At 69.9% G+C, this 114268-nt stretch carries 107 protein-coding genes, 1 tRNA gene, 1 pseudogene and 1 riboswitch (1 of these 110 cut by a window edge); of the genes and pseudogenes, 61 read left to right on the forward strand and 48 right to left on the reverse strand.

What is annotated here, in order from left to right; all coding sequences use genetic code 11:
* Positions 1 to 70 precede the first annotated feature (70 nt).
* From CLV71_RS34715 to CLV71_RS34730, 4 genes are read left to right on the forward strand one after another with little or no spacing between them, the layout of a single operon-like run.
* The gene (locus CLV71_RS34715; RefSeq protein ID WP_133907144.1) at positions 71 to 1006 is read left to right on the forward strand and encodes an Acg family FMN-binding oxidoreductase; all 936 of its coding nucleotides are present in this window, start codon (positions 71 to 73) and stop codon (positions 1004 to 1006) included.
* A 12-nt stretch (positions 1007 to 1018) separates the two neighbouring features.
* The gene (locus tag CLV71_RS34720) at positions 1019 to 1963 is read left to right on the forward strand and encodes a universal stress protein (RefSeq protein WP_133907145.1); all 945 of its coding nucleotides are present in this window, start codon (positions 1019 to 1021) and stop codon (positions 1961 to 1963) included.
* Positions 1960 to 2838: a universal stress protein gene (locus tag CLV71_RS34725; RefSeq protein WP_133907146.1), complete on the forward strand. Its 879-nt coding sequence runs from the start codon at positions 1960 to 1962 to the stop codon at positions 2836 to 2838. Before CLV71_RS34720 ends, CLV71_RS34725 begins: the two co-directional genes overlap by 4 nt.
* A gap of 31 nt (positions 2839 to 2869) precedes the next feature.
* Positions 2870 to 5116: a heavy metal translocating P-type ATPase gene (locus CLV71_RS34730; protein WP_341771697.1), complete on the forward strand. Its 2247-nt coding sequence runs from the start codon at positions 2870 to 2872 to the stop codon at positions 5114 to 5116.
* Between the two features lie 52 nt (positions 5117 to 5168).
* Here the strand turns inward: CLV71_RS34730 and CLV71_RS49675 are convergent, their stop codons facing one another.
* Complete coding sequence (locus CLV71_RS49675; protein ID WP_243866998.1) at positions 5169 to 5321, reverse strand: hypothetical protein; 153 nt, start codon at positions 5319 to 5321, stop codon at positions 5169 to 5171.
* Here CLV71_RS49675 and CLV71_RS50500 point away from each other — a divergent pair.
* The 3 genes from CLV71_RS50500 (at position 5251) to CLV71_RS34745 (ending at position 6316) form a co-directional block, all read left to right on the forward strand.
* Positions 5251 to 5394 (forward strand): PLDc N-terminal domain-containing protein, encoded by a 144-nt coding sequence (locus tag CLV71_RS50500; RefSeq protein WP_341771701.1) that lies wholly within the window; start codon positions 5251 to 5253, stop codon positions 5392 to 5394. The two genes, CLV71_RS49675 and CLV71_RS50500, sit on opposite strands and share 71 nt — an antisense overlap.
* Positions 5395 to 5469: 75 nt before the next feature.
* A complete protein-coding gene (locus CLV71_RS34740) occupies positions 5470 to 5868 on the forward strand; it encodes an Hsp20/alpha crystallin family protein (protein ID WP_133907149.1) in 399 nt (132 codons plus the stop codon).
* A gap of 61 nt (positions 5869 to 5929) precedes the next feature.
* Positions 5930 to 6316 (forward strand): CBS domain-containing protein, encoded by a 387-nt coding sequence (locus CLV71_RS34745; RefSeq protein ID WP_133907150.1) that lies wholly within the window; start codon positions 5930 to 5932, stop codon positions 6314 to 6316.
* Positions 6317 to 6349: 33 nt separating this feature from the next.
* Here CLV71_RS34745 and CLV71_RS34750 read toward each other — a convergent pair whose 3' ends face one another.
* The 4 genes from CLV71_RS34750 to CLV71_RS34765 form a co-directional block, all read right to left on the reverse strand.
* Entirely contained in the window at positions 6350 to 6625 is a 276-nt protein-coding gene (locus tag CLV71_RS34750) for a hypothetical protein (protein WP_133907151.1), read from the reverse strand.
* Between the two features lie 486 nt (positions 6626 to 7111).
* Positions 7112 to 7360 carry a hypothetical protein gene (locus CLV71_RS34755; protein ID WP_133907152.1) on the reverse strand — a complete coding sequence of 83 codons (249 nt, stop codon included), beginning with the start codon at positions 7358 to 7360 and terminating at the stop codon, positions 7112 to 7114.
* 161 nt (positions 7361 to 7521) lie between these two features.
* The gene (locus CLV71_RS34760; RefSeq protein WP_133907153.1) at positions 7522 to 7923 is read right to left on the reverse strand and encodes a pyridoxamine 5'-phosphate oxidase family protein; all 402 of its coding nucleotides are present in this window, start codon (positions 7921 to 7923) and stop codon (positions 7522 to 7524) included.
* 11 nt (positions 7924 to 7934) lie between these two features.
* Positions 7935 to 10646 carry a cation-translocating P-type ATPase gene (locus CLV71_RS34765; RefSeq protein WP_133907154.1) on the reverse strand — a complete coding sequence of 904 codons (2712 nt, stop codon included), beginning with the start codon at positions 10644 to 10646 and terminating at the stop codon, positions 7935 to 7937.
* A gap of 149 nt (positions 10647 to 10795) precedes the next feature.
* On the opposite strand from CLV71_RS34765, the gene CLV71_RS34770 reads away from it, so the two are divergent.
* The gene (locus tag CLV71_RS34770; RefSeq protein WP_133907155.1) at positions 10796 to 11809 is read left to right on the forward strand and encodes a zinc-dependent alcohol dehydrogenase; all 1014 of its coding nucleotides are present in this window, start codon (positions 10796 to 10798) and stop codon (positions 11807 to 11809) included.
* Between the two features lie 94 nt (positions 11810 to 11903).
* Here the strand turns inward: CLV71_RS34770 and CLV71_RS34775 are convergent, their stop codons facing one another.
* Entirely contained in the window at positions 11904 to 12353 is a 450-nt protein-coding gene (locus tag CLV71_RS34775) for a universal stress protein (RefSeq protein WP_243867024.1), read from the reverse strand.
* Positions 12354 to 12566: 213 nt separating this feature from the next.
* On the opposite strand from CLV71_RS34775, the gene CLV71_RS34780 reads away from it, so the two are divergent.
* Positions 12567 to 13157, forward strand: coding sequence for a 2-oxoacid:acceptor oxidoreductase family protein (locus CLV71_RS34780; RefSeq protein ID WP_133907157.1), 591 nt, complete (start codon positions 12567 to 12569; stop codon positions 13155 to 13157).
* Here the strand turns inward: CLV71_RS34780 and CLV71_RS34785 are convergent.
* Positions 13120 to 13584 carry a CoA-binding protein gene (locus CLV71_RS34785; RefSeq protein WP_133907158.1) on the reverse strand — a complete coding sequence of 155 codons (465 nt, stop codon included), beginning with the start codon at positions 13582 to 13584 and terminating at the stop codon, positions 13120 to 13122. The genes CLV71_RS34780 and CLV71_RS34785 overlap by 38 nt on opposite strands.
* Positions 13585 to 14000: 416 nt before the next feature.
* Positions 14001 to 15014, reverse strand: coding sequence for a hypothetical protein (locus CLV71_RS34790; protein WP_133907159.1), 1014 nt, complete (start codon positions 15012 to 15014; stop codon positions 14001 to 14003).
* 171 nt (positions 15015 to 15185) lie between these two features.
* On the opposite strand from CLV71_RS34790, the gene CLV71_RS34795 reads away from it, so the two are divergent.
* From CLV71_RS34795 to CLV71_RS34815, 5 genes are all read left to right on the forward strand, one after another.
* Positions 15186 to 16637 (forward strand): bifunctional aminoglycoside phosphotransferase/ATP-binding protein, encoded by a 1452-nt coding sequence (locus CLV71_RS34795; protein ID WP_243867000.1) that lies wholly within the window; start codon positions 15186 to 15188, stop codon positions 16635 to 16637.
* 153 nt (positions 16638 to 16790) lie between these two features.
* Positions 16791 to 17696, forward strand: coding sequence for a universal stress protein (locus CLV71_RS34800; RefSeq protein ID WP_133907161.1), 906 nt, complete (start codon positions 16791 to 16793; stop codon positions 17694 to 17696).
* A gap of 2 nt (positions 17697 to 17698) precedes the next feature.
* Positions 17699 to 18562, forward strand: a complete 864-nt coding sequence (locus CLV71_RS48835; protein ID WP_208297899.1) for a universal stress protein — start codon at positions 17699 to 17701, stop codon at positions 18560 to 18562.
* A gap of 34 nt (positions 18563 to 18596) precedes the next feature.
* Complete coding sequence (locus CLV71_RS34810) at positions 18597 to 19484, forward strand: universal stress protein (protein WP_133907163.1); 888 nt, start codon at positions 18597 to 18599, stop codon at positions 19482 to 19484.
* Positions 19485 to 19498: 14 nt separating this feature from the next.
* Positions 19499 to 20077 (forward strand): CBS domain-containing protein, encoded by a 579-nt coding sequence (locus CLV71_RS34815; protein WP_133907164.1) that lies wholly within the window; start codon positions 19499 to 19501, stop codon positions 20075 to 20077.
* Positions 20078 to 20096: 19 nt separating this feature from the next.
* Here CLV71_RS34815 and CLV71_RS34820 read toward each other — a convergent pair whose 3' ends face one another.
* Positions 20097 to 22412 carry an RCC1 domain-containing protein gene (locus CLV71_RS34820; RefSeq protein ID WP_166664391.1) on the reverse strand — a complete coding sequence of 772 codons (2316 nt, stop codon included), beginning with the start codon at positions 22410 to 22412 and terminating at the stop codon, positions 20097 to 20099.
* 230 nt (positions 22413 to 22642) lie between these two features.
* Here CLV71_RS34820 and serS point away from each other — a divergent pair, with 230 nt between their 5' ends.
* Together serS and CLV71_RS34830 are read left to right on the forward strand one after the other, a co-directional pair.
* Positions 22643 to 23935 carry a serine--tRNA ligase gene (gene serS, locus CLV71_RS34825; RefSeq protein ID WP_133907166.1) on the forward strand — a complete coding sequence of 431 codons (1293 nt, stop codon included), beginning with the start codon at positions 22643 to 22645 and terminating at the stop codon, positions 23933 to 23935.
* Positions 23936 to 24115: 180 nt separating this feature from the next.
* Entirely contained in the window at positions 24116 to 25102 is a 987-nt protein-coding gene (locus CLV71_RS34830; protein WP_133907167.1) for an Acg family FMN-binding oxidoreductase, read from the forward strand.
* Positions 25103 to 25146: 44 nt separating this feature from the next.
* On the opposite strand, the gene CLV71_RS34835 is transcribed toward CLV71_RS34830, so the two are convergent.
* The 5 genes from CLV71_RS34835 to CLV71_RS34855 all read right to left on the reverse strand — a co-directional run bounded on the left by CLV71_RS34835 (position 25147) and on the right by CLV71_RS34855 (position 30461).
* Complete coding sequence (locus CLV71_RS34835; protein WP_133907168.1) at positions 25147 to 26385, reverse strand: acetyl-CoA hydrolase/transferase family protein; 1239 nt, start codon at positions 26383 to 26385, stop codon at positions 25147 to 25149.
* Positions 26386 to 26413: 28 nt separating this feature from the next.
* The gene (gene pflA, locus CLV71_RS34840; RefSeq protein WP_133907169.1) at positions 26414 to 27145 is read right to left on the reverse strand and encodes a pyruvate formate-lyase-activating protein; all 732 of its coding nucleotides are present in this window, start codon (positions 27143 to 27145) and stop codon (positions 26414 to 26416) included.
* Positions 27142 to 29397 carry a formate C-acetyltransferase gene (pflB, locus tag CLV71_RS34845; RefSeq protein WP_133907170.1) on the reverse strand — a complete coding sequence of 752 codons (2256 nt, stop codon included), beginning with the start codon at positions 29395 to 29397 and terminating at the stop codon, positions 27142 to 27144. The genes pflA and pflB overlap by 4 nt, the downstream gene beginning before the upstream one ends.
* 99 nt (positions 29398 to 29496) lie before the next feature.
* Entirely contained in the window at positions 29497 to 30096 is a 600-nt protein-coding gene (locus CLV71_RS34850; RefSeq protein ID WP_133907171.1) for a DoxX family membrane protein, read from the reverse strand.
* 131 nt (positions 30097 to 30227) lie between these two features.
* Complete coding sequence (locus tag CLV71_RS34855) at positions 30228 to 30461, reverse strand: DUF7455 domain-containing protein (RefSeq protein WP_133907172.1); 234 nt, start codon at positions 30459 to 30461, stop codon at positions 30228 to 30230.
* A 448-nt stretch (positions 30462 to 30909) separates the two neighbouring features.
* Between CLV71_RS34855 and CLV71_RS34860 the strand changes: the two genes are divergently transcribed.
* Both CLV71_RS34860 and ppdK read left to right on the forward strand, forming a co-directional pair.
* Positions 30910 to 31989, forward strand: coding sequence for an alpha/beta fold hydrolase (locus tag CLV71_RS34860; protein ID WP_133907173.1), 1080 nt, complete (start codon positions 30910 to 30912; stop codon positions 31987 to 31989).
* A gap of 15 nt (positions 31990 to 32004) precedes the next feature.
* Positions 32005 to 34686 (forward strand): pyruvate, phosphate dikinase, encoded by a 2682-nt coding sequence (gene ppdK, locus CLV71_RS34865; protein ID WP_133907174.1) that lies wholly within the window; start codon positions 32005 to 32007, stop codon positions 34684 to 34686.
* A gap of 9 nt (positions 34687 to 34695) precedes the next feature.
* Here the strand turns inward: ppdK and CLV71_RS34870 are convergent, their stop codons facing one another.
* Positions 34696 to 35097: an arsenate reductase ArsC gene (locus CLV71_RS34870; RefSeq protein WP_133907175.1), complete on the reverse strand. Its 402-nt coding sequence runs from the start codon at positions 35095 to 35097 to the stop codon at positions 34696 to 34698.
* Positions 35094 to 35453: an ArsR/SmtB family transcription factor gene (locus CLV71_RS34875; RefSeq protein WP_133907176.1), complete on the reverse strand. Its 360-nt coding sequence runs from the start codon at positions 35451 to 35453 to the stop codon at positions 35094 to 35096. Before CLV71_RS34875 ends, CLV71_RS34870 begins: the two co-directional genes overlap by 4 nt.
* A gap of 85 nt (positions 35454 to 35538) precedes the next feature.
* Here CLV71_RS34875 and arsM point away from each other — a divergent pair, with 85 nt between their 5' ends.
* Positions 35539 to 36369 carry an arsenite methyltransferase gene (gene arsM, locus CLV71_RS34880; protein WP_133907177.1) on the forward strand — a complete coding sequence of 277 codons (831 nt, stop codon included), beginning with the start codon at positions 35539 to 35541 and terminating at the stop codon, positions 36367 to 36369.
* Positions 36370 to 36380: 11 nt separating this feature from the next.
* Here the strand turns inward: arsM and CLV71_RS34885 are convergent, their stop codons facing one another.
* Entirely contained in the window at positions 36381 to 37400 is a 1020-nt protein-coding gene (locus tag CLV71_RS34885) for an Acg family FMN-binding oxidoreductase (protein WP_133907178.1), read from the reverse strand.
* A gap of 178 nt (positions 37401 to 37578) precedes the next feature.
* Here CLV71_RS34885 and CLV71_RS34890 point away from each other — a divergent pair, with 178 nt between their 5' ends.
* Both CLV71_RS34890 and CLV71_RS34895 read left to right on the forward strand, forming a co-directional pair.
* The gene (locus CLV71_RS34890; protein ID WP_133907179.1) at positions 37579 to 38937 is read left to right on the forward strand and encodes a DUF4389 domain-containing protein; all 1359 of its coding nucleotides are present in this window, start codon (positions 37579 to 37581) and stop codon (positions 38935 to 38937) included.
* A 152-nt stretch (positions 38938 to 39089) separates the two neighbouring features.
* Complete coding sequence (locus CLV71_RS34895) at positions 39090 to 39515, forward strand: pyridoxamine 5'-phosphate oxidase family protein (RefSeq protein WP_133907180.1); 426 nt, start codon at positions 39090 to 39092, stop codon at positions 39513 to 39515.
* A gap of 60 nt (positions 39516 to 39575) precedes the next feature.
* On the opposite strand, the gene CLV71_RS34900 is transcribed toward CLV71_RS34895, so the two are convergent.
* Entirely contained in the window at positions 39576 to 40460 is an 885-nt protein-coding gene (locus CLV71_RS34900; RefSeq protein WP_133907181.1) for a DUF302 domain-containing protein, read from the reverse strand.
* Between the two features lie 12 nt (positions 40461 to 40472).
* A complete protein-coding gene (locus tag CLV71_RS34905) occupies positions 40473 to 40796 on the reverse strand; it encodes a hypothetical protein (RefSeq protein WP_133907182.1) in 324 nt (107 codons plus the stop codon).
* A 214-nt stretch (positions 40797 to 41010) separates the two neighbouring features.
* Between CLV71_RS34905 and CLV71_RS34910 the strand changes: the two genes are divergently transcribed.
* The 7 genes and pseudogenes from CLV71_RS34910 (at position 41011) to CLV71_RS34940 (ending at position 46915) form a co-directional block, all read left to right on the forward strand.
* On the forward strand, positions 41011 to 42600 hold the full coding sequence (locus CLV71_RS34910) for a hypothetical protein (RefSeq protein WP_133907183.1): 1590 nt from the start codon (positions 41011 to 41013) through the stop codon (positions 42598 to 42600).
* A gap of 360 nt (positions 42601 to 42960) precedes the next feature.
* Positions 42961 to 43269, forward strand: a complete 309-nt coding sequence (locus CLV71_RS48840; RefSeq protein ID WP_208297900.1) for a transposase — start codon at positions 42961 to 42963, stop codon at positions 43267 to 43269.
* Positions 43266 to 43853 carry a hypothetical protein gene (locus tag CLV71_RS48845; protein ID WP_208297901.1) on the forward strand — a complete coding sequence of 196 codons (588 nt, stop codon included), beginning with the start codon at positions 43266 to 43268 and terminating at the stop codon, positions 43851 to 43853. Before CLV71_RS48840 ends, CLV71_RS48845 begins: the two co-directional genes overlap by 4 nt.
* 218 nt (positions 43854 to 44071) lie before the next feature.
* On the forward strand, positions 44072 to 45271 hold the full coding sequence (locus CLV71_RS34925; RefSeq protein WP_424923934.1) for an IS30 family transposase: 1200 nt from the start codon (positions 44072 to 44074) through the stop codon (positions 45269 to 45271).
* A gap of 33 nt (positions 45272 to 45304) precedes the next feature.
* Positions 45305 to 45483: pseudogene (locus CLV71_RS34930) on the forward strand (IS30 family transposase); the annotation flags it as partial.
* The gene (locus tag CLV71_RS34935; protein WP_133907184.1) at positions 45464 to 45772 is read left to right on the forward strand and encodes an integrase core domain-containing protein; all 309 of its coding nucleotides are present in this window, start codon (positions 45464 to 45466) and stop codon (positions 45770 to 45772) included. The pseudogene CLV71_RS34930 and the gene CLV71_RS34935, both read left to right, overlap by 20 nt.
* A 30-nt stretch (positions 45773 to 45802) precedes the next feature.
* Positions 45803 to 46915 (forward strand): exo-alpha-sialidase, encoded by a 1113-nt coding sequence (locus tag CLV71_RS34940; RefSeq protein WP_133907185.1) that lies wholly within the window; start codon positions 45803 to 45805, stop codon positions 46913 to 46915.
* Positions 46916 to 47096: 181 nt separating this feature from the next.
* Here CLV71_RS34940 and CLV71_RS34945 read toward each other — a convergent pair whose 3' ends face one another.
* On the reverse strand, positions 47097 to 49523 hold the full coding sequence (locus CLV71_RS34945) for a hypothetical protein (RefSeq protein WP_133907186.1): 2427 nt from the start codon (positions 49521 to 49523) through the stop codon (positions 47097 to 47099).
* A gap of 291 nt (positions 49524 to 49814) precedes the next feature.
* Positions 49815 to 49888: transfer RNA gene (locus tag CLV71_RS34950), tRNA-Leu, on the reverse strand.
* A gap of 243 nt (positions 49889 to 50131) precedes the next feature.
* Here CLV71_RS34950 and CLV71_RS34955 point away from each other — a divergent pair.
* Positions 50132 to 50740 (forward strand): ANTAR domain-containing response regulator, encoded by a 609-nt coding sequence (locus tag CLV71_RS34955; protein ID WP_133907187.1) that lies wholly within the window; start codon positions 50132 to 50134, stop codon positions 50738 to 50740.
* Here CLV71_RS34955 and CLV71_RS34960 read toward each other — a convergent pair.
* Positions 50733 to 52658 carry a fibronectin type III domain-containing protein gene (locus CLV71_RS34960; protein WP_133907188.1) on the reverse strand — a complete coding sequence of 642 codons (1926 nt, stop codon included), beginning with the start codon at positions 52656 to 52658 and terminating at the stop codon, positions 50733 to 50735. The two genes, CLV71_RS34955 and CLV71_RS34960, sit on opposite strands and share 8 nt — an antisense overlap.
* A gap of 272 nt (positions 52659 to 52930) precedes the next feature.
* Between CLV71_RS34960 and CLV71_RS34965 the strand changes: the two genes are divergently transcribed.
* From CLV71_RS34965 to CLV71_RS34985, 5 genes are all read left to right on the forward strand, one after another.
* Positions 52931 to 54163, forward strand: coding sequence for a branched-chain amino acid ABC transporter substrate-binding protein (locus CLV71_RS34965; protein WP_133907189.1), 1233 nt, complete (start codon positions 52931 to 52933; stop codon positions 54161 to 54163).
* Between the two features lie 84 nt (positions 54164 to 54247).
* A complete protein-coding gene (locus tag CLV71_RS34970; protein ID WP_133907190.1) occupies positions 54248 to 55165 on the forward strand; it encodes a branched-chain amino acid ABC transporter permease in 918 nt (305 codons plus the stop codon).
* Entirely contained in the window at positions 55162 to 56955 is a 1794-nt protein-coding gene (locus CLV71_RS34975; protein ID WP_133907191.1) for a branched-chain amino acid ABC transporter permease, read from the forward strand. Before CLV71_RS34970 ends, CLV71_RS34975 begins: the two co-directional genes overlap by 4 nt.
* The gene (locus tag CLV71_RS34980) at positions 56952 to 57839 is read left to right on the forward strand and encodes an ABC transporter ATP-binding protein (protein WP_133907192.1); all 888 of its coding nucleotides are present in this window, start codon (positions 56952 to 56954) and stop codon (positions 57837 to 57839) included. The genes CLV71_RS34975 and CLV71_RS34980 overlap by 4 nt, the downstream gene beginning before the upstream one ends.
* Positions 57836 to 58549 (forward strand): ABC transporter ATP-binding protein, encoded by a 714-nt coding sequence (locus CLV71_RS34985; RefSeq protein ID WP_133907193.1) that lies wholly within the window; start codon positions 57836 to 57838, stop codon positions 58547 to 58549. Before CLV71_RS34980 ends, CLV71_RS34985 begins: the two co-directional genes overlap by 4 nt.
* 52 nt (positions 58550 to 58601) lie before the next feature.
* Here CLV71_RS34985 and CLV71_RS34990 read toward each other — a convergent pair whose 3' ends face one another.
* Complete coding sequence (locus CLV71_RS34990) at positions 58602 to 59027, reverse strand: PaaI family thioesterase (protein WP_243867003.1); 426 nt, start codon at positions 59025 to 59027, stop codon at positions 58602 to 58604.
* A 140-nt stretch (positions 59028 to 59167) separates the two neighbouring features.
* On the opposite strand from CLV71_RS34990, the gene polA reads away from it, so the two are divergent.
* The 5 genes from polA (at position 59168) to CLV71_RS35015 (ending at position 63819) form a co-directional block, all read left to right on the forward strand.
* Positions 59168 to 61822, forward strand: coding sequence for a DNA polymerase I (gene polA, locus CLV71_RS34995; protein WP_208297911.1), 2655 nt, complete (start codon positions 59168 to 59170; stop codon positions 61820 to 61822).
* Positions 61823 to 62112: 290 nt separating this feature from the next.
* A complete protein-coding gene (locus CLV71_RS35000) occupies positions 62113 to 62532 on the forward strand; it encodes a helix-turn-helix transcriptional regulator (protein ID WP_341771698.1) in 420 nt (139 codons plus the stop codon).
* 10 nt (positions 62533 to 62542) lie between these two features.
* On the forward strand, positions 62543 to 62995 hold the full coding sequence (locus tag CLV71_RS35005; protein WP_133907194.1) for a VOC family protein: 453 nt from the start codon (positions 62543 to 62545) through the stop codon (positions 62993 to 62995).
* 33 nt (positions 62996 to 63028) lie between these two features.
* The gene (locus CLV71_RS35010) at positions 63029 to 63580 is read left to right on the forward strand and encodes a Rossmann-fold NAD(P)-binding domain-containing protein (protein ID WP_133907195.1); all 552 of its coding nucleotides are present in this window, start codon (positions 63029 to 63031) and stop codon (positions 63578 to 63580) included.
* Positions 63581 to 63612: 32 nt separating this feature from the next.
* Positions 63613 to 63819, forward strand: a complete 207-nt coding sequence (locus CLV71_RS35015) for a hypothetical protein (protein WP_133907196.1) — start codon at positions 63613 to 63615, stop codon at positions 63817 to 63819.
* A 238-nt stretch (positions 63820 to 64057) separates the two neighbouring features.
* Here the strand turns inward: CLV71_RS35015 and CLV71_RS35020 are convergent, their stop codons facing one another.
* On the reverse strand, positions 64058 to 65002 hold the full coding sequence (locus CLV71_RS35020; RefSeq protein ID WP_166664392.1) for a GNAT family N-acetyltransferase: 945 nt from the start codon (positions 65000 to 65002) through the stop codon (positions 64058 to 64060).
* Positions 64999 to 65862 carry a class I SAM-dependent methyltransferase gene (locus tag CLV71_RS35025; RefSeq protein WP_133907197.1) on the reverse strand — a complete coding sequence of 288 codons (864 nt, stop codon included), beginning with the start codon at positions 65860 to 65862 and terminating at the stop codon, positions 64999 to 65001. The genes CLV71_RS35020 and CLV71_RS35025 overlap by 4 nt, the downstream gene beginning before the upstream one ends.
* Before the next feature lie 254 nt (positions 65863 to 66116).
* Here CLV71_RS35025 and rpsA point away from each other — a divergent pair, with 254 nt between their 5' ends.
* The 3 genes from rpsA (at position 66117) to coaE (ending at position 69673) form a co-directional block, all read left to right on the forward strand.
* Positions 66117 to 67610: a 30S ribosomal protein S1 gene (gene rpsA / locus CLV71_RS35030; RefSeq protein WP_133907198.1), complete on the forward strand. Its 1494-nt coding sequence runs from the start codon at positions 66117 to 66119 to the stop codon at positions 67608 to 67610.
* Between the two features lie 263 nt (positions 67611 to 67873).
* The gene (locus tag CLV71_RS35035) at positions 67874 to 68458 is read left to right on the forward strand and encodes a hypothetical protein (protein ID WP_133907199.1); all 585 of its coding nucleotides are present in this window, start codon (positions 67874 to 67876) and stop codon (positions 68456 to 68458) included.
* A gap of 12 nt (positions 68459 to 68470) precedes the next feature.
* Positions 68471 to 69673: a dephospho-CoA kinase gene (gene coaE, locus CLV71_RS35040; protein WP_133907200.1), complete on the forward strand. Its 1203-nt coding sequence runs from the start codon at positions 68471 to 68473 to the stop codon at positions 69671 to 69673.
* Between the two features lie 148 nt (positions 69674 to 69821).
* On the opposite strand, the gene moaA is transcribed toward coaE, so the two are convergent.
* From moaA to CLV71_RS35075, 7 genes are all read right to left on the reverse strand, one after another.
* Entirely contained in the window at positions 69822 to 70862 is a 1041-nt protein-coding gene (moaA, locus tag CLV71_RS35045) for a GTP 3',8-cyclase MoaA (RefSeq protein WP_208297902.1), read from the reverse strand.
* A gap of 50 nt (positions 70863 to 70912) precedes the next feature.
* A complete protein-coding gene (locus tag CLV71_RS35050; RefSeq protein ID WP_133907202.1) occupies positions 70913 to 71572 on the reverse strand; it encodes a response regulator in 660 nt (219 codons plus the stop codon).
* The gene (locus tag CLV71_RS35055) at positions 71569 to 72852 is read right to left on the reverse strand and encodes a sensor histidine kinase (protein ID WP_133907203.1); all 1284 of its coding nucleotides are present in this window, start codon (positions 72850 to 72852) and stop codon (positions 71569 to 71571) included. Before CLV71_RS35055 ends, CLV71_RS35050 begins: the two co-directional genes overlap by 4 nt.
* 3 nt (positions 72853 to 72855) lie before the next feature.
* On the reverse strand, positions 72856 to 73596 hold the full coding sequence (locus tag CLV71_RS35060) for an ABC transporter permease (RefSeq protein WP_133907204.1): 741 nt from the start codon (positions 73594 to 73596) through the stop codon (positions 72856 to 72858).
* Between the two features lie 14 nt (positions 73597 to 73610).
* The gene (locus CLV71_RS35065) at positions 73611 to 74519 is read right to left on the reverse strand and encodes an ABC transporter ATP-binding protein (protein ID WP_133907205.1); all 909 of its coding nucleotides are present in this window, start codon (positions 74517 to 74519) and stop codon (positions 73611 to 73613) included.
* A gap of 104 nt (positions 74520 to 74623) precedes the next feature.
* Complete coding sequence (locus CLV71_RS35070) at positions 74624 to 75142, reverse strand: ribonuclease FAU-1 family protein (RefSeq protein WP_133907206.1); 519 nt, start codon at positions 75140 to 75142, stop codon at positions 74624 to 74626.
* Between the two features lie 143 nt (positions 75143 to 75285).
* Positions 75286 to 75792: a ribonuclease FAU-1 family protein gene (locus CLV71_RS35075; RefSeq protein WP_166664393.1), complete on the reverse strand. Its 507-nt coding sequence runs from the start codon at positions 75790 to 75792 to the stop codon at positions 75286 to 75288.
* Between the two features lie 103 nt (positions 75793 to 75895).
* Here CLV71_RS35075 and uvrB point away from each other — a divergent pair, with 103 nt between their 5' ends.
* On the forward strand, positions 75896 to 78034 hold the full coding sequence (gene uvrB / locus CLV71_RS35080; RefSeq protein WP_279588776.1) for an excinuclease ABC subunit UvrB: 2139 nt from the start codon (positions 75896 to 75898) through the stop codon (positions 78032 to 78034).
* A 593-nt stretch (positions 78035 to 78627) separates the two neighbouring features.
* On the opposite strand, the gene CLV71_RS35085 is transcribed toward uvrB, so the two are convergent.
* On the reverse strand, positions 78628 to 79284 hold the full coding sequence (locus tag CLV71_RS35085; RefSeq protein WP_133907208.1) for a hypothetical protein: 657 nt from the start codon (positions 79282 to 79284) through the stop codon (positions 78628 to 78630).
* 71 nt (positions 79285 to 79355) lie between these two features.
* Between CLV71_RS35085 and CLV71_RS50505 the strand changes: the two genes are divergently transcribed.
* Together CLV71_RS50505 and CLV71_RS35095 are read left to right on the forward strand one after the other, a co-directional pair.
* A complete protein-coding gene (locus CLV71_RS50505; RefSeq protein WP_133907209.1) occupies positions 79356 to 80279 on the forward strand; it encodes a nitroreductase/quinone reductase family protein in 924 nt (307 codons plus the stop codon).
* Entirely contained in the window at positions 80276 to 80644 is a 369-nt protein-coding gene (locus CLV71_RS35095) for a DoxX family protein (RefSeq protein WP_133907210.1), read from the forward strand. Before CLV71_RS50505 ends, CLV71_RS35095 begins: the two co-directional genes overlap by 4 nt.
* Here the strand turns inward: CLV71_RS35095 and CLV71_RS35100 are convergent.
* The 5 genes from CLV71_RS35100 to CLV71_RS35120 all read right to left on the reverse strand — a co-directional run bounded on the left by CLV71_RS35100 (position 80618) and on the right by CLV71_RS35120 (position 86638).
* Positions 80618 to 81829: an MFS transporter gene (locus tag CLV71_RS35100; protein WP_133907211.1), complete on the reverse strand. Its 1212-nt coding sequence runs from the start codon at positions 81827 to 81829 to the stop codon at positions 80618 to 80620. The genes CLV71_RS35095 and CLV71_RS35100 overlap by 27 nt on opposite strands.
* Positions 81830 to 81838: 9 nt before the next feature.
* Positions 81839 to 82453: a TetR/AcrR family transcriptional regulator gene (locus CLV71_RS35105; RefSeq protein WP_133907212.1), complete on the reverse strand. Its 615-nt coding sequence runs from the start codon at positions 82451 to 82453 to the stop codon at positions 81839 to 81841.
* The gene (locus CLV71_RS35110) at positions 82434 to 83975 is read right to left on the reverse strand and encodes an MFS transporter (RefSeq protein WP_133907213.1); all 1542 of its coding nucleotides are present in this window, start codon (positions 83973 to 83975) and stop codon (positions 82434 to 82436) included. The genes CLV71_RS35105 and CLV71_RS35110 overlap by 20 nt, the downstream gene beginning before the upstream one ends.
* A 116-nt stretch (positions 83976 to 84091) precedes the next feature.
* A complete protein-coding gene (locus CLV71_RS35115; protein WP_133907214.1) occupies positions 84092 to 85801 on the reverse strand; it encodes an AMP-binding protein in 1710 nt (569 codons plus the stop codon).
* Between the two features lie 12 nt (positions 85802 to 85813).
* Positions 85814 to 86638: a crotonase/enoyl-CoA hydratase family protein gene (locus CLV71_RS35120; RefSeq protein WP_133907215.1), complete on the reverse strand. Its 825-nt coding sequence runs from the start codon at positions 86636 to 86638 to the stop codon at positions 85814 to 85816.
* A 150-nt stretch (positions 86639 to 86788) separates the two neighbouring features.
* On the opposite strand from CLV71_RS35120, the gene CLV71_RS35125 reads away from it, so the two are divergent.
* Both CLV71_RS35125 and CLV71_RS35130 read left to right on the forward strand, forming a co-directional pair.
* Positions 86789 to 86989, forward strand: coding sequence for a hypothetical protein (locus CLV71_RS35125; protein WP_133907216.1), 201 nt, complete (start codon positions 86789 to 86791; stop codon positions 86987 to 86989).
* 265 nt (positions 86990 to 87254) lie between these two features.
* A complete protein-coding gene (locus CLV71_RS35130) occupies positions 87255 to 88904 on the forward strand; it encodes an MFS transporter (protein ID WP_133907330.1) in 1650 nt (549 codons plus the stop codon).
* A gap of 3 nt (positions 88905 to 88907) precedes the next feature.
* On the opposite strand, the gene CLV71_RS50240 is transcribed toward CLV71_RS35130, so the two are convergent.
* Entirely contained in the window at positions 88908 to 91694 is a 2787-nt protein-coding gene (locus CLV71_RS50240; RefSeq protein WP_166664394.1) for a helix-turn-helix transcriptional regulator, read from the reverse strand.
* A 115-nt stretch (positions 91695 to 91809) separates the two neighbouring features.
* Between CLV71_RS50240 and CLV71_RS35140 the strand changes: the two genes are divergently transcribed.
* The 8 genes from CLV71_RS35140 (at position 91810) to gcvP (ending at position 99702) form a co-directional block, all read left to right on the forward strand.
* Positions 91810 to 92622, forward strand: a complete 813-nt coding sequence (locus CLV71_RS35140; protein ID WP_133907218.1) for a class I SAM-dependent methyltransferase — start codon at positions 91810 to 91812, stop codon at positions 92620 to 92622.
* 234 nt (positions 92623 to 92856) lie between these two features.
* Complete coding sequence (gene clsA, locus CLV71_RS35150; protein ID WP_133907220.1) at positions 92857 to 93492, forward strand: cardiolipin synthase ClsA; 636 nt, start codon at positions 92857 to 92859, stop codon at positions 93490 to 93492.
* Positions 93489 to 93872: a glycine cleavage system protein GcvH gene (gene gcvH / locus CLV71_RS35155; protein WP_133907221.1), complete on the forward strand. Its 384-nt coding sequence runs from the start codon at positions 93489 to 93491 to the stop codon at positions 93870 to 93872. The genes clsA and gcvH overlap by 4 nt, the downstream gene beginning before the upstream one ends.
* Positions 93873 to 93954: 82 nt before the next feature.
* Positions 93955 to 94401 (forward strand): glycogen accumulation regulator GarA, encoded by a 447-nt coding sequence (gene garA / locus CLV71_RS35160; RefSeq protein WP_133907222.1) that lies wholly within the window; start codon positions 93955 to 93957, stop codon positions 94399 to 94401.
* Between the two features lie 59 nt (positions 94402 to 94460).
* On the forward strand, positions 94461 to 95156 hold the full coding sequence (gene ftsR, locus CLV71_RS35165) for a transcriptional regulator FtsR (protein ID WP_133907223.1): 696 nt from the start codon (positions 94461 to 94463) through the stop codon (positions 95154 to 95156).
* A 154-nt stretch (positions 95157 to 95310) separates the two neighbouring features.
* Entirely contained in the window at positions 95311 to 95784 is a 474-nt protein-coding gene (locus tag CLV71_RS35170) for a bifunctional nuclease family protein (RefSeq protein ID WP_133907224.1), read from the forward strand.
* 145 nt (positions 95785 to 95929) lie between these two features.
* Positions 95930 to 96487 (forward strand): MerR family transcriptional regulator, encoded by a 558-nt coding sequence (locus CLV71_RS35175; RefSeq protein WP_133907225.1) that lies wholly within the window; start codon positions 95930 to 95932, stop codon positions 96485 to 96487.
* A 103-nt stretch (positions 96488 to 96590) separates the two neighbouring features.
* Positions 96591 to 96682, forward strand: a riboswitch (glycine riboswitch).
* 149 nt (positions 96683 to 96831) lie between these two features.
* Positions 96832 to 99702, forward strand: coding sequence for an aminomethyl-transferring glycine dehydrogenase (gene gcvP / locus CLV71_RS35180; RefSeq protein ID WP_133907226.1), 2871 nt, complete (start codon positions 96832 to 96834; stop codon positions 99700 to 99702).
* On the opposite strand, the gene CLV71_RS35185 is transcribed toward gcvP, so the two are convergent.
* Genes CLV71_RS35185 through CLV71_RS35200 form a run of 4 tightly spaced genes read right to left on the reverse strand, consistent with a single transcriptional unit; the run spans position 99696 to position 102814 of the window.
* Positions 99696 to 100091 carry an ASCH domain-containing protein gene (locus CLV71_RS35185; protein ID WP_243867004.1) on the reverse strand — a complete coding sequence of 132 codons (396 nt, stop codon included), beginning with the start codon at positions 100089 to 100091 and terminating at the stop codon, positions 99696 to 99698. The two genes, gcvP and CLV71_RS35185, sit on opposite strands and share 7 nt — an antisense overlap.
* Positions 100088 to 100573 carry a SecDF P1 head subdomain-containing protein gene (locus tag CLV71_RS35190; protein ID WP_133907227.1) on the reverse strand — a complete coding sequence of 162 codons (486 nt, stop codon included), beginning with the start codon at positions 100571 to 100573 and terminating at the stop codon, positions 100088 to 100090. Before CLV71_RS35190 ends, CLV71_RS35185 begins: the two co-directional genes overlap by 4 nt.
* Before the next feature lie 2 nt (positions 100574 to 100575).
* Positions 100576 to 101430 (reverse strand): 3-methyladenine DNA glycosylase, encoded by an 855-nt coding sequence (locus CLV71_RS35195; protein WP_133907332.1) that lies wholly within the window; start codon positions 101428 to 101430, stop codon positions 100576 to 100578.
* A 7-nt stretch (positions 101431 to 101437) separates the two neighbouring features.
* The gene (locus CLV71_RS35200; RefSeq protein ID WP_133907228.1) at positions 101438 to 102814 is read right to left on the reverse strand and encodes an aminotransferase-like domain-containing protein; all 1377 of its coding nucleotides are present in this window, start codon (positions 102812 to 102814) and stop codon (positions 101438 to 101440) included.
* Between CLV71_RS35200 and CLV71_RS35205 the strand changes: the two genes are divergently transcribed.
* Positions 102813 to 103739, forward strand: a complete 927-nt coding sequence (locus CLV71_RS35205; protein ID WP_133907229.1) for a DMT family transporter — start codon at positions 102813 to 102815, stop codon at positions 103737 to 103739. The two genes, CLV71_RS35200 and CLV71_RS35205, sit on opposite strands and share 2 nt — an antisense overlap.
* On the opposite strand, the gene CLV71_RS35210 is transcribed toward CLV71_RS35205, so the two are convergent.
* The 5 genes from CLV71_RS35210 to CLV71_RS35230 form a co-directional block, all read right to left on the reverse strand.
* Positions 103717 to 104421 (reverse strand): pentapeptide repeat-containing protein, encoded by a 705-nt coding sequence (locus tag CLV71_RS35210; protein ID WP_166664395.1) that lies wholly within the window; start codon positions 104419 to 104421, stop codon positions 103717 to 103719. The two genes, CLV71_RS35205 and CLV71_RS35210, sit on opposite strands and share 23 nt — an antisense overlap.
* A gap of 68 nt (positions 104422 to 104489) precedes the next feature.
* A complete protein-coding gene (locus CLV71_RS35215; protein ID WP_133907231.1) occupies positions 104490 to 105539 on the reverse strand; it encodes a hemolysin family protein in 1050 nt (349 codons plus the stop codon).
* Positions 105540 to 105699: 160 nt separating this feature from the next.
* Positions 105700 to 107052 carry a hemolysin family protein gene (locus CLV71_RS35220; protein ID WP_133907232.1) on the reverse strand — a complete coding sequence of 451 codons (1353 nt, stop codon included), beginning with the start codon at positions 107050 to 107052 and terminating at the stop codon, positions 105700 to 105702.
* Between the two features lie 145 nt (positions 107053 to 107197).
* The gene (locus tag CLV71_RS35225) at positions 107198 to 107761 is read right to left on the reverse strand and encodes a TIGR03086 family metal-binding protein (protein WP_133907233.1); all 564 of its coding nucleotides are present in this window, start codon (positions 107759 to 107761) and stop codon (positions 107198 to 107200) included.
* A 10-nt stretch (positions 107762 to 107771) separates the two neighbouring features.
* Entirely contained in the window at positions 107772 to 108350 is a 579-nt protein-coding gene (locus CLV71_RS35230; RefSeq protein ID WP_133907234.1) for a TetR/AcrR family transcriptional regulator, read from the reverse strand.
* Positions 108351 to 108495: 145 nt separating this feature from the next.
* On the opposite strand from CLV71_RS35230, the gene egtA reads away from it, so the two are divergent.
* From egtA to CLV71_RS35255, 5 genes are all read left to right on the forward strand, one after another.
* Positions 108496 to 109722, forward strand: coding sequence for an ergothioneine biosynthesis glutamate--cysteine ligase EgtA (gene egtA, locus CLV71_RS35235; RefSeq protein ID WP_133907235.1), 1227 nt, complete (start codon positions 108496 to 108498; stop codon positions 109720 to 109722).
* Positions 109719 to 111044: an ergothioneine biosynthesis protein EgtB gene (egtB, locus tag CLV71_RS35240; RefSeq protein ID WP_133907236.1), complete on the forward strand. Its 1326-nt coding sequence runs from the start codon at positions 109719 to 109721 to the stop codon at positions 111042 to 111044. Before egtA ends, egtB begins: the two co-directional genes overlap by 4 nt.
* Positions 111045 to 111047: 3 nt before the next feature.
* Positions 111048 to 111794 carry an ergothioneine biosynthesis protein EgtC gene (gene egtC, locus CLV71_RS35245; RefSeq protein ID WP_133907237.1) on the forward strand — a complete coding sequence of 249 codons (747 nt, stop codon included), beginning with the start codon at positions 111048 to 111050 and terminating at the stop codon, positions 111792 to 111794.
* Positions 111791 to 112759 carry an L-histidine N(alpha)-methyltransferase gene (gene egtD / locus CLV71_RS35250; RefSeq protein ID WP_133907238.1) on the forward strand — a complete coding sequence of 323 codons (969 nt, stop codon included), beginning with the start codon at positions 111791 to 111793 and terminating at the stop codon, positions 112757 to 112759. The genes egtC and egtD overlap by 4 nt, the downstream gene beginning before the upstream one ends.
* Before the next feature lie 175 nt (positions 112760 to 112934).
* On the forward strand, positions 112935 to 114268 hold the 5' portion of the coding sequence (locus CLV71_RS35255; RefSeq protein WP_133907333.1) for an alpha/beta hydrolase. The gene runs 265 nt beyond the window's last position; the window shows 1334 of its 1599 coding nt (coding positions 1-1334); its start codon is at positions 112935 to 112937; the stop codon falls past the right edge of the window.

Raw genomic sequence — 114268 nt, forward strand, 5'->3', positions numbered from 1 at the left:
CTCCAGGGACGCCGTCTCATGACAGTCCTCGCAGGACAAGCGAAGCAAGCGTTCCCCGGAGGTCCCGGCCATGAACGAAGGTAGTCCTATCAGCGACTGGACGCGGGACGAGCAGAGCCTGATCGCCGCGGCGGCCATGCGGGCGCCTTCGGTGCACAACACCCGGCCATGGGTCCTGGAGTTCCACGACGACCACCGGGTCTCGCTGTACGAACGGCTGGACCGGGCACTGCCGCACCACGACCCGCTGGGCCGCGACCGGTTGATCTCCTGCGGGGCGGCACTCGAACACGTGCTGCTCGCCATGCGAGTCCTCGGCTGGGTGCCCGAGGTCGAACTACGGCCCGACCGCACCCGGCCGGACGAGGTGGCGTGCGTGACGGCCATCCGCCGCGCCGAGCCGTCCGAAGTGGACGTGGCGCGCCACGGCGCGATCCACGGCCGGCACAGCTACCGCGGACCGTTCGCCCCGGAGCCCGTCGAGGCCGGCCTGCGGACCGCGCTCGCCGCCGCACAGGGAGTCGACGGCGTCGGGGTCCGGCTCGTGACCGAGACCGAGGTCGTCGCGCGGCTGCTGCACCACGCCGTGCTCGTGTTGCGCGCCGACCACGCGTACCAGCGGGAGCTGACGGCCTGGACCGCGCCGGTCCGGGACCCGCTGCCGGGCGAGGGCGTGTCCTCGGCCATCCGCCGCACCGCGACGTTGCCGTGGGCAGGCCTGGTCCGGCGCACGACCTCGGTGCCCGACGTCGACACCCTCGCCGACCGGCTCGCGGGGGAGCTCCTGATCCTGGTCGAGACCACGGACGACGGCCCGCCGGACCACGTGCGCGCCGGCATGGCGGCCGAACAGGTCTGGCTCACCGCGACGGCGGCCGGACTGGTCGGTTCGCTGCTCACCCAACCGTTCCAACTGCGCGAGGTGCGGGCAGGACTGGTGGAGGCCCTGTCGTTGAACGGGTTTCCACAGCTGCTGCTCCGCTTCGGCCATCCCAACCACCCCTGAGGAGAGATGATCATGACCAACGTATACGGACAACCTGTGGTCGTCGGTGTGGACGGCTCGGATTCCGCGCTGCACGCCGTGCGCTGGGCGGCACGTGAGGCCGAGCGCCGCGGCGCGCCGTTGCGGCTCCTGCACGCGACCAACCTGGTGCCGGTTCGCCACCCCCGGCAGATCTCGCCGCCCGCGGAGTACCAGAACGCGGTGTTGGAGCAGGGACGGCACTGGCTGACCGAGGCGACCGAGGCCGCCCTCCACGTCGTTCCCGGTCTGGCCGTGTCGACCGACCTGCACGCCGGTCTTGCCGCGGACGTGCTGATCAACGAGACGCATACCGCGCAGCTGGCGGTCCTCGGTTCCCGTGGACTCGGCGGGTTCGCCTCGCTGCTCGTCGGCTCCGTCGCCGTGGCACTGGCCGCGCACGGGCACTGCCCGGTCGTCGTGATACACGCGTCCACAGTGGATGGAGCGCCACCCGTCGACGGCCCGGTCGTGGTCGGGGTCGACGGCTCCGAGCTCAGCGACGGCGCGCTGACCTTCGCGTTCGAGGAGGCGGCGGCACGAGCGGTGCCACTGGTCGCCGTGCACACCTGGCTGGACGTGAACATGGCAGGCGCGTGGGCGGTTCTTCCCGGCACCATCGACTGGGACTGGCTGCAGAAGGAGGAGGAGAAACTCCTCGCCGAGCGGCTCGTCGCCTGGCGTGAGAAGTTCCCCCAGGTCGAGGTGCGGCCCGTCGTGGTGCGAGACCGGCCGGACCACGCTCTGTTGACGCACGGGGCGGGCGCCCAGCTCATCGTCGTCGGCTCGCGTGGGCGCGGGGCGTTCGCCGGTATCGGCCTCGGCTCGGTCAGCCAGTCTCTGCTGCACCACGCCGAGTGCCCCGTCGCGGTGGCACGAACCCAGGTCGCGACCGGTTCCGTTGGCGGACAGGAGAATTCCGAGGGAGGACGGTCATGAAGTATCCGATCGTGGTCGGGGTGGACGGCTCCCCGTCGGCCCTTCAGGCGGTCCGCTGGGCGGCTGAGGAGGCCAAGCGCCGCGGCGTGCCGCTGCGGCTGGTCAACGTGTACTCGACGCCGATCGGGTTGCCCGGCGGCATCGTGGAGCCCGCCGTGGTCCAGAAGGCGTTGAACGACCAGGGAAAGCTGTGGCTGAACGAGGCCAGGCAGGTCGCCCACGAGGTGTCGGGCGAACTGCGTCCCCAGCTCGTGCTGATGACGGCGTCGGTCGTTCCGGCTCTGGTCAAGGAGTCGCTGAACGCCTCGCTTCTGGTGCTCGGGACCAGAGGACTCGGTGGTTTCACCGGGCTGCTCATCGGTTCGACGGCCGTGCTGCTCGCCGGCCGCGTGCACTGCCCCATGGTGGTCGTCCGCGGCACCGAACCCGTCCAGGGTCCGGTGGTCGTGGGGGTGGACGGGACGCCGAAGAGCGAGGCCGCCGTGGCGTTCGCGTTCGCCGAGGCCTCCCTGCACGGCACCGATCTGGTCGCCGTGCACACCTGGGCCGACACCGCGGTCGACACGGTGCTGCTCGGTCATCCCGAGCCGCCCGACTTCGAGCCGGCCCAGCAGCGCGCCTACGAGACACTCGCGGAGCGGCTGGCGGGCTGGCAGGAGAAGTACCCGGACGTGCACGTTGCTCGCGAGGTCGTACGCGACCACCCGTCGCGGGCACTGCTGCGCTACGCGGGCAAGGCGCGGCTCGTGGTCGTCGGCACCCGTGGTCGCGGCGGGTTCCAGGGCCTGGTGCTCGGCTCGACCGGTCAGCACCTGCTGCACCACGCCCCGTGCCCGGTCGTGGTCGTGCACACGGAGCCTGACCACCAGGAGTGACGCCATGACGGCCACCCGACGGAGGTCTGCTGTGGATGGACGGGTGTCGTGGCGCCCGTGGGTGGTGGTCGTCGCCGTGCTGGCGGCGGCCACCCTGGCGGGTGCGGCACTGCCGTGGGTCTGGGTCGCGGTCACGGTCGCGGGGCTCGTGTTCTCGCTGTCGATGGTGGTGTCCGACCTGCGCGCGCGTCGGTTCGGCACGGACGTGCTGGCCACCGCGAGCCTGGTGGGCACGCTCCTCGTCGGTGAGCACCTCGCCGGCGCGTTGATCGCGTTGATGCTGGGGACTGGGCAGGCACTGGAGTGCTACGCGCGTGGGCGGGCGCACCGCGACCTGGATGCGTTGCTCGCCAGGGCGCCGCGCACGGCCCGGGTTCGCCGCGGTGGTGCGGTACTCGCCGTACCGCTGGCCGAGGTGGCGGTCGGGGACGTCGTGGTGGTGCGTTCCGGTGAGGTCGTGCCGGTCGACGGCCGGCTGCTCGAGCCGGGTGTCTTCGACGAGTCCGCGCTGACCGGCGAGCCGCTGCCGGTGGCCAGGGAGGCGGACACCGTGGTTCGGAGCGGTGTGTGCAACGCGGGTGCGGTGGTGGCCGTGTGCGCGGTGCGCACGGCCGAGGGGAGTGCCTACGCGGGTGTGGTCCGGCTGGCGGAGCAGGCACTCGCCGGGGCCGCACCGGTCGCGCGGATCGCCGACCGGTTCGCGGTGGTGCTGGTACCGGTCGCGCTCGCGGTCGCGGGATTCGGCTGGTGGTGGACCGGGGAGCCCGCACGGGCGGTGGCGGTGCTGGTGACGGCGACCCCGTGCCCGCTGCTGCTCGCGGTGCCGGTCGCGATCGCGGGCGGGATGTCCGCGGTGTCGCGGCGCGGCGTCGTGGTGAAGGACGGCGCGGTGCTCGAACGCCTCGGTCGGGTCCGGACCGCGATCCTCGACAAGACCGGGACGGTGACTGTGGGCGCTCCGGTGGTAACCGAGGTCCTCACGGCACCCGGAAAGGAGACGGGCCGGGTACTGGGCCTGGCCGCCGCGGTGGAGCGGGAGTCGCCGCACGTACTGGCCACCGCGGTGGTGACAGCGGCCAGGCGGGCCCGGGTGCCGGTCGGCACCGCGACGGCCGTGCGGGACGTACCGGGCGCGGGCGCCGAGGGTGTGGTCGACGGGCTCGACGTAGCCGTCGGCAGGGCGGCCACCACGGACCTGCCCGGCTGGGCGCGGTCGGCGGTGCGCCGCGCCCGGCTCGACGCGGCCGGCGTCGTGTGGGTGCGGGTCGCCGGGGAACCGGTGGCCGCGCTGCTGGTCCGTGACGAGCTGCGGCCGGAGGCGGGCCGTACCCTCGGCCGGCTCCGCGCCGCCGGTGTGGACCGGCTCGTCCTCGTGACCGGTGACCGACGCGAGGTGGCCGAGGACGTGGGCCGCCTGCTCGGCCTCGACGACGTGGTCGCCGACGCCAGTCCGCGGGAGAAGGTCGCACGTGTCCTGGCGGAGCAGGAGCACGCGCCGACGATGGCGGTCGGCGACGGCGTCAACGACGCCCCGGCGCTCGCGGCGGCGGACGTCGGGGTGGCGGTCGCCGCCCGAGGCCTCACCGCCACCGCACAGGTCGCGGACGCGGTGCTCACGGACGAGGGCATCGACCGGCTCGCCGACGCGGTCGAGAGCGCGCGTCGTGCCAGAGGGATCGCCGTGCAGAGCGCGGCGCTCGGTGTCGGGCTGTCGTTGGTAGCCATGCTCGCGGCGGTGTCCGGGTTCCTGGCTCCCGCGGCAGGCGCGCTGGTGCAGGAACTGATCGACGTGCTCGCCGTCGGCAACGCACTCCGCGCCCTGCGGGGCAACGGCGCCGCGGAGGTGCCGCTGGTCGCCCGCAGGCTCATCACCCGCTTCCGGGCCGAGCACGCCGACCTGGCGGACGCGAGGTCGGCGGTCCGGGGCGCGGCCGACGCGCTGTCCGGCGGGTTGACACCACTCGCCCGGGCACGGGTCCGGGCCGCGCACCAGGCGCTCGTCGACCGGATCCTGCCGCACGAGCGAGCCGAGGAGCAGGAGCTGTACCCGGCGGTGGCGCCGATGGTCGGGGGACGGGCCGGTATCGCGCCGATGAGCCGAGGCCACGCGGAGATCGAACGACTGGCCGGGCGGCTCGGTCGCCACCTGGCCGCCGAACCGACGGCGGACCAGGTGGACGACCTGCGCGCGACGCTGTACGGCCTCGACGCCGTACTGACACTGCACTTCGCGCAGGAGGAGCAGGACTACTTCGTGCTCGCCGACCGCGAACACTGAGGAGTTGGGAGATGGTCATGGCACGTAAACACTGGCGAGACCTCACTTCTGGTCAACGTTGGGCGTTCGCCGGCATGTTCGCCATACAGGTCGGGCTCGCCGCGACCGCGTGGACCGATCTCGCCCGCCGGCCGATGGCGGCGGTGCGCGGGCGGAAACCGTTGTGGGCGTTCGTGATCGCGGTGAACTTCGTCGGTCCGATCACGTACCTGTGTGTAGGGCGACGCCGGGGCGGGTGCGGGTCCCACCCGGACGGTGCCGAAGGTCCCGTCTCATGAGGACCTCTCGCCCTGTGTTCGGTCGCGGCGCGGCGGTTCGCTGGAACTGTGGCACTCCGAGGAAAGGAGAAGAAGATGACGAGTCTGATGCCACGTTCGCTGATCCTGCCGGACGTCGTCCGGCTGCTGGAGGGTTGGCCGTTCGGCGACCGCCACGCGGTGCGGATCGAGGACTACCGGGAGGACGGGAAGTACGTGCTGCGTGCCGAGCTGCCCGGCATGGTCCCGGAGAAGGACATCCACATCCAGGTCCATGGCAACGAGCTGGCCATCGCGGCCGAGCGGGCCGAGGAGAAGCACGAGAAGGCCCACAGCGAACTCTTCTACGGCAAGTTCGCGCGGACGGTCCGCCTGCCGGCCGGCACGGTGCCCGACGAGATCTCGGCGACCTACGACGCGGGGATCCTCGAGGTGGTCGTGCCGGTGAAGCCCGAGACGGACACGAGGCAGATCGAGGTCTCGGTCACCAGGTGACCGAAACGAACCGGGTGGCGGGGCGTCCCCGCCACCCGGCGGTTTCTCCACGGAGGTGGTCATGTCAACGACCGATGCCACGGCGAAGCTCGTCATGACGCCGGAAGTGCTCGGGATCGTGCCGCAGGCGCCGCTGGAGGTGGCGTTGCGGATGATGGCGGAGGCGGGAGTGCGCCATCTCCTGGTGGCCGACCAGGGCCGCTGTGTCGGGTTGCTGCACGAGTCGGACGTGCTGTGGCGGTTGTGGTCCACGGCCACCGCCATGCCGCCGCCGGTCAGAGCCGTGGCACGGACACCGATGGCGGTGGTCGGCGTGTCCGACGACGTGCACGTGATCGCGCGGGCGATGGTCGACGCGGAGACCGACGCGGCGGTCGTCGCCCACGACGGCCGGATAGCCGGGATCGTGACCGCGACCGACCTGCTGCGCAGGCTGGCTACGGAGTAATGGCTCGTCTCAATACGTTGTCCCGATCATTGATCAGTAACGATTCATCCCGTAGCACTGGTTAAGCTTGTCTTCTGGGGTATCCCGAATCATGCCATCGGGTCTTTCGGTCGATTCGTCGTTGTCTGATGACGACGAGGAACAAGGCACGCTCTCAGGGGTGCGCAATTCATTACATATCTCTTCTTTAAGCTGGGCACTGAGTGCCTCTGGATCGGAGGGTACCTCCTCTTCATGAGATATGATATCAGGGGCATCGTCGATGTTTGACCTGTCCGCGGGTTCGAGATCGTCAAACTCGTCGTCCATGATCAGTTAGCCTACCTCAAGATCCCTGGTTGTCCACGTTCTTCGAGTGTCGACTTGGGTGCCTGAATTATTCCCGATGGCGTGCAACCGTGCAAGAATTAGTACTCAGTCACACTTTGTGATCATGCCTTCGTGGATTTTTGATCTTGGAAATGCCGATCGGTCGGCTACGGTGCTTCGGGATCCCGACGTTGCGCCTGTGTAACGGCCACCAGAACATCCTGATGGGTAAAACGGTCGGCTGCTCGTCTACCGTCAGATCACCCCGACTGGAGTGGAATTCGAACTCGTCTACTACCTGTGCTGCACCCTAGCTACCCCGCTGGACGAGGAACCGGTCCGAGTCGCATGCGCCCGATGGGCTCGCGAGGAGTGCTTCCCGATCGTCAAAACCGACATCGGTCTCGGTCGCTACCAAGTCCGGTGCTAGAACCAGCCATATTAACGAAGACAGCACAAACATCACAAAGTTCGGCTGGCGACGGGCTAGGTGATCAACAGCGCCAGTGTCTCGGCGCCGCCCGTGGTGAGCACCGCCGGTGCGGTCGCCCCGGCGGGGGCCGACCACGCGGGGCCGACCAGTCCGTTGCCCACGAGGTCGTTGGTGGCGGAGAAGTCGCACCACAGGCCGTCGACGGCGAGGTTGGCGCGCCGGTTGACGACGATCTGCCCTCGGCCGTCGGCGATGGCCCGCAGTATCGAGCGGTGCCTCGCGGTGAAGTCCTTGATACCCATGTGGATCGCCTCCGCTGCTGTGTTCGTTGTCACAAGCCTCGCGGATTGCCGCCGACACCGGCAGAGGCCAAGTCCGCGAATCCCTTGCGACGTAGGGCCCTGTGAGACGAACACCCAACCGGCCCCGCACGGAGGGACCTACGGCCCTGCCCACTTCCCGCTCACCTCGGGTGAAGCCTGCGGCCGGTGACCTTCTCCAGGCCGATCCGGACGAAGTGGGCGCGACGACCGTCGACCCAGGGACGCAGCCACATGCCGGAGACAGCGACCAGGTCGTCCACGGCCGTGATCCGCTCGGCGCGGCCCACCGCTGTGACGTTCCACCCGGCGCGCAGGTCTGGGTCGAGGTCGTCGGCCTCGAAGGCGACGACGGAATGGGCGGCCGCGGCGCCCAGTTTCGCGCCGCCTGCCACGCGGATCACCACCTGCTCCTGGTACAGGCGGAAGTTGACCGGTTGCACCGCGGGCAACGCGCCCTCGGTGAAGAAAAGCCTGCCCACCCGCACGGTGCCCAGCAAGGCCAGGCACTCCGCGCGGTCCAGGACTTCCAGCCGGGGTTCCATGGGGTGCTCCTTCAGTCGCGGGCCCGCGCGCGGCGGCGCCACAGTTCGTCCGCACCCCACACGAGGACGGGGAACAGGGGCAGTAGGGCGAGGTGCGAGACCGGTGGCAGGGCGGTGCCGAACAGGTCGCGCAGCCACGGCACGGTGACGAGCGCGGCGGCGAAGGCGACCTCGAAGGCGATGCCCCACAACAGCAACCGGTTGCTGAACGGTCCGATCGCCCGCAGGGAGGCGAGTCGCGTCCTGGACGCGAACGCCGTGCCGATCTGGCACGCGACGATTCCCAGGAACGACATGGTCGTGGCCTGCAGCCACACCTCGTGCAGCGGGCTGCCCGGCCCGGTCGGCGCACCGAGGTGCCAGCCGCCGGCGAGCAGGGTGACGAAGAACCCCGCGAGCACCAGCAACGCCGAGATGCCACCCAGCAGGCCCCAGGCCCGGCCGAGCATCCGCCTGTCGATGACGCCGTCGGTGTGGCGGCGCGGCGGCCGGTGCATGAGCCCGGGTTCCGCGGGTTCTCGGCCGAGTGCGAGTGCCGGCAGGGTCTCGGTGCCCAGGTCGATCGCGAGGATCTGCAACACGGTCAACGGCAACGGGATCGCGCCACCGGACAGGGCGAAGACCAGGAACGGCACCACTTCCGGAGTGGCGTGCGCGAAGATGTACACGATGAACTTGCGCACGTTGTCGTAGACCCGCCTGCCCGCCTCGACGGCGGTGACGACCGTGGCGAAGTTGTCGTCGGTGAGCACCATGGTCGATGCCTCGCGGGCCACGTCGGTGCCGCTGACGCCCATGGCCACGCCGATGTCGGCACGGCGCAGTGCGGGTGCGTCGTTGACCCCGTCGCCGGTCATCGCGACGACGTTTCCCTGTGCCCGCAACGCGTCGGCGATGCGGAGCTTCACCTCGGGGGAGCTGCGGGCGAAGACCAGCTCCTCGCCACGGCGCAGCAGCGCGTCGAGGTCCTTCTCGCTCATGGCCTCGAGGTCGGCGCCGGTGAGCACCGTGGTGTCGGCGCGGGCTATGCCGACCCCGCGGGCGATCTCGGCGGCGGTGAGGGGGTGGTCGCCGGTGACGACGATCAGCCGGATCCCGGCCGTGTGGCAGCGGGCGACGGCGTCGGCGACCTCGGGCCGCGGCGGGTCGAACATGGCGACGACACCGAGCAACGCCAGGTCGGTCTCGGCGTCCTCGCGCCGGTCCGGCAGGGGAGTGCCGGGGTCGAGCGTGCGCCGGGCGACGGCCAGCAACCGCAAGCCGTGCGCGGCGTACCCGGCGATCACCGAGGACACGTCCGCGCGGTCGGCCTCGGTCATCGGGCGGGACGTGCCGTCGGGGTCGGTGATCAGGGTCGTGCGCGCCAGCGCCTCCTCCGGCGCGCCCTTAACGTGGACCAACCGCTCGCCGGCCACGGAGTCCACGGTGGACATCAGCCGCAGCGCAGGGTCGAAGTGGAACTGGCACAGCCGGCCCGCGTCGCGTGACGAGGCGGCGACGTCGGAGCCGAGACCCGCGACCGCGCGCAGCAGCGCGACCTCGGTCGGGTCACCCGTCGCGGCGTCGGGCGCGGCCGGGTCGTACTCGGCGTGTGAACAGGCGGCGACCGCGGCGGTCAATGCCCGTACGCCCGGCGTGACGGGTTCTCCCGTGTCGAGCTCCACGACCCCCGCCGGCGTCCAGATGTCCGTGACCCGCATGCGGTTCTGGGTGAGGGTGCCGGTCTTGTCGGTGCAGATGACCGTGGTGGAGCCGAGTGTCTCCACCGCTGAGAGCCGCTTGACGACCGCGCCTCCGCGGGCGAGCACCCGCACGCCGACCGCGAGCGCCAGCGTGATCGTCGGCAGCAGTCCTTCCGGGACATTGGCGACGAGCAGGCCGATCGAGAAGTTCACCGCGTCGGGCAGCGGCAGCCCGGCGACGAGTGCGCCGAGCGGCAGGAACGCGATGCCCGCCCCGATCGCGACGGCCGCGATCAACCACGCGACTCGCTTCACCTGCCGCTCGAGTGGGCTGTCGTCGCGGTCGACCCGCTGCGACAGCGCCGCGATGCGACCCAGTTCGGTGCGCATGCCGGTGGCGAACACGACAGCGGTCGCCGCGCCGCCCGTGCAGTTGGTTCCGCTGAACACCAGATCACGTGCGTCGAGCAGCTGTCCGTCCACATCGGTCAGATCCGCCGAACGGAACGCGGGCAGCGACTCGCCGTTCAGGGTGGACAGGTCGACCTCGACCGCGCCGGACAGCAGCCGCGCGTCCGCCGATACGCGGTCACCCTCCTCGATCACCAGGACGTCGCCGGGCACCAGGTCCCGTGCCTCGACGACCGTGCGATGTCCGTCACGCAGCACCACCGCGCGGGCCGGCAGGTACGCGGCGAGCGCCTCGACCGCGCGTTCTGCCTGCTGCTCCTGGAAGAACGCGAGTCCCGCGTTCAACACGATGACCGCGACGATCGCGCAGGCCAGCACGGTGGTCCCGGAGAACAGTGCGAGTGCGGCCGCGAGCCACAGCAACAGTGCGAGCGGGTGGGTGAACTGGCGTAGCAGGTCACGGAGCCAGTTCCGACGCCTGCGGCGGGAGAGCTCGTTCGGTCCGTACACGACCCGGCGCCGTGCCGCCTCGCGTTCAGGCAGCCCGTCCGCCTTGGACCGCAGCTCGCGGAGCAGGCGGTCGAGGGGTTCGCGGGGGTCCTGCGTTCGAATGTCGGTGTCGACGGTCATGGGGCCCATGTCCTCACTGTCGACGGCGGTCCCCTGTGCCGCCGGAGGCGTTGGGCCTCGCGAGCTGGGACCAATGTCCCTGTCGCGCCGGCTGGTCACTGATGAGTGTGGACCGAGGAAGTGGACCACTCATCGAGAGGAGCACGACGGTGAAAGCAGCGGTTGTCACCGACTTCAGCAAGCCGTTGGAGATCCAGGAACTCCCCGTGCCGCGGCCTGGCTCTGACCAGGTGCTGGTGCGGATGGAGACATCGGGGCTCTGCCACACGGACATCCACGCCGCGCACGGCGACTGGCCGGTCAGGCCCAACCCCCCGTTCATCCCCGGCCACGAGGGCATCGGCCGCGTCGAGGCCGTCGGTGCCGGGGTGCCGGCCGACCTGGTGGGCAGGCGTGTGGCAATCCCGTGGCTCGGGTCGTCCTGCGGGCACTGCCGGTACTGCGTGTCGGGCTGGGAGACCCTGTGCGAGAGCCAGGTCAACAGCGGGTACTCGATCGACGGTGCCTACGCCGAGTACGCACTGGCCTACGCCAACGGGATCGTCCAGGTGCCGGACGGAGTGACCTCGGTGGACGCCGCACCGCTGACGTGCGCAGGGGTGACGACCTACAAGGCCATCAAGGTCGCGAAGGTCGTGCCGGCCGAACGGGTCGCGGTGTTCGGCGTCGGCGGCCTGGGACACATGGCGGTGCAGTACGCACGCGTCGTCGGCGGGTTCGTCACCGCGGTCGACATCGAGGACGAGAAGCTCGAGCTGGCCGAGGAGCTGGGTGCCGACCACCTCGTGAACGCGGCGAAGGAAGACCCGGCCGAGGCCATCCGCCGGGTAGGTGGCGCCGATGTCGCCGTCGTGCTCGCCGCGAAGCCCGGGCCGTTCGAACAGGCCTTCCGGTCACTGCGCCGCGGCGGCCGGCTGGTGATGGTCGCGCTGCCCGCCGACAACGCCACTCTCGCGGTGCCGATCTTCGAGACGGTGCTGGGTGGCATCTCGGTCATCGGCTCGATCGTCGGCACGCGTGAGGACCTGTCGGAGGTGTTCGCGCTGCACGCGGCCGGCCGAACGAAGGTGATCGCGCAGACCCGCGACCTGGCCGACGTCAACGAGTGCTTCGACGACGTGGTCAACGGCCGCGTGCCCGCCCGGCTCGTGTTCCGGTTCTAGGGTCCGAAGAGGACGGCCGGCGCGGTCACCCGTGTCCCGGTTGTGTGGCCGGCGTCGACGTCGTGGTGACGTTCGACGCCGGCACCGGGAGGCGTCACCGCCGGCCGCTGTCGGGCACGAGCACCACGGGCTGGCGGGAGAGCCGCAGGCACTCGCCGGTGACCCGGCCGAACAGGAACTCGGTGAGCCGGGTGTGCGGGGTGTAGCCGAGGACGAGCGTCGAGCCCGTGTCGTGGGCGGCGCGCACCAACTCGGCACCGGGGTCGCCTTCCAGCCGCATCTCGACGATCTCGGGAGCGTCCGCGACCGTCGCGACAGCGGCCGTGACCGTGTCGTGCAGCCGTGTCCGGGTCCGCTCGACCGGTGGCGCGGACCCGTAGGGCTGGACCGCGTACGAGGCTCCCGGCAGAGGGTGAGCCGGAGCTCGCACCTCGACCGCCGTGATCGGGCACCCGTGTGCCCTCGCCTGCGCGATCGCCCACCGCAGCGCGGCGACACTCGCCGCCGAACCGTCCACACCGACGACCATGCCGTTCATCTCCATCACTTCCTTCGCACCCCGAGTGTGCGCGCCCGCCTGTGGTGTCCCCACGGCCCTTGGCCCGTGCCCGGTACGGTCGAAGGTCCCTGACCGCGCCGGACACGGGCGGGTGGTGACTTGTGGCGCGCCACCGAGGACATCCGTCCCTGACAGTGAATCCCCGTCGTGGATACCAATGAACGAGTACCGCGCGGAACGCGAAAGGGGGCGGGCCCGATGATCGAGGTTCGCATTCACGGCCGGCAGGGGCAGGGTGTCCTCGCCACCGCCGAGCTGCTGGCGATCGCGGCGTCGATGGGGGGCCTGTCAGCGCAGGCGTCCCCCGAGTTCACCGCGGATCGGGTGGAGGGCGAGGTCGTGGCGTCATGCAGGCTCGGTGGGGCGGGGGAGCACGGCGTCGACGCGCTGATCGTCGCGGACGCCGGTCTGCTGGACCACGTGCTCGACGGGCTGCCCGAGGACGGTTACCTGTTGGTCAACTCCGGCCAGCGGATCGACAACCTCGGCCTGCCGCCACTCGCACTGCGGCCGGAGCGGGCGATCACCGTGCCCGCCACGGAGATCGCCCGCAAGCTGATCGGCCAGCCGTGTCTCGACGCGACCCTCGCCGGTGGCTTCGCGGCGCTGACCCGCGCCGTGTCACTGGACTCGGTGCTCGCGGCCGTCCTCCAGCGTTTCCCCGGCAAGGCCGGCAGGACGAGCGCGGCAGCGGCGGTGACCACCTTCGGCGTCGTCCGCGACGAGCTCGAGGACCTCGTCCACCCGACCGTCAGACGCTCCTCGGCACGTGGCAGAACCACCGCATGAACCGGTGACCGGGGTCCGACGCGGGCGGGAACATCAGCGGGCAGCCACCGTCGATCACCGTGATCCCGTGCTCGCGGCCGTAGCGGGTGGCGTCCGGTGACACACTGCCCTCGCCGAAGGAGCGGTGCATCCACACCATCCCGACACCGAGCTCCGCACACTCCCGCATGGTGGCGTCCGCGACCTCCGGCCGTGTGGCGATCACCACCGCGTCCACGCCGCCGGGGATGGACTTCAGGTCGTGGTAGCAACGCTCGCCCGCGATCTCGTCCGCGTTGGGGTTCACCGCGAACACCTCGTAGCCGCGTTCCCGCAGCCGCTGGTGCACGACGTTGCCTCCGTGCCCCTCCGGAGTACGCGACACACCCGTGACCGCGATCCGCTTCTTGGCGAGGAACTCCGCCGCGACCCCGTTGATCTTGCGCATGGCTCCTCCTCTCTCTCCTCCCCGATGCTGGATGACTCGCCCCTGGTGCGACAGGGACCGCTGTCGGTGCGGTACGGGTCGAAGGTCCTTGTCCGGCAGAGGCGGTCGCCGGTCCCGTCGGACCGGGACCTTGGGCACTCGTCTCGACCAGTGGACCGGGTTCCCGTGGTCGATGTCCGAGACCTCGCCGGCCGGCTCACGCTTTGCGGGCTATGACGCCCTCGTGGCCGGCAGCGCGGTGCACGACCGGGCACTGCCGCTCGTAGCCCGGATCATGCCGCGGATCTGCGGTGGCCAGGTACGGCGACCTGCGTGACCGGCCCGCCCACGACCAGTGGACGCTGGACATCGCCGCCTACCTGCACGGCGCGGTGGCCGCCCGACCGGTGTGATCGAGCGGCCACCTGTGTTGTCGACTACTGGACGGCGATGCTCACCCGTGACACCGCTCCCGGGTCGCCGGTCACCTGTTTCACGTTGCCCATCGGGGTCCACGTGCCGTCGTAGCGGCGGATCGCGTGGAACACGCCGCCGTACTCCGTCGCGACAGCGATCTGCGCCACCCCGTAGATGCCGGTGACGGCCACGTCGCTCACCCGCCCCGGGTCGCCGGTCACCTGCTTCACGTCACCGACGCGTGTCCACGTGCCGTAGTAGTCCCGGACGGCGTGGAACACGCCACCTGCGTCCGTGCAGAGGACGACGTGCAGGTCGTTGTTGACAACGGCGGCAGCGGAACGCACCACCCATCCTGGGTTCCCGGTCATCTGCTTCACGTCACCGAGACGTGTCCACGTGCCGTCGGCGTGGCGGATCGCGTGGTAGACACGGCCGTAGCTGTTGGTCACCACCATCTGCAGCTCGTTGTAGGTCCCACCCGCACCGATGTCCGTCACATATCCCGGCCCTCCCGACTCTGTGCTGACGTCGTCGAAGAGGGTCCAGGCACCGTTCGGGTCGCGGATCGTGTGGTACAGACCGCCGTTGCTCGTGCTGACGAGAACGTGCAGCGATCCCCCGACGTCGGCCGCGGCGACATTCAGCACGTAGCCGGGGTTGCCCGCCTCGTTGAACACGTCGCCGAACGCGGTCCACGCGCCGCTGTTGTCCCGGATCGCGTGGTACAGCCCGAGACTGGTCGCTACGACCACGTGGAGCTGGCCGAGGGAGACCATTTCAGCGGCGTCGTACACGTAGCCGGGATCGCCGGCCACGAGCTTCACGTTGCCGATCGGTGTCCACGCGCCGTTCTCGGAGCGGAGAGCGTGGAACAGGCCGCCGTCGTTCGTCGCCGTGAGCAGTTGAGCGAACGTCGGCGGGACACCGCCGCTCACCACCGGCGGCGACTGAGCCGCCGCGGCCGACGGCACGCCGAACAACGCGAGTACCACCGCGAGAAGCGAGAGCGCCGTCGATCTCAGTACTTTCATGATTTCTCCTTCCCCAGAACCAATCGCCACGACCGTATGTACGGGATTTCGTCACATGGAGGGCCCTATGTCCCCATACGTGCGGTGAAGGTCCCGGCGGTGCGCGACGGCCGGGACTTCCGGGGACGTTGTTCCCTGGCCCGGTGCGGGTTTCGTCGCGACCCTGGTCGTGTGACCGAGAACAGGCCCTTCGCCGCCGTGCGCGAAACCCACATCGGGGTGGTTTTCCTCGTCGGGGACAGGGTGTACAAGCTCAAGAAACCAGTGGACATGGGTTTCCTCGACTTCAGCACGCCGGAGCTGCGGCGCGAGGCGTGCGGGCGCGAGGTCGCGCTGAACCGGCGTCTCGCGCCGGACGTCTACCTCGGCGTCGCCCAACTGTCCGACGTGGACGACACGCCCGGTGAGAGCCTGGTCGTGATGCGGAGGATGCCCGACGACCGGCGGCTCAGCACACTGGTGCGGTCCAGCGCGCCGGTGCGGGACGCGATCGGCCGGCTGGCGCGTGTGATCGCGGCGTTCCACACGACCGCCGAACGGGGCCCGCACGTGGACGTGGAAGGCACCCGCGAGGCACTCGCCGGCCGCTGGGAGGCGAGTTTCGCGCAGGTCGAGTCGGTCGGCGGCGGTGTGCTCGACCCGGACCTGCTCGCCGAGATCGAACACCGCACCCGTGACTTCCTCGCCGGTCGCGAAACCCTGTTCCAGTCACGGATCGACGACGGCCGCGTCGTCGACGGGCACGGCGACCTGATCGCCGACGACATCTTCGTCCTCGACGACGGCCCGAGAGTGCTGGACTGCCTGGAGTTCGCCGACCGCCTGCGCAGACTGGACGGGCTCGACGACATCGCGTTCCTCGCGATGGACCTGGAACGGCTCGGCGCCCCGGAGCTCGGTGAGCTGCTGCTCGACCGTTACGCCGAACACACCGCTGATCCAGCACCGGCTTCGCTGCGTGCGCACTACATCGCCTACCGGGCCTTCGTCCGGGTGAAGGTCGCCTGCCTGCGGCACGCGCAGGGCGACGCGTCGGCGGCGGATGAGGCCCGACTGTACGCGGACATCGCCGTGCGGCACCTCCGCCGCGGCGCGGTCCGGCTCGTCCTGGTCGGCGGACTGCCGGGCAGCGGCAAGACCACGATCGGTGGCCTGCTCGCCGACCGGCTGGGCGCCGTGCTGCTGTCGAGTGACCGGCTTCGCAAGGAGCTCGCCGGCCTGGATCCCGGCCACCACGCGAATGCCGCCTATCGGGACGGGATCTACACCCGCGAGCACACCACGCGCACCTACGCGGAGCTGCTGCGGCGCGCGGGTGAACTGCTGGCACGCGGCGAGTCGGTGGTGCTGGACGCGTCCTGGTCGGCCGAGGCGGAACGGCTCCTCGCCCGGGACGTGGCCAAGCGGACGAGCAGCGGACTCGTCGAGCTGCGTTGTGCGGCACCGACAGCGGTCACCGAAGCTCGGTTGCGCGGCAGGACGGGCTCCCTGTCCGACGCCGACCCCGCGATCGCGCAGGCCATGGCGGCGGCAGCGGACCCGTGGCCGGACGCGGTCGCCGTGGACACCTCGGACACCCCGGCGAGCGCGCTGGCCGAGGCGACGCGACTCGTGCTGGGTTAGTGCCGCTACCACCCGTCCGGCCCGGCTGGTTGGGACGAAATGCCCTGCCGGTAAGGGAATCTCGCCGCTGTCGCGCCGCTTGCCGTCCGGCCAGGCTGAGTGTGAAGCGAGAAGTACCAGCAGTGTTCCGCGGTCACCGCGAGGAGAGATGACATGAGCGACGAATTCGACGGTGAGCACAGCGTCGTCGTCGGGGTGGACGGTTCCGACTCCGCGCTGCACGCGGTGCGCTGGGCGGCGAGGGAAGCACGGCGCCGCAACGTATCCCTGCGGCTCGTGCACGTGTGCCACCTGGCCCCGGTGCGGCATCCGCGACAGGTCTCCCCGCCGTGGGAGTACCGCGCCGCGCACACCGAGCAGGGCCGGCACTGGCTGGCCGAGGCGACCCGCGCCGCGCGGCGTGCGGTGCCGGACATCGACGTCACCGCCGAGGTCCGCGACGGCGTGCCGAGCGAGGTGCTCGTCGCCGAGTCGAGGACGGCGCGGCTGCTCGTGCTCGGCTCCCGTGGGTTCGGCGGGTTGGCCTCGCTGCTCGTCGGCTCGGTGGCCGTGACGGTGTCCGCGCACGCGCACTGCCCGGTCGTCGTGACGCACTCCGTCGCCGAGGACGGCGTGCCGCCGGAGACCGGCCACATCGTCGTCGGTGTCGACGACTCCGACCTGAGCGACGCCGCCATGACCTTCGCGTGCGAGGCCGCGGCGGCTCGCGGCGTGCCGCTGGTCGCCGTGCACACCTGGTTCGACATCGACGTGAGTCCCACGTGGGCCACCCTGCCGTCGACGATCGACTGGAACTGGCTGCAGGCGGAGGAGGAGCGGGAGTTCACCGAGCGCATCGGCGCCTGGCAGGGGAAGTTCCCGCAGGTCGAGATCCGGCCACTGGTCGTACGGGACCGGCCGGGACGCGCGCTGGTGAAGCACGCGTCCGGCGCGCAGCTGGTCGTCGTCGGATCCCACGGCTACGGCACGTTCACCGGGCTCGGTCTCGGCTCGGTCAGCCAGAAGGTGTTGCACCACGCCGGATGCCCGGTCGCGGTCGTGCGGAAGGAACGGAACTGACCATGGCCGCCAACGACGAAGGCCGCCTGGTGGTGGCCGGAGTGTCCACTTTCGACTCACGCCGTTCGCTCGTGGCCTTCGCCGCCGCCGAGGCAGCCGCACGGGACGCCGAGCTGCGCCTGCTGACGGCGCGTCCGGGACCGGCCGCGCCCGACCAGTACCTGCCGGCCGATCCCGCGCCCGAGTACCGCGCACAGGCCGAACGGCAGCTCACCGAGATGGTGCGGTACGTCAGGGACGGCTTGCCGGGCGTGGCCGTCTCGACCGACCTGGCGACCGGGCCGCCTGCCTCGGTCCTGCGTGCCGCGGCCGAGAACGCCGCCCTGCTGGTGGTCGGCGCGGACGACGCGAGCCCGTTCGTCGAGGCCATCAGCGGCTCGATACCCGGGGACCTGCTGACCACCGCGCCGTGCCCGCTGGCGGTGGTGCCACGACGGGAGTGGACGACGCCAGCGTCCGCCCCCGTCGTGGTGGCACTCGACGGGCACGGCACCTCGCGGGCCGCGGTCGCCTACGCCTTCGCGGCGGCGGCCCGGGCGCACCGGCCGCTCACCGCGGTCCACTGCCTGCCACCAGGTCCGTACGACACGTCGAGGAACGCGGCGCGCGCGCTCGCCGGGTTCGGCGAGCAGTACCCGGACGTCGCCGTGGAGGACGAGATCGTGCGCGGCGACCCCCGGTACGTACTCGCCGACGCCTCACGGGACGCCGCACTGCTGGTGCTCGGCTCCCGGGGGCGTGGGCGCCTCGCCTCGGGCCTGTTCGGCTCGGTGAGCCGCCACCTCATCCGCGAGAGCGCCTGCCCGGTCGTGGTGGCCCGCCCGAACCACGAGTCCCGGCAGAACGACGCCAGAGCATTCGGCTGATCCCTGTCCCGACACCCAGCGAGGGAGACAAACCATGACCAGACGACCAGTCGTCGTCGGTATCGACGGCTCGACCGCGGCGTTGCACGCCGTCCGGTGGGCCGCGGACCGGGCCGCCCGGACCAACCGGCCACTGCGCATCGTCCACGCGTACCACCTGCCGCCCGGTTTCCCCACGGGAGTGACCGTGGAGGAGTCGATCCTGGACGGGCTGCGCCGGCAGGGCAGACGGTGGCTGGCCACGGCACAGGATCTCGCCAGGGAGGTCGCGCCCACCCTCGAGACCGCCGCGGCGCTGGCCGCCGCGGCGCCGACCACCGCTCTGCTGCACGAGACGGAGAACGCGGCGCTCCTCGTCCTCGGCAACCACGGCCGCAACGCCCTCACCGGCCTGCTCGTGGGCTCCACGTCCCAGGCACTCGCTGCCCAGGCGCACTGCCCGGTCGTGCTGGTGCGTGGCGGCGAGGACGGCGCTCCGACACCGTCCGGTCCGATCGTGGTCGGCGTCGACGGAACGGACGCCAGCGAGGCGGCCGTCGCGTTCGCGTTCGCCGAGGCGTCCGCGCAGGATGCCACCCTGGTGGCACTGCACGCGTGGGCCGAGTCGGTGTTCGAGACCGCGATCGCCGGCCCGAACGCGCCGCTGGACTGGGACCGGCAACGCGAAGTCGCCGCCGAGGCACTGGCCGAGAGGCTGGCCGGCTGGCAGGAGAAGTACCCCGAGGTGCGTGTCGAGCGCGAACTGGTCCACGACCGGCCCGCCAGGGCACTGCGCCGGTGCGCCAGGACGGCACGGCTCGTCGTCGTCGGCCGGCGCGGCCGCGGCGGGTTCCGCGACCTCGTCCTCGGCTCGACCAGCCAGCACCTTCTGCACCACGCGGCCGGCCCGGTCGCGGTGGTGCGTACGGAAACCGCGGAGTAGCGAGGAGGCACCCCATGCGCGCACGAGACGTCATGAGCAGGCCGGTGATCAGTGTGGACACCCGAGGCACCGTCCGCGACGCCGTCACCGCCCTGACCGAGCACGGTTTCGCGACCGTGCCCGTGGTGGACGAGGACGGCCGGGTGATCGGCATCTTCAGCGAGTCCGACGGTCTGCGCGCCGACCCGCACGGCAGGACCCCGGTCACCTCCGCCATGACCACACCTGTCGAGGTCGTCGCCCCTGACACGGACGTCGCGAGCATCGCCGAGCGGATGCTCGCCGGGCACCTGCGCGCCCTGCCGGTCGTCGAGGAGGGACTGCTGATCGGCATGGTCGCCAGGCGGGACCTGCTGCGTGTCCTGGTCCGCGAGGACGACGTGATCACCGGGGGTGTCCGCGGACTGCTCGACCAGTACGCGGGCACCCGCCGCCAGTGGTCGGTCGAGGTCCACGAGGGCGCGGTGACGATCAGCGGCGACTTCGCCGACGACGCGGAGAAGTCACTCGTGGCCGCCCTCGCCCGCACCGTCGCCGGCGTGACCACCGTCGGTCTCACCGCGTCGCCGGCGCGGACCGGCGGGGAAGACTGAGCCCTGACCGTACGGTCCTTCACCGCTGCGGGCTCGGGACGATCGCGGCACCCGCGTACCAGCCGTCGCCGATCGCACTGACGCCGCTCAACCCCACGACGGGCACTGGCACGGTCGTGTGGTCGACCACCGAGGTGTTGCCCAGGGCGTTGTCGCCGTTGGAGCCCCATCCCCAGACGGTGCCGTCGGTCCGCAACGCGTAGCCGCCGCCACCGAAGGCGGCGATCCGCGTGACGCCGCGCAGCGCCGAGACCGGCACCGGCACCCGCGACTCACACGGCGTGGCCGGCCCGCACGTGACGCCGTTGCCCAGCGCGCCGGCCAGGTTGCCGCCCCACGCCCACACGGTGCCGTCAGCACGCAGCGCGTACCCGTTGGCGGTCGTGTAGCCGGGGTCGCCGCCACCCGCCAGCCCGACCACCCCGGTCAGCCCGGACACCGGCACCGGGACGGTGGACAGGCACGGCGTGTCCGGGGCGCACGGCTGGCCGTTGCCGAGCTGGCCGACGCCGTTGTCGCCCCACGCCGAGACCGTGCCGTCGGCGTGCAGCACGTAGGCGCCCCGGCCGTTGCTGGCGACCGCGGTGACGTCGGTCAGCCCGGCGACCTGGACGGGCACCGGCGACGACGTGGGAGGGTCGTTGCCGAGGTACGCGCCTCCCCATGCCCAGACGGTGCCGTCGCGGCGCACCGCGTAGGTGGCGCTCGAACCGCCGGCGATCGCGACCGCGTCGGTCAGCCCGGACACCTGGACCGGCACGGAGGAGCCGTTGTCGCCCCACGCCCACACCGTGCCGTCGGCCCGCAACGCGTGGGCGCCCCACTCGCCGCCGGCGATCGCGGTGACGTCGGTCAGTCCCAGCACCGGCACCGGGATCCCCGACCCGTGGTAACCACCCCCGTTCCACAGGCTCGTCCAGCCGTTGCCGAGCTGGCCGGTCGAGTTGTCGCCCCATGCCCAGACGGTGCCGTCGGTGCGCAGCGCGTACCCGTTGCGGGAGCTGCCGTCGGCGGCACGTACCCCGGACAGCAGCACCTGTGCCGGCGTCGGCGCGGTGTACACGGCCTCCCCGGTGCCCAGCTTCCGGTTCTGGTTCCCGCCCCAGGCGTAGAGGCAGTCGGTCGTGCACGGGACGGCGGGTGCGACGAACACCCCGACCAGGTCGGCGACCAGGTGCACGCTGCCCCGGGCGTTGATGAACCAGAGGTGGCGTTCCTCGTCGAACGCGACGGTGGCCGCGTTCGCGGCGGTCTGGCCCAGGGACAGGTTGAGTGTGGAGGTCGTCGGCGAGTTCCACCTGCTCGGTTGCGATCCCCACACGAGCACGTGGGTCCCGGTCGTCGCGGCCACCCCGGTGACGTTCAACGCCACGCCTGTCGCGGTCAGCGGCACGTCGTCGACGAAGCCCAGCTCCAGCGTCCTGTTCACTTCGTCGAGCGGGCCGGTCACGCCGCCCGTCCCGGTGCCGTCCCTGGTGTCCAGCACCCGTTTCGGGGGCAGCGGCACGAAGGTGGCGCCGTAGTCGGGTGTGTGGAAGCCCGCCAGGTCCACCACGAGGTCGACCCGGCCGCTGTTGTTGTAGAGGCTGACCCGGGCGTCGGTGCCGACGGCGACGGTGACCTGGTTGGCCCGGGTGTCACCAGGAGGCACGGTGAGGTTGGACGCGACCGGCCGGGTCGTCCCGGTCGGCCACGCGGTGACGAACGTGGGTGCGGTGACCGCGGTGGCGGTGAGGTTGAACGTCACCGCCACCGCCGACGCGGGGACCCGGCCGGTCAGGTCGACCGTCCGCGTCTCGCCGGGGCCGACCGGGGTGTTGTCCGAGCGCGTGTCGAGCAACCGGCCCTGCGACAGCGCCGTGTACCTGGCGCCCGGCCCCGGCCTGTAGTAGCCGGCGAGGTCGGCGACGAGGTGGACGCGGCCCGCGTTGTTGTACAGGCTCACCGTCCGGCCGGCGCCCAGCACGGTGGTCACCTGGTTGGAGCGGGTGTCGCCCGCGGGCAGGTTCAGACTCGACGTGGCGGGCCGGCCGGTGCCGCCGGGGAACACCGTCACGTACGTCGCCGCCGTCGACGACACCCCGGTCACGGTGAGCACCACGGAGGTTGCCCCGGCCGGCACCCACGCCGCGAGGTCGAGCGTGATGGTGCCGCCTCCACCGACCGGGCCCGAGCCCGCCCTGGTGTCCAGCACGCGGACGGGGGACAGGGACGTGAACGTCGACGCGACCGGGACCGGGACCGCGGTGGGATCGGCGGGAGCGGGCGCCCCGACGGCGAGGAACCCGGCGGTGATTGACGTGACGAGAACAGCGACGAATGCCTGCCGGAACACACGGACCACCCCAATCGACCGGCCCCGACCGAACTCGACGGTAGAACCCGCGTGACGCCCCGGTAACCGCTGTTCGCCCCTCGAGGCAGGGTCTTTGGTCCCTGCCGCACGATCCCGGGTTCGCACGCCTTCGGTCCCTCGGAGTCGGGACCTTCGCCCGCGGCCGTCGCCCCGGTCCTGCGGTGATCCTGGTCCGGTGGCACCACCTCCCCTTCGTCCATGGAGCACTCATGCATGACCCCCGCGTCCTGCTGGACCCGGCGACCGAGGCGGTCCGCACGCTCGCCCGCCGCGGCTACGAGCTGGACCTCGCACGGCTGGCGGACCTGTTCGGCCGGCACACGGCCACCGTGAGCGCGCTCGACGAAGCCCGTGCGGAGGCCAACAAGGCGGCCGAGGAGATCGGCGCGGCGACGAGGCGCGGCGAGAACGTGACCGCACTGCGTGAGGACGCCCGTGCGGCGAAGGCACGGACGCTCCGGTTGGCCGAGGACCGCCGACGTCTCGCCGAGAGGCTGCAGGCGTTCCTCCTCGAGGTGCCCAACCTGCCGGCCGACGACGTGCCCGACGGGGACTCCGACGAGGACGCCGAGCTGGTCGGTGTGTGGGGCGACCGGCAGCGGTTCGACTTCACCCCGAGCGACCACGTGGCGATCGGTGAGCGGCTCGGCATCCTCGACTTCGCCCGTGCCACCAAGCTGTCCGGACCGCGGTTCGCCGTCGCCCGGGGTGCGGGCGCCAGGCTGGAACGCGCGCTGGCGGACTTCCTGCTGGACCTGCACACCGAGAAGCACGGCTACACCGAGCTCTCGGTACCGGCGATGGTCACCCGTCCGACGATGACCGGCACCGGGCAGCTGCCCAAGTTCGAGGCGGACCTGTTCCGCACCCAGGTGGCCGACCGGGAGCTGTTCCTCATCCCGACCGCGGAGGTCCCCGTCACCAACCTGCACGCGAACGAGACCCTGCGCACCGAGGACCTGCCACTGGCCTACACCGCGGACACGCCGTGTTTCCGCTCCGAGGCCGGGTCGTACGGCCGGGACACCAAGGGACTGGTCCGGGTGCACCAGTTCAGGAAGGTCGAGCTGGTCCGCCTGTGCGACCCGGCGCACGCGGACGACGAGCTGGCCCTGCTGCGAGGTCACGCCGAAGCGTGCCTGCGGGAGCTGGGGCTGGCCTACCGCGTCGTCAGGCTGGCGGCCGGCGACACCGGCTTCTCCGCGCGCCGGACCTACGACCTGGAGGCGTGGCTACCGGGTCAGCGACGCTACCGGGAGATCTCCAGTGTCTCCGACTTCGGCACCTTCCAGGCACGCAGGGCCGGCATCCGCACCAGGTCCACGGACGGCACCCGCGGCTTCGCCAACACCCTCAACGGCTCCGGGCTGCCGATCGGCCGCACCGTCGCCGCCATCCTCGAGCAGTACCAGTGTGCCGACGGCTCGGTCCGCATGCCGGAGGCCCTGGTCCCCTACCTCGGGTTCCACACCATCAACGTGGACGGCAAGGTGTCCCGCTGAACGGGCACCCTCGCGCATGTCGCCGATCCGTCAGGTCCGCCCGGTGACGGGACCAACGGAGCGGGGGAGGCGACCTTGGACCCCGGCGTGCTGCCGTGCTCTCGCCGGACACTGGATCGGTAGTCGAACGTCCGCCCGGGCGACGCGTTCGACCTCGGCTCAGCCAGGAAAGGGGAATTCATGACTTCCGTCGAACCGGACCGGAAGACCGTGCGGGCGGCGCTCGCGCTCGCCTCCCATGCTCCGTCGATCCACAACACCCAGCCCTGGCGGTGGCGGATCGGCGACGGGTCGGTTCACCTGTTCGCCGACCGGGGCCGGCAGGTCGTCGCCACCGATCCGGACGGTCGGGACCTGATCGTCAGCTGCGGTGCGGCGCTGCACCACCTGCGTGTCGCGTTCGCGGCCCTCGGGTGGGCAACGTCCGTGCACCGGTTGCCCGACCCCGCTCTGCCCGACCACCTGGCCAGCCTCGAACTCACCTCGCGCGAACCCACCGGCGCGGACGTCGCGGCCGCGGCGATGATCTCCCAGCGGCGTGCCGACCGGCGGCCCATGTCGGACTGGCCCGTGTCACCGGGCCATCTCGCGCATATCGCTGAACGGGCACGCGCCCAAGGGGCGCTCGCGGTGCCGATCACCGACCCCGGCGCCCGGTTCGAACTCGCGGGCGCGATCGCGCAGGCGGCGGTGATCCAGCGCGGCCGCGCCGGCTACGCCGTCGAACTGGCCACCTGGACCGGGCGCGCCCGTGGCGGCGACGACGGTGTCCCGGCCGCGAACATCCCGACCGGGGGGATCCAGGACGCCGACTCGCGTGAGTTCCCGCACGGCACGCTCACCCGGCCCACTGGCAAGCGCTACGGCCAGCGAACCGAGCTGCTGGTGATCGCCACCTCCGGTGACGACGTGCTGTCCCGGCTCCGGGCGGGTGAGGCCACCAGCGCCGCGCTGCTCGCCGCGACGGAGCTCGGCCTGGCGAGCTGCCCGCTGTCGCAACCCCTGGAGATCGCCGCCGCCCGCGACACGGTCCGCGACAGCGTGCTCGGCGGAACAGCCGAGCCACAGCTGGTCATCCGGCTCGGCTGGGCACCCATCAGCGCCGACCCGCTTTCGGCCACTCCCCGCCGCGCCGTCGACGACATCATCGAACCCGGCGACAGCTGACCCGAGGCGCCCCGGCGCATCCCGGGACTGACCGGTTCCTCGAGCTAGCGGCCCGGCAGGAGGAACCCGAGCTGGCCGGCGGCGGCGCGGAGTTCGTCGCGGGCGCTGGGGTGGGCGACGTTGTCGATGATCTGCCGTGCCTGGTCGCCCGCGTCGTGGCCCCAGACGGTGGCGGTGCCCTGTTCGCTGACGATGAAGGTGTGCTGGAACGAGGTGACCGGCCCGGACAGGCGCGGCACCACCGTGGACACATCCGCTTTCGGGTGCCAGGACGGCAGGGCGATGACGGCCCTGCCGCCGGGTGAGTGCAGTGCCCCGACCACGAAGTCGGTCTGCCCGCCGAAGCCCGAGTAGATCACCCCGTGCACGCGGCTGGCGTTGGCCTGTGCGTACAGGTCGACCTGCAACGCGCCGTTGACCGACACCAGCGACCGCCTGCGGGCGATCAGGCCGGGGTCGTTGGTCTTCTCGGTGCGCAGCAGCCTGACCCTCGGGTTGCGGTCGACCCACTCGTACAGCTCGCCACCGCCGAACACGAACGACGCGGTCACCGGCACGTCCGGGTCCAGCGCACCGGCCCGCTCCAGGCCCAGGACGCCGTCGCTGAACATCTCCGACCACACGGACAGGCCACGCCGTCCGGTCAACGCGGCCAGCACCGCGTCAGGGACCGCGCCGATCCCGAGCTGCAGGGTGGCGCCCTCGGGTACCAGGTCGGCCACGCGGGTACCGATCCGCCCGGAGACCTCCCCGACGACGCGGGCCGCCGGCGAGGCGAGCGGCTCGTCGGCCTCGACCGCGTAGTCCACTTCGTCGCAGGACAGCACCGCGTCCCCGTAGGTGAACGGCATCCGGGGGTTGAGCTGGGCGATCACCATGCCGCCCCGGGCACGCGCGGCCTCGATCGCCGCCGGCAGGATGTTCACCTCGGTGCCCAGCGACACCGTGCCGTCCACCGGCGTCGACGTGTGCACGAGCACGATGTCCGGCGGCAGCGACCCGGACAGCAGCTTCGGCACGAGCGAGAGGCGGGACGGGAAGTACCGCAGCCGCTGCCTGCCACGCATGCCCGCGCCGACGAACGGGGTCTCCAGCGTCACCCCCTCGCGGTCGGGCATGCCGGGCTGGGCGTTGAGCGCGAACAACCGGTACTCCGCCACCGCCGCGTCCAGCAGCGCCAGCGCGTGGGCGGGCGTGGCGAAGTTCCCGCTGACCACCACCCGCGGCACACCGGCCACACGGGCGAGCAGGGCCGCGAGCTGGGTGTCGGAAAGAGTGCGCATGATCCGCAAGCCTATTCAACGCGGCCGTTCAGGTGGTCGTGATGCCCCGTCTGGCGAACCGTTCGCGGACCTGCCGGACGAGGTCGGGCTCGGGTGTCGGCGTGTGCTCGAGGGGGAAGGGGATGCCGAGCTTCGTGTACTTGACCGTGCCCAGCCGGTGGAACGGGAGCACCTCAAGACGTTCGACGTTGTGCAGCGTGCTGACGAACGAGGCGAGCCCGTCGATGTCGTCCAGGTCGTCGGTGAGTCCCGGCACGAGCACGTACCGGACCCACACCGGCCTGTCCAACTCGGACAGCCGGCGGGCGAACGCCAGTGTCGGCGCCAGGTCCACAGTGGTCAGCCGGCGGTAGCGGGTCGGGTCCCACGACTTGATGTCGAGCAGGACCAGGTCGGTGTCGGCCAGCAGCGTGTCGGTCGCCCTGGCACCGAGGTAGCCGGAGGTGTCGAGCGCGGTGTGCAGGCCGAGTGCCCTGACCCGGTGCAGCAGCTCGGCCACGAAGTCAGGCTGCAGCAGCGGTTCGCCGCCGCTGACGGTGAACCCGCCGCCCGCGACCTCGATGAACCGCCGGTACTTGGTGATCTCGGTGAGCAGCTCGTCCACCGTGGTGCGGTGCCCGTCACGCATCCGCCAGGTCTCCGGGTTCTGGCAGTAGAGACAGCGCAACGGGCAGCCGCTGGTGAACACCACGAACCGGGTGCCGGGACCGTCCACACCGGTGGAGATGTCCCACGAGTGCACCGAACCGGTGACCGTCATAGCGACTCGTGGAAGGTCCGGTTGACCACGTCGCGTTGCTGCTCGGGGGTCAGCCGGGTGAAGTTGACCGCGTAGCCGGACACGCGGATGGTCAGCCGCGGGTACTTCTCGGGATGCGCCATGGCGTCCAGCAGGGTCTCGCGGTTGAGCACGTTGGCGTTGAGGTGGTATCCGCCCGCGTCGACGTAGCCGTCCAGGATGCCGACCAGGTTGGCGATCCGCTCCTGTCTGGTGTGGCCCAGGCCGTCGGGGGTGACGGTGGCGGTCAGGGAGATCCCGTCCTGGGCCTGGTCGTAGGGCAGCTTCGCCACCGACAGCGCCGCGGCCACGAGGCCGTGGGTGTCGCGGCCGTTCATCGGGTTGGCGCCGGGCGCGAACGGCTCGCCCGCGCGACGGCCGTCCGGGGTGTTGCCGGTGTGCTTGCCGTACACCACGTTCGAGGTGATGGTCAGCACCGACTGGGTGTGCACCGCGTCCCGGTAGGCGGGATAGCGCCGCACCTTCGCCATGAAGTCCTCGACGATCTCCACCGCGAGCGCGTCGGCGCGGTCGTCGTTGTTGCCGTAGCGCGGGAAGTCGCCCTCCACCACGTAGTCGACCACGAGGCCGGACTCGTCCCTGACCACCTTCACCCGCGCGTGCCGGACCGCGGACAGGCTGTCGGCCACGATCGAGAGGCCGGCGATGCCACAGCCGAGGAGCCGCTCCACGGGGTGGTCGTGCAGGGCCATCTCGATCCGCTCGTAGGCGTACTTGTCGTGCATGTAGTGGATGATGTTGAGCGCGTCCACATAGGTCTTCGCGAGCCAGTCGGTCGTCCGGTCGAACGCCGCCCGCAGTTGCGCGTAGTCCAGGTACTCCCCGGAAAGCGGTGCGAACGGTGGCGTGACCTGCTCGCCGGTGACCTCGTCGCGGCCGCCGTTGACGGCGTACAGGAGCGCCTTGGCCAGGTTGGCCCTCGCGCCGAAGAACTGCATCTGCCTGCCCACCCGCATCGCCGACACGCAGCAGGCGATCGCGGCGTCATCGCCGAACCGGGGCCGGATCAGCTCGTCGCTCTCGTACTGGATCGCGCTGGTGTCGACCGACACCTGTGCGCAGAACCGCTTGAAGCCGGCCGGAAGCCGGGGCGACCAGAGCACGGTCAGGTTCGGTTCCGGTGCCGGGCCGAGGTTGTAGAGGGTCTGCAGGAACCGGAAGCTGGTGCGCGTCACGAGCGGCCTGCCGTCCTCACCGATGCCGCCGATCGCCTCGGTCACCCAGGTCGGGTCGCCGGAGAACAGCGCGTCGTAGGCCGGCGTGCGCAGGAACCGCACGATCCGCAGCTTGATCACCAGGTCGTCGACCAGCTCCTGCGCGTCCACCTCGGACAGCACGCCTGCCTCGAGGTCCCGCTCCAGGTAGATGTCGAGGAACGTGGAGATCCGGCCGATGGACATGGCCGCACCGTTCTGTTCCTTGGTCGCGGCCAGGTAGGCGTAGTAGAGCCACTGGATCGCCTCACGCGCCGTGCGCGCGGGCTTCGAGATGTCGTCGCCGTAGGTGGCCGCCATCCGCCGCAGCTCGTCCAGCGCCCGGACCTGCTCGGCCAGTTCCTCGCGGTCGCGGATGACCGCCTCGGTCGACGGCTCGGTGTCGAGACGGGCACGCTCGGCCCGCTTGGCCGCCACCAGCCGGTCCACCCCGTAGAGCGCGACCCGGCGGTAGTCGCCGATGATCCGGCCACGCCCGTAGGCGTCGGGCAGGCCGGTGATGACCCCGGTCCGCCGGGCCCGCAGGATCTCCTCGGTGTAGGCGTCGAACACACCGTCGTTGTGGGTCTTGCGGTACCTGGTGAAGATCTCCTTCACCGCCGGGTCCAGCTCGTAGCCGTAGGCGGCCAGACCGGACTCCACCATCCGCAGTCCACCGACCGGCATGATCGCCCGCTTCAGCGGCGCGTCTGTCTGCAGGCCGACGACCAGCTCCCGGTCGCGGTCGATGTACCCCGGCGCGTGCGCGGTGATCGACGACGGCGTCGCGGCGTCGACGTCCAGCACACCCCGCCTGCGCTCCTCGTCGAACAACGCCTCCAGCCGTCCCCACAGCCGCGTGGTCCGCTCCGTGGGCTCGCTCAGGAACCCCGCGTTCCCCTCGTACGGCGTGTAGTTGTCCTGGACGAACCCGCGGACGTCGATCTCGTCACGCCACCGCTGGCCGCGGTATCCCGACCACGCGTCGAACGCTGTCGGCTCGATCACCGGCGCTGCCATCGCGCACCTTCCTCTCCTGTTGTTCTCCCTGGTCTGTTCACGGCCCTGCCGGCCACCGTCATGGGGTGGCCGGCGGAACCGGATGGGTTGGTCGGGTGCTCAGCGCAGCCACGGGTTCTTCTTGACGAGGTCGAGCTTCGCCCAGAACTTCCCGAGGCCCCAGGTGTTGCCCGCGGCCAGGACCGCGACGGCGATGAGCACCAGGGCGTAGATGATGTGGTAGTCGATGATCGGGTTGGTCGACATCGTGGGCTCACCCTTGTCGGTGAACTGGTCGAGCGGCCACTCCGCGGCCCACATCAGCAGCATCAACAACGTGCCGGACACCGCGGCGACCCGCAGCCCGATGCCGAGCACCAGTGCCAGGCCGACGCCGGCCAGGGCGAGCATGAACAGCCAGTCCGCCCAACCCGTGCCTGCCCAGCCGCGGAACATGTCGGCGAACGGTCCGTGGTCGAGGTTGCCGAGGAAGCCCTTGGTGGGCGATCCGCCGTTGATCCATGACCTTTCGGCGGTGGTGGCGTAGCCCCAGCCGAAGGTCTTGTCCAGGAACGCCCAGACGAAGACCAGACCCATCACGATGCGCAGGACGGCCGCGACGGGGCCCGCGGCGTTCGAGGTGGTCTTGGTGGTCGCGGCTTCCTGGGTGCGGGGGACCGGGATGTTCTTGTGCTGCTGCGGGTGGTCCTTGAGGGACATCGCTTGCCTCCTTCTCGTTGGGATCTGGTCAAATCCTCTCGGGCACGCACGACCTGCTCTGGAGTCCAAGGTCCTTCACGTCGCAGCGTTGGTCCCTCGTCGGGTGTCCGGCGCCGGTGCGTGCGGTGGTCTCACCTGCCGGTGAACGCGGGCACGAAGGCGAGTGCCTCGTCGAGCTCCACGTGCCGTTCGAACATGGTCGCCAGCGGTATGAGCGCTGCCTGGTTCCGGCGGAAGTGGTGGTCGCAGAACACGAGGTCGTCGCCCGTCCGCAGGACGGCACGCGTGGTGGCCGGGGCCGGGCAGCAGTCGCAGCGGTCGGCGGCGGTGAAAAGTGCGGCTGTGCGCACCTCGGTGGCGGTCATGGCGACCTCTCCTCTCCGGAATCTCTGACAGAACTCTCTCCCGGGAAGCACGCCCGGCTCCACGGTCCTTGGCCGCCGATGCGCGGGACCTTCGGTCCACCACCACGGTGAGCCTTCCGTTCCGACCTGGAGTCCATAGTGGACAGTGTCGAAGGTCCCTGCCGGGTGGGGACGAGTCGCTCTGTCCGGTTCGCCTGCCCGGCGGTTCGCTGGACGTATGGCCCCCAGAGGAAGGAGAGCAGATGCCAGGTCCGGCGCCGCGCCCGTTCTTCCCCGATCTCGGATCGAGAACCTCCACGCACTGGGAAGTGCGTGCTCGGCGCCAAAGGTCACCAGGTGACCGAACGACTGGCGGCGGGGCCACCGCCTCCCCACTCCCGCGGCCCCGCCGCCTTCTTCCCGGAAGGTTGCCGGGACGGAACCACGAACGAGAAAGAGGTGAGATGTCATGTCTGGTGCGGACGATCTTCGTGCGGCGAGGGAGTCGCGGGCAGGCGCGGCGGACCGGGCCACCCGCCCCGGGCTCGGCGACACGGTCGCGCGCATGGTGAACGCCGCCGTCTACCGGGCGTCTCGCCGCCCGGTACCGGCTGTCCCCGCGAGTATCCGCCCACACACCACCATGGACAGGAAGATGGGCCCGCTCGGCCCGGACTTCCCGTCGGCGATGCGGATCGCGAACGACCGGGTCGACGCGCTCGGCCTGTCGGAGCTGCGCACCCCGAACGGTACGGTCCGCTACCTCGACATCGGGCACGGCAGACCGGTGTTGCTGGTGCACGGGATGTTCGGCGGCTCGGACGCCGCACTGCGCCAGCTCGGGCCGCTGATCCCCGACGGGTTCCGGCTGATCGTGCCGTCCCGCTTCGGGTACCTGGGGTCGTCGTTGCCCGCCGGTGCGACGCCGGCGCGTCAGGCTGACGTGTTCGCCGACCTGCTCGACCACCTCGGCATCGCCAGGGCCGCCGTGGTCGCGGTGTCCGCGGGTGCGACCGCCGCCCTGCAGATGGCCATCCGGCACCGTTGCCGGGTGTCCGCGCTGGTCCTGCTGTCTCCCAACGTCCCGGGGTCGCACCAGGACGAGCGCGGGATGCCACCGTCGGTCGCGCGGTTCCTCCTGGGGTCGGACCGGCTGATGTGGTTGCTCCGGCACCGCTTCCCCGAGCGGTTGGCCCGCTTCGTCGGCGTCCCCGGCAGCCGAGCGCTCAGTCCGGCCGACCGCGCTCGGGTGGCCGCCGAGCTCGACGGGCTCTTCCCCGTCGCCCGCCGGGTGGACGGCGTGCTGTTCGACGCGTTCGTGTCGAACCCGGCCGTCAACGACTGCGACCTCCGGCGTGTCATCGCACCCACGCTGGTCGTGCACGCACGGGACGACGCACTCATGCCCTCCTGGGCCGCTGTTGGGCTCTCGGAGCGCGTCCTCGGCTCCCGGCTGCTGGTCATCGAGGACGGCGGCCACCTGATGCTGGGCGAGCACCCCGAGGTCGACCGCACCGTGAAGGAACTACTGAGGTCCATACAGGACTGAGACCAGGAGACGACGATGACGAAGTACGTGTACGACTTCGCCGAGGGCAACCGGTTCATGGCCGACCTGCTGGGCGGCAAGGGCGCGAACCTCGCGGAGATGACGGTGATGGGCCTGCCGGTGCCGCCGGGGTTCACCATCACCACCGAGGCCTGCCGCGCCTACCTGACCACCGGCGCACCACCGCGGGGCCTCACCGCGGAGATCGGTGAACACCTGCACACCCTGGAACGGGCGATGGGCCGCAAGCTGGGCCAGGTGGACGAGCCCTTGCTGGTGGCGGTCCGTTCCGGTGCCCGGTTCTCCATGCCCGGCATGATGGACACGGTCCTGAACATCGGCCTCACCGACGACTCGGTCGCCGGGCTCGCGGCCTGGGCGAGGGACGAGCGGCTGGCGTGGGACTCCTACCGCAGGCTGGTGCAGATGTTCGGCACGACCGTGCTGGGCATCGACGCCGACGACTTCGCCGGCGCGTTGCGCGACGCCAAGCGGGCCAAGGGCGTCGACGGCGACCTCGGTCTCGACGCCGCCGACCTGCGTGCGCTGACCGCCACGTTCAAGGACATCGTCCGCCAGCGGACCGGCCGGGAGTTCCCGCAGGATCCCCGCGAGCAGCTGGACATGGCGGTCACGTCGGTGTTCGAGTCCTGGCACACCGACCGGGCGCGGACCTACCGGCACGCCGAGCACATCCCCGAGGACCTCGGTACTGCGGTGAACGTGTGCGCGATGGTGTTCGGCAACCTGGGCGACGACTCCGGCACCGGTGTCGCGTTCACCCGTGACCCGGCGACCGGCGCCCCCGGCGTCTACGGCGACTACCTCGCCAACGCCCAGGGTGAGGACGTGGTGGCCGGCATCCGCAACACGTTGCCCCTGCACCGCCTCGCCGACCTGCAGCCGAACGCCTACGAGCGCCTGATGGGCATCATGCGGACTCTGGAGGAGCACTACCGCGACCTGTGCGACATCGAGTTCACCATCGAGCGGCGCAAGCTGTGGATGCTGCAGACCCGTGTGGGCAAGCGCACCGCGGCCGCCGCCTTCCGCATCGCCGACGCGCTGCGCGAGGAAGGACTGATCGACGCCGACGAGGCGCTGCGGCGGGTGACGGGTGCCCAGCTGGCACAGCTGATGTTCCCGCGTTTCGGTGACACCGAGCGCGCGCCGGTCGCCACGGGTGTGGCCGCGTCGCCGGGTGCCGCGGTCGGCGAGGTCGTGTTCGACTCGGCCACCGCCGTCCGCCGCGCCGAGGAAGGTGCCGCGGTCATCCTCGTGCGCCGGGAGACCAACCCCGACGACCTCGACGGCCTCATCCACGCCCGCGGCGTGCTGACCAGCCGGGGCGGCAAGACCTCGCACGCGGCGGTCGTCGCACGCGGGCTCGGCCGCACCTGTGTGTGCGGTGCCGAGTCGCTCACCATCGACACCGAGGCCCGCCGCTTCACCACCGCCGACGGAACGGTCGTCGCCGAGGGCGACGTGGTCTCCGTCGACGGCAGCGCGGGGAAGGTCTACCTCGGCGAGCTGGAGGTCGTGCCGTCGCCGGTGGTCGACTACTTCGAGGGCCGCCGCCCACCCGAGCGCGACGACCTGCTGCGCGCCGTGGACCGGATCATCAGGCACGCGGACCGCCGGGCCAGGCTGGCGGTGCACGCCAACGCCGACACCCCGCAGGACGCGCACCGGGCGCGCCTGCTCGGTGCCACCGGCATCGGGCTCGTCCGCACCGAGCACATGTTCCTCGGCGACCGGCGCGTCCTCGTCGAGCGGCTGATCCTGGCGCCGGACGACGCGGCGCGGGAGGAGGCGCACGCGGCGCTGCTCCCGTTGCAGCGCGACGACTTCACCCGCATCCTCGCGGAGATGGACGGCCTGCCGGTCACCATCCGCCTGCTCGACCCGCCCCTGCACGAGTTCCTGCCCGACCGCACGGAGCTGACCGCCCGCGTCGCGGTCGCGAAGGCGCTCGGCCGGCCAGCGCCGGAGGAGGACCTGCTGCGCGCGGTGGACCGGCTGCACGAGGAGAACCCGATGCTCGGCACCCGGGGGGTGCGGCTCGGGCTGCTCATCCCCGGCCTGTACGACATGCAGGTGCGTGCGATCGCCGAGGCGGCAGCCGCGCGGCTGGCCGGTGGCTGGTCGCCGCACGTGGAGATCATGATCCCGCTCGTCGGGGACGTCCGTGAGCTGGAGATCGTCGCCGCGCGGGCCCACCGGGTCGTCGCGGACGTGGCGCGTGAGACCGGCGTGTCCGTGCCGTACGAGATCGGCACGATGATCGAGCTGCCACGTGCGGCGCTCACTGCCGGCCGCATCGCCGACGCGGCGAGCTTCTTCTCCTTCGGCACCAACGACCTGACACAGACCACGTGGGGCTTCTCCCGCGACGACGTCGAGGGTTCGTTCGTCCCGAAGTACGTCGCGGAGGGCGTCTTCGAGTCCTCGCCGTTCGAGACCATCGACCGCGACGGGGTGGGCCGGCTCATCGCCCTCGCCGCGTGGGACGGCCGCGCCACCCACCCGGACCTCGGGCTCGGTGTGTGCGGCGAACACGGCGGCGACCCCGCCTCGATCCACTTCTTCCACGAGATCGGCCTCGACTACGTGTCCTGCTCGCCGTTCCGGGTGCCGATCGCCCGCCTCGAGACCGGTCGCGCCGCCGTCGGCGAGACCGCGACCGACACGAGATAGGCGAAGGGACTACGGCCTCAGGTCGTCGAGCAGTCGACGGACGCGCCGGTGGATCTCGTCGCGGATGGGGCGTACGGCGGCGAGGTCCTGGCCGGCGGGGTCGTCGAGTCGCCAGTCCAGGTAGCGCCTGCCCGGGAAGACCGGGCAGGCGTCGCCGCAGCCCATGGTGACGACGACATCGCTGGCCTGGACGGCCTCCACGGTCAGCATCTTCGGAACCTCGGCGCCGATGTCGACGCCCACCTCGGCCATCGCGGCGACGACTGTGGGGTTGAGGGCGTCGGCCGGTGCCGAGCCCGCGGAGCGGACCTCGACCTGTCCGTCGCTGAGGTGGCTGAGGAACGCGGCGGCCATCTGGGAGCGGCCCGCGTTGTGCACGCACACGAACAGCACTGAGGGCCGCCCGTTCACGTCAGTGCCTCGGCCGGGCGCGTGAGGACCGCCGCCACCTTGTCCGTCGTCTCGGGCACCAACCAGTAGTAGACCCACGTGCCGCGTCGCTCGCAGTCGATCAGGCCGGCCTGGCGCAGGAGCTTCAGGTGGTGGGAGATCGTGGGTTGTGACAGGTCGAAGGCGGGAGTCAGCTCGCACACGCAGACCTCGCCTCCCGCGCGGGACGCGATCATCGACAGCAGCCGCAGGCGGATCGGGTCACCCAGCGCCTTGAACACGGTCGCCAGCTCGACGGCTCGTTCCTCCGACAGCGGCGCGGAGGTCAGGTCGGTACAGCAGGACACGTCCTGCCCGGCGACCGGTGACTCTTGCATCGACACACTTCTATATTGACAGATCTCGATCCAGACGGCAACACTGCATAGACAAACGTCGAAGCAAGCGCCGGAGGGATCGATCATGAGTGAGACCACTGACCTGCGGGAGACCGTGCGTGCCCGCTACGCGGCCGCGGCGAACTCCGTCGTGGACGGCACCCGCGCGGCCAACGCCGACTGCTGCGGCCCGCAGGCCGTCGAGGTCGACGACAACTTCGGGTCCGCGTTGTACGGCAGCTCGGAGCGGGACGAGTTGCCCGCGGAGGCGGTCGCCGCGTCTCTGGGGTGTGGCAACCCGACCGCCGTCGCCGAGTTGCGGGAGGGCGAGGTGGTGCTCGACCTCGGCTCGGGTGGGGGAATCGACGTGTTGCTGTCGGCGCGACGGGTCGGGCCGACCGGCAAGGCGTACGGGGTGGACATGACCGAGGAGATGTTGGCTCTCGCGCGCGCCAACGCGGCGAAGGCCGGCGCGACCAACGTCGAGTTCCTGAAGGGCACGATCGAGAACATCCCGCTGCCGGCGAACACTGTGGACGTGGTGATCTCCAACTGCGTGATCAACCTGTCGGTGGACAAGCCGGCCGTGTTCGCCGAGACGTTCCGAGTACTGAACCCCAGTGGCCGGATCGGCGTCTCCGACGTTGTCGCCGACGACTCGCTGACCCCCGAACAGCGCGCTGAACGCGGTTCCTACGTCGGCTGCATCGCCGGCGCCCTATCCATCAGTGAGTACCGCCAGGGCCTGGAGGCAGCCGGGTTCACCGATGTGGAGATCACGCCGACCCACGAAGTGGCGGACGGCATGCACTCCGCCATCGTCCACGCCGTGAAGCCCGTCGGCGCGCCCTCGCCCGTCTCGACCACCGCCAGCGCGCGGTCCGGCGGCTCCTGCTGCGGCGAGAGCCACCCATGACGGCGAAACCGTCATGGAATGTGAGCGGGGCGGTGCGTGCCGGGTAGGTAGCCGACGGTGTCGCCCGTCGCGCGGCGTGGGCTCGGCGGCAGCGGGGTGGCGGCCGTGGGTGCCCAGCCGGTGCGCAGGATCAGGTGAGGCACTGCGGCGCCGTCGAGCACTTGGTCGCGGATGAGGGTTCTGGTGTCGATGATCTCGAGTGCCTGGGAGAGCGGGCAGGTGGCCAGGCCGATGCTGGTGGCGGTGAGCAGGGCGGCACTGGCCGCCTCGCCGGCGCGCAGCACCGACACGACGTCGTCGGCGACGGTCGCGAGGACCAGCAGTTCGCCGGCGTCGCCCTCGCCACGACCCGTCTCGGTCTCTGGCAGGGTGCCGATGGGGAACGCGCGCATCGTGGTGTCCCCGTGGACACGCCGGACCGGTGGGGTGCTCGTTGTGAGCACGCCGTCCTGTGTTAGCCGTCCTCGACCAGTCCAGGCGGCGAGCTCCGCCGCGTAGGCGGGATTGTCCTGCTGGAGGACCGCTGCCTGGTCGATGGCCCGGGTGAGCTGTCGCCGGGTGAGCGGGTCGGTGACGGGGACGAGCAGCGCACCCGCCTTGCCGGCCCGCCGCACCATGAGGTCGAGGTGCCCGTCGGGTACCGGCCAGGACGAGAAGCGGCGCCGGTCGGTGCGCCGGCGGGGGACGGCTCCGGCCAGGGTGATCTCCTCCGTCGAGGGTGTCTTCGTGGTCAGCTCCACCGCGGCGAGGTGGTCGGGGTCGCCCGGGTTGGGGAGGCGGTGCACGACCGCGCGCCAGCCCAGTGCGCCCAGCGCGATGCGCAGGTGGTGCAGTGCCGCTCCGCAGGACAGCAGCAGGTCGCGCCCGTCTGGATCGGTGGCCGGCAGCCCTCGGGTGTGGTCGGCCATGAGGTGGACGGTCTCGTTGCCGATAAGCCAGCGCCACGGCTGGGTGTTGTGCACCGACGGCGCGCGGTTGGCCAGAGCGATGGCGCCGAGCACCGTGTTCTGGTCCGGGGTGCGGTCACTCATCTCGGCCTCCTTGCCTCTCGTCTCATGCGGTCCACGGTCGTCCCACCGGCCGCGGTGGGGGAGGGCTGTTGTGCCCGAACCGGCGTGACGAAGGGCCCGCCCGCGATGGTCCACCGACCCTGTTCGCCGTCCGTGCCCGAGCCGACGGTGGAGGCAGGACGTCCGGAAGGAGTACGCCATGACATCACCGGTTCGGGTGACCGCTCGACTCGACGGGGACCTCAGTCGCGGGTTGTGGTTGGTGAAGTGGCTTCTGCTGGTGCCACACCTGGTCGTGCTGTTCTTCCTGTGGCTGGCCTTTCCCTTCGTCACGTTCGTCGCGTTGGTCGCGATCCTGTTCACCGGCCGCTATCCACGTGCGCTGTTCGACTTCAACCTGGGCGTGCTGCGCTGGACGTGGCGGATGTGGTGCTACGGCTACGGCGCGCTGGCCACCGACCGGTACCCGCCGTTCAGCCTCGAGGCCGAACCCGACTACCCGGCCACTCTCGACATCGCCTACCCGGAACACCTGTCCCGAGGGCTCGTCCTGGTCAAGTGGTGGCTGCTGGCGATCCCGCACTACCTCGTGATCGCGTTCTTCGCCGGAGGCGGGGGGTTCGTGCTGTGGCAGTGGGGCCAGGGCTGGCTCGGTTTCGACGGCGGCCTGGTGACGCTGCTGAGCGTGTTCGCGGGGATCGCGTTGCTGTTCACCGGTCGCTACCCGGGTGGGATCTTCGACCTCGTCATCGGCATGAACCGCTGGATGCTGCGCGTCGGGGCCTACGCCGCGCTGATGACCGACGAGTACCCACCGTTCCGGCTCGACCTCGGCGGCTCGGACCCGGCCGCGCCCGAGCCGATCGAGCCGGAGGCGCGCGCTACCGGCCCGACGCCTGCCCGCACGGCCGGTGTGGTCGTCGGCGTGCTGCTCCTGCTCCTCGGTCTCGGCGGCGCCGGCGGCGGCGGGTTCCTGCTGTGGCTGGAGGGACAACGCGACTCGGCCGGCTATGTGGCGACCCCGGCCACGCGCTACACCGAGGCCGGCTACGCGCTGCGGTTCGACACCGGCGATCTCACCCCGATCCACGACCAGCCCTGGGCAGACGACCTGCTCGGCGATGTGCGTGTGAAGGTGTCCACGACCGACGACCAGCCGGTGTTCGCCGGTATCGCCCGCACCGCCGACGTCGCCCGCTACCTCGACGGCGTGCCGCACCGCAGGTTCGACGGCTACCAGGACTACCGGCACATGGCCGCCACCGGTTCGATGATGTCCCACGCCCGCCCACCGGGCATGCCGACGGGCACGGACATCTGGGTCGCGTCGAGGTCCGGCACCGGGACGCTCACCCTCGACTGGACACCTCAGCCCGGTGAGTGGTCACTCGTCGTGATGAACACCCGAGCACAGCCCGCGGTCGCGGCGAACATCGCGTTCGCCGCCACCACGCCCGCGCTGCGTCCGGTCGCGATCGTCACGCTGTCCACCGGAGTCGTGCTGCTGCTCGGCGGCTCGCTGCTGTTCGTGCTCGCCCTTCGCCCACGTAGGAAGTGAGCCACCGCCTTCCACTCGACCACGGACCACCCATGATCGGACCACCGCTCCGTAGGGTCGAAAGTCCCCGAGTGATGGCGACCTTGGTCCAGTTCCCCGATACGGCTCTGTACGTGACCATCTCACTGGCGACAGAGAGCGGGGGGATGTGGATGTCTGACAGTCGGTCGGGCCGGATGCGGTCGGTGACCAAGGAGGAGGCGCTCGGCCTGCTCGGCAGCGTGCCGTACGGCCGGGTGGTGTTCACCGACCGCGCCCTGCCCGCAGTCCGCCCGGTGAACCACGTCGTCGACGACGGCGCCGTGATCATGCGCACCCACACGGGGGCCGCCGTCCTACGAACCGTGGGCCAGGTCGTGGGGTACGAGGCCGACCTCGTAGACGACGCACCGACGCTCGTCTGGAGCGTAGTGGTGATCGGCAAGGTCGAGATCGAGGACCGCCCGGAGGCCGTCGCGCGCTACGAGCGGATGCTGCGGCCCGTGGTGGACCTGCCGATGGACCACGTGCTCCGGATCCGGCCACAGCTGGTGACCGGCTTCGTGCTGGACACGCTGGAACTGCCGGACACCGGGTAGCCGTTCACCCCACGACGGCAGCCACGAACCCGGTGCCCTCCACGTGGACGAACACAGGGTTCATCCGGCCCACGACTGGTCAGCCTCGCGCAGCGATGCCAGCGCGACGGCCAGCCGCATCCGTGCCTCGGCCGCGAACGGCTCGAGCGCGGTGAGCCCGCTGGCCCGCACCAGGATCATGGGGTCGAGGGCCTCGACGACGGTGACGTCGTCCTCGGTGCGGATGGCCACGGTGCACCGCAGCAGCAACCCGGCCTGCTGGTCGGCCTCGATGGCTCGCTCGGCGAGCCGTGGGCCGCAGACGCCGAGGATCAGGAAGTCCTCGATCTCCGCGTCGACCTCCCTGCGCAGGACACTCCGCATGTCGACCTCGGTCAACACGTCCATCCCGGCCGCGTACAAGGTCTCCTTGGTCCGCTCGACCGTCTCGGCGAAGTCATGGGAGACCTGGATCGACAGACCGATCGACGGGCGGACGGGCAAGCACACCTCGGTCCGGTAGCCGGCCGGGTCGGACGCGGTACCGGGCCCCACGAGGTAGGTCTCGGTGGGCGGTCCCGCGGAGCGGTAGCCGTGGTCGAGGACCCAGTCCTCCAAAGCCCGGTAGGCGCCGCCGATCCCGGCGTAGTCCCCGTGGTGGACCGCCCGTGCGACGGGTTGCGAGTGCCGCGTGACGATACGTGCCCCGTCGCAGGGGTCGGCGCACCCGATACCTGGCGCGACGGCGACGCTGAGGTCGGCGTGGACCTGCCCGCCGGACCTCGGCTGGTCGAGGTAGGTGACCGAGGGCGGCCCCGACGGGTGCAGCCCGGCCGCCCGCGCCGAGGCGTACAACTCGGCCAGGCTCGTGCCGACGTCGGTGCCGGCCCGGTCGACCCGAACGACGCGGCGAAGTGTGAGCACGTTGCCGGGAACGGTGTCGGTGACGTCGATCTGGTACGGCATCACGTACTCCTCTCAAGCGTTGACGGATGGCAGAGTCGGCCTCTCTTCGAGCAGAGCCCTGTGCGCCTCTGCACGCGGCTGCCTCTGCTCGGCCGGCGGTAAGTCCGCGGTCGCAGACGGGATGTCGAGCGGCCCCAGGTCGGCTATCTCATCGGGCTCGTCGGCATCGCCGCGCTTGCTGAGTGCGCAAAGCCCCGCCATAGACCCAGCCAGGACGAGCAGACCCCCGAGCACAGCACTGACCGACACGGCGGCGAACGCGATACCGACGACAAGTCCCACGATCAGGACCGCGACACCGACAACATGTGGCAGATGGTCTCTTCTCATGGTCATCCCTCTCGTCGGCCCGTAGTCAGCGTCTCGCCGCTGGCGAACCGTGAGAAGGGCACTCCGTCGGTAACGTCATCGCCCAAGGTCCTGCGCACCCGGCGGTGGCTCACCACAGGGGGTTGTCGTCAGGCCCGGTGATGTCGTCCTTTGAGGTGGCCTTCGGACATAACTTGTGTCGATGTCCCGAGTGGACGGTTTGACGAGGTATAAGTCGACGATGACGAGCCTCAGCCCAGATCACGCGAACGCGTTGGTGCAGCTGCGCGCGCTGCTCGAACAAGCGCGACAGTCAGCGAGTACGACGTCACCGGTGGGTCGGCTGACGGCGTTGGTGTTGCTCGATGCGGTCAACGAACGCGTCACCCATCTCGCCGTACAAACACTGCCCGACGTACGGGTCGGAGCCCGTGACCTGTTCGAGGAGATGTACAGCAAGGTTCGGGAGGCTCTTGCTTCGAGGTGGTCACGAGACCACGGGTGGGCGGAGGTGCGGAAGCTGCACCGTGCCCGCAACAACGCTCAGCACGAAGGTCTCGGTGCGGATCCAGCATTGCTACCAGGGTGGGCGATCGCAACGGAGCAGTACACCCGGTCACTCGTCCAGGCTGTGTTCACCGTCAGTATCGACGAGGTCCACCTAGCGGACGCCATCACTGATCCGGACATCGCGACCGAAGTGCGCAACGGCGAGGAGGCATTGACCGACGGTGATGTCGTGGCGGCGATGGACGCCATCGGGAGAGCATTCCGGCAGGCCTTCGATCGCTGGCTCGGCCAGCACTCCAGAGCGCACCGAAACGGGTTCGCTACCTACTATTCGATCCATATCGATGGATTCGAGGAAGTCGACAAGGCGCTGAGGCAGACGCGAGACCTCGTCATCGCGCAGTCATTTGCCATAGATCCGGCCGAGTACACCTGGTATTCCTACCTTCGGAATGTCGACCCGATCACGGTGACGAGCGAGGAAGCAAGGCGCGCGTTGGCGTTCGTGTTCTGGTGGATCGTTCGGTGGGAGGCTATCAATCAGACGATCGTTCCGGAGACGGTTCGTCGCGGTAGGCGACTGGAACGACTCGCAGTCAAAACGCGAGCAACCGACCGTCCGGCACGACTGGAGTCGGTCACGTTGAAGCGGCACACGGTGGGCCGGAGGGTGGCTACATTCGAGTTGACTGATCTGCCCCCGCGGGAGATGTACGAGGACTGGCGCGAAGCGTTCGCCACCGCATTGATGGCTCTTGATCGTGCCGACACCCGGTTCGTCGCCCTTGTTGACGATTCGCTCAGTATGGAGATCACGGACGACGTTGACGCGGCAGCGCTGGTGCGACAGCTGAAAGACTTGTTGCGGGCGACGGAGGCGCAGGCGGCGCTGCTGCGGAAGCAGCGCGCACAGGAGAAGGAGCGCTCCGATGAAAAGCGCATTGCCTTCACGGACGCCATGGCCGCACTGGCTGATCAAATGCCCGCCTGGGTTGAAGAGGTAGTTCCGACAAGTATCGAAAATGCGTGTAATGGCGTACCGTTCGGTCTGCAAATTAACCTTGCCGACCACGCGCGGGAGCACTGGGGAAAGATCGGCGAGGTAATTCGCGCGCATCAGTTGGTAACCGCCGCCTACACCACCTCCTCCACCGCTTCCATACAGGTCGAGCCGGAACTCGACGCTGCCGGCGCAGTAACCGTTCTCCGGGACTCCGACCCACAGGTGACGCCCTATCTCCAGGCCGAACTGCAAAGGGTTCAAGACGAGGAACGGGCGCACAACGAACTGCTCAGCCGCCTGCGGGAAGCCGTAAGCTAACTCCGCAGGATCGCCCCCTGCTGTCGCGGCGGGCCTCCCGGCCGAACGTGGTCATGCTGCGACCAAGTTCTTCCGGCTCGTCGCCGTCTGCAGTCGATCGGCGATGCGGATGTGGTCGTCCTCGTGCGTGGGTGGCAGCCATGACGTGGAAGGCGGCACCACTGCGGTAATCGGTGGTGCCGCCTTGTTCTTGCAGGACGCGCTGCGCGAACGCCTGCCAGTCGTTGGGTTGCCCCTGACTGGCCAACACCACGCTTCCTTGTTGGTCACTCCCTGCTGCACGGGCTGCGGGGGGTCTGCTGCACGAGTAGGTGACATCTGAGTTGGCTTGCCCAGGTGGTGAGCTGGGAGGATGTCGCTGTGCCCAAGCCTTACCCCCAGGAGTTCCGTGACGATGTTGTGCGGGTCGCCCGTGGCCGTGAGCCCGGTGTGACGGTCGAGCAGGTCGCGAAGGATTTCGGGGTCCACCCGATGACGTTGTTCAAGTGGCTGCGCCAGGCCGAGATCGACGAGGGCGCCAAACCCGGTGTGAGCAGGGACGACTCGGCCGAGCTGCGCGAGGCCCGCAAGCGGATCAAGCTGCTGGAGCAGGAGAACGAGGTCCTGCGTCGTGCGACGGCGTACTTGTCGCAGGCGAACCTGCCGGGAAAAGGCTCTACCCGCTCGTGACCGAGCTGGCCGCGGACGGGATCCCTGTCGCGGTGACGTGCCGGGTACTCGACATCGCTCGACAGCCTTACTACCGGTGGCGTGCCCGGCCGGTCACCGTCACCGAACTCGATCGGGCGTATCGGGCGAATGTGTTGTTCGACGCGCACCGCGACGATCCGGAGTTTGGCTACCGGTTCCTGGCCGACGAGGCCCGCGACGCCGGCCAGTCGATGGCGGATCGGACCGCGTGGCGGATCTGCTCGGCGATGGGCTGGTGGAGCGCGTTCGGCAAGAAACGCGGCCGCACCGGCAAGAAGACCGGCCCGCCGGTTCACGACGACCTTGTCCGGCGCGAGTTCACCGCCGCCGCACCGAACCTGTTGTGGCTGGCCGATATCACCGAACACCGCACCGCTTGGATTCCAGCAGTCGTTGCAACACCTACCGGAGGTGTTGGTCGATGCCAGCTCCGAAGTACACCATGGAGCAGAAGGAGCGCTTCTTCGAGTTGGTCGACAGGGGTGGCACTGTCAGAGCCGCGGCTGCGGCCGCGGGCGTCCACGAGAGCGCGGCCTATACCTGGTTACGCAACGCTGGCCTGACAATGCAGCGGGCAACGCCGCGGGTGTACTCGGCGGAGGACAAGGCCGAGTTCTTTCGAAGGCTGGCTGTCAACCCGAATGTGTCGGCTGTCGCGAAGGGTCTAGGGTTCCCGCGGGTCACGTGCTACGCGTGGGCCCACAGGGCCGGCATCTTCACCAGCGAGGCCCGCAAGGTGAATCCTCGGCGTGAGGAGTTCCTTCGGCTGCGGGCCTCCGGCCTGTCGAGGGCCGATGCGAGGAAACGCGTTGGTGCCGACGCCCGGTCGGCGACCGACTGGGACAAGGGGATCACGATCATCAATCGCGGGCGTGTCTACCCCGGTGGGCGAGTCGTGCGTTACCCAGAGCCGATCATTGACGGCGTGCCCGAACGGAGAACCCGCGCGATCGGCGGGAGCGTCGACCTCAACGTGGTCGAGAAGGTCATCCACGCCCGCTACCTGAGCCTGATAGAGCGCGAGCAACTTCAGGACCTGCGACGGTCCGGTATATCGATACGCCAGATCGCTGCGGAAATGGGGCGGGCGCCGTCGACGATCAGTCGTGAACTGAAACGCAACACCGCGTCGCCGCAGGGCTACATGCCGCATACAGCCCATCGGCTGTCGGTTCGACGCCGAGCACGACCTCGGCAGCCGAAGCTCGTGGCGAACGTCGAGCTGCGCGCCTATGTGCAGGCAAGCCTGAAGAAGAAGTGGTCGCCCCAGCAGATCAGCAACCGGCTGATCAAGAAGTTCCCGGACGCCCCGGAGATGCGCGTGAGCACCGAAACGATCTACCAGGCGATCTATGTCCACGCACGCGGCGAGTTGAAGCGCGAGCTGGGCCGACAGCTGCGTCGAGGACGCGCAGCTCGCAAGCCCCGCAAGCAGCCGGACGCGCGTCGCCCGCGGTTCGTGGATCCTATGAAGGCGATCAGCGACCGGCCCGCCCACGTCGCGTCCCGAGAGGTTCCAGGCCATTGGGAGGGTGACCTCATCATCGGCGCGGCAGGTGGATCAGCGATCGCCACGCTGGTCGAACGATCCAGCCGGTTCGTGCTGCTCGGGCATCTCGGCCGTGAGCGCAGCGCCGACGCCGTTCGAGACAGCCTGATCACAACCGTTGCTCACCTGCCTGACTCATTGCGCGGCACGCTCACCTGGGACCAGGGCGCCGAGATGGCAGAACACAAGGCATTCAGCATCGCCACGAACATGGACGTCTACTTCGCCGACCCCGGAGCGCCTTGGCAGAGAGGCAGCAACGAGAACACCAACGGCCTGCTGCGGCAGTACTTCCCCAAGGGCACCGACCTCTCAGCAATCAGCACCGACGACCTGAAAGCTGTGGCCAACGAACTCAACGAACGACCACGAAAAACCCTCGACTGGGACACCCCGGCCGAACGCCTGACTGCTTTACTGAACGCCACGTAGACCCCAACGTTGCGACGACCACTGGAATCCAAGCTACGACAGTACTTCCCCAAAGGAACCGACCTGTCCCGCTGGAACCGCACCGAACTCGCCGCCGTCGCCAACACACTCAACAACCGTCCACGCAAGACACTCGAATGGAAAACACCGGCCGAAGCACTGAACGAGCTGCTACTCTCACAACAATAACCGGTGTTGCGACCACCGGTTGAGTTCGGGACCTATACCGCGCACGATTTCACCGTGCTCTGTGACAAGCTCGGTGTTCGGCAGTCGATGGGTCGGACCGGGTCGTGTTTCGACAACGCCGCGGCCGAGTCGTTCTTCTCAACACTGGAACACGAAGTGCTCTCCCGGCATCATTTCAAAACCCGGAAAGAAGCGCAACAAACTATTGTGAAATGGGTCGTCGACTTCTACAATCGACGACGTCGCCACAGTTCCTGTGGCATGCAATCCCCGATCGACTACGAGACCGCTGCGGCCAACCGAGCCGCATAGAGGAGTCCTCCACGATCAGGGGGGAAGCTCATGCTGCAGGTCCGCAACCTCTTAGCAGGAACGGGCAGACGGATGCGCATCCTCGGTCGCGTCGGCGCTGCTCTCGTGGCTCCTGCCGCACTCGCTTTCACACCCTCGCAGCATTTCTCCGCGACCGGTGCCGAGCAGAGTGCAACGAGCGCGCCTACGCCGGCCCAGTTCGCCCCGTTCGGCCTCGACGAGGCGCCGCACGCTGCTTACCCCACGGCGACCCGACTGCGGGATGGCACGGTGCGCATGGTGTGGCGGCAGGGCACGGCAGGAGTGAGCGATGACGGCCGGCTATACACCGCGATTGGTAACCCAGCGACCGGCGAATGGTCGTCGCCGCCGATCCTCGTGCAGGTTGACATCGGCCCGGACATTCGCGACCCACATCTGTCGTCTATTGGTGATGACGTGTGGCTGACCTACTTCGTCAGCTCCACGAACGGCATACCGGCTGGGGCGCGTGCTGCGCGCTCCACCGACGGCGGCGCGACGTTCGGCCCGTCCGTGCGCATCGACCCGAACCTGCCCTACGCCGCGATCAGCTCGCCCATCGTGCAGGTTGGAGGCAAGCTGATGACCGCGTTCTATGCGCGCAAGGCCGGTGAAGTCGTGAACACCGCATGGGCTGCCTGGTCAACCGACAACGGGCAGACCTGGGCGAGCAATCGCATCGCGAATGAGATCGACACGAAGACCCCTTACTCCGAACCATGGGTCGTCACCAACGGAACGACTGCGGTCTACCTGTTCCGTGATGGTGACTGGAACGCGATCGCAACGCGCTCAACGTCCGACGGGGGAGTGACATGGTCATCGGTGCGCAGATCCGTGATCACCCACGCGACCGGCAACTCGGCAAGCGTGTGGGCAAGCAATGGCCGGATCTACACCGTTTACCGACACACCGTCACCCGCGCCGCGATGCTGGCCTCGTCAACCGATGCGGGGAAGACGTTCATCGTAGAACGCGTGCTGATGCCGGCTAGCTCAAGCACGTCGTCGGTTGGCATGACGTACGCGCACCCAGTCGAGCTTGACGCCGGCAATATCTGGTGCCCGCTCGGCATGGAGCGGTCCGACGGAAGCGGTCGCCTCTACCTCGGTTACCTGTAGTCCGCGATGCGGATGACGTGTGTCCGCGTGCTGGTCAGTTCAACAGCAGTATCGACTCTTCGGCGCAAGCCGGACTGAGCACGACAGTCTCGCCTGGCTGTGAGGCTTTGTAGACATGAACGCGTTGGCCATCCTGAATAGCTGACAGACCTGAGCACTCATCGATCCCGTCGTGGCACACCTAGTTCGATCCGGATACTTCGGCGCTGACGTCGTCAGTGCCTAGACCTGCTATCAGGACAACCTTCGGTGCCCCTGCGGGTCGCCATGAACTGTAGTTCTGTGTGGTTGTTTCGATGGTGGATCTGCTTGCGGAGGTCCAACGTTCTGCTGTGGTTGCGAAGACGAGTTGGTCTGCTCGTATCCGACTGGCTGCGGTGCATTTCTTGGTTATTTCCGCGCGACCTGAGCGGCCGACGAGGTCGTTACCGGAGCTCTTGCATTCGGCGACTGTGATGGTGTCGTCGGTGTAGGTTACGAGATCGAGTTCGACCTCTGGCTGCCCATCTTTTACGAACTCGACTTCTGCTACGTCATCGAACGTGTTTCGAGGGTTTTGTTTGTTGCGCAGGTAGGTCGAGAGCAGGGCGGGTACGTGGCCGTTGTCACGGAGGACTTGGCGCCCGACTGGGTGTAGATCGTAGAACCAGATTGGTTCGTCATTGGGAGCCTTCCATGACCACTGGTCGAGGTCACTGAGGGCGTCACATCGTTGGCACGTCCACCGTTGACTTATGTTGTCGATCGTCTGGAACTGTTTGTGTTCACAGGTGGCACACCTCAGAACCAGACCCCGGCGTATGACGCCGGCACGGGATGCCGCGTCGATGCGTCTGCGAACTTCGTCCTTGGGCAAATTGGGGGTGCGGGCGCATATTCCGGCGAAGCTGAGCACACCCTCACCTGCGGATAGGGCGATGCCTTGGCGATCTGGGTATGCCGCGGTCGTGGACGCGCTCTTTGGGAGCATCGCACGAAGTGCGGGTAGCAGGACTCCTCCGAAGAGTTCGGTGTAGGACTGGCGGCCCCCGAGCATGTCAGCCAAGAGCGTGGCACGGCGTCCTGCATCACTAACTCGCACTTGGAGGCCGTGCTCGGTGCCCTTCGCGGCTACCCATGCTTGAAGACTCAGATCGCGCAGGGCCACGCGAGCGAGTCTGTTTTCATTTCTCGTGCCGGCGACGACGAGGTCATACCGCTGGGCTTGGTAGGTGACTCCGTCACGGCTGCTGCGAGCCCAAGTCTGCATCATGGTCGGGCGGTCGGCGAACAGCGCGAGACTGTCCAGACCTCGCCTGCGTACCGCTTGGCCTGGACGCCACTGGACGTCGACATGCCAGTTGGTGTCCGATTGGGCGGCGAGTTCAGGGTGGGTGAGTATCGGTGGCGGCAGAGGTGCCGCCATGCGCGTCGTTGCCATGTCGTCCACGGTCACCGGGATCGTGACGATGCTGTCCCATTGGTCGTTTACTGCGAGGCTAACTGTGGCTGATTGCTTCCATGGCAGGTTCTGGCTGGTGAGAACGTCAAGGTCGGTGTTGCGTGCCGGTGCCGGGTTGGTGACTGGGCGTGCCGCGCGTAGATGTGCACGAGCCTCTGTGAGTTCGGTGTGCGACAGAGACATTGACGTGATTGCGAGTTTGCCTGCGTGCTCGTTCAGGCGCCGTGCGATACGGGTGACACCCCGTTCAATCGGCCACGGTACGTGCTCCTCGCTGACTCCGAGTACTGACGGCAGCCAGTGCGCCGTGCCGAAGGTCAGTCGCCACAGGCGGGACAGGGCGAAGTCTTCGGCGGTGTCGCCGAGCACCAGCAGACCGGTCTGCCGGTGAGGGAACCCAGCGGTGATGGGGAGCAGGTGGGTCATGGTGCGGTCGTTCGCGGTTGTGGCCGCTGCTGTGTCGATGCCTAACGCGCTGGTCGGGTGCCACAGCAGCTCGTTCGGTGGCGTGGCTCCCGCGTTACCGAGCAGCCAAGACGCTATGTCCTTGCGGACTTCTCCGGTGATCTCTGGTTCGGAGGCGTCGCGGGCTGGTGGTGCGGCGACCCCGGCGTAGCATGCGACTGCGGCTCCGAGAGCGCCGCCCCAGTCGCTGGGACAGGCAAGCACCGATCCATGCCAGGTGCTTTGCATGTTCAGGACTGTCGGGAAGTGCTGGACATCGTTCTCGCCGAGAATTTCAATGGCTTCGTGGAGCTCGCCGTGTTCGCTGGTCTGGTAGGTCGAGCACTCCGCTGCAATTTGGTCCCGCGCCGCTGCGTCCGTCTGAACAGGAACCACCTCCGCGCTGGCCTGTTCCAGTAACCGGAGTCGCTCCTCGCCGGTGACGCAGTCTCCGTCAGCACTGGTGATCTGGAACCAGCCGGGATCGAAGAACTCGAGGTCACCCACGGTTGGGGGATAGGTCACCACGTAGTCCGGGTCGTAGGCCTGGCATGCCCGTAGCAGTACCGGGTGGACTTCACCGTCGTGGTGAGGCACGACGGCGAGACCGGCGCCACCCCAAACTCGACCAGCACGAAACAACGCGCGTCGGGCCCAGAAGCTCCACTGTTCGCCACCGTCGATCACGATCACGACCCGCGGCGGACGCAGCGTCATACTCACCGCGGAATGCGACCACGAAGCCCTCGAACTCACGCCAGGCACTGAACCACACGACAGGCCCGACGATGCCGATGCAACGCCGACGGCGGCTGCAGGTCGTGCGACATGCGGGCCGGGTTTGGCCTCACCACCTGAGCGCAGCCAGCACCGCCAGCCCTAATACGGGGGTACGCATGGGGGACGATCACCCGGATTTGGCCGGTCCCAGCCGGACGGAGCCGGATCCTTCATGATCAGCTTCGAAGGCATCATGGCAGGTCAAAGGGCCTGGTCAGAGTGGGTTTGCGAGGGTGCCCCCGGTGCGATTCGAACGCACACTGGACGGGTTTTGAATCCGTTGCCTCTGCCGGTTGGGCTACGGGGGCTTGGTGCGGGATGACTCTACGGGATCGGTCGTGTCGAGGTCGTCAGGGTTCTCGTAGGAGACAGGGCGATGGGGCGTGTACTCTGGGTTACTGCTCGTGACCAGGTACGTCCAGGGTGTGGTCTGCGTCATTCGGTCTGTTGCCGGGCCGTTAACGTTGTGCTGATCACGCCTTGTGTACGGGTCTCCTACCGACTTGCGCCGGTAGGCTGGAAGCTCCGACCTATCGATCAGGAGGACCCCGGTGACCGATCAGGCTGCCGAGGCCCAGTCCGGCCCGGCCGTGCAGCGAAGTGTGCTCGTCGCGGAGGATGAGGCGCTCATTCGGCTCGACCTTGTGGAGATGCTCAAGGAAGAGGGCTATCACGTCGCCGGGGAGGCCGCGGACGGTGAACAGGCCGTTGCGTTGGCCAAGGAGCTGCGGCCCGACCTCGTCATTCTCGACGTGAAGATGCCCAAGATGGACGGGATCGACGCCGCGGCGCAGATCGCGGGAGAAAGGATCGCGCCTGTCGTGATCCTTACCGCGTTCAGTCAGCGGGATCTCGTGGAACGGGCTCGTGACGCGGGGGCGATGGCCTATCTGGTCAAGCCGTTCGCCAAGCACGATCTCGTGCCTGCCATCGAGCTTGCTGTCAGCCGGTACTCGGAACTGGCCGCGCTCGAGAACGAGGTTGCCACGTTGTCCGAGCGGATGGAGACCCGCAAGCTCATCGAGCGGGCCAAGGGCCTCCTCATGACCAAGCAGGGCCTCTCGGAACCCGAGGCGTTCCGGTGGATCCAGCGCACGGCCATGGACCGGCGGGCCACGATGAAGGCCGTCGCCCAGGCAGTAGTGGAGAACATCACCTGACCGTGAAGTTCAGCACGGCGGACTGGGGCCGCTCGGTGCCGTCCATGGCGTACTCGCGCACCTCCATCACGTGCGCGCCTCGCGCCAGGCCACGCGTCGCTATCGACAGCGTGTGCCGGCCACCGAGTCCCGGTCCGTCCGCGCGTGTCGGCAGCCCCGCCGCCAGCTTGCCGTCCAGCCACACCTGAAAGCCCTGCACGCCGCCGATCGAGCCTGTCTCCCACTGGTTGGACGCGCCGTCCAGGCTCAGGTCCAGCAGGATCTGGCCCGTTCTCGGCACCACCGCGCTCGTCAGGGGTTCGCCTGCCGAGTTGGCCAGGACGGCGTCGATCGACGGCAGCATGTCCGGGCCCGGTGTCCTGCCCGGCTGCAGTGTCGGCGGCGGTGGGGTGCCGCCTCCGGCCTGTGTGACCTCCAGGTACGTCTCCACGACGCGGACCTGCTGGTTCGCGCCCGGGGCACGCAGCACGAACGGCGTGATCGAGTCCGCGCCCGACCTTCCCAGCAGCGCCGCGGGTACCTCCGCCCTCACGGTTACCGCCGCTCCGTTCGCTGTCGGCGGTGGCGCCACGGCCGGCGCGGGCACACGTATGCCACCCAGCTGGACCACCACCCCGCCCGCGTCCATCCCGGCGGCCATCGTGACCGTCGCCACCAGGCGGGCCGACGTCGCGTTCGTCAGCGGGGTGCGGGCGATGCCGAGCTGCGGTGACTGCTCGGACAGGTCCAGCACCCGCTGCGTGCCCGCGTTGATCGGCACCTCGTGCACCGGCGCCACCTCCGTCGCCTTGCCGGTGAAGCCCGCCGACAGCACGTGCACGCGCGACCGCCGCTGGTCCGGCCCGCGCAACCCGAACAGCACCGACGCCGCCTGCCACGTCGGCACGACGCCTGCCACCGCCACCGCCAGGCCGTCCTGGTAGACCCGCAGCCCGGCCGTCGTCAGCACCACCTCGTACAGGTGCGACACCCCCGGCCCGCGCGCCGGTGTCGGGAACACCTGTAGCGGTCCCGGTGTCCCGGTCGGCACGTCCGGCGCCGCGCTCACGTGCACGCCCGAGGTGTCGATGCCGACCCTGATCGTGCCGCCCGGCAGTGTGGCGTCGCGTGCCTCGAACCTGTCGGCCCGTTCGTTCTCCACGCCGACCCGGTCGACCGGGCCGGGTGCGAGGGTGATCGTCAGCTCGCCGCCGGTGCCCGCCGTGTCCGTGCGGACCGCGACCCTGCCCAGCTCGCCTGACGCGTCCGGCGCGGTCAGCGTCATCGGCTGCCTCGCACGCAGCACCGCGAGGTCCGCGCCGCACCCGAGCTCGATCGGCAACCCGTGACCGTGCTCGTTCACCACGTCGACGCAGCCGCGGTACCCCGAGAGGTGCCAGCGCTCCTGCAGACGTGGCGGGTCGCGGAAGTCGTCGTACATCCCCGTCATCGCGCCCCGCCACCGGTCGGCGACGACCTTGGGCGTCCCGTCGGCGACCGCGGGCCGCGAGCGTTGCCCGAACGCGTCGACCGTGCGTACTTCGACTCGTACCCGTTGTCCCTCGTCGAGGTGGTCAATCAACACGTCCGGTGTCGCCACCAGCACCACGTGTGACGCGCCGTTCTGTCGCCACCGCACCTCGTAGCCCGTGGCGCCGCTCGGCGTCACCCCACCGGGCAGGCCGTCGGCCCAGGACACCCGCAGTCGGGTCGCGCCGTCGGGCACGGCGACCACGTTGGCGGGCGGCGCCGGTGCCCGGCCGGGTTGGGGGAGGATGACGTAGTCCGCCGCGTAGCGGTCGACGACCACGGGTCTCTCCGTGTCGTCACTCTTCGTGTCCTTGGTATGAGGCTCGTCTGTAGCACGCAGAGTGACCACCGCGCCCGCTATGAGCGCCACCGCGCCGAACCAGATCAGCACGCGCGTTCTGTTGGCCACGTCAGCAGAGTAGAAGCGCTGACCTTGGTGTCAGGGGGTCCGTTGCGAAGTTGAGATGGTGTTACCCGGTGATGACCGGAAGATCCGACTTCGTCCGAAGAGCGGACACGGACGGTCAGTTTCGTTGCAGTCTGGTCACGAGGGCCGTTGGGACGTGACTACGACCGCGTGTGATTACTAGGTTCCGGCCAGCCCTCTGACAAGAGCGTGGGTTGGGTTCGGCATGCTATGCGGCAACTGCCGGAACGAAATGCGGAGAAGGGACACGCAACGTGCGAAACCAGACGGTGAAAGCCGCGGCTGTCGTAGCAGCGGGGCTGCTGCTGCTGTCAGCCTGCAGCTCGAACAAGGAGGAAGGCGCGCCGGCTGGTGGGGGCAACGACCAGTCCTGTGACACCAGCAAGGGCACGCTGATCGTCGGTGTGATCGCCCCGCTGAGCGGCGAGCTGTCTGCCCTGGGCAAGGGCATCCAGAACTCGGCCAGCCTCGCGGTCGACCAGGCCAACGAGAAGTGCACCGTCAAGGGCTACAAGCTCGCGCTGCAGCCCGAGGACGACCAGAAGACCCCGCAGCTCGGTGCGCAGGCCGCGACGAAGCTCTCCTCCACCCCGAACGTCATCGGCGTGGTCTCGACGCTGAACTCCTCGGTGTCGCAGAGCGTGCAGCCGATCTTCGAGCAGGCCGGCATCCTGCAGATCTCGCCTGCCAACACCGCCGACTCGCTGACCAAGGGCGACGACCCGGCCAGCCCGAAGCGGACCTACAAGACCTACTTCCGCACCTGCACGGTCGACGGCTACCAGGGTCCGTTCGCGGCCGACTACATGGTCAAGGAAGCCGGCAAGAAGAAGATCGCGATCATCACCGACGGTCTGACCTACGGCGAGGGCCTCGCGGACTCGTTCACCAAGCGGGCCCAGACCGACGGTGCCACGATCGTCACCCGCCAGAAGATCGGTGAGAAGGACACGGACTTCTCCGGCGTCATCGCCGCGATCAAGCCGTTCGCACCGGACGGCGTGTACTACGGCGGTCAGTACCCGCAGGCGGGCCCGCTGTCCAAGCAGCTCGCGAGCGCAGGCCTGAACGTCCCCGTCATGGGTGGCGACGGCATCTTCGACCCGGAGTTCATCAAGCTGGGTGGCAAGGAAGGCGACCTGGCCACCTCGGTCGGCGCGCCGACCGACGAGCTGCCGAGCGCGAAGGCCTTCGTCGACGCCTACAAGGCGAAGAACTACCCGGAGGACTACTCCGCCTACGGTGCCTTCTCCTACGACGCCGCCAACGCGATCATCGCCTCCGCGGCGAAGGTGGTCGACGGCAAGGACTGGTCCGACGACATGCACGCCGACGTCGTGGCGGCCGCTCAGGACTACAGCGCCGACGGTGCGACCGGCCCGGTCGCCTTCGACGAGTTCGGTGACAGCACGAACACCACGCTGACCGTCTACCAGGTCACCGGCGGTGCGTGGAAGTCGGTCAAGACCGGCAAGTTCGAGGAATGACCGCAGGTTCGTAGATCTATCAACGATGAATGACGCGACGGCGGGGGTGGGCCGAGCCCACCCCCGCCGCCTGTGGAGGTAGATGTGACGACCCTGTTACAGCAGATCGCGAACGGGCTCGTACTCGGCGCGACGATCGGTCTGATCGCCCTGGGCTACACGATGGTGTACGGCATCATCCAGCTGATCAACTTCGCGCACGGCGAGGTGTTCATGGTCGGCACGTTCGGCGGACTCGCCGTGTGGCGCTGGGTGCTGCCCGAGAGTGCTCGGGACGACTGGTACATCTCGTTGCCGGCCATGCTGGTCGGCGCCGTCGTGGTCGCGGTGGTCATCGCGGTGATCATGGAACGGTTCGCGTACCGGCCGCTCCGAAACGCGCCGAGACTCGCGCCGCTGATCACCGCTCTCGGTGTGTCGGTGGCGCTGCAGGAGGCCGTGCGGCTCTGGTTCCCCGACGCCGACGCGGCGCAGCCGTTCCCCAGAGTGTTCATCGACGCGCAGATCCACATCGGACCGGTCGAGCTGGAGGCGACCGAGGTCCTGTTGATCGTCGTGTCGATCGTGCTCGCGGTGCTGCTGCAGACCTACGTGAACCAGTCCAAACTCGGCCGTGCGATGCGGGCCACCTCCCAGGACCGGGACACTGCCCGGCTGATGGGCATCAACCCGGACCGCGTCATCGTGGTCACGTTCGTCATCGGCGCGGCCCTCGCGGGCATCGCCGGGGTCCTGTACGGGGCCAACATCAACAACGTGGACACCTCGATCGGCTTCCAGAACGGCATCTTCGCGTTCACCGCGGCCGTCCTCGGTGGCATCGGCAGCCTGCGGGGTGCCGTGGTCGGCGCCTTCATCATCGGCCTGATCAAGACGCTCAGCGGCCAGTACATGCCGGGCGGCACCCAGTACGACTACGTGTGGATCTTCGTGGTGCTCATCCTCGTGCTGGTCTTCCGGCCGCAGGGGCTGTTCGGTGAGGCAGAGAGGGTGCGCGCATGAGCAGGCTGAACGGGTTACTGCCGGCCGCACTCGCGCGGCCGTTCACGGCGATCGGCGGGGTGCTGTTCCTGATCGGCGCGATGCTGCCGTGGGTGACGTTCCTGCTGAACGACGGCCCCTACCCGGAGAAGGCGACGCTCCAGTTCTTCGACGCGCCGTTCGAGCTGACCGGCTTCCGCTGGCACGTGCTGCTGCTCGGCGTCGCCGTGGTGGTGCTGTCGTTCGTGCCGCTTCGCGGCAGGGAACGGGCGCTGCGGGCACTCGGTTTCGGTGGCCTGGCCATCGGCCTGATCACCGCGATCTTCGTCACCGGTGACGGCGGCGGGCTCGGCGCGATCACCGCGGTCGACGGCGTGTACGCGTTCGGCAGCATCGTGACGCTGGTCGGCGGGATCCTGGTGATCCTCGGCGCCTCGGCCACGGGGCTCGGCGAGATCCCGCACTGGCCGGACTCGATCTTCGGGCTGACCGGCATGGCGCAGCGGCTGGTGTCGTGGCTGGTGCTGATCGTCGCCTTCGGGGCGGTGCTGTGGCTGGTCGCGCAGACGCTGACCGCGGGTGGCATCGGCGGCGCGGCCTTCCCGTACGCGGGCGGGATCTTCCTCGCCTTCCTCGGGTTCGCGGGTGGTCTGCTCGGCGCGCTGCACGGCATCGGCCTCACCGGCTGGGTCTCGCGGCTCTCGGAGAACAACCGGGTGTTCAGCATCATCGTGCTGCTCGCCTGCGCGGTCCTGCTGCCGTTCCCGTTCACGGGGGCGGGCAGCCAGTACTGGATGCAGGTCGCGGCGACGATCGGTGTGTACGCGGCGACGGCCATCGGCCTGAACATCGTGGTGGGTCTCTCGGGCCTGCTCGACCTCGGGTACGTGGCGTTCATGGGCATCGGCGCGTTCGTCGCGGCGAACCTGTCCGGCGCGGCCGCCTCGCAGCTGGGCATCGACCTGCCGTTCCCGGTCGCGGCGCTGTGCGCGGCGGTGGTCGCGGGCATCTTCGGCGCGATCGTCGGCTCGCCGACGCTGCGGGTGCGTGGTGACTACCTCGCGATCGTGACGCTCGCGTTCGGCGAGATCTTCACCCGCGCGGCGCAGAACAACATCGGTGACCTCACCGGCGGTGCGAGTGCCATCCCGGGTATCCCGCAGATCAGCATGTTCGGCACGGCGTTCAACGAGCCGATCGAGCCGTTCGGCATCAAGCTGCCGCCGGGTGTCCTGTACTACTTCCTGATCGTCGGCGTGGTCGCGCTGATCATGGCCGTCTTCGCGAACCTGAAGAACAGCCGCATCGGCCGCGCGTGGATCGCCATCCGCGAGGACGAGGACGCCGCGCGGGCCATGGGTATCCGCACCGGCAAGATGAAGATCCTCGCCTTCCTGGTCGGCGCGACGCTCGCCGGTCTGGCCGGTTCGATCTTCGTGCACAAGCTGGGCACCGCGTCCTACGACAGCTTCAAGTTCCTCGAGTCGGTCACGCTGCTCGCGGCTGTCATCCTTGGTGGCATGGGCACGATCCCGGGTGCCGTGCTCGGCGCTTCGCTGCTGTTCGTCCTGCCGGAGAAGCTGCGTGAGTTCCAGGACTACCGGCTGTTCTTCTTCGGCATCGCGCTCATCCTGATCATGCGGTTCCGGCCGCAGGGCATCGTGCCGGACCGTGTGCGGCGGGCCGAGTTCGCCGGTGAGACGGCCGACGGCAGATCGATCGAGGAGATCGAGGAGCAACGGGTGCGAGAACAGGAAGAGGCGGAACGAGAACATCAGGCCCCCGCTGGACCTCAGGAGGGGCGGGCATGATGTCTGCACAGCATCGGGCGGCCGAGACGGTGCTCGCGGCCAACGGCGTGACCATGATCTTCGGTGGTCTCACGGCGCTGAACAACGTGTCGCTCGAGCTCGGTGAGGGTCGGATCCTCGGCCTGATCGGGCCGAACGGCGCGGGCAAGACCACGCTGTTCAACTGCCTGACCGGCCTCTACACCCCGACCAAGGGCTCCGTGCGGCTGCGTGGTGCGCAGCTGCCGTCGGACCCGGCCAAGGTCACCTCGGCCGGGATCGCGCGGACGTTCCAGAACATCCGGCTGTTCCCCAACATGACCGTGCTGGAGAACGTGCTGGTCGGGCGGCACATCCAGATGAAGCAGGGGCCGATCGCGTCCGTGCTGCACGGCCCGTGGTTCCGGCGGGACGAGCGGGCGGCGCGGGAGAAGTCCAGGGACTTCCTGAACTTCGTCGGCCTGCGGGACATCGAGAACGAGGTCGCGCGCAACCTGCCCTATGGCGACCAGCGGCGGCTGGAGATCGCCCGTGCACTGGCGACCGAGCCGACCGTGCTGCTGCTCGACGAGCCGACGGCCGGCATGAACCCGCAGGAGACCGAGGCCGCCCGGCAGCTGATCTTCCGGATCAGGGAGACGGGCATCTCGACCGTCGTGATCGAGCACGACACCAAGTTCATCTTCTCCCTGTGCGACTCGGTTTCCGTGCTCGTGCAGGGCGAGGTGCTGGTCGAGGGCTCGCCGGAGACCGTGCGCGACGACCCCAGGGTGATCGAGGCCTACCTCGGCAAGCCGCGCGAGGAGGTCGAGGCGGACGTCGAGGGTGCCAGGACGACGATCATCCCGCGGTACGACGACGATCAGACGACCGTCATGGAGCAGTACAGGGAGGACCAACCATGACGGCGCTCTTGGAGGTCAGCGGGCTGTCCGTCGCCTACGGCGCGATCGAGGCGGTACGGAACGTGTCGTTCGTCGTCGAGGAGGGGCAGATCGTGTGCCTCATCGGGGCGAACGGCGCGGGCAAGTCGACCACGCTGCGCACGATCTCGGGGTTGCTTCGTCCCCGGTCGGGTGACATCACGTTCCAGGGGCGGTCGATCGTCAAGGAGCCGGCGCACGTCATCCTCAACCGGGGCGTCGCGCACTCGCCGGAAGGTAGGCGGGTGTTCGCGCGGATGACCGTCGAGGAGAACCTGCTGCTCGGCGCGTACTCCCGCAAGGACGAGTCCGGCATCCAGTCGGACATGAAGCGCGTGTACGAGCTGTTCCCGGTGCTCGGCCAGCGGCGCACGCAGAAGGCGGGCCTGTTCTCCGGCGGCGAGCAGCAGATGCTCGCGATCGGCCGCGCCATGATGTCCAAGCCCAAGCTGCTCATGCTGGACGAGCCGTCGATGGGGCTTTCGCCGATCATGACGCAGCTGATCTTCGACACGATCAAGGAGCTGCAGGGCCAGGGCACCACGATCCTGCTCGTCGAGCAGAACGCGCTGGCCGCGCTGGCACTGTCGGACCGGGGCTACGTCGTCGACCTCGGCCAGACCACGCTCGAGGGCCCCGGTCCCGAGCTGCTCGCCGACGAGCGTGTCCGCGAGGCCTACCTCGGTACGTAGCTCAGTGAGACGGACGGGGTCACCGAGGTCTCGGTGGCCCCGTTCTTCGTGTTCAGGAGCCGGGCGGCGTGTCGCGGAGGATGCAGGTCAGCCGTGCGGTGCAGGTGCGCTTGCCCGCCTCGTCGGTGATCACGATCTCGAACGTGGACGTGGACCGGCCGGTGTGGATCGGGGTGGCGACGCCGGTGACGTGCCCGCTCAGTGCCGCCCTGTGGTGCGTGCAGGACAGCTCGAGGCCCATGGCGACCTTGCCGTCGGGGGCGTTGAGCGCGGCCGCGGTCGAGCCGAGGGTCTCCGCGAGCGTGGCGTTCGCGCCGCCGTGCAGCAGCCCGTACGGCTGGAGGTTGCCCGCCACGGGCATCGTGCCGACCACCCGGTCGGGCTGCCACTCGGTGATCTCGATGCCCATCCGGTTCGGTAGCCACTGGTCGACGAGGTCCTGCCTGATGCCCGGCAGGTTGCCAGGGATGTTCGCCACACGGTCTCCTTGTGCTGGTCACGCGGGGGGCGCGCGTGATTGTCGGTGCCCCACCCTAGACTCGCCGTGTGCCTGAGACGCCCGCCACAGATCCTGTCAAGACCTCCGAGCGCCGGTTGCTGCTCATCGACGGCCACTCGATGGCGTACCGGGCGTTCTACGCGTTGAAGGAAGCCAACCTGGTCACCAAGACCGGGCAGCACACCGAGGGTGTCTACGGCTTCACGTCGATGCTCATCAACCTGCTGCGCGACGAGGCGCCGACGCATCTCGCCGTGTGCTTCGACGTGTCCCGCAAGACGTTCCGGAGCGAGCAGTACGCGGAGTACAAGGCCAACCGTTCGGCGACGCCGGACGAGTTCAAGGGGCAGATCAGCCTCATCAAGGACGTGCTGGCGACGCTGGCCATCCCGTCGCTGGACAAGGACGGCTATGAGGCCGACGACCTCATCGCGACGCTCACCACGCAGGCCACCGCCGACGGTTACTCGGTACTCATCCTCACGGGTGACCGCGACGCGTTCCAGCTGGTCAACGACCAGGTCACGGTCATCTACCCGACCAGGGGCGTGTCCACCGTGAGCCGGATGGACCCCGAGGCGGTGCACACCAAGACCGGCGTGCGCCCCGACCAGTACGCGGACTTCGCCGCCCTGCGTGGCGACCCGTCGGACAACCTGCCGAAGATCCCGGGCGTCGGCGAGAAGACGGTCGCCAAGTGGATCAACCAGTTCGGCTCGCTGAACGACCTGGTCGACCGGGTCGACGAGGTCAAGGGCAAGGCGGGCGACGCGCTGCGGGAGAACCTGGCCAACGTGCTGATGAACCGCCAGCTGACCGAGCTGGTGCGGGACGTGGCGCTGGACCTGCGGCCGGACGACCTGGCCGTCCGGCAGTGGGACCGGGACGCCGTGCACCGGCTGTTCGACGACCTGGAGTTCCGGGTGCTGAGGGACCGGCTCTTCGCCGAGCTGGAGACGCCGGAGCCGGAGGCCGAGCACGGCTTCGAGGTGACCGGCGGCGCGTACGAGCCGGGTGAGCTGGGCGCGTGGCTGGCCGCGAACGCCCCGTCTGGTGCACGAGTGGGACTCTCGTTCCAACTCGGCTCGACCGGTGTCGCGGGCGAGTCGGTCGAGCTGCGCTCGGTGGCGTTGTCCCGCGCGAACGGCACGGGCGTGCACGTCGACGTCACCTCCTTGAACGAGTCCGACGAGCAGGCACTCACCGCGTGGCTCGCCGACGAGTCGACGCTGAAGCTGACCTACGACGTCAAGCCCTCCCTGCACGCGTTACGGCACCGCGGCTGGACGCTCGACGGCCTGGCGACCGACACCCAGCTGACGGCCTACCTCGTGCGCCCAGGCCAGCGGTCGTTCGCGCTGGACGACCTGGTGCTGCGTTACCTGAAGCGTGAGCTGCGGGTGGAGCAGCAGCCGGAGGAGCGCCAGCTGTCCCTGTTGGACGGTGTGGAGGGCGACGACGCGAAGATCGCCGAGGGCGAGATCGTGCGTGCGCGGGCCATCGCCGAGCTGGCCGACGCGCTGGCGACGGCGCTGGAGGAGACCGGCCAGACGAGCCTGCTCTCGGAGATCGAGCTGCCGCTGCTGCGGGTCCTCGCCGAGCTGGAGGCCGTCGGCATCGCGGTCGACACCCAGCAGCTGGCGGCGCTCGAGGCGCACTTCGGCTCGCGGGTGAAGCACGCCGAGCAGGAGGCGTTCGGCGTCATCGGCAAGGAGATCAACCTCGGGTCGCCCAAGCAGCTGCAGGTGGTGCTGTTCGACGAGCTGCAGATGCCGAAGACCAAGCGCACGAAGACCGGCTACACGACCGACGCCGACGCGCTGACCGGCCTGTTCGAGCAGACCGAGCACCCGTTCCTCGCGCACCTGCTGGAGCACCGGGACGCGATGCGGCTGAAGATCACGGTCGAGGGCCTGATCAAGTCGGTGTCGGACGACGGCCGGATCCACACGACCTACAGCCAGACCATCGCCGCGACCGGCCGTCTGTCGTCGCTGGAACCGAACCTGCAGAACGTGCCGATCCGCACCGACGAGGGCCGCACGATCCGCGACACGTTCGTCGTGGGCGTGGGCTTCGACGAGCTGATGACGGCGGACTACAGCCAGATCGAGATGCGGATCATGGCGCACCTGTCCGGGGACAGCGCGTTGATCGAGGCGTTCCAGTCGGGCTTCGACTTCCACGCCGCGACGGCGGCGCGGGTGTTCGCGGTGGAGCCGACCGAGGTCACGGGCGCCCAGCGCGCCAAGATCAAGGCGATGAACTACGGGCTCGCGTACGGGTTGTCGGCGTACGGGTTGTCCCAGCAGCTGAGGATCTCCACCGACGAGGCCAAGGGGCTGATGGAGGAGTACTTCGCCCGGTTCGGCGGGGTGCGCGACTACCTGAACGAGGTCGTGGCGCGGGCGCGGATGGACGGCTACACGGAGACGATCTTCGGTCGTCGCCGGTACCTGCCGGACCTGACGTCGGACAACCGTCAGCGGCGGGAGATGGCGGAGCGGATGGCGCTGAACGCGCCGATCCAGGGGAGCGCGGCCGACATCATCAAGGTGGCCATGCTGAACGTCCACCGGGAGCTGGCGCAGGCCGGGCTGCAGACTCGGATGTTGCTGCAGGTGCACGACGAGCTGGTTCTCGAGGTCCGGAAGTCGGAGCGTGCCGAGGCGGAGGCCCTGGTGCGCAAGGGCATGGGGTCGGCGTACAAGTTGGACGTGCCGCTGGATGTGTCCGTCGGGTTCGGACGGTCCTGGAACGACGCCGCTCACTGAGGTGGTGCCGCGGGCCCGGGGAGACCAGTCGAGCGGACGACCGATCTCCGGGCCTTCACCAGGTGTCGAGGTGCATCACGTCGGCGACCGGCTTCCGCCTGCCCGGACGGAACGGGCGCGTTGGCCACGCCACCGCCACGGTTTCCCGCGCCGCTGCCGATGCGACGGTGGCTCCGACGTCTCCCCAACGTCGTCAGACACAACCAGCACCTCCCGCGCCACGGCTCCCTCGCGCGCACCTGCCCGACGGCAACGCGAACACCCTCTACCTTCGCGCTAGGGTCGGGGGCGTGGGTTTCGAACAGGTGGTGCATCTTCGGCGGGCGCGGGATCTCATGGACGCCCGGTACGCGGAGCCGCTCTGCCTCGACGACCTGGCCGCTGCCGCGGGGTTCTCCCGGTACCACTTCGCCAGGGAGTTCCGGGTGGTGTTCGGGGAGACGCCTCGGGCCTATCTCAGCAGGCGGCGGGTGGAGCGGGCCAGGGACCTGTTGACGCACGCCAACCTCACCGTCACCGAGATCTGCATGGTGGTCGGGTTCTCCAGTCTCGGGTCGTTCTCACGCCGGTTTCGCGAGTTGACCGGGTGCTCGCCGTCGGAGTTCCGGGCCAGGGTGGTGGCGCCCGCGATACCCGGGTGCGTGGTCATGGCATGGGCCCGGCCACGGGGCAGCAATCGCGGACAAGCCGGGGACGGCCAGGCGCTCTAACGTGGCCCGCATGATCGAGAAGATGTCCCACACCAGCGTCTACGTGCTTGACCAGGACTCCGCCAAGGAGTTCTACACGACCAAACTCGGGTTCGAGGTGCGCAACGACATCGTCATGGGTGACGCCTTCGAGGGTGGCGGGAAGGGGTTCCGGTGGCTCACCGTCAGCCCGCCCGGCCAACCCGACGTCGAGTTCATCCTTGCCGACCCCCACATGGGGCACGCGCCGGAGGACGCCAAGGTCATCCTCGAGCTCGTCGCCAAGGGGGCGCTCGGGGTCGGCGTGCTCGCCACCAACGACTGCCGGAAGTCCTATCAGGAGCTGAGCGACAAGGGAGTCGTCTTCCTCCAGGAACCGGTCGAGCGGCCCTACGGCGTCGAGGCCACGTTCCGTGACGACTCAGGCAACGTTTACAGCCTCACCGAGGCTCTCTGGCAGGAAAAGCGGGACCAGTCCGGCTAATGTGAGGGCACACAGCCGATCAGCGGAGGGTGCATGGTCGCGCGTCGAGCTCTCGTACTGGGTGGTACCGGCATGCTGGCCGGCGTTGCGGCGGCCCTGCTCGACGACGACTGGTACGTCGTGCTGCCGAGCAGGCGCCGCCCCCGCATACCCGCCACCAACGGTGACAACCGTCGCCCCCACTGGGTCCAGGCCGACTGGTCGGTTCCCACGGCGCTCGCCGACTCCGTCAAGGACGCTCTCGGTGGCCCCGCCGACCTGCTCGTCGCGTGGGTGCACCGGGAGGTCCGCACCGGCGTCCTGAGAGCGGTCGCCCCGCTGCTCGCGGACGGCGCACCCGTTGTCGAGGTCCACGGCAGCGCGTCGGCCAACCCCGTCGGCGGGTGCCCGGACCCCGTCCTCGACAGCCACGCGACCCAGCAGGTCGTGCTCGGCTACGTGCGCCACGCCGGTCGCACCCGCTGGCTCACCCATCGCGAGATCTCCGACGGCGTGCTCGAGGCCGTCAAGCGGGCCCTCGCAGGCAAGCCGTCACACGTCAACCAGGTCGGGGAGTTCCGGCCCTCCATCACCAGCGGCCGGTAGCGCCGCCCCCCGAGGCGGACCACGTCAGGCCGTTGTCGGCGCTCGTCGCGATCACCAACGTGCCGGTCTCCGGGTTCGTGCCGCTCGCCCACCACCTGCCGCTCTTCGTGGGAGTCGGACCGACCTGCCTGACGGCGAACGGCGGCTGCGTCGGCACACCGACGAAACCGCCGGAGCCCGGGTCGATGGAGCCGATCCGCCCGCACCCGCCCGAGCCGGTCGGCCTGGCCCCGCACTGACCGACGAGCAGCCCGCCCTCCGGGCTTTCCGTGCGGACGACCCTGTTCGCCTGCCGTAGGCGAGTGTGAACGCCTCCTGGGTGATCTCCTCGGCCGTGCCGAGGTCACCCGTCATCGCATACGCGGTCAGCACCAGGCGTCGATAGCTGGCCTGGTACAGCTCCGCGAACCATGTCTCGCCGGTCACCACACCCCCATTCCTGATTGCAAGAGGCATGGGGGCCGCCTCAGGTTCTCGCTATCTCATGGCGCCCGCGGGCCGCAGCTCCCAGCTGGTCCAGAGCGGCCGGTAGCCCTGCCGCGCCCAGAACACCGACGCGAGCGGGTTGGGCGGGTTGACGTACAGGAACGTGCCGGTCGCGCCGCGCGCGTGCAGTTCGTGGTGCGCGACGGCCATCAGCTCACGGCCGACCCCGCCACCCCTGGCGCCCTCCGCCACGGAAACGCAGTTCACGTACCCCCAGCGGCCCGGCCGCACCAGGGTGCCGGTCAGGCCCGTCGCGGTGACGTCCAGCAGCCTGCAGTGCGCGACACCCGTCACGACGCCGTCGCGCTCGGCCAGCCAGATCAGGTCGCCCTGCTCGAAGTGGCCGGCCAGCGCGACCCGCTTGACGGCCTCGGCGTCCGGCCGCAGCACCGCCGCCCCCACGAGCGCCGAGTACGCCAGCTCGGCCAGCTCGAGCGCGAGCACCGCCTCGAGGTCGGCCGGGGTGGCCAGGCGGACCGTCACCCCTGCCTGGGGTGCCCTGGCCTTCGGGGTGCCCGCGCGGACCGTCCGCACCGCGATGGACGTCAGCGGGGTGAAGCCGTGTGCGAGCAGAGGTCTCGCGGCCTCCGCGTCACGGCTCGGCCACGTCAGCAGGCACGCGGAGTCCGAGCCGGGGGCCAGGTGGTCGAGCACGTGGCGCCACTCCCGCAGCAGCGCGTCCATGCCGTCGCCCGCCGCCGCGCCGAGCAGCGGGTGCAGCTCGTACAGCTCCAGCGCGGACCACAGCGTCGTCGCGGTGCCCGGCTCGAAGCTCGAATGGCTGAGCACGGCCGCGACCCGGTCACCGTCGGGCAGCGCCGCGGTGAGGACGTCGCCCTCCGGTGGCAGTGCGGCAGGGGGAAGGAGCGGGTCGATCCTCTCGAAGCGGGTGGTCTGGGCGTCGAGCAGCCCGGCGACGACACGAACGCCACTCACACCAGGCGCCGGGTCACGAAGATCGCCGTGCCGGGGAACAGCTCGCCACGCAAGGGGCTCCACTGGCCCCACTCGTCGGTGAGCCCTTCCGGCCACTCCGGCTCGACCAGTTCCACGATCGTGAGCCCGGCCGCCGTCAACGCACCGACGAAGTCGCCGAGCGTGCGGTGGTACTCGACGTAGGTGGCGTTGCCGTCCTCGTCGACCTCGACGTAGGGCGTCCGGTCGAAGTACGAGCCCGTCACGCGCAGCCCGTTCGGGCCGGGATCGTCCGGGAAGATCCACCGCATCGGGTGAGTGACGGCGAAGACCCACGAGCCGCCCGGCCGCAGCACGCGGGCCACCTCGCGGAAGGTCGCGGCCACGTCGGTGACGAACGGCACGGCGCCGAACGCCGAGCACGCGATGTCGAACGACCCGGAGGCGAACGGCAGCCGCTCCGCGTTCGCCCGCACGAGCGGCACGTCGATGCCCGTCGCCTCGTTGGCGGCCGCCGCGTAGCGCAGCATGCCCGCCGAAAGGTCCAGTGCGGTAACCCGTGCGCCGTTGGATCTCAGCCAGCGCGCACACGGCGCCGAGCCGCAGCCGACCTCGACGACGTCCTTGCCGTTGACGTCACCGAGTAGTCGGGCGTTCTCCTCGCGGACCGCCTCCGGACACCACACGAAGTCGGCGACGCCGAGGAACTCGCCGTGTTCCACGTGGTAGTCGTCGGCGTCGGCGTCCCACCACGCGCTGTTCGCCGCGACGGACTCGGCCGAGTCGGCCCACCGCCGTTCGCTACCCACCGTGCCCAGAAGGCGTTCGGCGGCCCGCTGCGGGGGCGGACTCACGTCCTCGCCTGCCCCGACCGTCGACATCTACCGCCCCCTTGGTGCGAAAACCCCCGGAACCAGGTTTGCCCGGTCGATGCACGGCCGCGTAGGATACATCCGCGCAGTGGTTTCGTGCTGCCGTCTGTTCATCATCTCGGGAATCAGATCCGGTTGCGCGGCGTTGCACGGTTGGCCGTCCTCCTCGCGAGGGGGCCGCCCGGGGAACTATGCCGCTGTCGCACCACAACTGCAAATCCCCACTCAACTCTCAACCAAGCCGTACCGGAGCCTCCTAGCTAATGTCCACCGACACCACCATCGTCCCGGCTGACACCGCGCCGCGCCAGCAGGTCGCCATCAACGACGTCGGGACGGGTGAGGACTTCCTCGCCGCCATCGACAAGACCATCAAGTACTTCAACGATGGTGACATCGTCGAGGGCACCATCGTTAAGGTCGATCGGGACGAGGTCCTGCTCGACATCGGCTACAAGACCGAGGGGGTCATCCCCTCTCGTGAGTTGTCGATCAAGCATGACGTCGATCCCAACGAGGTCGTCAAGGTCGGTGACGAGGTCGAGGCCCTGGTTCTCCAGAAGGAGGACAAGGAGGGCCGGCTGATCCTGTCCAAGAAGCGTGCGCAGTACGAGCGCGCGTGGGGCACGATCGAGGCGCTCAAGGAGAGCGACGAGCCGGTCAAGGGCACCGTCATCGAGGTCGTCAAGGGTGGTCTCATCCTGGACATCGGCCTCCGTGGCTTCCTCCCGGCCTCGCTGGTGGAGATGCGTCGTGTCCGCGACCTGCAGCCCTACGTCGGTCGCGAGCTGGAAGCCAAGATCATCGAGCTGGACAAGAACCGCAACAACGTGGTCCTGTCCCGCCGGGCGTGGCTCGAGCAGACCCAGTCCGAGGTGCGCAGCGAGTTCCTCAACCAGCTGCAGCGCGGCCAGGTCCGCAAGGGTGTCGTCTCCTCGATCGTCAACTTCGGTGCCTTCGTGGACCTGGGTGGCGTCGACGGTCTGGTGCACGTCTCGGAGCTGTCCTGGAAGCACATCGACCACCCGTCCGAGGTCGTCGAGGTCGGCCAGGAGGTCACGGTCGAGGTGCTCGACGTCGACATGGAGCGCGAGCGCGTCTCCCTGTCGCTGAAGGCCACCCAGGAAGACCCGTGGCGTCAGTTCGCCCGCACCCACGCGATCGGTCAGATCGTGCCGGGCAAGGTCACGAAGCTGGTGCCGTTCGGTGCGTTCGTCCGCGTGGACGAGGGCATCGAGGGCCTGGTCCACATCTCCGAGCTGGCCGAGCGCCACGTGGAGATCCCGGAGCAGGTCGTGCAGGTCGGCAACGACGTCATGGTCAAGGTCATCGACATCGACCTCGAGCGTCGCCGGATCTCGCTGTCCCTGAAGCAGGCCAACGAGGGCTTCACGGCGGACACCGAGTTCGACCCGACCCAGTACGGCATGGCGGCGGAGTACGACAACGAGGGCAACTACATCTACCCCGAAGGCTTCGACCCCGACACCCAGGAGTGGCAGGAAGGGTTCGACAAGCAGCGGGAGGAGTGGGAGCGCCAGTACGCCGAGGCCCACACGCGCTACGAGCAGCACATGGCGCAGGTCAAGAAGGCCGCGGAAGCCGAGGCAGCTGCCGAGACCGAGGGTGGCCCCGAGGTCGAGGGCACGGAGCGGGAGTACTCGTCCGCCGGTGCCGACAAGCAGAAGTCCGGTGGCACGCTCGCCTCTGACGAGCAGCTCGCCGCGCTGCGGGAGAAGCTTTCCGGTGGCGTCTGATCTCTGAGTCGGCGTGAGGCCCCGGCCGGGGGAGTTGTGACCCCCGGCCGGGGCCTTTTGCTGTGGCGGCAACGAAGGTGGAGACGATGACCGACGGGCCGTCCCCATCGCCGATCTGCTGCCCGCGAGCTACGTTCGGGCCGACCACCTGACACCCAGCAGATCCCGAAGAGCCCCAGCCGACGAGTCAGCTGGGGCCCCTTCTGCGTAACGAGTGGAGCCGTGTCCTGGGTACGACGGGATTCGTCGCCTACCGTTGGCCGATGAGGATCGGGCTCGTCGCGCTGATCGCCGCGCTTGCTCTTGGCGGATGCACCACGAGCACGCCACCCGACGCGCCCGCGGTCCCCGTCTTCACCAGTGCCCGCCCCGAAGCGGGCAGGGAACGCACCGTTCCCGACAGCTGCGACGCGGTCGCCACCCTCGACGACCTCTCGCGCATCCTGGCCACCTTCGTCACCGGGCCCGTCCAGCGGGTCGTCGGCGTGCCCCAGGACAACATCGGCCGCACCGCCCGCCTCGATTGCTACTACGGCGTCCCCGCAGGTCAACCCACCTCCGCTGCCCCGGTGTGGATCGGCCTCGCCGGTTACGTGGACGACGGGTCGGCCCGCGAACGCGTCGCCGCCACCGTCGCCGACGCCCGGGCCGCGACCGGCACCGTCGGCGTGAACGACGTCGCGGTCGGCTCGGACCGAGGGGTTCTGATCAGGTCCGCGAACTGGATGCTCGTCGCCACCCGCGGTCGTACGACCGTCGTCGTCCAGGCCGTCCCGGCGCTGGTGCGGGAGAACGACGCCGGTCTGATCCTCGGCCAGGTTGCGGACTTCGCACTGACCGGCCGGTGACACAATGCCCGCATGCTGCGGGTGGGTCTGACAGGTGGAATCGGTTCCGGCAAGTCCACGGTGGCGGGCAGACTCGCCGAGCACGGCGCCTACCTCATCGACGCCGACAAGATCGCCCGCGAGGTGGTCGAGCCCGGCACCGAGGGGCTCGCCGAGGTCCGGGCCGCCTTCGGCGACGAGGTCATCAGCGACGGCGCCCTCGACCGGGCGAAGCTCGCGGGCAGGGTCTTCTCCGACCAGTCGGCACGCGACACCCTCAACGGGATCGTCCACCCCCGCATCCGCGCCCGCACCGCCGAGCTGATGGCCGCCGCCCCGGCCGACGCGGTCGTCGTCCACGACGTGCCGCTCCTGGTCGAAGCCCACCTCGGGCCCGTCTACCACCTGGTACTCGTCGTCGACGCGCCCGAGGACGTACGGGTCCACCGCGTCGTCCGCTACCGGGGGATGGACGAGGCCGACGCGCGCGCCCGTGTCAGGGCACAGGCCGGCGAGGCCGACCGCCGCGCCGCCGCCGACGTCTGGCTGGACAACAGCGGCTCACCGGACGAGGTCCTCGCCGCGGTCGACGCTCTCTGGGCCGACCGGCTCGTGCGGTACGAGTCCAACGTCCGCCTCGGTCGCCGGGCCCACTACGGCGGTCCCCGTCTCGTGGAGTCCGACCCAGCGTGGCCCGCCCAGGCCCGGCGTCTGCGGGAGCGGATCGCGCTCGCGGGCGGCGAGCGTGTCCGGCGGGTCGACCACACCGGGTCCACCTCGGTCGGGGGGCTCGCCGCCAAGGACGTCATCGACCTGCAGGTCACGGTCGGCTCGATCGGGGACGCCGACGCGCTGGCCGAGCCGCTCGCCTCCGCCGGGTTCCCCCGCGTCGAGGGGATCGACCGGGACAACCCCAAGGACCACGCACCGGACCCCGCACTGTGGCAGAAGCGGCTGCACTCCGCCGCGGACCCCGGCCGCCCCGCCAACGTGCACGTCCGCGTCGAGGGCACCCCCGGATGGCGCTACGCGCTGCTCTTCCCCGACTGGCTGCGCGCCAACCCGGCCGAGCTGGCGGCCTACGAGGAGCTGAAGCGTTCCCTCTCCGCCCGCTACCGGGACGACGAGGACAGCGACCGCTACACGGACGGCAAGGAGCCCTGGTTCGACGACGCCGCCGTGCGCGCGGGGGAGTGGGCAGAACGCACCGGATGGCAACCCAGCTACGCTGACTGAACGTGGTCATATGGTTCTTTGGCGTGAAGCCCGCACTGTTCGACAGAGACCTCAGGGAAACGTGACGGTAGCCAACCACCATCCACCTCGGCAGTGGAACCTTCGTCGGGAGGTAACCCACACAGAGAAGTTCGGAGAGGCGGGCTGGCTAGCCGCCCCTTGTGTGCATCTCCAGGTGGGGGTCGCGCTTCAACGCGGTCAGCGGGATGAACGGCAGCCGGTCGCGCTCGGCAAGGCGGTCGACCGCGCCCCGGTCCGACCTCGCCCACCACGCGTCCGTGATCAGCTTCGCCATCTCGGCGTGCGTCGCCCCCTCCCGAAGGGGGTCGCGCAGGTTGATCCCGTCCATCGCGTACAGGCACAGGTACCACAGGCCGTCGGCGGTAAGGCGGCTTCGGTCGCAGGTCGCGCAGAACGGCTGGGTCGTCGAGGACACGATGCCGAACGTGGTGCCGTCGGGCAGCTCGAAACGGTCGGCGGGGGCGCCGTCCTCGTTGCGGAGGGGGGTGATCGGGCCATAGTGCGCCGTGAGCCGGGTGAGCATCTCCGCCCGCGACAGCACGCGTTCCGGCGCCCACGTCGTGGCGCCGCCGACATCCATGTACTCGATGAAACGGACCTCCGCGGGCACCGTCCTGCCGAACTCGATCAGGTCGACCAGCTCGTCGTCGTTGACGCCGTTCAACGCCACGGTGTCGATCTTGGTGCCGGTGAAGCCCGCCGGGGCCACCGACGCGATGCCCTTCAGCACCGACGGGTGGGTGGCTCGCTGCGACAGTGATTTCGACCGGTCGGCACGCAGGGTGTCGAGACTGACCGTGATACGGCCCAGGCCGGCCTTCTTCAGTGCCTCGACGTGTCCGGCCAGCAACACTCCGTTGGTGGTCAACGCGAGGTCGCGCAACGGCTTGGCGGCCAGCATGGTCACGAGCGACGGAAGGTCACGCCGCAGGAGCGGCTCGCCACCGGTGAGGCGGACCTTGTCGACACCCAGGTCCACGAACACGTCCACCAGCGTCGAGATCTCCTCGAACGTCAGCAGGTCGCGCCTGGGCAGCCACGTGTACTCGGCCTCCGGCATGCAGTACCGGCACCGCAGGTTGCACCTGTCGGTCACCGAGATCCGCAGGTTGCGCAGGGGTCGGCGGTAGGTGTCGAGCACCCAGCCTGCGTCGTCCCGAACTGCCACCCGACCAATCTATAGGCCGATCCCCATTTACGCCAGAATGGCGATAGCCATTATTTATCGGCCAATTCGTCGCCACTCTTGAAATGCGAAGAATTGAGGTACCCGCGGGAGAACGCCGTGGCCACGGCCGCGGCCCGGTCGTTGACGCCCAGCTTCGCGTACACGTGCAGCAGGTGGGTCTTGACCGTCGCCTCACTGATGAACAGGGTCCTGGCCGCCTCGCGGTTCGTCGACCCGCGCGCGATCAGGCCAAGCACCTCCAGTTCACGCTGCGACAGCGGCTCCGAGGCCGGCTGGCGCATCTGCCCCATCAGCCTCGTCGCGACGGCGGGGGAGAGCACCGCCTGCCCCTGCGCCGCCGCCTCGACCGCCCGGAACAGCTCGTCGCGCGGCGAGTCCTTCAGCAGGTAGCCGGTGGCACCCGCCTCGATCGCGGGCAGCACGTCGCTGTCGGTGTCGTAGGTGGTCAGGACCAGGATCCGCGCAGGCACGCCCCGCTTCGCCAGCTCCTTGATCGCCGTGACGCCGTCGGTCCTCGGCATCCGCAGGTCCATGAGGATCACGTCCGGCCGCAGCTTCTCGCCCGCCGCGATCGCCTCGGTGCCGTCGCCCGCCTCGCCGAGCACCTCGAACCTCGGGTCGGCGTCGAACATGCCGCGCAGCCCGTCGCGCACCACCGGGTGGTCGTCGACGATCAGCAACGTGATCACTTCGGGCCTCCGGCCGGGATCGCGGGCACCGACGCGGAGATCGCCGTGCCGCCGCCTGGCTCGGACTCGATCTCCAACCGCCCCGCGAGCCGCTGCACGCGCTGGCGCATGCCGGTGAGGCCGAAGCCGCCGTTCGCGGAACCGTTGGCGCGCTTGACGTTCGCCTCGAAGCCAACGCCGTCGTCACGCACGTCCAGTGTCACCAGGTCCTCCATGTAGGACAGTGTGAGGCCCACCCGCGAGGCCTTCGCGTGCTTGGCCACGTTCGCGAGCGCCTCCTGTGCGGTCCGCAGCAGCGTCACCTCGACGTCCGCGTGCATCGGCCGGGGGTCGCCGGTCGTGGTGAGCACCGCGTCGATCCGGTTCACCTCCGACCACCTCCTGGTCACGTCGCTGATGGCGTCGGGGAGCCTGGCGTCCGCGAGCATCGAGGGCTCCACCGCGTGGACCGTCTCGCGGGCCTCGGTGAGGCTCTCGCGGGCCAGGTTCATCGCGTTCGTGACGTGCCGGTGCCACGTGGCGGGCACGTCCGCGGTCTGCTCCGCGGCCTGGAGCTGGGTGAGGATGCCTGCCAGGCCCTGCGCCAGCGTGTCGTGGATCTCCCGCGCCATCCGCTGCCGCTCGTCCAGCACCCCGGCCTCGCGGGCCTGCACCAGCAGCTGTGCGTGCAGACCGGCGTTCTCCTCCAGTGCCGCCTCGAGCTTCACGTTGGCCTCGTGCAGCTCGACCAGTGCCTGCTTCTGGTTGGCGTTGCGCCGGTCGGCCATCTCGGCGAAGTAGGAGAACGCCCCGGCGAGCACCGAGACGATCGCGCTGAGGGCCACCCAGCCCCACCACAGGTTCTCGTGCACGATGTTGGCGAAGCCGCCGACGTAGGACATCGACGCGACCGTCGCCGTGGCGACGGTCCCGACGTAACGCCACCGGCCCCGCAGGTACTCGAACGCCATCGCGTAGCCGGCGAAGGTGAAGAAGCCGAACCAGGGCGCGATCGCGACCAGCCCGAAGGCCAGCGCGATCACGCCGGCGTAGTAGAAGGCCATGAGCGGGGTGTTGTCGTGCCAGGCAGGGTGGAGCGTGTGGAACCAGAGGAGCCAGAGGACGGTCGCGGCCGTGAGTCCCAGCATCGGCGCGTAGGGCACCGGCTGGTCCCACAGCGGCTGCGCCAGCGTGATGAGCGCGCCCGCCGCCAGGAGGTAGTAGGGAAGGACCTTGAAGACGGCCCGTTCCCCACGCTCCCAGCGGGCGTTCTCCGCACGCAGCTCGGCCTCGATGCTCACGACTTACTCCCAGCGGAAGAACCGCGCGGCCAGTCCGCCGGCCACGATCGTCCACCCCAGCATGACAGCCACGTGCAGTAGCTGCGGCCAGTGACCTGCGGCGGAGTCCTGCAATGATTGCACGCCGGCACCCAGCGGTGTGAAGTCGCTGATCGTCCGCAGCACGTTGTTCATGGTCTCGCGGGGCGCCCACAGGCCGCCGAAGAACAGCACCGGGAAGAACAGCACGGTCCCGATCGCGCCGGCGCCCTTGCCGCTCGGTGCGAGGGAGGCCACGAGCAGCCCGATCGACAACATCGCCAGGGCGCAGAGCACGTAGGAGACGAGGTAGGCGGGCAGCTGGCTCGGTAGGCTGACGTCGAACGCCACCCGGCCGATGGCCAGGACCACGACCATCACGAGCACGGACATGACCGTGCACATCAGCAGTTGGGCGCCGAGCATCACCGACGGCTTGACCGGGGTGGTCCGCATCCGCCGCAGGACACCCTTCTCGCGGTAGGTGGCGAACTGCTGGGGCAGGCCGCTGAGCGAGAATGTCGCTATCGCCATCGCGACGATGATCGGCGCGTAGAGGTCGATCACCCGCAGGCCGCCGAGCCCCTTGTCGGGCTCGCGCATCGCCGGGATCGAGCCGAGGATGATCAGCAGGAGCGGGGGGAACACGATCGCGAAGAAGACGCCTGCCGGTTCGCGGAAGAAGAGTTTGGTCTCGGTGCGGGTGAGTCGAGTCAGTGCGGACATGTCTGTGATGCTCCTCAGGCGTCGATCTTGCGGCCGGTGAGTGCGACGAACGCGTCGTCGAGGGAGGTCTGCTCGACCCTGAGGTCGCCTGCGACGACCTGGTTGCGGGCGAGCACGGTGGTCACGGCGAGCAGCAGGTTGCCGGTGCCGGTGACGACGAGCTGGCTGCCTGCCCGCTCGACCGACGCGACCTCGGGCAGGGCGGTCAGCAGGGCGTGGTCGATCGGCGCGGACGGGCGGAACCGGATCCGCTGCCGGTCGTCGACCTTCGCGACGAGGCCGGCGGGCGTGTCGACGGCGACGATCTGGCCCGAGTCGACCAGCGCGAGCCGGTCGCACAGCCGTTCCGCCTCTTCCATGAAGTGCGTGACCAGCACGATCGTGACGCCGCGGTCGCGGATGCCCTCGATGAGGTCCCACGCGTCGCGGCGGGCCTGCGGGTCCAGGCCGGTGGTCAGCTCGTCGAGCACGGCCACCTTCGGGTTGCCGAGCAGCGCCAGCGCGATCGACAGCCGCTGCTTCTGACCGCCGGAGAGCCGCCTGAACTGCGTGCTCAGCTTGTCGGTCAGGTTCAGGATCCCGATCAGCTCACGCCAGTCGGCCGGGTTGCGGTAGAAGGAGCTGTAGAGCTCCATCGCCTCGTCGACCCGCATCTTGTCGGGCAGCTCGCTCTCCTGCAGCTGCACGCCGAGCAGCTCACGCAGCTCGCGGCTGTCGCTGCGCGGGTCGATGCCGCCGACGCTGATGGAACCGCCGTCCGGCGAGCGCAACCCCTCGATGCACTCGACGGTGGTGGTCTTGCCCGCCCCGTTGGGGCCCAGGATGCCGAAGATCTCGCCCTGCTCGACGGCGAAGCTCACCCCGTTGACGGCGGTGTGGTCCCCGTAGCGCTTGACGAGGTTGTTGACCTCGATGATTGCCATGCCACAAGCGTGGCTTCCGGGAGGGGTCCGCCGAATCGACCGCGCGGCCAGGCCTCTGATCGACTGCGGTGGGTCAGCTGATCAACCGATCGGTGGATGCCCGGTCAGTAGGGCGGCCAGACGTCGAAGATGTGCTTGTAGGCCAGCCACGAGGAGAGGTCGTGCCGGAACTGGCTGAACTCCTCGAGTGTCTTGTGGACCGTGCACATCGCCAGGTCGGCGTCACCCACCCGGATGACCTGGCTGGCGACCGCCGCGGCGAACTCCTCGGACTGCACGATCCGCGCCCGCATGCCGGTCGGCGCCTCGAGCCCGAGCAGCAGGTCGGTGGTGCGCCAGTGGCGCCCGTCGCTGGTCGCGCGGACCGCGGTGAGCACGCTCGGACCCGCCTTCGCGTGCCGCGAGCGCGGGCGCTGGTGGGTGAGGCGGAGGTTGAGCGTGGGCAGCAGCCACGTCACCTCGGCGTCGTGGAACGGGTCCTCGGGGGTGGGGCACTCCGTGCGCAGCCCCCAGCGTTCGACCTGGCACGTTCGCAGGTGCCGGGTCGTGCCGGAGGAGTACGTCCGCGACGCCGTGAAGGTGTCTACGACGTCGACGAGCTGGGGGGTGATCGCCGTGCCCACCTGTCGAAGGGTAGTCGTCGGCGTGCTGTCGGTGATCCACGGGTTTCGATTCGTTATGTCACGACTCGTACCCAGTCAGGTACCGAATTGATAAATGCATCACCCGACTGGTCAGTAGCCATTGACCGTGCGTGGCGCTCTCGCTAGACCTTGTCGTCCCAGGTCAGGGGAATGTCGAGCCATGCCTCGACGTCGTACCCCGCTGCCGCGATCCCGTCCACCGCTGTGAAGGTCCGTTCGAACGCGCGCTCGACCGTCACCCGGTCGAGGTGCCCGGCGGTGTGCGCCTCGAGGACCTCGTCGGTGTCCAGCACGCGGAGGTCCCGGCGGTCGCGCACCAGGATGTCCAGATAGAGGTCGGTGGTCCGCCACACCGGTCCGCGCTCGACGTCGACGATGTCGATGTACACGTCGTGGCCGAGCGTCTGGCCGGGGTGCGGCAGCCAGCGGCCGATCCGCAGGCCGTGGCCGGGCAGCAGCCACGACCGGAAGTAGCCGATGTGGGGATGACCCTCCACCGGCCGCCCCATGTACAGGCCGAAGTCGGTGGTCTCGTAGCGGTCGACCACCCGCACGATCCCCTTCGGGTCGGTGTTGGTCATCGCGGCGACGTCGAACAGCTCGATCTTCGGTGGGTGCAGGTCGGTCACGACCCCAGCCTGCCAGTACCGCCGCCCAACGGCCCGAACATGCTCTGACCTGCGCGAACCAAAACTGTCGTACCCCCGGCGTAACCTCTTTGTCGTGGCAACCGTGACCGCTAACTCCGAGTTCCGACCCATCGGTGACATCCCCCGCACCGACGGCAGCTTCCGCATGGTCAGCGACTACGCGCCGGCAGGCGACCAGCCCGCGGCCATCGACGAACTGGAGCGCCGCGTCAACGCGGGCGAGAAGGACATCGTGCTGCTCGGCGCCACCGGCACGGGCAAGTCGGCGACCACGGCGTGGCTGATCGAGCGGCTGCAGCGCCCGACCCTGCTGATCGCGCCGAACAAGACGCTGGCCGCCCAGCTGGCCAACGAGCTGCGCGAGTTCTTCCCGAACAACGCGGTCGAGTACTTCGTCAGCTACTACGACTACTACCAGCCGGAGGCGTACGTCCCGCAGACGGACACCTACATCGAGAAGGACTCGTCCATCAACGAGGACGTGGAGCGCCTGCGCCACTCGGCGACGTGGAGCCTGCTGTCCCGCCGCGACGTGATCGTGGTCGCCTCGGTGTCGTGCATCTACGGCCTGGGCAGCCCGCAGGAGTACCTGGACCGCACGATCGCGCTGGCGGTCGGCGACGAGGTCGAGCGGGACGTACTGCTGCGTGCGCTGGTCGACACCCAGTACACCCGCAACGACGTGGCCTTCAGCCGCGGCACGTTCCGGGTGCGCGGCGACACGGTCGAGATCATCCCCGCGTACGAGGAGCTGGCCGTCCGCATCGAGTTCTTCGGCGACGAGGTGGAGGCGCTGTACTACCTGCACCCGCTCACCGGCGACATCGTCAGGCAGGTCGACTCGGTCCGCATCTCCCCGGCGACCCACTACGTGGCGGGTCCGGAGCGGATGGAACGCGCGATCAGGGGGATCGAGGCGGAGCTGGAGCAGCAGCTGGCCCAGATGGAGAAGCAGGGCAAGCTGCTGGAGGCGCAACGCCTGCGCATGCGCACGAGCTACGACATCGAGATGATGCGCCAGGTCGGGTTCTGCTCGGGCATCGAGAACTACTCGCGCCACATCGACTACCGCGGCCCCGGCACCGCCCCAGCGACCCTCCTCGACTACTTCCCGGAGGACTTCCTGCTCGTCATCGACGAGTCCCACGTGACGGTGCCGCAGGTCGGCGGCATGTACGAGGGCGACATGTCGAGGAAGCGCACCCTGGTGGAGCACGGTTTCCGCCTGCCGTCCGCGATGGACAACCGCCCGCTGACGTGGGAGGAGTTCCAGGACCGCATCGGCCAGACCGTGTACCTGTCGGCGACGCCGGGTCCGTACGAGATGGGCCAGACCGCGGGCGAGTTCGTGGAGCAGGTGATCCGCCCGACCGGCCTGATCGACCCGGAGGTCATCGTCAAGCCGACGGAGGGCCAGATCGACGACCTGGTCCACGAGATCCGCGTGCGTGCCGAACGGGACGAGCGCGTGCTGGTCACGACGCTGACGAAGAAGATGTCGGAGGACCTGACCGACTATCTGTTGGAGCTGGGCATCCGGGTTCGTTACCTGCACTCGGAGGTGGACACGCTCCGGCGGGTGGAGCTGCTGCGTCAGCTGCGGCTCGGCGAGTTCGACGTCCTGGTGGGCATCAACCTCCTGCGTGAGGGGCTGGACCTACCGGAGGTCTCGCTGGTGTCGATCCTGGACGCGGACAAGGAGGGGTTCCTCCGGTCCGGCACGAGCCTGGTGCAGACGATCGGCCGTGCGGCGCGGAACGTGTCGGGCCAGGTTCACATGTACGCGGACCGCATCACGGACTCGATGCGCCACGCGATCGACGAGACCAACCGTCGTCGGGCGAAGCAGATCGCGTACAACGAGGAGCGGGGCCTGGATCCGCAGCCGTTGCGGAAGAAGATCGCCGACATCCTGGACCGTGTGTACAACGAGGCCGAGGACGGCTCGACGGAGTCGGTTCCGATCGGTGGGTCGGGTCGTAACGCGTCCCGTGGTCGTCGGGCGGCGGGGGAGCCGGGTGGTCGTTCTTCCGGGGTTTACGTCAAGGAGAACGTCGGGTCGATGGCTCGGGCGGAGCTGGCGGATCTGGTGCAGCAGTTGACCGATCAGATGATGAACGCGGCGCGTGATCTTCAGTTCGAGTTGGCGGCTCGGTTGCGGGATGAGATCGCTGATCTGAAGAAGGAGTTGCGGGGGATGGATGCTGCTGGGGTCAAGTAGTTGGGTTGTCGGTTGTGGGCGGGGGCGGGCCGGGGCCGGGGTGCGTGGGGAGGGTTGGGTAGGGGGTTGGGTTGGCAGGGCCGGTTGAGGTTGTGCGGGGCCGGGGCCGGGGCCGGGTCGGGGTGTGTGGGGAGAGTTGGGCGTGGGGGGTCGGTGGGCAAGGACTGGTTGAGTTTGGCCGGAGCCGGAGCCGGAGCCGGAGCCGGAGCCGGAGCCGGAGCCGGAGCCGGAGCCGGAGCCGGAGCCGGAGCCGGAGCCGGAGCCGGAGCCGGAGCCAGAGCCAGAGCCAGAGCCAGAGCCAGAGCCAGAGCCAGAGTGGGGCCGGGAGCCGAGAGCGAGGCCCGGAGCCAGAGCGGGGCCGGGAGCCGAGAGCCAGGCCCAGAGTCAGAGTCAGGGCCGGAGTTGGGGCCGGGAGCCGGAGCCAGAGTCAAAGGCGGAGCGGGGCGGGAGCCAGAGCCGGAGCTGGGGTGCCGATGCATGTCCCTCCCCGACACAACGCCACCCCAACCAGGCCCTGCCAACCCACCCCCTACCCAACCCTCCCCAGTCACCCCCGGTTTGGGGCGGCGAACCTGTCTGGGGTCTTCAGCCCTTCATCGCCCTCCGTCGTTTGGGTGTGGCCCGTCGCACTTTGCGGAGACTTCTGGGCGGTAGGTCAGGGGGATTCCCAGGATGTGTCGGATGTAGATCTCGATGTGTTCGGGTAGTCGTGGGTTTGCTTCTATCTTGGCGAACGTCGTGATCAGTCGGGCGTCTGGTGTGGCTGTGCGGTGGACTGTGCGCCAGAGGTTCAGCGGTTGGGTTTCGGTGCCGCCGACCGAGTGCTCCACGTGGAAGATCGGTTGGGCGGTTGTCGCCCGCAGGAGGTCGCCGTCTGGGCCTCGGTGTTCGGTCGTTCCGATGAACGTGACGGTTTGTGCGTCGTGGTCGAGTTTGGTCTGTTCCAGTACCAGTCCGTAGGTTTCCGGGGCCAGCCACAGGCGCTGTGTCGACTTGCGGGCGAAGACGTCCTCGTTGCCCCAGGCCGCCGCGCTGCCTGCGGCTACCACCCCCGGGATGAAGACGTCCGGGTGACGGGCCTTGCGGGTCTCCAGGTCCCAGAGCATGGCTCGGGTGAACACCAGCGGCTCGTCGAGGACGTACCTGTCCTCGAGAACCTTGTTGACGTCGAGTGGGGACAGTTCGTACCGGGTCGAGGTGGGGTCGTGCCAGGCCTCGCGGAAGAGGTCTTCGTGCTTGAGGGCTGTCATCGGCGCCTCTTCCCTGGAGGTAGTTATGCGCATAACATTATGCGCATAACTAGTTTCGTCAAGGAGTGACTGTGGACTTCGAGCAAGCCGACGCCATCAACCAGGCCATCCGTCTCCTGAGCCTGCGTCATCGGGCCAGGGCCGCTGCCCTTCTTGCCCCGCTTGGGCTGCATCCTGGGCAGGAGGCGCTCCTGCTCGAACTCGCCAGGACCGGGCCGATGATCCAGGCCCAGCTCAGCGACGCCCTCGGGTGTGAGCCGCCCAGTGTCACGCTCATGAGCCGCAAGCTCGACGCCTCCGGTCACATCCGTCGCTCGCCCGCTCCCTCCGACAAGCGCGCCAGCGTCGTCGAACTCACCGACAGCGGCATTGCGTTGGTCGGTCGGATCAAGGAGCTTTGGTGCGCTCTCGGGGAGGAGACTGTTGCCGGTCTGCCCGCCGAAACTGTGGCGGGCCTTCCCGGCATCCTCAACACGTTGACCGGCAACGTGGACTCCAGGCGCCATCCACACGGTCGGGCCGGACTCGTCGAGCAGGACCGTGACTACGAACCCAGCGCGTTGGGGTTCGTGCGTGAGCACGTCGAGCAGATCATGCGTACCGGCACGACGGACGGGGTCACGATGAGCGACCGGCCCGTGGTGTTGATGACCTATCGGGGCGCCAGGTCCGGCAAGCTTCGCAAGACTCCGGTGATGCGTGTCGAGCACGAGGGGCGCTACGCCGCCGTCGCTTCCAACGGTGCTCAACCGACCAACCCGCAGTGGTATCCGAGTCTGCTTGCCGAGCCCGCCGTCGAGTTGCAGGACGGTACGGTGACCCGTCGGTTCCTGGCGCGTGAGGTGTTCGGGGACGAGAAGGCGCTCTGGTGGCGGCGGGCCGTGGACGCCTATCCGGACTATGCCGACTACCAGCGCGGGATCGACCGACAGATCCCCGTCCTGGTGCTCGAACCTGTCACGTCTCCTGTGGAGGTTTCGTCCACTCGGGTATGAACGTCCTTCTCTGGATCGGGCAGATCGTGCTCGCCGGGATCTTCGCGTTGTCCGGGTCGCTCAAGTCCACGCAGAGTGCGGAGCGGATGGTCGAGACCGGTCAGACGGCCGCGAAGATCGTGCCGTTGCCGTTCATGCGGGTGGCGGGTGTGACCGAGCTTCTCGGCGTGGTCGGGGTCATCCTGCCGTGGGCCACCGGGATCGCCCGGGTCCTCACGCCTGTCGCCGCGGCCGGGTTCGGTGTCGTCATGGTGCTTGCCGCGACCGTCCACGCGCGGCTGCGTGAGCCGAAGGCCATCTCGACGAACATCGGCATCCTCGTGGTCGCGCTCCTCGTCTCATGGGGTCGGTTCGCTGACCTCTGAGCCTCGACGCAACGTGCGGATCTGGCGGCTCACCAGGGCGACCAGCGTCGTGACCACGATCAGGACCGCGCAGCCGACCAGGGTGGGCCCCGTGCCGGCGGCCGACGCGATCGGGCCTGTCGCCAGACCGCCTACCGGCACCGCGATGTACGAGCCGATCATGTCGTAGCTGTAGACCCGGGCGAGGCGGTCGCCCGGCACGTTCTCCTGCAGCGACAGGTCCCACGCGATCGTGAACTGCTCCAGTGCCAGTCCACACAGGAACATGGCGGGCATCAGTACCGCGAGGTGCGGCACCACGCCGAGCACGAGCAGGGGCGGCGCGGCCAACGTCACCAGCGCCACGCCGAACAGCAGTGCCCGTCTTGGCAGCCACCGTGCCGCCAGGATGCCGCCGACCACCGCGCCCGCTGTCTGGCACGCCAGCGACAGGCCCCACGCCGCGCGTCCGAACGTCTCGTCCGCGACCACCGGGCCGAGGACCTGCGCGCCGCCGACCACCGCCGCGTTGACGATCATGAACTGCAGCACCACCACCCACACCCAGCTCCGTGACACGAACTCCGTCCAGCCCTCACGCAGTTCGGCCAGCGGGTTGGCGCGGGGCCGCACGACCCGTTCGCCGCCGACCCGGACGTAGCCGAGTGCCTCCAGCGTGAAAACCACGGCCACGGCCGCCATCGCCCAGCCCGGTCCGGCCGACGCCACCAGCAGGCCGCCGAGTGAGGCCCCCGTGATCGCGGCCGAGTTCGTGCCGATCCGCAGCAGTGCGTTGGCCGGCTGCAACTGTTCCGGCGGCACGGTTTCCGGCGTGATGGAGTAGGACGCGGGCAGGGCGACCGCCGCCACCGCGCCGTTGACGAGCCCGATGGCGGCCAGCAGCGGCACCGACGCGAAGCCCGCCACCACCGAGGCCGCCATCAGTGCCGCGGTGGCCGCCGCGGCGAGGCTGGAACCCTGCAGCAGCAACGCTCTCGGCAGCCGGTCCGCCAGCACCCCGCCGGCGAGCAGCAGCACGACGTTCGCGATGGCGCGGACACCCACCACGAAACCGAGGTCGCCCACCGAGCCGGTGAGGTCGAGGACCGCGAAGGACAGCGCGATCGGCGCCACGGCGTTGCCGAGGAACCCGGTCGTGCGCGCGGCCGCGAGCCAGCGGAACCGCGCATGCGATAAAACCCCCATACGGGAGTTCTACCGCAGCAGACCCTCGTCCAGGCGTACCAGTGCGGCATCCAGCGTCGAGAGGATCTTCGGGTCCTCGGTCCTGACCCAGTTCAGTGCCGCGGTCAGGAGCACGCCGAAGATCGCGCCGACGGTCGCCTGCAGCGCGGGGTCCTCCGGTGAGGTGCCGACGCGTGCGGCGGACAGGTCGGTGATGATCTCCAGCGTCTCCCTGGTGCCGTGCAGGGTCGCGCCCCACAGCTCCGGCACCGACAGCAGCAGCCGCCCCCGGTCGAGCTGGATCTCGACGTCGCGGGGCGTCATCTGGGCGAACGCCTCGCGGATCGCGGCCCGCCACGCCTGGATGAGGTTCAGCTCCGGTGGCTGCGACTCGAACGCCGCGTAGATCACCGGGTCGTAGTCGTCGTGCACGACGAGGTCTTCCTTGGTGGGGAAGTAGCGGAAGACGGTGCTCGGCGACACCTCGGCCGCCTCGGCGACCTGCTCGACGGTCGTCGCCGCGTAGCCCTGCTCGCGGAACAGGCGGACCGCGTGCGACTGGATGGCGATCTTCGTCCTCGCCTTCTTGCGCTCGCGCAGCCCGCCCGCCCCGGTCTCGGCGGCTCTACCGAACAACGACGTCATGACCCGATTCTGCTGGTTGTGGGGCCGTGATGGCGACCCGGGTCGCGCGTGCGGGCAGGAAGAGCAGGGTCAACAGGGCACCGAGGACAGCCATCCCGACCGCCACCCACGCCAGCTGTGAGAGCCCTTCGACGAACGCCGTCCGCACCTCGGTGAGCAACGCGGCGGAGCCGGCCTTCTCGGCGACCGCGACGCCGGCGAACACGCTGTCCCGGACGGCGTCCCGCACCTGCGCCGGCAGTCCGGTCAGGGTCAGGTGGGCGGTGTAGCCGGCGTTGAGCACGCTGCCGAGGATCGCCGCCGACAGCGGGGAGCCGAGCTTCTGCACGGCCTGCATCAACGCGGACGCCACGCCCGCGCGGTCGGCGTCGATGGTGGCGAGCGCCGCGCTCGACGCCGTGGCCAGCGCGAGGCCCGCGCCGAGTCCGCCGAGTGCGGTCCACGTTGCCGCGAGACCGTAGCCGCTGGCCACGGTGGTGGCGGTGGCGAGCACGAGCGCGCCCGCGAGGATCGCGAACCCGATCGTGACGGTGATCTTCGACCCGAGCCGCGTGGCGATCCGGTCGGCGCTGCCCGCGCCGACCATCATGCCGCCGAGCAGGGGGAGCAGCCGGATGCCGCTGCCCATCGCGTCGGTGCCGAGCACGCCCTGGAAGTACTGCGGCGCCGCGAACAGCACGCCGAAGAACGCGAACACGCCGAGCCCGGCGATGACCGTGCCCCAGAGGAACCGCTCGTCGCGGAAGAGGCGCAGGTCGACGAGCGCGCGGCTGCCCCGGCTCCGCTCCCACAGCCCGAACAGGACGAGGACCGCCAGACCGCCGAGGATCCCGCCGAGCGCGCCCGCCGAACCCCAGCCGTCCTGACCGGCCTTGACGACCCCGAACGTGAGTGCCGCGAGCCCCGCGCTGGAGGCCACCATGCCGACCGGGTCGAGTGCGGGCCGGTGGGGACTGCGTGACTCCGGCAGTAGCACGACCACCGCGACCAGTGCGACCGCGAGTACGGGCAGGTTCATGAGGAAGACCCAGCCCCACCAGAGGTTGCTGAGCACCCACCCGCCGACGATCGGCCCGAGCGGCAGGGCGAGGAAGTTCGCGACCGACCAGATCCCGATCGCCCTCGGCCGCTCCTCCGGCGTGAACATCACGGTCAGCCCCGAGAGCACCAGCGGGATCACGAACGCGCCACCGAGACCGAGCACGGCCTGCGCCGCGATGAACATCCCCGGGCTGGTGGCCACGGCCGCGAACACGGACCCGGCCGCGTAGATCAGCAGGGCGACGACCAGCATCTTCTTCCGCCCGAAACGGTCACCGAGCAGTCCGCCCGGAAGCACGCCCGCCGCCAGCATCAGCGTGAACGCGGAGACGAACCACTGCAGCTCGGCGGCGCTCGCGTCCAGCTCGCGGGCGAGCGTCGGCAGCGCGACGGACAGGATCGTCGCGGGCAGGGCCACGGCAAGCACGGCAAGGCTGAGCGCCCCCAACGCCCACCACCGGCGGTTCCCTTCGACCGACATGAGAGTACGCCACCTTTCGACAGTCAACACGAAAATGAAAGTACACTGTCAAATTCGAGTTGGCTAGCAAATAGAACGCGCGAGCCCGCCGGGCTCGCGCGTCGGTGCTCGGGAGGTCAGTCCCGCAGGTCGGGGAAGTCCTCCTCGCGGTACTCGCCCGCCACGCGGGTCTCGGGGTCGGCGTGGACGTCGTGCTCACGGCCGCGCAGCTCGACGCGGCGGATCTTGCCGGAGATCGTCTTCGGCAGCTCGGCGAACTCCAGGCGGCGGATCCGCTTGTAGGGCGCCAGGTTCTCGCGGGCGAAGGCCAGGATGGACCGGGCCGTGACGGCGTCGGGGGAGTGGCCGGCGGCCAGCACCACGTACGCCTTGGGCACCGAGAGCCGGATCGGGTCCGGCGACGGGACGACCGCCGCCTCGGCGACCGCCTCGTGCTCGATCAGCACGCTCTCCAGCTCGAACGGCGAGATCCGGTAGTCCGACGCCTTGAACACGTCGTCCGACCGCCCCACGTAGGTGATGTACCCGTCCGCGTCGCGGGCCCCGACGTCACCCGTGTGGTAGTAGCCGTCGCGCATGACCTCGGCCGTGCGTTCCTCGTCGTCGGCGTACCCGGTCATCAGCCCGACCGGCCGCCTCGACAGGTCGACGCAGATCTCGCCCTCGTCGCTCGGCACGCCCGCCGCGTCGATCAGCGCGATGCCGAACCCGGGCAGCGCGCGGCCCATCGACCCCGGCTTCACCGGCTGGCCGGGCGTGTTCGCGACCTGCACGGACGTCTCCGTCTGACCGAAGCCGTCCCGGATCGTCACGCCCCACGCCTTGCTGACCTGCTCGATCACCTCGGGGTTGAGCGGCTCGCCCGCCCCGACGACCTTGACGGGCGGTGTCCGCAGCGCGTTCAGGTCGGCCTGGATCAGCATCCGCCACACGGTCGGGGGCGCGCAGAACGACGTGACGGCGCACCGGTCCATCACACTCATCAGGCCGAGCGCGTCGAAGCGCGTGTAGTTGTGGATGAACACCGTCGCCTCGGCGTTCCACGGCGCGAACACGTTGCTCCACGCGTGCTTCGCCCAGCCCGGGGAGGAGATGTTGAGGTGCACGTCGCCGGGTTCGAGGCCGATCCAGTACATCGTGGACAGGTGGCCGACCGGGTAGGACACGTGCGTGTGCGTCACGAGCTTCGGCCGCGCGGTCGTGCCCGAGGTGAAGTACAGCAGCAGCGTGTCGTCGGCGTTCGTCACGCCGTCCGGCGAGAACCCGGCGGGCTCGCGCTCGGCGTCGGCGAAGTCGAGCCACCCGTCGACCGGCTCGCCGACGGCGACGCGGGTGTAGGAACCGGGCACGTCGGCGAACTTCGGCGCGTCGGCCGACCGCACCACCACGTGCGCGGCCCTGCCCCGCTCCACCCGGTCCCGCAGGTCGGCGGCGCCGAGCAGGGTGGACGCCGGGATCAGGACGGCGCCGAGCTTCATGGCGGCGAGGATCGTGAGCCACAGCTCGCCCTGGTTGCCGAGCATGAGGACGATCCGGTCGCCGCGCCGGACCCCGTTCGCGCGCAGCCAGTTCGCGACCTGGTCGGACCTGCGGGACACCTCCGCGAACGTCCACCTCAGCTCGCTGCCGTCCTCCTCCACGATCCACAGCGCGGGCCTGCTCGCGGTCGGCTCGGTCGCGGCGACCACGTCGAACCAGTCGAGCGCCCAGTTGAACTCGGTCAGGGCAGGCCAGTCGAACTCCGCGGTGGCGCGGAGGTAGTCGGTCCTGTGGTCGAGGAGAAAGTCCCGTGCCGCGCGGAACGTCTCGGTGGCCCCACTGCTCACCTTGTCTGCCTCCTACTCGCCGTTGAACTTCGGTGCCCGCCGCTCGACGAACGCCTGCACCGCCTCACCAAGATCCTCGCTGGGCAGGAACGCGGCGTTCCAGGCCCCCACGTAACGCAGCCCGGCGGCCACGTCGTGCTCGCGCTGGTTGTTGAGCACGTCCTTGACACCCTGCACGACCAGCGGCGGGTTGGCCGCGATGTCGGCGGCGAGCGACCTGGCCGCGGCGAGCACCGCCTCCTGGTCCGGGTACACGTCGTTGACCAGGTTGATCTTCTCGGCCCGCGCCGCGTCGATGTCCCTGCCGGAGTAGGCGAGCTCACGCAGGTGCCCCTCGCCGATGATCCCGGCGAGCCGGTGCAGGCTGCCGAGGTCGGCGACGATCGCGACCTTGACCTCGCGGACGCTGAACTTCGCGTCGGCGCTGGCCAGCCGCACGTCCGCCGCCGCGATCACGTCGACCCCACCGCCGATGCACCACCCGCTCACGGCGGCGATCACGGGCTTGCGGCACGCCGCGACGGCGGTCACGGCGTCCTGGAGCCTGCGCAGCTTGCCGAGGAACTCGGTGCGCGGCTTCGCGAGGGCGCGGTCGCCGAGCAGGCCCGCCCAGTCGCCGGACATCGCGGGCAGGTCGAGACCGTAGGTGAAGTTCGCGCCACTGCCCGTGAGCACGACCGCGCGGACGGCGTCGTCCCGGTCGAGCTCGCCGAAGACGATCGGCAGCTCCCGCCAGAAGTCCGGGCCCATCGCGTTGCCCTTGCCCGGGCCGAGGAGTGTTACGTCCGCGACCCCGTCCGCGATATCCACCTTCAGCGAGACCAGGTTGTCGGTCATGCTGCCATCCTCATCCGTTCGGCTTTTACCCGCAGTATGTCCTACTGACCACAGAGTTCCCCCGATCGTGTCGGCCGAGGTTTGGCAGTCTGGGCCGGCTTGGGCGTTACCGTCCGGCTCAGGCGGATCCTCATGTCAAGGAGGGCGCGAATGGCACGGGAAAACGTGATGTCGACGCCGATTTTCGACCAGCTGCTGCGTGAGATGGCGCAGCGGGCGGAGCAGCACGCCTCGAGCCCGTCATCTCCTCCGGTGCCACCCTCGACCGCGTCACAGGCCCAGCCGGAGCCCTCGACAGCGGCGGAGGGGGAACAGCGCCCCACCCCGAGACGCCGCCATCGCGCGGACTGACCGCACCACCGACCGGCCGCCCGTGCACTGAAGGACGCCTTCCTTACGTCCAGCGTTACGAAGGCGTCCTTCAGTGCACCGGGGCCGGCTGGGACTTGCGTCTCACTGTCCTCCTCACCACAAAGTCTTTAGCGACGTGAACTATCTGCGTTAGCCTTGCTGTGGAACCTGTGCGAAGGGGGGCACAATCGTGTCTCGTGTGCGGTCGCTCGCCGAACTTGGCCCGCACTACAAGTGGATCGCGTTGTCGAACACGACGTTGGGGATGCTGATCGCGACGATCAACTCCTCGATCGTGTTGATCGCGTTGCCGGACATCTTCAACGGGATCGGGATCAACCCGCTCGACCCCGCCAAGACCAGCTACCTGCTGTGGATGATCATGGGCTTCCTGATCGTCACGGCCGTGCTGGTCGTGAGCTTCGGGCGTCTCGGGGACATGTACGGCCGGGCCAGGATGTACAACCTCGGCTTCCTGATCTTCACGGTCTCGTCGATCCTGCTGGCCGTCACGTGGATGACCGGGGACGCCGCGGCGCTCTGGCTCATCGGCTGGCGTGTCGTCCAGGGCATCGGCGGCGCCTTCCTGATGGCGAACTCCAGCGCGATCCTCACCGACGCGTTCCCGACCAACCAGCGTGGCCTCGCCCTGGGCATCAACGGCGTCGCCGCCGTCGCCGGGTCGTTCCTCGGCCTGGTCGTCGGCGGTGTCCTCGCCCCGATCAACTGGCACTGGATCTTCCTCGTGTCCGTCCCCTTCGGCGTGATCGGCACCATCTGGGCCTACGTCAAGCTGCACGACACCTCGAAGCGCCACCGGGCGCGCATGGACTGGGGCGGCAACATCACCTTCGCCATCGGGCTCATCGCGGTGATGGTCGCGATCACCTACGGCCTCCAGCCCTACGGCGGCCACTCGATGGGCTGGACGAGCCCGTTCGTCCTGACCGCGCTGATCGGCGGACTGGTCGTGCTCGGCGTGTTCGCCTGGATCGAGCAGCGGGTCGAGAACCCGCTGTTCAACCTGAAGCTGTTCAGGATCCGCGTCTACATGCTCGGCAACATCGCCAACCTCATGGCCTCACTCGGCCGGGGTGGTCTCCAGTTCATCCTGATCATCTGGCTGCAGGGCATCTGGTTGCCGCAACACGGCTACTCCTACGAGCAGACCCCGCTCTGGGCGGGCATCTACATGCTGCCGATGACGGTCGGCTTCCTGATCGCCGCACCGCTGTCCGGACTGCTGTCCGACCGCAGGGGCGCCGCCTTCTTCACCACCGGCGGCATGATCATCACGGCGTTGACGTTCTTCCTGCTGACCGAGTTGCCGGTGAACTTCCCGTACCCGATGTTCGCCGCGCTGCTGGTCGTCAACGGGGTCGGCATGGGCATGTTCACCTCGCCGAACCGCGCCGAGGTGATGTCGGCACTGCCCGGCAACGCACGCGGCGCGGGTGCCGGCATGACCGCCACCTTCCAGAACTCGGCGATGGTCCTGTCGATCGGCATCTTCTTCAGCCTGATCATCGCGGGCCTCTCGCAGACCCTGCCCACGGCCATGAGCACCGGCCTGACCGCCCACGGCGTCCCGGCCGACGCGGCCAACCAGCTGGCGCAGCTGCCCGCGGTCGCGGTCCTGTTCGCCGCGTTCCTCGGCTACAACCCGATCCAGCACCTCCTCGGCAACTCCCTCGGGTCGTTGCCACCGGACCAGGCGAGCTTCCTGACCGGGCACAGCTTCTTCCCGAGCCTGGTCACCCAGCCGTTCGCGGACGGCCTGCACATCGCGTTCTGGTTCGCGATCATCGCGAGCCTCATCGCGGCGGCGGCGTCCTGGTTCGGCAGGCCGCGCAGCGGCAAGGTCGGGGTGGCCGAGCCGGTGGTCGGGGAGCAGGCGATACCCGCCGCCTCCTGAGTCTCAGGGTGACAGGCCGCGGCGCTGCGCCACCGCCGCGGCCTGGATCCGGCTCCGCATGCCGAGCTTGCGCAGGATGTTCGACACGTGGACGCTCGCCGTCTTCACACTGATGAACAGCTCGTCGGCGATCTCGGCGTTCGTACGGCCGAGACCCACCAGCGCCAGCACCTCCGCCTCGCGTGCCGTGAGCCCGTCCGGGTCCTCCCCGGCGGGCGCCGGGGCGACCTCGGGCAGCGTGAGCCGCGCCCGCTCCGCCAGTGCCCGGACGTCCTCGGCCAGCGGCAACGCCTTCAGCGACGCCGCGACGGCACTCGCCTCGGCCAGCGCGGTGACCGCCTGCTGACGTGCGCCCCGGGTCAGCAGCACCGCCTCGGCGAAGCGGAACCTGGCGTAGCCCAGCAGGTGGCGGTCGTGTGCCGCGACCTCGGCCACCTCGGCCCACGCCTGCGGTGACGGCGCCGCCACCCTGGAGTGCTCCGCCCGCGCCAGGGCCAGGTAGCGGCGTGTCCTCGCGAGCAGCAGCGCCCCGTCGGCCGCCATCGCCGCGAGGTGCGCCTCACCGGCCGACAGGAGCGCGTCGGCGTGTGCCGGGCTGTCCGGCAGGCCCGCGTCCGCCTCGACCCGCAGCCCGACCGCCAGCACCCGGGCCGCCCGGTGCTGGTTGTCCGCCGACTGCGCCACCCGCAGCCCCTCCCCGGCCGCCGCCCGCGCGTCCGCCCACCGGCCCTCCCGGGCGGCGAGCAGTGCCTGGAGCGCTGACAGCTCGGTGCCGTGCTGCACGTCGTCCTGGCCCGTCAGCACGTCGGCGCACGTGGCGAGCAGTACGGCAGCCGAGGCCCGGTCGCCGCGCCGCAGGTACAGGTCCGCGCGTGCCAGGTCCATCGGCAGCCGGGTGAACGCGTCGGCGCCCTGGTCGACCGGGTCGTCGGCCGCATCGAGCGCCTCGTCCCAGCGGCACAGCTCCGCGAGCGCCCTGACCTGGTTGCCCACGATCAGCAGCAGGTAGAAGTCGAAGCCGAACTCGGCAGCCCGCGCGATGCCCTCGCGGGCCAGCGTCAGCGCCTCCTCCGGTCGGTCCACCCACACCAGCGCCTCGGGGTGGTTCGCGTAGTTGACGCCGAGCAGGCGCGGCATCCTGGTCTCGTTCGCCAGTGCGAGGTGCCTGCGCAGGTAGGTGAGCCCCTCCTCGACGTGGCCGGTGCCGATCGACGAGATCGCCAGCACCATCACGCCCCTGGCGTAGGAGAAGGTGTCGCCCGCGGCCTCGGCCTCCGGCAGCAGCTCGTGTGCGAACCGCAGCGCGTCGCGGTGGCGCGACGACAGCATCGCGAGACCCGCCCGGTGCGCCATGATCGCCACCCGCTCCGGGGAGTCCGCCGGGATCAGCTCCAGCGCACGCAGGTTCGCCGACCGCGCGAGCGGCCAGTCCGCCGACGCCCACGCCCGGTGCGCCAGCTCCGCGTTGGCGAGCGCGACCCGCTCCGGGAACGCCTCGGGGTCCAGCAGCGCGAGCCGCTCCCGCGTCAGCTCGACGGCCCGCCGGTTGCGGCTCGCCATGCTGGCTGCCGCCGCCGCGCGCTCCAGCAGCGTGTCCAGGTCGAGGCCGGTCAGCTCCTCCGGCGCGGACGCCTCCCGCCACCGCCGCAGCGCGCGCTCGTAGTGCGCGCCTGCCTCGGCGGGCGCGAACGCCGCGCTCGCCGACTCACCGGCACGCACCGACGCGACCAGCGCCTGGTCCACCTCGCCTGCCGCGTCCCAGTGGTGTGCCAGCTCCGCGACCGGTGTCGGCCGGGCCGCCAGCAGCCGCGCCACCCTGGCGTGCGCGGTCCGCCGCTCACCCGGCAGCAGGTCGGCGTAGATCGCCTCGCGGATCAACGCGTGCCGGAAGGCGTAGCCGTCCTCGCCCGCGACCAGCTGCCCGTGGTGCACGAGGTCGCGGACCGAGCCGCCGATGTCCACCTCGGACAGCTCCGCCAGCTCCGCGAGCAGGTCGTGGGACACCGTGCGCCCGATCACCGACGCCAGCCGCGACAGTTCCCGTGCGCCCTCGGTCAGCCGCGCGAGCCGGGTGATCACCACCTCCCGCACGGTCTGGGGCACCCCGCCGCGCGCCGGCCACGCCGCGATCAGCTCCTCGGTGAAGAACGGGTTGCCCTCGGCACGCGACAGCAGCACCCTGACCATCTCGCGGCCCGGCTCGACGCCGAGGAGTCCTCTGGCGAGCGCGGTCGTCTCGGCGGGGTCCAGTGGTCCGAGCCGCAGCCGTTCGGCGTGCGGCTGGCGTGCCAGCTCGGCGACCATGCCCGCCACCGGGTGGTCGCCGCCGACCTCGCCGCTGCGGTGCGTGCCGATCTGCAGCACCGGCGCGTGCCGCAGCGCACGCTGCAGGAAGACGAGCAGGTCCCGCGTCGACGCGTCCGCCCAGTGGAGGTCCTCGAGCACCAGCACGACCGGCCTGCCCGCACCCGCGATGGTCTCGGCGACCCGGCGGAACTCACTCGCCCGGTCGGCCCTGCCGGTGAAGAAGGTCCCCGGCAGCGCCTCGTCGAACGCCGCGTACGGGATGTCGGCCTCGAGCTGCGGGCAGCCGCCGGACAGCACGGTGGCGCCGTCCCGCGCCGCCCTGTCCGCGAACTCGGCCACCAGCCGGGTCTTGCCGACCCCGGCGTCGCCCTCGACCAGCACGAGCCGCCCGGACCCGGCCGCCGCGTCGGCCAGGGCGTCGCCGAGCACGGCAAGCTCGCTCCGCCTGCCGATCAGCTCCGGCACCGAGACCCGTCGTGACACCGGGACAGTATGCGTCCGGCCTAAGGCGTGGCTCCGGCGGATCTGAGGCAATGCCCGATGTGCCGCCCGACCGACCGGAGCAGCATTGGTGCCGGTGAGATGCAGGGGGGACGACATGATCGCCGCAACGACGTCGCGGGAGGGGGGACGGGACTGGCCGCCGCTGCCGGAGCGGGAGCACCGGCCGCTGCACCAGGCCGTCCTGACCGCGCTGGGGCCGCTCGAGGGGCGGTGCCTGCTCGACGTCGGGTGCGGGGTCGGGTCGTTCCTGCGGGCGGCGCAGCGTCGCGGGGCGCTGGTCGCGGGCACCGACTCGGCGGTGACCAGGCTGGAGGTCGCGCGCTGGGCGCTGCCGGACGCGGACCTGCGGCTCACCGAACCCGGCGACGCGCTGCCGTTCGACAACGGCACGTTCGACGTCGTCACCACGAGGACCGCGGAAGGGAGCGCCGTCCTCGCCGAGCCGGCGCGGGTGGTTCGCCCCGGCGGTCTCGTCGCGGTCGGGACGTGGGCCCGGCCGCGCGGCTGCTGGACGGAGACCTTCGCGGGTCACCTGCGCCGGCTCGCGCTGCTGCCGCCCGAGACCGACGACGACCCGGCCGCCGAGCTGGCCGCCGCCGGGCTGACCGTCCGCGGCGGCGGGAACGTCCGGTTCACCGCCACCTTCCCCAACTCCGCCGCCGCGTGGCGGGCCATGCTGACCTGCGAGGACATGCTCTCGGCGATCGGCGCGGTCGGGGAGGCCGCGGTCCGGGAGGCGTTCGCCGACTCGGTGTCCGGCAACGTCGCCCCGGACGGCACCGTGTGCCTGCCGAAGACCTTCCGCTACGCCGTGGCCGCGACAGGGGAGTCCACATCGTGGTCGTCTGGCCATCGGCCGGATAACGAATCGGCCTCGGTATCCGATCAGGACAGCGGGAGGGATTGATCAACTACAGGTAGTGAGGACATTGAGCAAGACAGTCACGACCACCGCGTCATCGATTCCGACCACGCCAGGGCGCGTGGTGTGGTGCGAGGGACACGCCCTCGTGCGTGAGGACGCCCGCTGGGTCGGCGTCGACGACAGGGGCAGGCCCCGGTCGCTGACCGACGCGGACCTGCGCAGGCACGGCTGGAGCCTGACCCGCGCCACCCGCTGACCGGCGAATACGCTCCGGGCATGGCAAACCAGGCCGAGGAGCTCCCGGACCGGTGGCTCACCATCCCCAACGTGCTGAGCGTGATCCGCCTCGCGTTGGTCCCCGTGTTCCTGTGGCTGCTCCTCGGCCCGAAGGCCGACGGGTGGGCGCTCGCCGTGCTGGTCTACAGCGGGGTGTCCGACTGGGCCGACGGCAAGATCGCCCGCCTGCTCGACCAGACCAGCAGGCTCGGCGCGATCCTCGACCCGGCCGCCGACCGGCTCTACACGCTCGCGACCGTGGTCGCGTTCGTGCTGCGCGACATCATCCCGCTGTGGTTCGCGCTGGTCCTGGTCGGTCGGGACCTGCTGGTGGCCGTCTGCATCTGGCTGCTGCGCAGAGCCGGGTACGGGCCGCCGGAGGTGACCTACATCGGCAAGGCGGCCACCTTCAACCTGATGTACGCCATGCCGCTGCTGCTGGTCGCGCAGGGCGCGTCGGACTTCGCCACGGTCGCCCGCCCGTTCGCCTACGCGTTCGTCGTCTGGGGCAGCGCGTTGTTCGTCTGGTCGGGGTTGCTCTACCTGGTGCAGACACGCGCGGCACTGCGTGCGGACACCGCTGGTCCCACACCTCTAAGCTTCGGCCAAACCCCGAGCGCGGAGGAAGTTCAGTGACGCCGGAAGACCTCAAGTACACCGAAGAGCACGAGTGGCTGGTCGCCACGACGGGCACCACCGTGCGTGTCGGCATCACCGCCTACGCCCAGGACCAGCTCGGCGACGTCGTGTTCGTGGAGCTGCCCAAGGTCGGCGCCGCGGTGACCTCGGGTGAGCCGTTCGGCGAGGTCGAGTCGACCAAGAGCGTCTCGGAGCTGTTCTCGCCCGTCACCGGCACCGTCGTCGCGGTCAACAACGCGCTGGACGAGTCCCCGGAGCTGGTCAACTCCGACCCCTACGGCGACGGGTGGATCGTGGAGATCAACACCGAGGATCTGGGCGCCCTGGACGACCTCATGGACGCGGCCGCTTACCAGGAGCTGACCGAGAAAGACTGATCCGGGGAGTCAACTCCAGGGGCGCCGATCGCGCACGGTAGGTTGGCCAGGGACATTCAGCATCAGCAGGAGGAGAGCTCAGGTGAGCACCAACGACGGGCCCGGCGTGCCGCCGGAGCAGTCGCCGGAGCGGACTTCCGTGTTCCGGGCCGACTTCCTCGACACAGAGGGGACCGAGCAGCCGCCAGCGGAACCTGCGGTCGCCGGTGTCGACGCCCTGCCGACAGGTTCGGCTCTCCTCGTGGTCAAGCGCGGGCCCAACGCGGGTTCCCGCTTCCTGCTCGACCGCGACACGACGAGTGCGGGCCGGCACCCCGACAGCGACATCTTCCTCGACGATGTCACGGTTTCCCGCAGGCACGCCGAGTTCCGGCGTGAAGGCGGGGAGTTCGTGGTGATCGACGTCGGCAGTCTCAACGGCACCTACGTCAACCGGGAGCCGGTCGACTCGGCCGTTCTCGCGGGTGGCGACGAGGTGCAGATCGGCAAGTTCCGCCTGGTCTTCCTGACCGGCGCCAACGCGCGATAGCGCACTGAGCGGTCGGCGGCGGGCGGAGCGAGCCAGACGAATACCGCGGAGGTATAGGTGTGACGGCGGCCGGAAGGCCACTCGGCGACCGGCTGAGCATCGGTGCGGTGCTCAGCCGTCTTCGTGAGGAGTTCCCGGACGTCACCATCTCCAAGATCCGCTTCCTGGAGGCGGAAGGTCTGGTCAGACCGGCACGCACGGCCTCGGGGTACCGGCAGTTCACCGGCGCCGACGTCGAGCGGCTGCGGTTCGTCCTCGCCGCGCAGCGGGACCGCTATCTTCCCCTGAAGGTCATCAAGGAGCAGCTGGACGCCGCCGACGAGTCGACGGCCCGTCCCAGGGTGCTGCGGGCCGTGCCGGCCGATGGTCTGCCGACCGCCGAGGACTTCGTCGAGCAGCCGATCCGGCGGATGACCCGTGAGGAGCTGCTCGAGACCTCCGGCATCGACGTGTCCCTGCTGGCCGCACTCGAGGACTACGGCCTGGTCAGACCGGGCGAGGCAGGCCTCTACGACACGGTGTCCGCGCAGATCGCCACGACCGCGAAGGCGCTGTCCGCGTTCGGTATCGAGCCCCGCCACCTGCGTGGCTTCCGTGCGGCGGCCGACCGCGAGGTGGGGCTGGTCGGACAGATCGTCGCCCCCATGCGCAAGGGCGGACAGGCCGACGAGACCGTGCGCGAGCTGGCGGCACTGTCAGTTGGCCTGCACACACTTCTGGTGAAGGCCGGACTGCGGGGCATCACCGGCAAGTAGTCTGAAGATCAGTCTGTGCCCAGTTGATACTCGAACGTCGCAGGATTACACAAGCGTCGGAACCGGATGGCGGGTAGCGTCGTGGTCAGCGATACGCGATCCTCGATGACGTGGGTGCATATCCTCGCTGAGCTTGCGGAGGGAGGCGAACCCGATGAGCGAGATGCGAGTCGTGGGCGTGCGGGTGGAACTGCCGGCAAACCAACCGATCTTGCTGCTGCGCGAGACCGAAGGGGAGCGGTACCTCCCGATCTGGATCGGCTCAGTGGAGGCGACAGCCATCGCACTGGAGCAGCAGGGGGTGCGTCCGGCGAGGCCGTTGACACACGACCTGCTCAAGGACGTGATCGGCGCGCTCGGACGAGAGCTCGAGCAGGTGCGGATCACCGACCTGCGCGAGGGCACGTTCTTCGCGGAGCTGGTCTTCGACGGGGACATCCGCGTGTCCGCGAGGCCGAGCGACTCGGTGGCCCTCGCGCTGCGGGTCGGCGTACCCATCCACGCGGAGGACTCCGTCCTGCAGGAGGCCGGGCTGATCATCCCGGACGAGCAGGAGGACGAGGTCGAGAAGTTCCGCGAGTTCCTCGACAGCGTCTCACCGGAAGACTTTCGCGGCGCGGATACCTGATCGGTAACAAAGTCTCCACAACAGGTTTAGGTTTGCGACCTGTTGCCCGCGCGTCGCGTTGACCCTGTTGCCCCGCCGACCTACCGTCGTGTTACGAGCCTGTGGTTTTCAGGCTCGGGCGTGTGGCAGGAGACTGGAGGCAGGCGTGGTCGAGGATGGTCCCGTCACCGGTGAGCAGGGTGAGCTGTTTCCGGACTCTTCCGGACCGGACGAGCTCGTCGGCTACCGCGGGCCCGCGGCTTGTCAGATCGCCGGCATCACGTATCGCCAGCTTGACTACTGGGCGCGGACGGGGCTGGTGGCCCCGACCATCCGCAGTGCCCAGGGCTCGGGTTCCGCGCGGTTGTACTCGTTCAAGGACATCCTCGTCCTGAAGGTGGTAAAGCGCCTGCTGGACACGGGTGTATCGCTTCAGAACATCAGGGTAGCGGTCGACCACCTCCGTCGCAGGGGCGTCGCCGACCTCGCGAGGATCACCCTCTTCTCCGACGGCACGACGGTCTACGAGTGCACCTCACCCGAGGAGATCGTGGACCTGCTCCAGGGCGGCCAGGGCGTCTTCGGCATCGCCGTCTCCGGCGCGATGCAGGAGATCAAGGGCACGATCCACGAGTTCCCGGCCGAACGCGCGGACGGCGGCATCGTCGAGACCATGACGGACGACGAGCTGACCGCGCGCCGCAAGGCCCGCAACGCGGGCTGACCTCCCGTTCGGGCTGGTCAGCCGGTCGTTGGTCGGTCGCGTTACGTTCGTGTCCTTCCAGGAGTGACGCGGGCTCGCGGGGGTACCCTTGCCTCGTAGTCGCAGATCCCGTGCGGGAGAGTCCGAGCCCCGGCTCGGCGCCGAAGGAGCAAATCCTCCCCGGAACCTCTCAGGCACCCGAACCGCACGGGTGAGACGCCTCTGGAAAGCGGCCAGGCATGGCCCGCCGAAGGTGCAAGTCCACTGACCCTGGACGAAGCTCTCAGGCGCACCGAATAGCGTGCGGGGACAGAGGGGGAGGGCAGACACGGACATGCCCACCCCACGCCCCGGAGGCGCGCCAGATGACCCAGGACCGGATCCCCCTTGCCGCCCTCGAGGACGGCACCCAGTTCGCTGACCGGCACATCGGCCCGCGAGCCGACGAGCTGGCCACCATGCTGGACGTCATCGGTGTCGGCTCGCTGGACGAGCTGGTCGAGCGGGCCGTGCCCGAGTCGATCCGCGAGGTCGGCGTCGAGCTGGAGCTGCCGCCACCGGCCTCCGAGGCGCAGGTGCTGGCCGAGCTGCGGGCCCTCGCCGCGAAGAACACGCCGCTGACCTCGATGATCGGCCTCGGCTACTACGGCACGGTGACCCCGCCGGTCATCCGGCGCAACGTGATCGAGAGCCCGGCCTGGTACACGGCGTACACGCCCTACCAGCCGGAGATCTCCCAGGGCCGCCTCGAGGCCCTCCTCAACTTCCAGACCATGGTCGCCGACCTCACCGGGCTCCCGCTCGCTGGCGCGTCCATGCTCGACGAGGCCACCGCCGCCGCCGAGGGCATGACCCTCGTGCACCGCGCGGGCAAGGCCAAGGTGGACCGCTTCCTGGTCGACGCGGACACGTTCCCGCAGACCATCGCCGTGATCGAGACGCGCGCCGAGCCGCTCGGCATCGAGATCGAGGTCGCCGACCTCACCGACGGCCTGCCCGACGGCGAGTTCTTCGGCGTCCTCCTGTCCTACCCGGGCGCGTCCGGCGCGGTCCGCGACCACGAACAGCTGATCGCCGAGGCACACGAGCGTGGCGCACAGGTCGTCGTCGCCGCGGACATCCTCGCGCTCACGCTCCTGCGCGCACCCGGCGAGATCGGCGCGGACGTCGTCGCGGGCAGCACCCAGCGGTTCGGCGTGCCCATGGGCTTCGGCGGCCCGCACGCCGGCTACCTCGCCGTCCGCCAGGGCCTGGAGCGTCAGCTGCCGGGCCGGCTCGTCGGCGTGAGCGTCGACGCCGACGGCAACCGCGCCTACCGGCTCGCGCTGCAGACCCGCGAGCAGCACATCCGCCGCGAGAAGGCCACGAGCAACATCTGCACCGCGCAGGTCCTGCTCGCGATCGTCGCCTCGATGTACGCCGTGTACCACGGGCCGACGGGGCTGCGGAACATTGCGACCCGCGCCCACCGCATGGCCGCCGTGTTCGCCGCGGGCCTCACCTCCGGCGGCTTCGACCTCGCGCACGAGCACTTCTTCGACACCGTTCTCGTCGAGACGCCCCACCGCGCCGACGAGATCGTCGGCAACGCCCGCGACCGGGGCATCAACATCCGCCGCGTCGACGACGACCACGTCGCCGTCGCCTGCGACGAGACCACCACCCGCGAGCACCTGCGCCTGCTGTGGGCCGCGTTCGGCGTCGGCGGCGACGTCGACCGGCTCGACGCCGACACCCCCGACGCCTACCCGGCGGAGCTGGCCCGCACGTCCTCCTACCTCACGCACCCGGTCTTCTCGACGCACCGCTCGGAAACCTCGCTGCTGCGGTACCTGCGCGCCCTGTCGGACAAGGACGTCGCACTCGACCGCAGCATGATCCCGCTCGGCTCGTGCACCATGAAACTCAACGCCACGACCGAGATGGAACCCATCACGTGGCCGGAGTTCGCGAACCTGCACCCGTTCGCGCCCGCCGCCGACGCCGCAGGGTTGCTCGGCATCGTCGGTGACCTCGAGGAGTGGCTCGCACAGCTCACCGGGTACGACGCGGTCAGCCTGCAGCCCAACGCGGGCAGCCAGGGCGAGTTCGCGGGCCTGCTCGCGATCCGCGCCTACCACCGCGCAGCCGGCCAGGGCGAGCGCAGGGTGTGCCTCATCCCGGCGAGCGCGCACGGCACCAACGCCGCCAGCGCCGCGATGGCCGGCATGCGGGTGATCGTGGTTCGCTGTGACGACAAGGGAAACATCGACGTCGACCACCTGCGGGCCACTGTGGACGCACACCGCGACGACCTCGCCGCCATCATGATCACCTACCCGTCGACGCACGGCGTGTACGAGGACACGGTGCGAACCGTGTGCGGGCTCGTGCACGACGCCGGCGGCCAGGTCTATGTGGACGGTGCGAACCTCAACGCGCTGATCGGCCTGGCCCGCTTCGGGAAGTTCGGCGCCGACGTCTCACACCTGAACCTGCACAAGACGTTCTGCATCCCGCACGGCGGCGGCGGCCCCGGGGTCGGCCCGATCGGCGTCCGGTCGCACCTCGCGCCGTACCTGCCGAACCACCCGCTGCAGCCGAAGGCGGGCCCGAAGACCGGCGTGGGGCCGATCAGCGCGGCGCCGTGGGGCAGCGCGTCGATCCTGCCGATCTCGTGGACGTACGTGCGGATGATGGGTGCCGAGGGCCTGCGCCGCGCGAGCATGACCGCGGTGGCGGCGGCGAACTACGTCGCCAAGCGGCTCGACGAGTACTTCCCCGTGCTGTACTCGGGTGAGGGCGGCCTCGTCGCGCACGAGTGCATCCTCGACCTGCGCGGCATCACCAAGTCGACGGGCATCACGGTCGACGACGTGGCCAAGCGGCTCGCCGACTACGGCCTCCACGCGCCGACCATGTCCTTCCCGGTCGCGGGCACGCTCATGGTCGAACCGACCGAGAGCGAGGACCTGGCCGAGCTGGATCGCTTCTGCACCGCCATGATCGCCATTCGCCGCGAGATCGACCGCGTCGCCCGAGGCGACTGGCCGAAGGACGACAACCCGCTGCGCGGTGCCCCGCACACGGCGGAGTCAGTCGCGGGCAAGTGGGAACACGCCTACAGCCGCGAGGAGGCCGTGTACCCGGAGGGCGCGACCGGCCCGAAGCTGTGGCCGCCGGTGCGGCGGATCGACGGCGCGAAGGGCGACCGCAACCTGGTGTGCTCGTGCCCGCCGATCGAGGCGTATCAGTAGGTCTCGAGCAGACGGAACCGCTGGGCGACGATCATGGTGTCGTCGCCCACGGTGAAGTCCTCGCCAAGCTCGGCGCGGACCTCGGGACCGTGCCAGAACTCCTCGTGGTTCGCACGCCACTGCGCGACCGACCGGTCGCCCTCACCCTCGTCGACGGCGTGCCGCAGGTCCACGTCCGCGAGCCGGACCAGGCGCACCTCGGTCAGCTCGATCGAGGCCACGCGTATGCCGTTCGAGTCCACCACCGCGAGCCGCTGTCCCGCCACCGGCACCGGCTCGTCCGGCAGCAGCAGCGCCGAGGTGGTCGTCTTGGCGCCGGACAGGATCGCGGCGACGAGCCGGTCCCGCAGCGGCCCGGGGAACGCGAACTCCGCCACGGGCAGCGTCAACGCCCGGTGACCTTGTCCATCAGGGCCTCGATGTCGTCGCGGGAGTAGTCGCCCGAGATCTGGATCTCGCCACCGGTGATGGCGCTCTGGATCGTGGGTGCCACGACGACCTCGTCGTCGACGACCATCGCGAGGCGCTCGCCCGTGTGGTCGGTCGTCCAGTCACCGAAGGCCTTGGCGTCCGCGTCGTTCAGGTCGAGGTTCAGGGTCCAGCCGCCGGTGTTCTGGTCGTTGGCGATCTCGGCCCTGTCGAGCCGTTCGATCGTCATGATCGGGTCGGCCAGCGTGAGGCGCTCGCCGGTCGGATCGGCGAGGACCTTCGTGCCGGTCCCGCCGTCCTCGACCACAGGGTGCAGCTCGATCGGGACCGCGAGATCGACCGGGCCGACGCTGGGGGAGTCGTCCTTCGCCGGGGTGCCCGACACCTCGGCGCCACACCCGACCAGGGCCAGGAACACGACCAACAACCACGCTGCCCGCACGATCACTCCCCTCGGAGCAACACCTCGCACACCGCGATCAAACGGGCCCGCAGCGGTCGCGCCCGCTCGGTGAACCCGGCCTGTTCCCGCACGTACTCGGCACGCCCCTGCGCCGTCTCGATCCGCACCGGAGCGTAGCCCAGCGGCGCGAGGTCGTAGGGGCTCGCCCGCATGTCCAGCGAGCGGATGTCCAGCGCCAGCTCGAAACAGTCGGCCACGAGGTCGGACGGCGCGTACGGGTCCAGCTTGTAGCACCACTTGTAGAGATCCATGCCCACGTGGAGACACCCCGGCTGCTCCAGCGCCACCTGGTCGGATCGCTGTGGTTGCAGCATGTTCAGCGGCCGCGCGGCCGGGGTGAAGAACCGGAACGCGTCGAAGTGCGTGCAGCGCACGGGAAGCGAGTCGACCACCGCGTCCGTGCCCGCGTTGCCGAGCCGCAGCGGCCAGTCCTCGTGCCGCACGTCCGCCGACCGGTACACCATCGCCCACTCGTGCAACCCGAGACAGCCGAGCCGCGGTTCCCGGCCGGCGGTCGCGGTCAGCAGCTCCCGCACGAACTCGACCGTCGACCGCCGCGACTCGGGCAGCGGCCCCAGCTCGACACCGTGTCCGGTCTCGCGGTAGGCGGGCCAGCGCAGGAACTCCGACGCGTCGGACAGCTCCGGACCGGGACCGGGATGCCAGCGCAACAGCCTGGCCGGGCGGTAGGAGTAGTACGTGAAGAGGAAGTCCAGCACCGGGTGCCGCTCACCGCGTGACCGCCGCTCACGCAGCGGGTCGGTCCACCGCCGCACACGCGTGACGTGGGCGTCGCGTCGAGCCCGCCACTCGGCGGGCGCCAGCACTGTCCGGATCACCCGGTCACGGTAGCTCCCCGGCCAGACGGCGCGTCGCCTCGGTGAGGTCGGCCGGGGTGGCCGCCGCGTAGGTCAGGCGCAGGTGCGGCGCTGGCGGCTCGGCCACGAAGTACGGCCTGCCCGGCTCGACCACCACGTCCCGCCGGGCCGCGCGGTCCGCCAGCTCGACGTCGTCCACACCGGGCGGCAACCGGACCCACACGTGCAGACCGCCCGCCGGCACAGGCGTGACCGTGACCCCCGGCAGGTCCCGCCGGATCCCGGCGACCAGCGTGTCGCGCCGCTCCCGCAACGCCGCACGCAACGCCGTCAGGTGCCGAGGCCACGCGGGCGAGCCGAACAGCTCGACCGCGACCTCCTGCAGCAGCCGCGAGATGAACAGGTCCTCGGCACGCCGGACCGCCGCCAGCCGGTCGGCCGCGGGCCCCCGCGCGACGAGCGCCCCCACCCGCAGGCTCGGCGCGACCGGCTTCGTCAACGACGTCAGGTACACGACATGCCCGTCGCGGTCGTCCCGGAGCAGCGGCGGCGGCGCGACACCGTCGATCACGAGGTGACGGGCCCAGTCGTCCTCCACCAGGAAGGCACCCGCCGCGCGGACGACGTCGAGCACCTCCTGCCTGCGGTGCGCGGCCAGCACCGTGCCCGTCGGGTTCGCGAACGTCGGCTGCGTGTACACGAGGCCCGCGCCGGTCCTGGCGAACGCCTCGGCCAGCAGGTCCGGCCGCAGCCCGTCGACATCCGTCGGCACAGGAACCGGCCGCAGGTCGGCCGCCTGCGCGGCCGACACGGCACCCATGTACGTCGGCGCCTCCAACAGCACCGGCATCCGAGGTGGGGACAGCGCCCGGAACGCGGCCGACAACCCCGACTGGCCGCCCGCGACGACCGTGACATCCCCCGCGTCGACACCGATGGTCGCGGCGAACGCGGCCCGCAGCTCGGGCAGCCCGGTCGGCGGCACCCTTCCCCACGCACCCGGCCTGCGCGCCGCACGTGCCGTCGCCGTGGCCAGGAACCGGGTCGGCTGCAGGTCGTCGGCGAGGTAGCCGGACGACAGCACCAGCTTGCCTGGGCCCGGCACCTCGAGGAGCCTGCGCAGGTGCGTGGTGTCGACCCGCGCGTCGCCGAGAGCCACGGTCTGCCAGGCCACGTCCTCCAGCGGCGCCCGCCTCGATGCCACGAACGTGCCCCGGCCGGGCTCGGTCACGACCGTGCCCTCGGCGCCGAGCCTGGCCAGCGCCCGCCCGACCGTGACCGGGCTGACGCCGTACCGCGACACGATCGCCCGGCTGGACGGCAGCTGGTCGCCCGGCTGTAGCGCCGCCGCCCGCTCGCGCAGCGCACCGGCCAGCCGCCCGACACTGCTATCGTTGGACATGTCAGTAGAGGATAGCGCTATCGCCAGCCGGCGTGCGCCGTTACTCGCGCCGGGCGTCGGGTGGGGGAGCATCGGCGTCCTGGCCTTCAGCGTCACGTTCCCGGCATCGGCCGCCGCCCTGCCCGCGTTCGGCGCGGTGACCGTCGGCCTCGGGCGTGCCGTGCCCGCCGCACTGCTCGGCGCGGTCTGTCTGCTCGCGACACGCGCGGTCCGCCCGACCCGCTCACAGTGGCGGCGGCTCGTGCTGGTGGCCGCCGGTGTCGTGGTCGGGTTCCCCCTGTGCAGTGCGCTTGCCCTACGGGACACCACATCCGCGCACAGTGCCGTGCTCGTCGGGTTGCTGCCCGCCGCGACGGCCGCGCTAGCGGTGTTGCGAGGCGGAGAGCGACCCAGGTGGCCGTTCTGGGCGGCGTGCGGGTTCGGCGTGGTGACCGTCCTCGGGTTTGCGATGATCCAGGGCGCCGGACAGATCCGGGTGGCCGACCTGTGGCTGCTCGCCGCCGTCGGCTGCGCCGCGATGGGTTACGCGGAAGGCGGCGTGCTGGCCCGCGAGCTGGGCGGCTGGCAGGTCATCTCGTGGGCGCTACTCATCGCACTCCCTGTAACGGTAGCGGTGACGGCAGTCAACCTGGCGTCCGGCCCGTGGCACTCGCCCGACTTCCACGCCTGGCTCGGCTTCGCGTACGTGAGCGTCGTGAGCCAGTTCGCCGGCTTCTACGCCTGGTACCGCGGCCTCGCCGAGGGCGGGATCGCGAAGATCTCACAGCTCCAGCTGATGCAGCCGGTGCTCACGCTGGTCTGGTCGGCGCTGCTGCTCTCCGAGGAGATCACCCCGGCGAACACGGCCGGGGCGGTCCTCGTGATCGCTGCCGTGGCCGTCACGCAGCGGACCCGTGACCGGGTCACAGCCGCAGATCCCCGATGACGAATCCGGAGCCGTCAGGTGCGGAGGCCGCCTGCACGGCCTGCGCGTACTCCTGCGGCCACTCCGTCCCGTCCGACCAGCGAACGCTGGTGAGGTCGGCGCCCGCGAGGTCGGCGTCGGTCAGGTCCGCGTCGGCCAGGTCGGCCTGGCGGAGGTTCGTCGCGGCGAGGTGTGCCCCACGAAGGTCGACGCCGGTCAACGCCATACCCGCGAACGTGGCCCCGGTCAGGTCGGCGTCGGCGAGGTTCGCGTTGGCGAGGTCGATGTAGGTCATCACGATCCCGGCGAGGCAGACCCCGTGCAGGTCCATGACGGTGCCCTCGTCATGCGTCGCGGCCCGGTGCCCCAGCACGCTCATCGCGACCTCGACGTCCTCGTCCGGTTCGGCGTGCCCGCAACCCCCGGACGATCGCTCCCGCACGAACGCCGACAACGCCGTCATGACCGCGGGCTGATGTGGCGACTCGTACCGCCACATCAGCCCCTCCAGCTCGTGGATCGCGGCCAGCCGCTCGCCGAGGTCCGGCGAACCGAGCCCGACGGTAGCCCGGCCGAGCGGGTCGGCGACGGGCCGAGGCGACACGGACGGCGCAGGCACCAGGACGCTCACCACGACGGCGGCGACTGCCACCCCGACGACGACCGCCGCGAACGCGAGCACGCGCCTCGGCCGGGACACCATCGCACCAGAATGGCCCATCCCGGCCGAGAACGGCAGCCGTTTCACGCGTCCCGGATCGGCGGCAGCCGTTACGTGTCCGGGTCGGTGTGGGTGCCGTCGCGGACGGTGCCCACGTACTCCTCCACCAGGTCCTCCAGCGCGACCACGCCGAGCACCGTGCGGTCCGCCGAGACGGCCTTGGCCACGTGGCTGCGGGCCCGGCGGAGCGCGGCGAGCGCCTCATCGAGCCGCGAGTCGGCCGGGATCTCCGGCAGGCCGCGGACCCGGTGGTACGGCACCGGCGTCGACCGCGCCTGGTCCGCCTGGTCCAGCACGTCCTTGACGTGCAGGTACCCGTTCAGCCGCCCGTCGGGCATGCGTACCGGGAAGCGGGAGAAGCCGGTCCGGTTGACCGCCTCCTCCATGTCGCCCACGGTCGGCGGGTGCGGCACGGTCTCGACCTCGTCGAGTGGCACCAGCACGTCCGCGACCGTCCGGTCCGCCGACGACAGCGTCTGCGCGAGCCTGCGGTGCTCCGCCTGGTCGAGCAGGCCCTCACGCCGCGACTCCGCGATCATGTTGGCCAGCTCCTCCGGCGTGTGCGCGCTCTCGATCTCGTCCTTGGGCTCGACCTTCAGCAGGTGCAGCACGGCGTTGGCCACCGCGTTGAGCAGGGAGATCACGGGCCGGACCAGCCGGACCCAGCCGATCAGCACCGGCGTCAGCCACACCGCGGTCTTCTCCGGCGCGGCGATCGCGATGTTCTTGGTGACCATCTCGCCGAGCACGATGTGCAGGATCGACACGATCACCAGCGCGATCGCGAAGGCCAGCGTGTGCATCACCGCGGTGGGCAGCTCCAGCGGACCGAGCAGCACCTTGAGGAAGTGCGCCACCGTCGGCTCCCCGAGTGCACCCAGACCGATCGTGCACAGCGTGATGCCCAGCTGTGCGCCGGCCATCATCACCGACGTGTGCTGGGCCGCGCGCATCACCATCCGCGCCCGGTCGACACCTCGCTCGGCCATCGCCTCCAGCCGGTCGCGTCGCGCACTGACCAGAGCGAACTCCGCGCCGACGAAGAACGCGTTGAGCACGAGCAAAAAGACCGCGACAAGGATCGCGCTTCCCCCCGTCATGATGCTCCCTCGCCTGGCGCCGCCCCACCCCGCCCGACGCTACCTCCATGGCAACGAACGAGCTGCATGTCTTGCTCCCCGGGGCCCGCACGAAAGTCCCGTTCGTGCGTCGGGCCCGAACGAAGGGGACTTTCGTGCGGCCGGAGTCCGTGGGCTCCCCTCATCGCGCGGCCACCTCCTCGCGGTCCGTCTTCTGTTCCGCGTCGGGGATCCTGGCCACCCGCAGCTCCGCCACGCGGTGGCGGTCCATGGCCATCACCGTGACCCGCCAGCCGTCGACCCGCACCTCGTCGTTGACCTCCGGGATCCGGCCGAGGCGTGCGAGCACCAGGCCGGCGAGCGTCTCGTAGTCGCCCTCCGGCATGCGGAAGCCGGTCGCGTCGGCCAGCTCGTCGTCGCGCAGCAGGCCGGACACCATCCAGCTGTCCCGGCCGAGCGGGCGGACCGGGTTGATCTCGCCTCGGTCGTGTTCGTCGCGCACGTCCCCGACGATCTCCTCGACCAGGTCCTCCAGCGTCACCAGCCCCGCGGTGCCGCCGTACTCGTCGACGACGACGGCCAGCTGTAAACCGGACTCCCGCAGCCGGTCGAGCAGCGTGTCACCGTCCAGGCTCTCCGGCACGGTCTGCACCTGCTGCATCAGCTCGCTCACCGGCGACAGCGCGCGCTTGTCGACCGGCACGCTGAACGCCTGCTTGACGTGCACGACCCCGCGCACGTCGTCCAGGTCGCCCTCGTGCACCGGGAACCGCGAGTAGCCGGTGCGGCGTGACAGCTCGATCAGGTCGAGCACGGTCGCGTCCGTCGGCAGCGACTCCACCTGCACGCGTGGCGTCATCAGCTCGTCGGCCGACCGGTCGCCGAACCGCAGCGAGCGGTCGAGCAGCGTGGCCGTGCCGGGGTCGATGGTGCCGCGTTCGGCACTCGTCCGAACCAGCGAACCAAGCTCCTGGGGCGAGCGGGCCGACGCCAGCTCGTCGGCGGGCTCGACACCGAGCCTGCGCACCAGCCAGTTGGCCCAGCTGTTCAGCGCGTTGATGAACCAGCTCAGCGCGGTCGAGAACCGCGTCTGCGCACCGGCGACCGCCCGCGCGGTGGCCATCGGTTTGGAGATCGCGATGTTCTTCGGCACCAGCTCGCCGAACAGCATCGAGATGACGTTCGCGAGGACCAGCGCCAGCACGAGCGCCACCCCGACGGCGACGCCGTGGGGCAGGTCGACCGCGTCGAGCACCGGCTCGAGCCAGCCCGCGATGATCGGTTCGGCGAGGTAGCCCATGGTCAGCGTGGTGATCGTGATGCCGACCTGGGCGCCGGAGAGCTGGAAGGACAGCGACTGGTGCGCCTTGGCGACGTGCTTGGCGCGTGCGTCGCCGACCGTGCGCAGCTGGTGTTCGACCTGGCTGCGCTCCAGCGCGGTCAGGGAGAACTCGGCCGCGACGAAGATCGCCGTGCCGAAGGTGAGTGCGATGACGGCGAGGACGCCGAGGAGATCCAGCAGTAATCCGGTCACCGGTGTTCACCGCCGGGAACCGGGTTCGTATGGCAGCCGGGTTCGCCCGGCTCGGTACTGTCGCTGGGGGACTGTGCTTCGGGCACGGTGACAGGTCACTCCTATGTCTGTAGGGATAGTGACCAGTGTAAAGGCGGATCGAGGCTTACGGCCTACGGCCGAGTAACGCGACCAGTCGGGCGGGGGCCGGGGCGTCGTCCGGCACCGGCACGGGCTCGGCGAACATGCCGGTGCCCGACCACGCGGCCACCTGCGGCTCGATGTGGGCGAGCAGCGTGGTGGCCAGCTCGTCCGGGATGCCGGCGTCGGCGCCGAGGGCCGTGGCGAGGTCCCAGCCGTGCACCGCGAGGTCGGTGGTCATCTGCCAGCCGTACTCCTCGACGCGTTCGTCGCCGTAGCTCAGGGCCACCGTCCCCTCGGTGGCGCCCGGCGCCAGCCACGCGGCCCGCGCGGTGCTGCTGGCCTCCTGCCAGTGGCCGATCGGGTCGTCGTGCAGCTGGTCGCCGTCGAACTTGTCGCCGACGTCCGCGACCGTGTGGCCCGCCAGCATGTCCGGCACCCACAGCTGTTCGACCACGATGTGGTTGACGAGTTCGCGCACGGTCCAGTCCGTACACGGCGTCGGTGAGTCCCAGTCGGTCAGCCCGACCTTGTGCATCGCGCGGTCGAACACGTCCATGGCCTGGCCGTGTGCGTCGAGTAGTTCCATGCGTCCAAGGCTAGGACGGACCACCGACAGCCCGCCGGACGGAGGCCTCTACCAGGTCCAGTACCGGTTCCAGGTCGTCCGCCGGCAGTCCCATCGCGAGGTGTGAGACGAGACCCTCGAGCACCAGCTCCAGGTACGCGGTGAGCACGTCGACGTCCACGTCGTCGCGCAGGTTGCCCGCCTCACGCTGGCGGAGCAGCCTGGCCCGGGTGGCGAGCGTCAGGTTGCGGGACCGCTCCGCCCACCGCTCCCGGAACTCCGGGTCGGTGCGCAGCCGTCTGGACAGCTCCAGGCGGCTGCCGAGCCAGTCCGCGCCGTCCTGGGTGGCGAGCAGGTCACGCATGACCTGCACCAGGCCCTCCTTGGCGACCACGTCCGCCATACGCAGCGCGTCGTCCTCGGCGAGTGCGAGGAAGAGGGACTCCTTGTCCCGGAAGTGGTGGAAGATGGCACCCCGGGAGAGCCCGGTGCCCTCCTCGAGCCGGCGCACCGTGGCGCCCTCGTAGCCGTAACGGGCGAAACACACCCGGGCCCCGTCGAGGATCTGGTGGCGGCGAGCGTCGAGATGATCCTGGCTGACCCGTGGCACCCGATCGATAGTGGCAGTCCCGTCCGGCCAATGCAATCCGTACGTACGTCTTCCTGCTCGCCGTCGTACCCACACCCGCACGACACGAAATTGTCGGTGGCCGCGTGTAGCGTCGGTTTCAGTTCGAGATGGAGGTGTGCACACCATGACCGCTATTCAAGATCCGCTGGTCAGAGGCCCTGATCGGCGGTGGTTGCGTGACCGCGTGGAGGCCGAGGCATATGTCGCGTCCGTCTGTTTCAAGCACGGTCCGCCCAAACTACACGGCGTCGAGCTGGAGTGGACCGTCCACCACGAGGAGGATCCACGGCGGCCGCTGGACGCCTCCCGTCTGGCCGCCGCTCTCGGTTCGTACGCCCCCGGGACGCTCGTCGAAGAGAGTCCCCAGCTTCCACTACCGTCAGGTTCGCCGGTCACGGTCGAACCCGGTGGGCAGGTAGAGATCTCCTCCCTCCCACAGACTTCCCTCGCCGAACTGTTCGATGTGGTCACCGCGGACCACGCCTTCCTCACCGAGATGCTCGGCGACGCCGGGCTGGTGCTCGGCGATCGGGGGATCGACCAGCACCGGTCTCCGGCCAGGGTTCTCGACACTCCCCGCTACGCGGCGATGGAGCACGTCTTCGAGTCCATCGGACCGCACGGGATCACGATGATGTGCTGCACCGCCGGTCTGCAGGTGTGCCTCGACGTCGGCGAGTCCCACACGTTCGCGAACCGGTGGGCCGCGGTGTGCGCACTGGGCCCGGTGCTGGTCGCGGCGTTCGCCAACTCGCCGACGCTGGCCGGCAGGCCGACCGGCTGGGCGTCGGCCCGCATGCGTGCGGTCCTGGGCACGGATCCGCCGAGGTCGCTGCCGTCCGCGATCGTCGACGACCCGGCGCAGGCGTGGGCCCGCCGCGTGCTGGACACGCCCGTCCTGTGCGTGCGTGGCGACGGGAAGCGCTGGGAGACGCCGGTCGGGCTGACGTTCGCCGACTGGGTGGCAGGCGGCTTGCCCACCCGTCCCACAACGGACGACCTCGACTACCACATCTCGACGATGTTCCCGCCCGTGCGGCCGCACGGGTACCTGGAGGTGCGTTATCTCGACGCGCAGCCGGGCAGCGGCTGGGTCACCCCGACCACGCTGCTCGCCGCGCTGATGTCGGACCAGAGCACGGTCGACGCCGTGCTGGAGGCCTGCCTGCCGGTCGGCGACCGGTGGCTGCCCGCCGCGCGGGACGGCCTCGCCGACCCCGCGATCGCGGCCGCGGCCCGCACCGTGCTGACGCTGGGCGCCGAGGCGGTGCCGGGCATGGGTCTGCCCGCCGACCTCACCGCGGCGATCGTCGCCGAGCTCGACCAACTCATCGTGAGGAGTACGTCATGAGCATCGCCGAGAGGGGGACCGAGGCACTGCGCGAGCACGTGGCCACGCAGCTGCGCCGGGCCAGGGAGCGGAGTGTGGTGCTGACCGACGCCGTCGACGACGACGACCTCGTGCGCCAGCACTCGAAGCTGATGTCCCCGCTGGTGTGGGACCTCGCGCACATCGGCAACCAGGAGGAGCTCTGGCTGGTCCGCGACGTCGGCGGTCGCGAGCCGGTCCGCGAGGACATCGACAACCTCTACGACGCCTTCCAGCACCCGCGTGCCGACCGGCCCGCCCTGCCGCTGCTGGACCCCGCGCAGGCCCGCGGGTACGTCCGCGAGGTGCGGGACAAGGTGTTCGACGTGCTGGAAGGCAGCAGGCTGGAGGGGCGGCGGCTGGAGACGGACGGGTTCGCCTTCGGCATGATCGTCCAGCACGAACAGCAGCACGACGAGACCATGCTGGCCACCCACCAGCTGCGCAGGGGTGCCCCGGTGCTGCACGCACCGGCACCGCCGGCCGGACGTCCGCTGCCGGTCGCCGAGGTCCTCGTGCCCGAGGGGCCGTTCGCCATGGGCACGTCGATCGAGGCGTGGGCGCTGGACAACGAGCGGCCCGCGCACGACGTGCACGTGGACGCGTTCTTCATCGACACCGCGCCGGTGACGAACGCCGCGTACGAGGCGTTCATCGCCGCGGGTGGCTACGACGACCCACGCTGGTGGTCCGAGGTGGGCTGGGCCTACCGGGTGAAGGCCGACCTGACCGCGCCGAGGTTCTGGGTGCGGGACGGGGCTGGGTGGTTACGCGACCGGTTCGGGCACGTCGAGCCGATCCCGCCGGACGAGCCGGTCGTGCACGTGTGCTTCCACGAGGCACTCGCGTACGCGACGTGGGCGGGCAGACGGCTGCCCACCGAGGCGGAGTGGGAGAAGGCGGCCCGCTTCGACCCGGCGACCGGCCGGTCGCGGCGGTTCCCCTGGGGCGACGAGGATCCCGGCCCCGAGCACGCGAACCTGGGGCAGCGGCACCTGTCGCCGGCCCCGGTCGGCGCGTACCCGGCGGGCGCCTCGCCGCTTGGCGTGCACCAGCTGGTCGGCGACGTGTGGGAGTGGCTGGACAGCGACTTCCACGGCTACCCGGGCTTCGAGGCGTTTCCCTACCGGGAGTACTCCGAGGTCTTCTTCGGTGGCGACTACAAGATGCTGCGGGGTGGCTCGTTCGGGACCGACCCCGCGGCGGTTCGCGCGACGTTCCGTAACTGGGATCACCCGATCCGGCGGCAGATCTTTGCCGGGTTCCGGTGTGCCAGGGACGCACGTGCCGAGGAGCTGGCCTGAGCCGTGTGCCGGCATCTGGCCTACGTCGGCGAGCCCGTGCGGCTCGCCGACCTGCTGCTGACGCCGCCGCACTCGTTGCTGCGGCAGTCGTGGGCGCCGTGTGACATGCGTGGTGGCGGCACGGTCAACGCGGACGGCTTCGGGATCGGTTGGTACGCGGGCGATCCCGAACCCGTCCGGCTGCGGCGTACGAGTCCGATGTGGACGGACGCGGCACTGCCGGGACTGGCCACGTCGGTCAGCTCCGGCGGGGTGCTCGCGGCCGTCCGATCGGCCACCGTCGGCATGCCCGTGGTGGAGACCGCGTGCGCGCCGTTCACCGGGGGCCCGTGGCTGTTCAGCCACAACGGACTGGTGCGGGGCTGGCCGTCGTCGATGGCCGGGCTCGCCGGGCGGCTGCCGGTGACCGACCTGCTGACGATGGACGCGCCGACGGACTCGGCGCTGCTGTGGGCGCTGCTGCGTGCGTCGCTCTCCGACGGGGTGCCGCCGGCCAAGGCGGTGGCCTCGGTGGTGACCGAGGTCGCCGCGGCGGCACCCGGCTCGCGGCTGAACCTGTTGCTCACCAATGGTTCGACGATCGTCGGCACCGCGTGGACGCACGCGCTGTGGGTGCGTGCGCTGCCCGGTGCCGTGGTGGTGGCGTCCGAACCGTACGACGAAGACCCGGGCTGGCGAGAGGTCCCCGACGGGCATCTCGTGACGGCCACACCGTCCCTCGTGGACATGACCCGACTGGGAGAACCATGACCGACCTGACCGTCTACCTGACCCGGGACGACATCGTCCGGGGGCTGCGGTCGGACGTGCTGACCGGCCTGACGGCGACACCGAAAACGCTGCCGCCCAAGTGGTTCTACGACGCGCGGGGAAGTGAGCTGTTCGAGGCGATCACCCGGCTGGCCGAGTACTACCCGACCCGCGCGGAACGGGAGGTACTCGCCGACCGCGCGGACGAGATCGCGGCCCTCACCGGGGCACACACGCTGGTGGAGCTGGGTTCCGGCTCGTCGGAGAAGACCCACCTGCTGCTGGACGCGTTGCGGCGCGGAAGGACGCTGCGCGAGATCGTGGCGTTGGACGTGTCGGACGCGGCACTCGAGTCCTCTGTGGCACTGCTGCGTGAGGAGTACGCCCCGGCGGTCGTCCACGGCGTGGTCGGCGACTTCACCCAGCACCTGGCGCTGCTGCCGGGCGGTGCGCCCCGCATGGTGGTGTTCCTCGGCGGCACGATCGGCAACCTGGTGCCCGCCGAACGCGCGAAGTTCCTGTCCGCGCTGCGCGACAACCTGCAGACGGGGGAGTGGCTGCTGCTCGGCACGGACCTCGTGAAGGACCCGCGCACCCTCGTCGAGGCCTACGACGACGCGTCCGGCGTGACCGCGGAGTTCAACCGCAACGTGCTGCACGTGCTGAACCGCGAGTTGGACGCGGACTTCGACGTGCCCGCGTTCGAGCACGTGGGGCACTGGGACGAGACGGAGGAGTGGATCGAGATGCGCCTGCGTGCCACGCGGGCCATGGACGTGCACCTCCGGGGCGTCGACCTGACCGTGAGCTTCGCGGCGGGCGAGGAGATGCGTACGGAGGTCTCGTCGAAGTTCCGGCCGGTCCGCGTGGCGAACGAGCTTGCCGAGGCCGGTTTCACCCTGTCCAAATGGTGGACCGACCGGGCGGGCCGCTTCGGCGTGTCCCTTTCCCAGGCGACGACCTAGCGGAGCCCTACTTTCGGGCTTGACCGAACGAGCTAGCCGATACGACCGATTTGCCTCTATCGAAGTGCACCACATCGTGTGACTCTGGCGACTGGTGCAGTGACGAAGCGTCACGCCAGGTCGGGAGAAGGGCATTGTCGTGTCCGCAAGACTCACACGTTCGGTTGCCACAGTGATGCTCGCCCTCGCGACGGGGGCGGTCGGCGTGGTCGCGCCCACCGCCTCCGCCGCGCCCGAGGCCGCGTCCGCCAAGGCCCCCGCGCCCGTCACCTGGCACCAGTGCGCGCCCGGTGACCTCGCTGGGGTGCCCGCCGCGGAGCTTCCGCAGTACAGCTGCGCCGACTACGCGGTGCCCCTGAACCACGACAGGCCCAACCAGGGCACGATCAACATCGCGATGATGCGGCGCGCCGCCGACGACCAGGCCGCGCGGATCGGGTCCCTGTTCATCAACCCCGGCGGACCGGGTGGCAGTGGGTTCGCCCTGCCGAAGTCCGGGCGCGCCATCTTCGAGCCGCAGGTGCTCGACCGGTTCGACCTGATCGGCTTCGACCCGCGCGGTGTCGCGCGCAGCACCCCGCTGCGCTGCTTCGCCACGGAGGAGGACGCCGACCAGGTCTTCGGCCGCATGGCCCCGCTGCCGGTCACCGCGCAGGAGGAGAGGACCACGCTGCGGGCGATCAAGGACTACGGCCAGTTCTGCGCACGTTTCGCGGGACCGCTGCTGGAGCACATGGCGACCAAGGACGTGGCCCGCGACCTCGACGTCATGCGCCAGGCCGTCGGCGACGCGAAGCTGAATTACGTCGGGTTCTCCTACGGCACACTGCTCGGCGCGACCTACGTCAACATGTTCCCGAACAGGACCCGCGCCATCATCCTCGACGGCAACGTCGACCCGACGCTGCGCCTGCTCGACGGCGTCGAGTACGACCGCCAGCGCACCGGCGGCTTCGAGATCGCCCTCGACGGGTTCCTGTCCAGGTGCGACTCGGCGGGCGCGGGCTGCTCCTTCGGCGGCGGCGCGCGCCACAAGTACGACTCGCTGCGCAACTACCTGCGCCACCAGGGCCCGATCACGCTGTCCGACGGCACGGTCGTCGACGAGGCCGCGATGACGGGCACCGTGGCGAGCGCGCTGTACTCGCCGTCGGTGTTCACACAGCTCGCCGACCTGCTGCAGGAGCTGTGGGCCGCGATCAGCCCGAGCGCCGAGGCGGCCCGGTCGGCCCCGGCGGCCACCGGCGCGACCCTGCGGACGCTCCAGGCTGCGGGCAGGCCGCGGGCCGACCTCCTGCCGGACACGCCCTACACGAGCGACGACTCGTACCTGGCCGTGAACTGTGCGGACAAGCCGTTCGACAACCGCCCGTCGGAGGTCCCCGCGATCGCCGACCGATGGGAGCGGCAGATGCCCGACTTCGGGCGCTACCAGGCGTGGTCCGACCCGGCGCTGTGCCCGTCGTGGCCGGTCAAGGACGCGGACGCGTTCCGGGGCCCGTGGAACCG

Source organism: Actinophytocola oryzae (genome assembly GCF_004364325.1).
Taxonomy (GTDB): domain Bacteria; phylum Actinomycetota; class Actinomycetes; order Mycobacteriales; family Pseudonocardiaceae; genus Actinophytocola; species Actinophytocola oryzae.

Coding starts and splice junctions, on each gene's coding strand:
- CLV71_RS34715 (WP_133907144.1), top strand. CDS start 71: ATGAACGAAGGTAGTCCTATCAGCGACTGGACGCGGGACGAGCAGAGC.
- CLV71_RS34720 (WP_133907145.1), top strand. CDS start 1,019: ATGACCAACGTATACGGACAACCTGTGGTCGTCGGTGTGGACGGCTCG.
- CLV71_RS34725 (WP_133907146.1), top strand. CDS start 1,960: ATGAAGTATCCGATCGTGGTCGGGGTGGACGGCTCCCCGTCGGCCCTT.
- CLV71_RS50500 (WP_341771701.1), top strand. CDS start 5,251: ATGGCGGCGGTGCGCGGGCGGAAACCGTTGTGGGCGTTCGTGATCGCG.
- CLV71_RS34740 (WP_133907149.1), top strand. CDS start 5,470: ATGACGAGTCTGATGCCACGTTCGCTGATCCTGCCGGACGTCGTCCGG.
- CLV71_RS34745 (WP_133907150.1), top strand. CDS start 5,930: ATGTCAACGACCGATGCCACGGCGAAGCTCGTCATGACGCCGGAAGTG.
- CLV71_RS34750 (WP_133907151.1), bottom strand. CDS start 6,625: ATGGACGACGAGTTTGACGATCTCGAACCCGCGGACAGGTCAAACATC.
- CLV71_RS34755 (WP_133907152.1), bottom strand. CDS start 7,360: ATGGGTATCAAGGACTTCACCGCGAGGCACCGCTCGATACTGCGGGCC.
- CLV71_RS34760 (WP_133907153.1), bottom strand. CDS start 7,923: ATGGAACCCCGGCTGGAAGTCCTGGACCGCGCGGAGTGCCTGGCCTTG.
- CLV71_RS34765 (WP_133907154.1), bottom strand. CDS start 10,646: ATGACCGTCGACACCGACATTCGAACGCAGGACCCCCGCGAACCCCTC.
- CLV71_RS34775 (WP_243867024.1), bottom strand. CDS start 12,353: ATGGAGATGAACGGCATGGTCGTCGGTGTGGACGGTTCGGCGGCGAGT.
- CLV71_RS34780 (WP_133907157.1), top strand. CDS start 12,567: ATGATCGAGGTTCGCATTCACGGCCGGCAGGGGCAGGGTGTCCTCGCC.
- CLV71_RS34785 (WP_133907158.1), bottom strand. CDS start 13,584: ATGCGCAAGATCAACGGGGTCGCGGCGGAGTTCCTCGCCAAGAAGCGG.
- CLV71_RS34790 (WP_133907159.1), bottom strand. CDS start 15,014: ATGAAAGTACTGAGATCGACGGCGCTCTCGCTTCTCGCGGTGGTACTC.
- CLV71_RS34800 (WP_133907161.1), top strand. CDS start 16,791: ATGAGCGACGAATTCGACGGTGAGCACAGCGTCGTCGTCGGGGTGGAC.
- CLV71_RS48835 (WP_208297899.1), top strand. CDS start 17,699: ATGGCCGCCAACGACGAAGGCCGCCTGGTGGTGGCCGGAGTGTCCACT.
- CLV71_RS34810 (WP_133907163.1), top strand. CDS start 18,597: ATGACCAGACGACCAGTCGTCGTCGGTATCGACGGCTCGACCGCGGCG.
- CLV71_RS34815 (WP_133907164.1), top strand. CDS start 19,499: ATGCGCGCACGAGACGTCATGAGCAGGCCGGTGATCAGTGTGGACACC.
- serS (WP_133907166.1), top strand. CDS start 22,643: ATGCATGACCCCCGCGTCCTGCTGGACCCGGCGACCGAGGCGGTCCGC.
- CLV71_RS34830 (WP_133907167.1), top strand. CDS start 24,116: ATGACTTCCGTCGAACCGGACCGGAAGACCGTGCGGGCGGCGCTCGCG.
- CLV71_RS34835 (WP_133907168.1), bottom strand. CDS start 26,385: ATGCGCACTCTTTCCGACACCCAGCTCGCGGCCCTGCTCGCCCGTGTG.
- pflA (WP_133907169.1), bottom strand. CDS start 27,145: ATGACGGTCACCGGTTCGGTGCACTCGTGGGACATCTCCACCGGTGTG.
- pflB (WP_133907170.1), bottom strand. CDS start 29,397: ATGGCAGCGCCGGTGATCGAGCCGACAGCGTTCGACGCGTGGTCGGGA.
- CLV71_RS34850 (WP_133907171.1), bottom strand. CDS start 30,096: ATGTCCCTCAAGGACCACCCGCAGCAGCACAAGAACATCCCGGTCCCC.
- CLV71_RS34855 (WP_133907172.1), bottom strand. CDS start 30,461: ATGACCGCCACCGAGGTGCGCACAGCCGCACTTTTCACCGCCGCCGAC.
- CLV71_RS34860 (WP_133907173.1), top strand. CDS start 30,910: ATGTCTGGTGCGGACGATCTTCGTGCGGCGAGGGAGTCGCGGGCAGGC.
- ppdK (WP_133907174.1), top strand. CDS start 32,005: ATGACGAAGTACGTGTACGACTTCGCCGAGGGCAACCGGTTCATGGCC.
- CLV71_RS34875 (WP_133907176.1), bottom strand. CDS start 35,453: ATGCAAGAGTCACCGGTCGCCGGGCAGGACGTGTCCTGCTGTACCGAC.
- arsM (WP_133907177.1), top strand. CDS start 35,539: ATGAGTGAGACCACTGACCTGCGGGAGACCGTGCGTGCCCGCTACGCG.
- CLV71_RS34885 (WP_133907178.1), bottom strand. CDS start 37,400: ATGAGTGACCGCACCCCGGACCAGAACACGGTGCTCGGCGCCATCGCT.
- CLV71_RS34890 (WP_133907179.1), top strand. CDS start 37,579: ATGACATCACCGGTTCGGGTGACCGCTCGACTCGACGGGGACCTCAGT.
- CLV71_RS34895 (WP_133907180.1), top strand. CDS start 39,090: ATGTCTGACAGTCGGTCGGGCCGGATGCGGTCGGTGACCAAGGAGGAG.
- CLV71_RS34900 (WP_133907181.1), bottom strand. CDS start 40,460: ATGCCGTACCAGATCGACGTCACCGACACCGTTCCCGGCAACGTGCTC.
- CLV71_RS34905 (WP_133907182.1), bottom strand. CDS start 40,796: ATGACCATGAGAAGAGACCATCTGCCACATGTTGTCGGTGTCGCGGTC.
- CLV71_RS34910 (WP_133907183.1), top strand. CDS start 41,011: ATGACGAGCCTCAGCCCAGATCACGCGAACGCGTTGGTGCAGCTGCGC.
- CLV71_RS34940 (WP_133907185.1), top strand. CDS start 45,803: ATGCTGCAGGTCCGCAACCTCTTAGCAGGAACGGGCAGACGGATGCGC.
- CLV71_RS34975 (WP_133907191.1), top strand. CDS start 55,162: ATGAGCAGGCTGAACGGGTTACTGCCGGCCGCACTCGCGCGGCCGTTC.
- CLV71_RS34980 (WP_133907192.1), top strand. CDS start 56,952: ATGATGTCTGCACAGCATCGGGCGGCCGAGACGGTGCTCGCGGCCAAC.
- CLV71_RS34985 (WP_133907193.1), top strand. CDS start 57,836: ATGACGGCGCTCTTGGAGGTCAGCGGGCTGTCCGTCGCCTACGGCGCG.
- polA (WP_208297911.1), top strand. CDS start 59,168: ATGGCGTACCGGGCGTTCTACGCGTTGAAGGAAGCCAACCTGGTCACC.
- CLV71_RS35005 (WP_133907194.1), top strand. CDS start 62,543: ATGATCGAGAAGATGTCCCACACCAGCGTCTACGTGCTTGACCAGGAC.
- CLV71_RS35010 (WP_133907195.1), top strand. CDS start 63,029: ATGGTCGCGCGTCGAGCTCTCGTACTGGGTGGTACCGGCATGCTGGCC.
- CLV71_RS35025 (WP_133907197.1), bottom strand. CDS start 65,862: ATGTCGACGGTCGGGGCAGGCGAGGACGTGAGTCCGCCCCCGCAGCGG.
- rpsA (WP_133907198.1), top strand. CDS start 66,117: ATGTCCACCGACACCACCATCGTCCCGGCTGACACCGCGCCGCGCCAG.
- CLV71_RS35035 (WP_133907199.1), top strand. CDS start 67,874: ATGAGGATCGGGCTCGTCGCGCTGATCGCCGCGCTTGCTCTTGGCGGA.
- coaE (WP_133907200.1), top strand. CDS start 68,471: ATGCTGCGGGTGGGTCTGACAGGTGGAATCGGTTCCGGCAAGTCCACG.
- CLV71_RS35060 (WP_133907204.1), bottom strand. CDS start 73,596: ATGTCCGCACTGACTCGACTCACCCGCACCGAGACCAAACTCTTCTTC.
- CLV71_RS35065 (WP_133907205.1), bottom strand. CDS start 74,519: ATGGCAATCATCGAGGTCAACAACCTCGTCAAGCGCTACGGGGACCAC.
- CLV71_RS35085 (WP_133907208.1), bottom strand. CDS start 79,284: ATGACAGCCCTCAAGCACGAAGACCTCTTCCGCGAGGCCTGGCACGAC.
- CLV71_RS35095 (WP_133907210.1), top strand. CDS start 80,276: ATGAACGTCCTTCTCTGGATCGGGCAGATCGTGCTCGCCGGGATCTTC.
- CLV71_RS35100 (WP_133907211.1), bottom strand. CDS start 81,829: ATGGGGGTTTTATCGCATGCGCGGTTCCGCTGGCTCGCGGCCGCGCGC.
- CLV71_RS35105 (WP_133907212.1), bottom strand. CDS start 82,453: ATGACGTCGTTGTTCGGTAGAGCCGCCGAGACCGGGGCGGGCGGGCTG.
- CLV71_RS35110 (WP_133907213.1), bottom strand. CDS start 83,975: ATGTCGGTCGAAGGGAACCGCCGGTGGTGGGCGTTGGGGGCGCTCAGC.
- CLV71_RS35120 (WP_133907215.1), bottom strand. CDS start 86,638: ATGACCGACAACCTGGTCTCGCTGAAGGTGGATATCGCGGACGGGGTC.
- CLV71_RS35125 (WP_133907216.1), top strand. CDS start 86,789: ATGGCACGGGAAAACGTGATGTCGACGCCGATTTTCGACCAGCTGCTG.
- CLV71_RS35130 (WP_133907330.1), top strand. CDS start 87,255: ATGCTGATCGCGACGATCAACTCCTCGATCGTGTTGATCGCGTTGCCG.
- CLV71_RS35140 (WP_133907218.1), top strand. CDS start 91,810: ATGATCGCCGCAACGACGTCGCGGGAGGGGGGACGGGACTGGCCGCCG.
- clsA (WP_133907220.1), top strand. CDS start 92,857: ATGGCAAACCAGGCCGAGGAGCTCCCGGACCGGTGGCTCACCATCCCC.
- CLV71_RS35170 (WP_133907224.1), top strand. CDS start 95,311: ATGAGCGAGATGCGAGTCGTGGGCGTGCGGGTGGAACTGCCGGCAAAC.
- gcvP (WP_133907226.1), top strand. CDS start 96,832: ATGACCCAGGACCGGATCCCCCTTGCCGCCCTCGAGGACGGCACCCAG.
- CLV71_RS35205 (WP_133907229.1), top strand. CDS start 102,813: ATGTCAGTAGAGGATAGCGCTATCGCCAGCCGGCGTGCGCCGTTACTC.
- CLV71_RS35200 (WP_133907228.1), bottom strand. CDS start 102,814: ATGTCCAACGATAGCAGTGTCGGGCGGCTGGCCGGTGCGCTGCGCGAG.
- CLV71_RS35210 (WP_166664395.1), bottom strand. CDS start 104,421: ATGGTGTCCCGGCCGAGGCGCGTGCTCGCGTTCGCGGCGGTCGTCGTC.
- CLV71_RS35215 (WP_133907231.1), bottom strand. CDS start 105,539: ATGACGGGGGGAAGCGCGATCCTTGTCGCGGTCTTTTTGCTCGTGCTC.
- CLV71_RS35225 (WP_133907233.1), bottom strand. CDS start 107,761: ATGGAACTACTCGACGCACACGGCCAGGCCATGGACGTGTTCGACCGC.
- egtA (WP_133907235.1), top strand. CDS start 108,496: ATGACCGCTATTCAAGATCCGCTGGTCAGAGGCCCTGATCGGCGGTGG.
- egtB (WP_133907236.1), top strand. CDS start 109,719: ATGAGCATCGCCGAGAGGGGGACCGAGGCACTGCGCGAGCACGTGGCC.
- egtD (WP_133907238.1), top strand. CDS start 111,791: ATGACCGACCTGACCGTCTACCTGACCCGGGACGACATCGTCCGGGGG.